Source organism: Paenirhizobium naphthalenivorans, assembly GCF_007992095.1.
GTDB lineage: Bacteria > Pseudomonadota > Alphaproteobacteria > Rhizobiales > Rhizobiaceae > Allorhizobium > Allorhizobium naphthalenivorans.
On the sequence record NZ_BJZP01000020.1, the window covers coordinates 1 to 88,650 of the forward strand.

The window sequence follows — 88,650 nt, forward strand, 5'->3', positions numbered from 1 at the left end:
CTTAGAGTGCCAACCACCAATCATACCATGTGAGGAACCATAATATTCATATAGAGTTCCTATAGCAAATCATTTACCATGATTTCAATGGCTTACGATCTAACGAAAATCAGCATGACAGCCCTGATGGACCCGGCTTTTCGCGCCGGTATCGCTCTGACGCGTTTGGACGAGCGCATCGCCCGCTCACCGGTTGGTCAGGGCTGGATTGAGCGCACCCATTTCGCCGACGCCTGCGCCTCGCTGTGGATCGACGGCGAACTTGTGCATCTCGAAGACCTCGTTCTCCACGACGCTACCCGCGATATTCGCACACCCACCCATGAGCTGACAATCTCCCGCGACGTGCTTCGCACCCGCCGGCGCATCGCCGCCCAACTCCCCGGCTGGGCACTTTCGGCCGAAGGCGTCCGCACTCTCAGAAAAACCGCGGAGATCACGTTGGCCGCCGCTGACGAGGCGGAGCCGGCAGCTGCCAACCGGCGCCCGGTCGCGACAGATCCGGAAGGGGAGGCAGAGGATGGCGATGACGTCGAAAATCTGCCTGGCGTCGACTATGCCGCCATCGATGCGGTGCTCGCCCGATCGGAGGCCGCGATCGAGAACGCGACACGGCCCGGTCGCGCCGGCGGCCAAGATAGAGATCCGATGATCTACGATCTCGATTGGGACGAAGATGCCAGGTTAGACGAGTGGCGCGGCGTGTTGCGGCAGGTTCAGGACCTGCCGGCTGTGCTGCAGGCGATCGTTGCCCTTGATGCCTGGAACGAATTGTCGGTGCTGCAGCATGCGCCCTGGCTCGGCCGGCTGCTGGCCGCTTCGATCCTACGGCAGGTCGGCATCACCACCGGTGCGCACCTCCCCGCTGTCAATCTCGGCCTGAAAACCATTCCCGTCGATCGGCGCCGGCATCGTGATCGGGAAACCCGCTTGCTCGCCATTGCTCACGGCCTGATCGCAGCCGCCGAGCTCGGTGTGAAAGAGCATGACCGGCTGTCGTTGGCGCGCACGATGTTCGAGCGGAAGCTGGAGGGTCGCCGGACGTCTTCGAAATTGCCGGAACTGATCGAGCTGGTGATGGCAAAGCCATTGGTGTCGGCCGGGATGGTGGCGAAGACGCTGGAGGTGACGCCGCAGGCGGCGCGGCGGATCGTTTTGGAACTCGGCCTGCGCGAGATGACGGGGAGGGGGAGGTTTCGAGCATGGGGGATAATTTGAGCCCGGCTCACCAATCTACTCTCTCGGAGCTATGATTTGCTGCATCGGGGAGGTATGGGTAACAGCGGTTTGCAGTCAACTTCGAACACTTCGATGCTGTAATGAGAGATGTATTGATCAGAGTTTTGTTTGAGATAATCGTATCCATAAAAGGGCGAGCTCCCAGCAATTTTTCAGGCATAGGCATATTGATGTCGGACGACATAGCTTCGCTGCCACTTTTTCCTCTTCGAACCGCATCCCCACTACTAAATTACGATAACACCGTTGATGCTCTGCTAGAAATCTCGCAACTGTCGTCCGACTACCACGATGGATTTCATGTCATTTCCTCAAGCGGAGCTTTGATGCGTGTTGCGCAGTATTTTTCTCCACCGATTGTGGAAGATGTAACCATCGACCGAACGAAGAAATTTGGTGGTCGGTATCTCGCAGCAGCTTTTGGATCGGCGCTGCCGTCTGTGATTGCCACTGGCATCATCGGTATTGATTTAAGCGAGTCAATTTTTACCAGCGGTATAGATGTGACGGCCAAATACCTATGATTCAAATAGTCCCTCTCCCACGTTTAATAGGTATCATCGCAACCGTGTACGCGGTGTTTGTGGTCGTAATGTTTGCATCTACTAGAGCCTACAGTTCTGGCATCGATCTGCGAGGAGCTACTGAATTTGCATTCGCGTATGCGGCGGCCCTTCAAATAGCTCTTATGTGTTTTTTCTCATTTCTCTGGAAATGGCTCTGGCGGATTATTCCACCGCTCAACCAGATCTTCTTTCCGAATCTCGAGGGAAAGTGGCGGATGAAAATCGATTACATTCATGTTGACGGGAAATCGGGAACAACTTGTGCTGATGCAGTGATACGGCAATCATTTTACAAGATTAGCATGGAGGTATCTGCGAAAGACTCCTCCTCTGTGACGATCAGCGCTGACGCGCAAAAGCACCCGCAATCGGGGCGACCGACCCTGTTCTACATCTTTCGGGTTACTCCGAAGTCGAATACCGTTCTGTCACCCCAATCATATGATGGAGCAGCGTCTCTTCAACTATCAGATGACGATGTGTTGTCGGGAAACTATTTCACGGAGGCAAATACGAGGGGACATTACACACTAACGCGCGCCGAGGCTTGATACTTATCATTTGCTCTGCATGCCCGTGTCCTTACGTTTTATAACGGGAGTTAGAACAAACATTCATGCCAACCCCTCCCGGAAATCCAAAAGAGCCGGCCGATGATCTAGAAACGCCTTGAGCTGTGTTGACGCTGTAAAGCTCCTGTAGGAGCCTTCCGCGAGCCCAAGCAGTGTAGCGCGCCGTTTTTCATTGGCTATATCGAGCCCGAGATCGGATGTTTGTTCGCTTGAAGGCTCCCGGTCGATCCGGAGATAACGATCTTTGAGGTGATGAGTCATCATGAAGTGGACAAGCTGCTGCTGGCTTGTCATCACCGTGGAGAGAAGGCGGTCCTTTCGAAGCCATGCGAAGGCGCCAAGGTCCCTACCAAGCGAGTTCGGCAGTGAGAACTTGGAGGAGGTCGTGCCGACGCTGAGGATGTGGATGTTCTCGATTTCTTGTCCGCAAAAATGGATCGCTTCATGTAGCGCGCAGAGATCTGGCGCGTTCGCCACTATACCACCATCCACGTAGTTCGAATTTTTGATACTTGCCATGGGAAAGAAGTATGGGGCGGCGGAGGTTGCCATAGCCACATCCGCAGCTAGCAAATTCCTGTCCCACGTGAGCCGCTCGTGATGCGGCGTCTTAAACATCTGCACCTGCCCGTCGCTCATATTCACCGCAGGGATCAGCAAACGGGTCTGCGCGTCAGCGATAAGTGCGCGATCCCCGATCACTTCTTCAATCGCTTTGCGCAGTTCGCGGTTGCGGTACTTCGCTCCGAATGGTTTGCGAAGCCGTGACACGATTCTACCGAGCTTCCAGTTGCTGCGGGGGAATATGTCCTCTCCGCGCTTGAGGAATACCTGTTCGATGTCTTCCGCGGTTTTCCCGAGCGCAAGGCCGATCGCGATGATGCCGCCAATCGAGGTGCCTGCGATCATGTCGAAGCATTGGCCGATCGGGCGCCCCGCCTGCTGCTCGATATGCTTCAACACAGCTATCGTATACAGCCCGCGATATCCACCTCCGCTGAGCGCCAAAATTCTGAATTCCATACTTGAAGTCTCTTTTGGTGATAACTACATGATGTCAGATATGGCACAATAATTGTAAGTCGTATACTATATATAGTGATTTTCGACATCGCATCTCTGCCGACTGACCGGGGGACACGGGACACATGGCAAACGTATCCAAACTTCTATACTCGACTGTCGCCGACGTCTCCTTCCTGTTGGAGATCGAGCCCGAAGACGACGCGAAAGCTGATTTACTGGAGGCAAAAGAAAAAATACGCAACCGGCTCAGAGACGCATTCGCCGAAAAAAGCAAGGGTCTGTTCGGTACGTCCATCCGACCTAGATTCTTTACGCAGGGTAGCCACTCCTACAAGACGCTAAACGAACCCGCATGGCCACCCGAGCAGCAGATGGACCTTGACGATGGCTGCTATCTGCCGATGTCCTTTGTCAAAGGAGCCCGTCCGTCCCAAGCGTCCGCCCTTTTCTTCCAATTCGTCGACGGTGTGCTAAAAGGTCTCGCCGAAGAGGAAGGCTGGGAGTTCAAAGAAAAGGACACCTGCTGCCGCGTGGTCATCAGTTCCTTAGCTCACATAGACATTCCCCTTTACGCGATACCCGATGCCGAATTCGTGCTCCTCGAAAAGGCGCTGAGCGCTAACGCCACGTTCGCCGAAGATCGCCGCCGCGATACCTGGGATGCCTTGCCGTCGGATAGCGTCCTGCTCGCCCATCGCAGAGAAGATTGGAAGGTTTCGGACCCGCGCAAGATCAAGACGTGGTTTTTGGCAGCGGTCGAAGTCTTCGGCGAGAAACTGCGACGCATTTGCCGATATCTCAAAGCCTGGCGGGATCACCATAAACCTGAGCTGGATAGTGTGTCTTCCATCCTGTTGATGGTGTGTGCCTGGAAGGCATTCAACGAAATCAGGCGGCCGTTCATACCGGACCGTGAGGACCAAGCCTTGCTCGCTGTTCTCGAGAGACTTCCTGCCTATCTGGAAAGTGCCGTCGCAAATCCCACAGACCCGGACGAAGATATTAACCGCCTTTCGACCGAGGACAGGAAGATTGCCGCGAAGTGTGCACGTGAGTTCGCAGACAGCCTGCGCACGACGATCGCTACCGTTACCGATCCCGGTCATGCAGTTCTCAAAACGCAAGGCTCGCTCGGCCTGCGCGTGCCAGACAGGCCAGATCTCGTCAGCGTCGCGGAGACCGCCAAGGTCACCGTGCTTTCCCAACCCCAAAAAGAGGTCGCTGCCCCCGTCGTCGGAAGATCACAGAGTGGCTGATGTCGATGTCTCGGCAAGACGGCGGATCCATGACGCTCTAACGCAAAGAGGCTTCCAGCGCGATTGGTCCCGCGAGCGCGCAATATACTTTGGAGCGCTCGATCCGAACGCACTAAAGGTACCCGTCCGCATTGACGTCACTGATCTGGACTTCGTCCGGCCCCCGCCAATACGAGTTGACGAAGGCTATGACGTCAAGGGCCGCAGGCTTCCACATTTGCTCGATGAAGCGCGTTCGTTCTGCTACTACGCGGCCGGAACCGTCGTTCTCGATCGATATAATCCGGGCGGGACTGTTCTTCAGTGCCTCGAACAGGCGGACGACGTCATGCGCCAGGCTGTCCGCGGCAAGTCGAACGCCGATTTCGCGAACGAAATGCAAGCCTATTGGTCATCTTCGTTCGTGCTCGTAGACCTGCCTCCTGGGTTCACGGGAAGAATAAAAGTTCGATACCTTAACCTACGGGGCGGTGATGCGTCGACAGGTGCCCTCTGCGCAGACGGGTCGTGGCTACTGGCTGCGCATCGCGCCAACGGCACATCGATCCCCGAGGGTGAGGACTGCATTGTCGTTTCAACAGAGAAGGCGCTTACGCTCAATCCGGATGCCGACTGGCCTCCGACTAACTTGTCGGTTCTCAACGTTTGGCTCAAATGGCTGGATCCGGAGCTCGTCGGTGTTCTCGAAAGAAGTTTCGTCCTGGGAGAAGGGCAGACGAGATGGGTTGCCATAAAGGCTTCGAACGGAACATTTATTCTGAGCGCATCACTTCCAGCCATGCTGCGGAAGGATGAATTCCAGAAGTCACGGCGGACGAGCATCCCGGCCGCGCTCAATCGCTTTGCGAAAAAGACCGATATCGAACGGACGATCGGAATGTCAGCGGACACGGACTACATATTCAGCCGCAATTTAGGCTCTCAACCTAATCTTGCGGGAAAACGTATCCTGCTTATCGGCGCTGGTACGATCGGCGGCTTCCTCGCCCATCAGTTGGCGCAGTCCGGGGCGGGAGCAAATGGCGGTCGCCTGACGATCGTCGACACCGACGAGCTAAGAACCGCCAACCTCGGGCGTCATCTTCTCGGCCTGCCATATATTAACACCAACAAAGCAGAGGGATGCTGTGCCTTCATCAAACAGCAGCTTCCAATGCTCGATATCGATTTTTTGGCTGAGGACGCATTGAAGGTGATCGCGAGACAATTATTGCCGTACGACCTGATGATCGACGTCACGGGAGAAGAGGCGCTGTCGCTTGCAATCAACGAAAGGGCCATCCGGTCAGGCGATAACCGGCCCCCCGTTCTCTTCGGCTATCTTCTCGGGAACGGCGCCCTTGCCCAGGCCCTTTTTACGGACAGCCGCGAATATGCTTGCCTGAAATGTCTTAAGCCCGATCTTGCAAGAGCTGCCCGATTTCCATCCTTGAGGGTAGGAGTGGATGTGGTCCGGGAGCGGAACATGGAATGCGCCGACCCGCTCTATATACCTTACCCAGTGACCAGGTCGGTGATAGCGGCTTCTCTTGTCTGCGAAATGACGCTCGCTTGGGCCGCCGGATCGATAGGCCAGCGCTTTCGGTCCCACCTCTTTGACACCTCCCAAGCCTATCAAATCAGGGACGGGAACCCAGCACCCTCTCGAGAATGTCCAGCATGCACCCGGATTTGATCTTCTCGATAGGATCGAGCGCGTTTGTCTTACTTCCCGGCCCGGTCGTCGAAGTTATGCGGCGTTTCACTGTCGGTGACGAGGGGCGAGCGGAAGCGGGGGGTATTTTGATCGGCAGCCACCGTGGCGACCATATCGAAATCAGCGACTGCACCACACCTCTCCGCGGCGACGTCAGGAAGCCATATCTATTCGACCGAAAGGACCGCGGTCACCAGCTAGCCGCAATCACAGCTTGGACAAAGAGCCTCGGCAAGAGGACGTTCGTTGGAGAGTGGCATACCCACCCGGAAGATTTTCCGGTGCCGTCTGGTACTGACCGCGCAACCTGGCGAGACATCACCATGAAAAACACGGTTGCTTCGGTATTCATTATCTTTGGCCGTGAAGCGCTTTGGGCTGGAATAGGTCAAGCGGGCTCCGTGACCGCCATGAAGGTCGTTAGCTGAGTCGCACTCATCCCAGTCACCGAAATTGCGGTTGGGCTTGGAATTCCCCTGCCTCATGGTGTTGCGCGCTGTGGCGGCCTCGGTTGGAGACGCGCTCTCACTTGGTCATATAGCCGAAGCTCGCCCGGCATTTCGAGTGAAACCGCCAGTCCGAAGGGGACCGTCTCGTCCACCGGATTGCCCGGGTCGGGCTCTCGCTGGACCTTGAGAGTGATCGTCATGCCCTCAGCGACCACCGCCGCCCGATCGCCGCTCCATCGGCGGGTGAAGACGGTACCGCGATTGGTCTGGTTCAGGTCGGGTTGGCTACCGTGGCCCTTCACTGCCAGCTCGTCGAGATCGTCTGGTGCCAATATTTTCATTTTTACGCCGCGATAGGATTTGCGCCCTGGAAGGACGGGCGTGAACCAGGCGAGAGTCGCGCAAAATGAATGGGGACGTGCCTGGCCGCCCAAGACAGCGGGAATGGGAACCACCACGTCTACGCTGCGCTCCCGACCAAGTTCACCGACGCACCAGAATGTCGCACGGTCGGACGCGCAGGCGATTGCGTCGTCCGCGTCATACACACCGTATCCGAAAAATCTGCGGATATTGTCCTTCTGGCGAGAAGCCTGTCCTTGCCCAAATGGTCCAATCAACCTCTTGACCATAGCCGCCGCCTGTTCGGGCCACCGCGCCGGATGAACCAGGAGAGCCTTGATCAGTACCGCACGCGCTGTCCCAGGCAGTTGGAGAAACTCCTGTCCATAGGCGGCTTCCAATGCATCGTGAATCCGGTGCGCCGTACGCGAAGCAAGCGCAGTAGCAGCACTTGTTCCGTTGGTGAAAGCTTCACCGCCCTCTATCCCCGGCCGTGGTGGGGCTGCGACCTTCAACCCAGCCCCGCGGGCTGCGCCCGCCGGGCTGACGATAATGCCCCCTCCGCTCCCGATGACGCGAAGATGCTCGCGGGCCGCGGGCATAAGGATGTCGGGTTTGACGGAATCTGCAAAACCCGGACCCAGCGCACTTGAAGGATTGGCCGTATCCAGTTCGGTGAACGGGTTCACGTTGGTGCGGGCCGACGCCCTGTCCGCCTGCGAAACCCAATCGAGGTTCCGGCCACCAACCGTCAGACCATTCACCGTCTCCGACGGGGAGAGAAGCCGCCGATCGGCAACGATGGCCGCTATCGCACTCACGACACCTTCGGCACGGGTGCCATGAAGAGCGTCCTCGAACGCGGCGCGCGTATCGAATGCCGGAATGGGAAAGCTGGAGGTAACATTTCCTGCGCTGACCAAAAAAAGTATTCCGAACCGATAGGCCAGCCGGTCGAGAAGTCGCGCCCATGGAGATAGCTGACCATGAAACGGCCGCCTGACGTTTCCAAGCGAGATGTTGACGATAATGACCCACGGAGCCGATGGCTGCGCACCGCCACGCATCTGCAGCACCGCCTGGTAAATTAGGTCAACAATCAAGCGGTCGGATGGAAATCGGTCGTTGTTGCCCATGACCGGGATGCAATGGATCTGGCGAGGCAGCGGCGGTTCCGGCCGGTTGCGGTCACCGTGAACGATAAGGGAGGCCATTGCCGACCCATGCACCCGCTGCGCAACCAGAGCGTCGGGCTCGAGACCAAAATGGTCCTCGACCTTGAGGTGTCGCCTCAAAAGGGGATGACCCGCGACGGGCACTCCGTCTAGGAGTGCAAGAATCGATGCAGGGCTCACCTGCACCTCCGCGGCTGGCGCGGACGGCGGCAGGCTGTCATTGGCTTCGATGCCGGTCACGAGGCTCTGCGGTCTGATATGCATGATCGGCTCGACACCGGCCAAGCTGCCAGGTTGCCGAGTGATAACGCTCCGGATCGAAGCAACGGGTATTTCGGCGAGAATGGCGTGGTAGGCAATGTCGTCGATACGGGCACGATGGATGACACGTCCGCCCGCCTGGGCGACAGCATTCGAGACGGCGACTTCGCTCACAACACCGGCGTTCGTCGCCGAGCGGAAGATGAGCTCGATCTCGAGGGGAATCAGCTCGTCGTCGTCCCGCCCGTCGATTTCTTCCTCCAGGATCCCGGCATCCAAGGGCTGAACTCGATCGGCCGGTCCCCAGACGCGCAGGTCGCGAAGGCAGGCAAAAACGTCGCGCCATGGCGTATAGCCGGTTGGAAGCGTTCGTCCCGCAACCCAGTTGCGCCATAACGATTCGATCTGGCGCAGGGCGATGAGATCGGGAACAAGCAGGTAAGCGAAGGGCGACTTGTCTTCGTCGCTCGGAAGCTCTTCCTCATCGATCAATTCCAGACCGGGAATATTGTTGATGGCACGCGCAAAATTCGCGATGTCGCCTTTCACTTCGAAGACGAGAAGCCTTTCCGGAGCAAGCGCCGTGGGATCGGCGCGCAGGGAGAGCCCCGTTGGATCCCGTTGCAGGACCTCGGTCAGACGCCGGAACGTTGGAGTAAACTGCTGATCCTGTCGCTGCCTTGCGAAAGGCTCAGGTCTCTGGATGTTTGCCGGCCTGCCGATTTGTCTTGGAACCGCCGCGCTTGGACGCAGTCTCAGGATTGGTCTGGTCGGATCGCTCACCATTCAGAATTTCCGGTCCCACGCGTGTGGCCCAGAGGTCAAGCTCAGAACGCAAAGCGTCATCGACAGAAAGCTCCCCCAAGCCCAGTATCTGTCTTCTTCGCACGTTTTGGCAGAAATCCAAAGCCTCTGCAAAACTTACGGTACCCAGTTTCCCACTGATAGTCTTCGAAGTTGCTTTAGGAAGATCGGGCCATTGAGAAATGACCCGATTGAGAAATCCTTCAATACGCTGGCGGTCAGGAGCTGGAAAACCGAGCCGCATCTGGAAGCGGCGCCAGACCGCTCGGTCGAGCAATTCGGCATGATTGGTCGCGGCGATCACAACCACATAACTCGGAAGCTGGTCGAGCTGCATGAGCAGAAAGGAAACCACGCGCTTGATTTCGCCGGTCTCGTGCGTGTCACCTCGTTCTTTGCCTATAGCATCGAACTCATCGAAGAAGAGGACGCTAGGCCGTGTGCGCACATAGTCGAAAAGCTTGCGCAGGCGCGCGTTCGTCTCGCCAAGATAGCTACCAATTAGCGCGTCATACCTCACCACGAAAAATGGCAGACCCAGCGATTCGGCCACGGCTTCGGCAAACGAAGTCTTGCCGTTGCCGGGCGGTCCTGACAGAAGCACGCGGTGACGAGGCTCGTAACCATGAGCCCGCAGAACATCGGCGCGCGTATGTTCCTCGATCAGTTGCCTGCCGCCCTGTTCAACAGGCAGCGGCAGCATCAGCTCGCTCAGCTGGATGCGAGGCTCGAGTTCGAGAATGGTGTCCTTGCCAGAGCCGGCTTGCGAAGAATTTGACGTCAATGCCGGCGGTGTTACGCTTACCGCGGCCAGCGCACGCTCAAGTCGGTCCGCAACTCCGTGATGGTTTTTTGCGCGTTCTTCCGCGACCAGCGCCTCGGCTGCTGACTTCAGCGTCGCCCGATCGCCAGCTGCACCGGCCCTTACAAGGGAAATGAGAAGATCGCTACGGGCCATATCGTCGACTGACTTAGTGTTTCCTGTTTGTTCGCTTTTCGAATCTTAGCGCAAATAGTTTATAAAGTCTTCCTATGCCAGCCCCCGAGCGAAATCGCCGCGCGGTTATACATAAATTCGTGAGTGCCAATTGCGGCATGACAGCGACGCTTGACCCGCCAACGCTTCGGTTCCTTTCTCACGGCAGAGTGAAATAGAGACGATCCCTCACGTCGGGTCCAAGTTCGGTCGGTGAAAAATACACATCGGCTGACCATTCATCGACTTTGCGCAGAACCTGTTCGAGCAGTGCGCCGGGATTGTTCAATGTATCGTTTGAGATTGGACCAGCTCTCTCGCGGCTACCCGGACCTCTTTTGAAATCATCGCCGCCGGGAGCGCATATCTGCTGCACAAGCATTGGCAGAAGCCAAAACAGACCGACAATATGAGCCTGCCGCGTGCGGACCGCGGCATTCAAGGCGAGTTGCGGGTCCGATGCCTCGAATGTCGCGAGATCCCGGACCCCGGAATTGCGGCCGTTCCACTCACGCCACCAGGCATTGTTGCGGGGGAAGCCGGCCGTTGCGAAATGTCTAACGGGGTTGCGCAGGATCTTTCGTCGAGACGGCGCTGCCGATGCGGTATCTACTCGAACACGCTGCGCGCCGGTACGCTTGCCACGAAGAAAAAGCCGCGATGTTTCGGCAAAGATTTCGTGACCGTTGCGGTCATAGTCCCGTTGATGACCACCCCAGTCCAAATAGGCGGAGTAGAAGAAACCGGAAACCTTGTCATCGATGACGACATCTGCGCTATCATCGGCTATCCAGTCCTCCAATGCCGCGTCCGTTTCGTTAGCGAGGTTCACAAAGCCCGGATGCCCTTTGAGAAACTGATGCGGTGGATGGGTGGTGCCTTCCAACATCACATTCTTCGATTGGGTCGAGGCTACGGCCTGCATGGCGGCAACATAGCCCGGATCATAAAGGGTGTCCGCGTCAACCTGGATGATCAAAAGATTGTCGGCCTCGACGTTCTGCTCGCGCGCGATGTCCGCGGCAGCCGCTATCCCACGGGATCTTGCCGGCACATAGCCTTTGACTGGTTCTTCGCAGACGATGATTTCACCTGGTGCCGCGCGTTCCTTAATGGCACGCATCATGTCCAATGTGCCATCGGTCGAGCCATTGTCGACCAGGATGAAGATCGCATGCCCGCCGCCGTGCCCTCCGGACCCCAATCGGAGCGAGTCCAGCGAGGTCTCAAGTGTTCCTCGCTCGTTGAGACAGGGCATGACCACTGAAGTTAGCATCGGCGCGTCCTCCCACGAGAGTCAGGTTTCTTCCGCAAGACCTCCTTGGCCGTCGGATTTCCGGCGCCAAACCATCACTTTCTGACGTTCTTGCGGTGCTGTCGCATCGACAAAACCGGCTTGCTCGGCGGCTCGGGCCGAGGCGATGTTCGCCTTCTGCATATGAGCATAGATTGTGTCGTAGCGGCTGGCGCGTGCCGCCTTGGCATAGGCAATCTGTCCTATGTGCCGGCCCTGACTGGCCAAATTGAGATAGATCTGTAGTGAAGCATGCAGCCCCAGTTGCGGCGTGTCGATCAGATTGATGAACACGGTCCCGCAACGTTTGCCATCGACCTCGATGCGCCAGGCTTCGCCGTCACGTCCACCGCCTCGTCCTTTGGTTCCAGGTGTTCGCACGAGGGCGACTTGATTGGCAGCGACCGGCTCCCGGCTCGCGACCCGTGGTGACGGTCGCGGCGTCGCGCGCCGATTGGCCAGTTTTGCTCGCTGGTCGATTGTCCTAGCCATCGCTCAATCCCAGCCCGTCGACAAGGCGTCGATCAGCCTCCTGCCAGAACTCGGCCGGGAAGAAGCCGGGTGAAAAGGCGATCACGACGTCATCGATGCGGGCTGCAATATCGGGTGGGCTCAACACGCGTGTCAGCTCATCGATCCGTGCCATGATGACGTCTCGTGGGGGATCAAGCGGCGACGCGTGCAGCGACCAATCGCTGTCCCCATCATAACGATTGTTGAAATAGTCCAAGTCGATATGCAGAAGATAACGCCGATCCTGCGTGTCAGCGAGCCAGTCTTCGATGTTTGGGGTCAACAGATATGTCGACGGCCCGGTGCGCGGCTCCAAATCTCGGAGCGTCACGGACGGACGGCAGGCGAGCGGGTCAAGCAGGTTGTCGGAAACCAAGCCCGGCTCAATTCGGAAGATCTTGGTGGACTGAGCCTTCGGCGGCTGGCAGAGATGCCGAACCTCGCATCCGGGAAAGCGATGCAGGAAAGGGGTCATAAAACTTCCCATGCCGATCGCGCCGCTGGTGACGGCGTTCGTCACGGAAATGGGATCCGACAGAGTAACCGCGTTGCCGCCGATCATATCGGACCAGCCATCCATTTCGACCCGCAGGCGCGGTGATCCGAGGTCGCGATGATCGTCGATATGTAGGATGACAGGCTGCCGTTCGGGGTCGGACTGACGCGTCATCCATTCGCTCCAACTCGCCAGTGTCCAACTGTCATAGAGGCAACGCAAGAGCTTGCCGCTTCTGCGTTGTGCCGCGAACGTAGTCTCATACCGCACATCCCCGCCCCACCAGGCAAGACCGGCGGCGAGGGCGGGATCCACATGACGTTCCGGATCGGCCGGCCAGGCCAGGCTCAGCTCCCATCCGTCGCCGCAATCGATAGCGTGTGCATCAATATCACAGAAATAATCGCGAAGGGCGGCATGGCGCTTGCCGGGCTCGGAGGGAAGGGAGCCCAGCGCGATTCGCATGATCAGGCAGCGACCGGCGCCTGGTGGCTGACCGCCTCCAGGACATCAGTCAGGGCGCGCCCCAGTTCCGTCAGCTCGCATTGACGCAACGTCGCAACTCCGAGGTTGAGGTTGCGCTCGGTATCGCGCAGTTGTTTTGTTGCGCGCTCCTTCATATGGGCAGGCCCGTGGGCGAGGATGTGCTGCCATAGGCGATGCAGCTCAACGAAGACGAAGACAGCGTGAAGCAATCCTGACGGAGGCCGAAGGTCGGCCCGCCATGGAGAGACTACCCGAGGCGCAAAGCGGCTAACGGTGGGGCCTAAGCGTTCGAGCAGATAGAGCTTCTGATGGCGATGCTCGTGGACTAGCGAGTCGGCGAGATCGAAGGGATCGATCAGCTTTCCGTCCTGCATGACCGAGACGAACAGGGTTCCAGGCACGGAATCGTCGCTGAAGGAGACGATCTTTTCCGGATCCGCGGTCGGATCGCGGACAAACTGGACCGCCTGGCACGCTAGCAGCATTTCCTCGGCAAGAGCCGGACGCCAGCTGCGGACGATTTCGAAGGCTTCTTCAACCACTTTGCGAGCAACCGCTGCAACATTCTCACGTTCGAAAATGATCTGGTCTCCGAATGGCAGCTTGAGCCAGGCATCGTTCTGTGCGACGTCCCATTTGATAGCCGCGCTTGGGGCATAGGAATTCAGGACATCGACGAGATAGGCGATGTCGGCAAATATCGGCTTACCGTCGACGTCGTGTATCTGGCGGCCCCGCGCCTGCGCAAGAAACGCTTGGCTCCAGGCGACCATTCCGGGCCGTCTCGCAAGGCGTGCGAATGCATCTACGCCAAGCCCGGCGAGTTCGCGGGCGATCTCTGTTGCCTCAGGTCCGGTCTTTTCCAGCTCAGCCAACACCTGACGAAGTCGTTCGGTATAGGTCAGGTCGGCATCCGCTCGAAGGACTGCCATGGCCGGGCCGGCGGTCTCCGCCCGCTCGAATTCGCTGAGATTGAAGGTTTCCGAAAGGCGGTTCGACAGATCCTCTTCCTCGGCGGTCAGATCCTGCACGAGGCGCGCTTTGACATGTGAAATCAGCGCAAAGAGTTCCCCGCAGTAAGTCGAGGGGTTGTTGAATCCATCGGCGCTGAAGCGGTGAGGTACCGATCCACCTCCGCAGATGTCTACGACCTGGCAGCTGAGACAGCTTTCGCTGAGGCCCTCCTTGTTGAGAAGAGCTCGGTGCCGCTCGATTACCGGAGAGGCAGCTGCTGCGCTAATTGCCATATCCCGCACAGAGCCATGCAGATCGGAAATGCCATCGCCGACGATCTTCAATACATCCAGATCGTGATAGCCGCCGTCTGTCTCGATCGATAACAGATTGACGTCACCGAAGCCAAAGGCATCTGTCGCCGAGGGCAAGCCCGCCGCGGCGTCAAGGAGAGCTTCGAAGGTTCGGAGCGGTATGTGAGGATAGCGATCGAACCAGCAGTCGAACGCGCGGATGAGCCAATCTTTATAAATCTCAGGCTCGGCCTCCCGACCAGGCGGTGGACGCACATGATGAGCGTCTGGCAGCAGCAAATCGAGCTTCGGCGGGTTGATGTCGTTGAAAAAAGCGAGAAGGTTCTCCGGATCAGACTTTGCGTCGATCACCGCGATGACACCAGCGAAAATCTTGGGATGGGCCTCTAGTCGGTGATAGGCTTCCATTACCCTATCAAAGCTTGACCGCCCCTTGCGCGTGGAGCGATGCCGATCATTGTCGACCTTTGAGCCGTCAAGACTCAATGAGACCGAAATGTCGGCTGCGTCGAGCGCTGTCAGAACCGCGTCGGTGATGAGCAGACCGTTTGTCTGCATCGCGAAATCCAGTTTTACATCCGGGCCAACGGCATGACGCAACTGTTCAGCAAAGTCGGTAATGCTTCCGACTCCGGCCAACAGAGGTTCGCCACCATGAAAAATGATGACGGCTCGTCGCAGCCCCTCATCTTCCACGTATTCCGCCAGACGGTCGGCAAACGCCTGCTTTATATCAGGAGACATAGTTTTGGGCATGGATCTCCAGCTCTGATCGGCGTGGTGATACACGTAACAATAGTCACAATCGAGATTGCAGCGTGAGGCTATCTTGACCAGGAACGACGTAATGCGCGCGGTCACGGCACAGCCGCTCTACTAAGAACGATTATGCCGATGATGCATGCGGTCGTAGCTAGTGATGACTTCACTCGTCTCTGCATTGGCAAGGACGCGGCTACGTAAACGCTGAATAGCCGGGTTAAGCGATTCACTGCGCAAAACAGAGGCCTTCACAGCGTCGTCAGCGACTTTTTCTTCCTGCAGAACGTCAGACATCTTGGATCTCCGATTTGCAATAGATTCAAGGTATACGGTTCGCGCAAAGTTGCAATCCCTTCAAAGCACAATCCCGATCTGAAAATTATTGGATCGTCGCATTGGAAATAGTTGCAAGGAGGCGGCGCTAGCATTGGAGACATGGAAGCTAACGTTCATATACTTTGAACTTGTCGTGAAATCAGAAGTCAGTTCATTTCCGCAGCCTGCTATTATCACCCTTTTGATATTACTGAGTTTTGAGCGGCGCGGTAAGATGTTCTCGGTTCGATTCCGTTCAAGAGCCGACAGTTCCCGACGGATCGGTGCTTGTCGCTTACTCTGCGGGAACTCCGGCCACATCAATCAAACCGTTGCCTTGTTGCGGCGGCTCCGCGCGCTTGCGGCCATGCGTGGAATAGAGCGTCAGGCCAACAAAGGTAAGGCCCCCGACGAGATTGCCCACAACCGTGGGAATCTCATTCCAGATAAAATAGTCCATCATCGAGAATTTGCCGCCAAGCATCAGGCCGGATGGGAACAGGAACATGTTAACGATCGAATGCTCGAAGCCCATGTAGAAAAAGAGCATGATCGGCATCCACATGCCGATGACCTTCCCTGATACGGAAGTTGACATCATCGCAGCGACAACGCCTGTCGAAACCATCCAGTTGCAAAGCACGGCGCGGATGAAGAGCGTCAGCATGCCGGCCGCGCCGTGCGCCGCGTAGCCCAACGTGCGACCTTCACCGATATGGCCGATCTTCTGTCCAACCTCGTTGGGAGGCTCGCTGAAGCCGAAAGTAAAAATGATAGCCATCATAGCTGCCACCATGAATGCACCGGCAAAGTTACCGATGAAAACCAGCCACCAATTGCGCAGCACGCCGGCCGCTGTAACACCTTTTCGCTTATCGATGAGGGCAAGCGGCGCAAGCGTGAAGACGCCGGTCAAAAGGTCGAAACCCATCAGATAGAGGAGGCAGAAGCCAACCGGAAACAGTATGGCACCGGCCAACGGTTCCCCCGTCTGCACGGTGATCGTAACCGCAAAGGCCGCAGACAATGCGAGAATGGCGCCCGCCATGAAGGCCCGGATCAGTATGTCATGCGTGGACATGAATATCTTTGCCGTTCCGGCATCGATCATTTTCACCACGAACTCGGTTGGATTGACGTAGGACATTTCAGCTCGTCTCCCTGAACAAAGTCGTTGGATCGAGCGGAGCACGCTCTTCCGATTAGATCGAGTTAGAGATCATGGCGGTGATGCCCTCTCAAACCAGTAGGCATGTTGGCGTCGAACTCCCCTCGCGACGCGCCCGTTGTCAGGCCGCGTTCTCGGGGATACTCGTTGCCTCACTATCAATTACGGTCTGCCGTATGACGACTTTGGCAATCTTTCCGGTTGCTGTGTGAGGAAGCTCCGAGACGATATAGACGTCGTCTGGAATGGTCCACTTAGGAACTTTGCCGTCATAAAGAGGGGCCAGATCACCTCGCGTGAATTCCGATCCCGGCATGAGAACGGCAACCAAAACAGGTCGTTCGCCCCATACCTTATCCGGCCTGGCAACGACCGCCGCCTCCTTGATCGCTGGATGCCCTTGGGCAATATTCTCCAACTCAATTGAGCTGATCCACTCGCCGCCTGATTTTACGAGGTCTTTGGTGCGATCCACGATTTGCACGAACCCATCTGGATCCATCGTGACGACATCCCCAGTATCAAACCAGGCGTCCGCCGCGTGGCCGGCGCTTTCCGGAGCGTTGAAGTAGGACTTTGCTACCCAGGGGCCACGGACCTTCATCGAGCCGATATCTTTGCCGTCCTTGAGGATCTCACTTCCGTCCGAACCCTCAATACGGAATTCCATTCCGAACACCGGTCGGCCTTGCTTTATCTGCAGGTTTCGTTTGTCCGCGTCCGAAAGATAAGAATGCTTGCCTTTCAGCGTGGCCGATAGGCCAACTGGGCTCGTTTCTGTCATCCCCCATGCGTGGTGGACTTTAATTCCCTTGTCCTGCCACCGAGCAACCATGACAGGCGGTACCGCCGACCCACCGATTGCAACGCGTTCAAGCTTTGCGAACTTTTGATGTTGCGCGTCGGTCCAATCCAGTAGACTGAGCCAAACCGTCGGCACACCTGCCGCAAACGTCACCCCCTCTGCCTCAAAAAGAGAATACAGGCTGGCGGGGTCGAGCCGTGGTCCTGGAAGGACAAGCTTTGCGCCTACCATCGGCGCAGCATAGGGAAAGCCCCATGCGTTCACATGAAACATGGGAACAACGGGCGCTACAACATCACTGGCTGAGAAACCCAATACATCGGGGGCACAGATAGCCATTGCGTGAAGCACGGAAGATCGGTGGCTATACAGCACGCCCTTGGGGTCGCCGGTCGTGCCAGACGTATAGCAGAGACCGGAGGCTGTATTCTCGTCAAACACGGGCCAATCGAACGCCTCGGCACCCCCAGCCAAGAACGTTTCGTAACACATCACGGCAGGGAGCGCCGAAGACTTCGCCATGTGCTCTTCATCGGTCATCAGGACCACTGCCACCATCTTTTCGAGTTTGTGCGCAAGTTGCTCAAGAATTGGCAGGAAGGACGGATCGGCAAAGATCACCCGATCATCGCCGTGATCTACAATGTAGTCGATCTGGCGGATGAACAGGCGAGGATTAATTGTATGGCAGACAAAGCCGGAACCGGAGACGCCATAGTAGAGTTCCATATGCCGAAAGTCGTTCCATGCGAGCGTCCCCACCCTGTCGCCCTGCCTCAATCCCAAATTCACCAACGCGTTCGCAAGCGCTTGACTGCGACGGTGGAGGTCAGCGTAGGAATAGCGGTGGATACCTCCCTCGGGAGTGCGAGAAACGATTTCCGTGTCGCCATGATAGCTTGCGGCATGCCGCAGCACTGACGATAGCAGCAAGGGATAATCCATCATCAATCCGTGCACGTCGATCTCCTCCCCTAGCTCACTTATCGGCTCTGAGGACTGCAGATCGCTGCATCCGCCACATCATCGATTATCGAGAGAAGCTGTTTCGTTCCCGCAATCAATTCAGATTCCAGGATCGTCAGCGGCGGCATCAGTTTGATGACCTCGTCAAAGGGGCCGCACAATTCGACAATGAGCCGCTGCTGATAAGCTTCCACCTTGACTCGAGCAGCGAGCACGGGATCCTTGACGTCAATCCCCTGCATGAGGCCAGTTCCCTTCGGTTGGAATGGCCGGTTGTCGCAGTAGTCCGTCAGCAGGTCCAGCAAGAGGCGGCTCTTGCGCCGGACCTCGCTCTCGAACGCATCCTCACCCCAATAATGCTCGATCGCAGCAGCGGCAGTGACGAAAGCGTGGTTGTTGCCGCGGAATGTTCCGTTGTGTTCTCCCGGTTGCCAAACATCCAGGTGTGGTTTCAGAAGTACCAACGACATCGGCAATCCGAAACCCGACGCAGATTTCGCCATCGTGACAATGTCGGGGACGACGTCGTAGTCTTCGAAGCTGAAAAAACGTCCTAATCGTCCGCAGCCGGCCTGAATCTCGTCGACAATCAGTAAGGCACCATGTTCAGTCGCAATGGCTGCGATCTTCTGCAGCCACCCGCGACTTGCTACGTTCAGGCCGCCTTCTCCTTGGACAATCTCAAGGATGATCGCAGCCGGTTTGTCTACCCCACCTGAGGGGTCATCGAGCTGGCGTCTGAGAATGTCGGCGGTGTCGATATCTGGCCCAAGGTAGCCGTCGTAAAGCGCTCGATGAACTCCCGTCAGCAACGGAGCTGACGATCCTCGATTGTAGGAATTCGCTGTAAGCGCCAACGCTCCCAGGGAACAACCGTGAAATCCGTTTGTGAAGGCGATGACGTTGGTTCGTCCCGTCACCTTACGCGCAAGCTTTATCGCTGCTTCGACCGCATTTGCACCAGTCGGGCCGGGAAACTGCATGCGATAGGAAAGCGACCGAGGCACAAGGACCCGCTTGGCAAAGGCTTCCATAAACGCATTTTTCGCCGTTGTTTTGAGATCCAGCCCCAGCGTAATTCCGTCGGCAGCGAGATACTTCAAGAGGGCCGACTTCAGGATCGGATTGTTGTGTCCGTAATTAAGTGAGCCACATCCGGAGAGGAAGTCGAGATACTGCCCGCCTTCTTCCGTCACCAGGTGTGAGCCTCTCGCGGCTGAGAAGGTCGCCGGATAGGACCGGCAATAGCTACGAACTTCCGATTCTGCGCAATTCAACACCTGGTCCATCCCAGCCTCCCTTGATTGAAATTCCCAATTAGTGACTGCTCACTTCCCTTTCGCTAGCGCGATGCCTGATCCGACGACAATGGCGAGGCCAGCGAACACCCAGACGTCCGGCATGTCTGAGAAGACAAGGTATCCCAGCACGGCGCCCATAATAATTTCGGTATAGGTAAAGGGTGCGATCGTGCTCGCGCTTGCCCGCTCGAAAGACTTTATAATGAGGAGGTGCGCAACTGCCGCCACAATGCCGGTGGCAATCAGCAGAACCCATTGCCCAGGCAGCGGATTGGTCCAATAGGGGATAACTGCGAAGGAAGCGATCACCCCACCAACGAGCCCAGTATGATAGACGGAAACGACTGCCGGCACTTTTGTATCAATGAAGCGCGTCAAGAAGAGGAAAAGCGCATAAAAGAAACCGGCGAGCAATCCGACCAGGTACGCCCAATGCCATGCGACGAGCGTCGGCCGTGTGGCGACGAGGATCCCGATGAATCCAACCAGAACGGCCAGCCATTGATAGGACGATACCTTTTCCTTCAGGATCACAGCCGCCATCAAAGTCAGGATAAACGGTTCGACGAACCAAAGTGTCAGCGACGTCGTCAGCGGGAGATAGTGGATTGTCACATAAAACAATGCCACTGCGGCGAACAGTGCAGCGCTTCGCAACACCAACATCGCCGATAGAGTCGGCCTGAGGTATCGCGGACCGTAGACGACGGACGAATAAGCACCGGTAGCGATACAGTGGAAGAAAAATCGGCCCCAAATGACCTGAATGATTGGCAAGCCTAGCGAAAGATATTTGGCCATGATGTCGGAGAAGGGCAGAATTTGAAGTGCGGCGACAATCGTTAGAATGCCGACGATCTCCCCCGGTCGCTGGATGACTGCGGTGTTTCTTGTCTCAAGCATGGGCGTGCTCTTTCTCTATCGGTAGGCCGGTCAGACCAATTGCGTTCATGGTGTCCGATTGGATGACCGACCATTCGCCGATATCCAGGAGATATCGATTGAAGTTGTTTTGATTGGTGTAGATGTTCCGAAGCCAGGTCTTCGTGTCGATCGTGAGAATGACGCAGACCAAACCGTTCATGCTGTCGACGTAAGTGTCGCCAGTTTCGATGAAGCCCATCTGTTTCATGGACTTCAAAGGACTGATAGTCATATCGCGATGGCAATCGGCGAGGACCACATCGATACCATTGGCGATTGCATGATGGAGGCATGCCTTCACCATACAACCGTAGACGCCGAACGGTGCTCCCGGAAAACGTTTGTCCCTGAAGTCCGGCATAACCATCAGGCGCTGCACTTCGACGACCTTTGGCTGCCGGCTCGAAAGGGTGCGCACATCGACTGCGTCAGTAATGTGGAAGCCCATCTCATGCGCTTTGACAATGCGCATGGTGCCGATAGGGAGCGCGTCATTGAGCCACGCGACATAATAGGTCGAACGATCGTGGAAGCCGTCGTTGTACGGATCTGCTTGGGCGCTCAACCATCCAAACTCGTTTCCGTACACCGTGCGCCATAGAGAGGTGACCCCCAGCATATCTGCTTCAGTGTTCGCCAGCCGGGTTACAACAGAATCCTGGGACATGCCTTCTCCTATCTCGATTGTCATGGGGATCACCGTCTCGAAACGTAGAGAGAATTTAGGCCCGGAGACGTTCCGGTTCGAAGTTTTTGAAGTGCGTCTCGAATTCGTCTTCGTTGACGAATGCGCCATTGAACTCGTAGACCCCGCACTCCATCGTCGAAGCGTCCATCCAGAGATAGGAAGGCATCGGCGGTAATTCGGTGCAGTAGGGCGCTTTGTCGAGCCCCATAAGGATCAGGGCAGCGCGGGCCACGATCATGTATTGGCCAAGAGGAGGAGCGAGAGACAGGATGGGAACATTGCCCGTATCCCGCATGTAGTCGTAGATCGCATCCTTGCTGGGGAAGCGCGGCAAGAACGACGCCTGAAGCTTCACCAGCTTGTCGACCACCTCTTCGGTTTGTTCCGCGTCGGCCGGGATCCCGTAGAAATCCTCGAGCGTCAAACCATCTTGAGTGAAGTGGTAGACGTTTGCCCCCCACCCGACCACCGTGCCTGCAACACAGCTCTTGCAGGTTGGGCTTTCACGAAACGCCTTGTGCATGTCGTAACGCTGATCGACGAGGTAAAAGTCGACGCAGTCGACAAGGAGATCGCAGCCTTCGACGAACTCCTTCGCGACATGCTTCTGCATTCCCTCCGGAAAAATCTCGACAGTCACATCCGGCATTGTCTGATGAATGAGTTCGCCGACGACGATCGATTTATTGTGTCCAATCGTTTCGGGAGTCGCCCCGAGCTGACGGTTGATGTTCGTAACCTCGAAGCTATCGGGGTCACAGATTTTGATATGCCCCACGCCGAGACGTGCGAGCATCATGGCGAGGCCACCACCCAGTCCACCAGCACCTGCCACGCCGACCACAGCATTGGCAAGTTTCTGCTGCGAAAGCGTCATTTGTTCGCGACCAACGCCAAGGAACAGTTCGTTCCGCTTGGTCCGCTCCCGGTAGAATGCCGGGTCCTTCTTCCCTTCAAGCGTAATGATGCGCGGCTTCTTTTGCATGACTTCCTCCATTGTTGTCGTGTTCGTCGAGAAACAGTTTCGTGTAGCGGTGCACTGCGTGGCGGCATCGCTCGAACATCATCGAATGCGTTCCCTCAGGGAGCTGGAGATATAGTTTCTTCGGGCTTGAAACTCTCTCAAACATCCGCTGGCAGCTCGCGGCCGGCGTCAGATATTCATCCCACTCTCCGCGGATGATGAACGTCGGCATCGTCAGTCGGCTTTCGTCGAAATAGACGTCGTCCCAGGCACTGCTGATATCTACCGCAAAGCCCATAGGTGCCTTGATAGGCTCGCCAATCTTGCTCCGGTCGCCGTGCACACGCTCGCTGTAAACAGCAGCCCAATTGCGAACGAAGTCTTCTTCGAGCGGCGATGGCGTTCCGGCCGGCCGATCATCTCGCAGCAGGACGAACCTGTCCTCAGCACTTACCGCGAAGTGGGAGATCGGTGGCAGCGACGGTGTCCCGAAGTATTTCTGAACAACTGCCGCGCCCATACCGGATTGCCGTGTAATCGGGCCGTGAAAGGTGATGCTCTGCACCTTTTCGGGATACGCGGTCGCATAGTAGCCGGCGGGAATTGCCCCGCGTGAGATCGCTATAATGTGAACTTTTTCTGCGCCGTTTTCCGCCCGGATCAGGTCGACGACTGCGTCTATTTCAGGAACAAGCCTCTCGCCAGTTCCGAACTCGCGAGGATCAACGCCGGCGTCCTCGATAACTGGTGGGTATGGGTCAGACTCTCCGTAACCGAGGAGATCGATCCCGTAGATAGATCTTTCGGAGGCGGCCAACGCATCGAACCAGGATCGCCCATCGATGCGAAAGGCGGATGTCATCAATGTTGGAACGGTCGCACCATGAAAAAACAACACCGGTGTGCGCTCAAACCCAGGTTTATTAGAAGAATGCCGGACCAGCGCGAGGTTTGCTGCATGGAATACACTTGGGACTGGGGATACTATGCAGCCTGAAAGTTCATCGAAACGTTCTCGCACGCCGGCTCTCCTCAAGCGGATCTCGTTCTTTATGCTTTCACGTTAACTGGACAAATTTACTCATGGAAATTTAAACGACTGATAGTTGCATCAGCGCTTCTGATAGTCCCCCGCGATGTTACGCGGTTTTACAACTTGTAGAATGAGCGTAAGATGGCACTATGCCTGCGCCACCGGATGCAGCGGTGCTTAAGGGAGAGGTAAATGTTGCAAAATATCGAGACCAGCCTTCTTAGGACATTTGTCACGATAGCGAATACAGGAAGCTTCACACGTAGCGCCCAAATCCTCTTCCGTACCCAGTCCGCGATAACCATGCAAATGCAAAAGCTGGAGGAAATTCTGGGCTGCAAATTAACATACCGTTCCGGAAGATCGCTCAGCTTGACGGATGAAGGTGATGCCCTCCTACCGTACGCGGTTGAAATTCTACGGTTGAATGATGAGTTGCAGTCCGATCTCAAATCGATGAAGCAGCGAGAGGAGATCCGCGTGGGAACATCCGATGACTATGCTGTTATATTGCTTCCCGAAATCCTCAACGAGTTCTCGGCTGCACATCCGAATGTTACAATGACCGTGAACTGCTCGAACCGTGACCAAAACCTCGAAAAACTTAAAAAGGGCGAGATCGACATTCTTCTCACGCCAGTCATGGCGGACGAGCAAATGGGAGAAACTCTCCGAACGGAGAGATTGCTATGGGTAGGTTCCTCAGAAACCGAAATCAGCGATTCTGAACCGGTTCCCTTGACGGGTTTTCCGCTCGGGTGTGTTTGCCGCGACGTAATGATTCGGTCGCTGAATCAAAACAATCGGGAGTGGAAGTTCGTTTATTCAAGCAATAGCATCGTTTCCATCCACTCAGCGATCCTCTCTGGCCGAGTCGTATCCGCCGTCGAGGAAAGTACAATTCCACATGGAGGAAGCATCATAGATGGGAGGTTTGGATTGCCATCGCTGCCTCATGTGAAAATCTCGGCGCTACGCAATAAAGATCGCCAAAATAGGATTCATGATCGCTTTTACGAGCACATGAGGGAGAGTTTAAAACATCAGGCTCATGCCCCGACAGGGCGGAAAGGCGGCGGATATAGCTCAGCGCCTTTGCCTCAAATTGCAGGCCTCGCTGCAGCCCACGTTCCTCCGATAGCGTAGTCGTAAAGCCCCATGACACTGCCCTCGGTTCGTCGTGCTGAGGCCCGCGATTGTCGAAGGATTTCTCAGGTCTGTCCTACTCGATAGGTTGCCCAAAACTGCGCAGTGTCTTCAACGGATTCCTTAAAAAGCGGCGAGGCAAGGGCACCAGAGATTGAGCTTTTTGATCTTGCCGCGTTGATCTGCCGTTCTTCGGCTGAGGCGGACCCGCACTACTGCGCACACTGCTAGCAGCCCGACCGTAGCGCCGGACAGCATAAAGTCGATTATCAACCGGGTCGTCAGTTCCAATCCCATCAAGGCGTTGGGCTCTTTGCTGTCCGTACTGCACCGCAGGCAGTCCAGGCGAATTCTTCGATCCTAGGTTTAAAAGGCTTCAGGAAAAATCGTTTGCGCTGTATCATTCCGCAGAGTGCCGATAAACTGATAGGCAACTTGACTTTTTTCTAGGCAGGCGGTCGGTCAGCAGTCCAGTCCGCAGACCAAAGGCCACAACGGTTGAATAAACAATTCAACCCGCTGATAGGCGTAGAACCGCCCCACAATCGAAGAAGGCAGATCAATGGGCCAGTTGACGTCGGGCGAACGTAGTTTGGGCGCGGCCATTCTTATCATTATGGTCATTCTAGGCATTGCCATGGCTGCAGCAGGTCGCGCCGACACGATGGGTGTGCATGGTGCGATCGTCCTTTTCTACAGTTTGGGACTTCTGGTCCTGCTGATGTCGGGGAGCTTTGGGGCGGAGCCGGACCCGGCCAGATTTACGCGCTACTACGACGATCCTATCAAGGTCGGGGTCGGCTTAACTCTCGCCTGGGCGATTTTCGGAATGTTCATCGGCGTTTGGGCTGCCTCCCAGCTTGCCTGGCCAGCCTTGAATTTCGACACATCCTGGGCAAGTTTTGGACGTATACGCCCGGCCCACACCAATGGTGTCATATTTGGCTTTGGCGGCAATGCGCTGATCACCACGTCGTACCATGTGGTTCAGCGCACATCTCGCGCCCGTCTTGCCGGGCAGTTCTCGCCCTGGTTCGTGCTGTTCGGTTTCAACCTCTTCTGTCTCATTGCCGTGTCGGGTTATTTTCTCGGCGTGACGCAGTCCAAGGAATATGCCGAGGCCGAGTGGTATGCCGATATCTGGCTGGTGATCGTATGGGTGACTTACCTAGTGCTCTACGTGCGCACGCTGGCGCAACGCAAGGAGCCGCATATCTACGTGGCCAACTGGTATTATCTGGCGTTCATCCTCGTGGTTGCCATTCTCCACATCGTCAACAATCTGGCCGTGCCGATCTCCTTTGCCCATTCCAAGAGTTATACGATCTGGGCGGGTGTCCAGGATTCCATGGTTCAATGGTGGTATGGGCACAATGCCGTTGCGTTCTTCCTGACGGCCGGCTTTCTGGGAATGCTCTATTACTACCTGCCGAAGCGGGCGGATCGGCCTATTTTCTCGTATCGCCTGTCGATCCTAAGCTTCTGGGGCATCACCTTCTTCTACATGTGGGCTGGATCCCATCATCTGCACTACACGGCCTTGCCGCACTGGGTGCAGAATCTCGGGATGACCTTCTCTGTTATGCTCCTGGTCCCATCCTGGGCCTCGGCCGGCAACGCCCTGCTGACGCTTAACGGCGCCTGGCATAAGGTGCGCGACGACGCAACGCTGCGCTTCATCATGATGGCGGCGTTCTTCTATGGGCTATCGACCTTCGAAGGCTCGTTCCTGGCGATCCGCCCGGTCAATTCGCTGTCCCATTATACCGACTGGACCGTTGGCCATGTGCATTCGGGCGCTTTGGGATGGGTGGCGATGATCACGTTCGGTTCGCTCTATACGCTCGTTCCGGCAATCTGGAAGCGGGAACGGATGTACTCGGACACCCTTGTCGAGGTCCACTTCTGGCTCGCGCTGATCGGCACGCTGATCTACGTCTTTGCCATGTGGAATTCCGGAATTATCCAGGGACTGATGTGGCGGACTTATTCCCCGGACAACACGCTGGTCTACTCGTTCGTCGACAGCCTGGTCGAAATGTATCCCTACTATATCGCCCGTGCCTTCGGCGGCCTGCTCTTCCTGCTCGGCGCGATTGTTGCGTCCTACAATGTCTGGATGACGGTCAGGTTGCCTCGGGTGGTGTCGGATGACTCCCGGGAGGACCTGCCGCTTGGCGCTGGTCAATCAGACCATGTCGCCCACCCGGTTGCGGAGTAAATCATGTCAGACATGCACGGAAAGCTCGAACGATCGGCAATCGGTTTCATGCTGGCAATTATCGCAGCCGCCAGTGTTGGCGGCATCGTCGAAATCGCACCCCTCTTCACCATCGACGAAACCGTCGAAGATGTTGCCGACATGCGTCTCTACACGCCCCTGGAACTGTCGGGTCGCGACATCTATGTCCGCGAAGGCTGTTATGCCTGCCATAGCCAGATGATCCGCACCCTTCGCGACGAAGTGGAGCGGTATGGGCCCTATTCGCTTGCGGTCGAGTCCCAATATGATCACCCGATGCTGTGGGGGTCGAAGCGGACCGGACCCGATCTTGCCCGTATCGGCGGCAAATATTCTGATCTTTGGCATGTCGCGCATCTCAACAATCCGCGCGATGTCGTGCCGGAATCCAACATGCCTTCCTACCGTTGGTTGGGCACAACGCCGCTTAAGCTCGAGGATCTGCCGCTGAAGCTGCAGGCCCAACGAACTGTCGGCGTTCCCTATACCGAAGAGATGATCACCAACGCCGCAGCAGACGCCTATGGGCAGGCGATGCCAGACACCGATCAGGCGTCCGGGGTTTCGGAGCGCTACGGCGAGGCCACCCAGGTCTCTGCCTTCGATGGCGTTACGACGACCGTTACCGAGATGGACGCACTGGTCGCCTATCTGCAGGTGCTCGGCCAATTGACCAAGGCAGCCTACGAGAACACCGCCGCTCCGGAACAGATGCCCGATCCGACGAATTGAGGACGCAATGGATATCAATCATGATACTCTGGTCGAAACCGCCAAGACGTGGGGTCTGTTTTACCTGATCGGCTTTTCGATCTGCGTGATGATCTACACGTTTCTGCCGTCCAACAGGCAACGCTTCAAGAATGCCGAGGAGCAAGTTTTCGACAAGGAGGATCGGCCGTGGATCTGAAAGACGTCGATCCGGTCACCGGGCGAAAGACGACGGGCCATGTCTGGAACGGCATCCGCGAGTTGGACACGCCGATCCCCAAAGGCGTGCTGCTGTTCCTGATCGTCACCCATCTTTTCGCGGTTCTATGGTGGTTTCTGATGCCGTCCTGGCCCTTGGGTGCGACATACACCAAGGGCATTCTTGGAAAAGACCAGAGAACGACTGTCGAGGAAAGCTTGGTGGAGAGTGAAGCCGCCAGAGTGCCGTGGGTCACCAGGATCGATGCCATGTCCTTTGACGAAATTCGGGCCGATCAGCCGTTGATGGCCAAGGTTCGCTCCAATGGCCACCAGCTTTTCGGAGACAATTGTGCCGCCTGCCACGGACGAGACGGTAAGGGCGGCGCGAATTATCCCAATTTGACCGATGCCGACTGGATATGGGGCGGGACTGCCGAGCAGATTGCCCAGACCTTGATCGTTGGCATCAACTCGCGGCATCCCGACACGCGCATCGGGCAGATGCCGGCTTTCGGCCGCGATGAGATCCTTGATCGCCAGCAGGTGAGGGATGTTTCGCTCTATGTCAGGACGCTCAGTGATCCTGCTGCCTCGACAGCCGAGAATATAGGACAGGTAGACACCGGGCGCGCGGTGTTCCAGACGAATTGCGTTGCCTGCCATGGAGACGATGGCAGGGGCAATCTGGAACTCGGCGCGCCGAACCTTGCCGACCAGACATGGATCTATGGAGGCACCCCACAGACCATCATCGACACCATTCACGGCGGTCGGCAGGGCCATATGCCAACCTGGGACGAACGGCTGTCGCCGGTCGAGATCAAGGTTCTGGCGCTCTATGTGAACGCTCTCGGACCGATGGAGCCCTGAATGCTTCATCATGCGACTAAAGCGGTGACCCGGTTTCAGGCGATATGGTTGCTGGTCACGGTGGTCGTTGTGGTGCTGGTCGCTGCCAATGCCCATCTGGCCTATGTGGCCATTTCGAGCCAGCCGGATTGCGTCGCCCATCTGAAGGACAAGGGCGGTCAGCCGGGCCAGTTTCGTGCGGCCAAACCGGCATGTTGAAAAGGATACGATGATGACCGGCAAAGACCATGCGCCTGTCTTGATGTCCGAGGTTTCGGATATCGAGGAAACCCGCAACATTCAGTGGAAGCGCAATCTGTCCGCCGACGCTCCGTTGCGATGGCTATCGCGCGGCTGGAAGGATTTGTGGATCAGTCCCGTCCCCAGTCTTCTCTATGGTCTGCTCGTCTTCGTCGCATCAATCGTTTTTATCGCCTACATGTTCGATACCGGCCGCGATTATTTCCTGTTCCCGGCACTGGCAGGCTTCCTGATCGTCGGACCGATCATCGCATCCGGCCTGTACCTCAAGAGCCGCAGCATCGAACTGGGCGAGCCCTTCTCCCTGCGCACGATGGTGGCGGTTCGCCCAAAGGCGGGCGCCCAGGTATTTTTTACCGGCATGCTGCTCGTCATGCTCATCCTGCTGTGGATGCGCGCCGCCGTCCTGGTCTACGCACTGTTCTTTGGCATTCAGCCATTTCCAGGTCTTGACCAAGTCGCCAACATGCTGGTGACGACGCCCACGGGCTGGGCCATGCTCGCTGTGGGTGGCTTCATAGGCTCGCTCTTTGCCGGCTTTGCCTTCGCCATCAGCGTGTTTTCGATCCCCATGCTGCTTGATCGGCGCATTGACGCCTTCACCGCCATGGGCATCAGCACGACCATGGTGTGGAACAATCTTCGCGTCACTTTGACATGGGGCGCGATCGTCCTTGCGCTGTTCCTGGCCAGCCTCGCCACTGGTCTTCTCGGGCTGATCGTCATCTTCCCCTGGCTCGGCCATGCCACCTGGCACGCTTACCGGGAGATGCGATAATGGTTGTGTTTCGTGCGGAATGTTTGTGGGCGGGCACACTGCAGGACGGAGGTCTATCATGGCGCTGGTGATGCTGGTTCTGGTGTCCGTGACAATGGGTGCCGTGGGATTGCTTGCCTTCCTATGGTCGGTGCGTGCCAAGCAATATGACGATCTGGACGGTGCGGCGGTTCGAATTCTTCTCGACGACAATGATGAAATCGGCTGAGGCGCTCAACATGCTGCCGCAGATCTTGGAGGTAGAAATGCAAGCTGGAAAAATCACAGACACCGAAAGGCATGAAGGCCCACGGGCGCCGGCAGACGATCATCGAGTGATCGTCATCGATCCGTCCGATGCGGTGACCGGAATGGGATTCGTGTTCGGGGTTGTCGGCGCGCTCGTCGGCATTGCCGCCGCCGTTTACCTGGCGCCAAGCTTCAGCCTGGCGCTCGCTGGCTACTGCATTGTGGCTGCCTTTGCCGGTGGATCGGCCGGTATTGTCACGGGAGGGCTCGTCGGAGCCATCTTCGCTGTGGTGCGCGGCGTGACGGTGCGCGCCGATTGACGCGGACGACGATCCAGCAAACGGCAGAAAATCCGATCTGCGTGTCGAGAGCTAAGCAGGGTCGGCCAAAGTCCCAGACGACATCCAAGCTCATGGCGCCGTCGACCGCACGCTTTGATGATCTGCAAGGATGAAATCAAAAACGGGCTCGGGTTTGCCCAACGCACTCACCGACAGAACGGGCAGAGTGCGAGCAGTCGCTTCAGCAGCGTCGGCTATTGCTGACGGTTCCATGGCGAGTGCACGGACAAATCGCTCGTCCCGAGACGTTGTCAGCTCCCGAAGCAGACCCGCAGCACGTCCGGCATGGCGCATTGCCGGGGTATGTTTGCCTTCGCGTATTTTCACTCCGGCGGCAGAAAGAAGGATCAGCGCTTTCAATAAGGACCGCAGCCGACTGCCCTTGTCCGCAACCTGCCAAATCCCTTCCCATGCCTCGTGTGCTTCCCAGTAATAACCATGGTTGAACAGCTCGCATCCCCATGTGAACTCTTCAGAATCGATGTCCGCAGCAGGGTGAATAACCTCAACCTGATAACTATGGCCTGCAGGATGTCGAATGGGATGTGGCAACCTGCCTGGCAGATAGGCATAATTCGGAAAACGTCTCTGGGGTAATAAACGACGACGTTTCATATATTTACCTCCGCAATGGGTGGTCATACCATATGAGGTGTGGAGCGTCGTCAGAAACAATCTGCAGTGCAAAACAGAGGCTGTTGCTGCTCTGAAGCTGACACGGCTTCAACCGACCCTTTGAGAAATTCTTATTGGTCACGCTGTGCGCAAGTATGTCCTATGTGGGATCCGACACCGAACGATCTGGCCACAGGCTATTTGAACTCTTGTTATAGGATCTGGCCAAAGCGTGTGGCAGCTTAGCTTTGAAATAACCCCTCCGACAACCGGTGACGCTGCTCGATACGGCGTAGGATGTCGAAGCTCGCAACCGACGGCGATACATGCTCGCCCTGGATCCAGGACAGCAGCGTCTTGCTGTCAACAGTTCTCGATTAAACGACCACCGCGCGGTAAAGCTGCCAGTAATTAGCAGGGTTCGCGTCATGCCCTTCGCAAAGTCGCTGAACGCGCAACAGACCATCCCATCCCCGGCCGCACCCTGGGATGCATCGATGCGGAGAACAGGCTGGTCTTTGCCGGATCTGTCCCGCCAAGGCCTCAGGGCCATATGGATCGAGCTGCCGTCTAGCCGATCCTCTTGCGCAGCAACATCGGTCCGTACAGAACGGCAAAGCCCAGGAATGCGGTGATCCACAGCACGCCGGCAAGCGGCAGCAGCACCAACGTATAATCGGGAACGATTGCCGCAGCGAGCCGCGCCAGCGCCGCAGCCACGATCGGAATGAAGATCACCAGCACGTTGGAGGCCGGCGCGTGCAGCGACTGGCCGGCATGTCCCCGCGTCGCCCGGGCCATCACGGCAAGCGTCATGGTGCCGATCGCGCCGGAGGTCCAGGCATGGACGCCGGCCGTCCGCAGGCCGCCATCGTCCAGCAGCAGGGCAAGGCCGGTCAGCACAAAGCCGAGCGGCACGAAGACGAAGGCGACATGCAGGATCGTCAGCAAGGGTTCGGCCAGCGTGCGCTCTGGCGCCCAACGGCATTGGCGGATGAACTGGGCGATCCCCGCAACGACCATCAGCAGGCCGGCAAGCGGCGCCAGGCTTTCGACCCGCACCGTCACGGGCCATGCGACCAGCGCTGCGATCGACAGCGCCATCACGGCCTGATCGAAACCCGCAAACGGCCGCGGCATGCGTCCCGGATTGTTCTGCTGCAGCCAGTTCCCGGTGAAGGCCGGGATGATGCGGCCGCCGATGAGCGAGATCAGCAGGACAATGGTGGCAATGGCGATGCGGTCGGCGAGCTCGATTCGGCCGAAGCGGTTGAACTCGTAGTGAAAGACCATTTGCGCGGCAAAGAGCAGGCCAAGCACGGCGACGACCTTGTAGTTGCGCTGATTGCGGGCCGCGACCAGTTCCCGCAGGATCAGCACTGCCAGCACCGGAAGGAAGGCGCCGGCAATCACGACGGCGGTCGTAAGGCCGATATGCTCCGAGCACGAAATCGCCAGCCGTCCGGCAAGCCAGAGGGAGAACAACAGGCCGAGCGGCAGGCCGCGCAGCGGCTTGCGGCCGGTCCAGTTGGGCACTGCCGTCAGCAGGAAACCGGCGATGATCGCCGGCACATAGCCGAACAGCAGTTCGTGCTGATGCCAGGCAATCGGCGATAGCGCCGTCGGCACATGCAGGAGACCGAGAAACCACGGCACCCACAGGGCGATCATCAGCGCCGCCTGCAGCGCGCCGAACAGGAAGAAGGGACGAAACCCGCCGGAAAAGACATGGGCGAGCCAGGGTCTGGAGCCGTTTTGAAGAGCATGTGCCATTGTCAGCAGCTTTCGGTGTCGAGGGTCAGGGGCGACCATAGGAGCGGCAGGTAGGCCCTGAGCCAAAGGATGAGGGAAAAAGCCCAGCACAAGGCCGCGACGGCGTGCGGGCCGCCGGGCAGCGTCAAGTCGGGCAGGAATTCCGGTGCGATGCGCAGTATGACGGCAACCGCCATCAGCAGAAGGCCAAGCTTTGCGACCGCCGGGATACGCAAAGGCTGGCCGGTATGCAGCAACCCGGCAATGGAGAGCACGGCGAGCAGGCCGAGCCCCAGGCCGCCCATCGACATCATGTGCAGGGCGGCGATGAACGAGAGCGGCAGCCCGACCAGCGACAGTCCGCCGACGATGAGGCCGGCACCGGCAAACCCGCTCGACAGCGATAGGGTGGCAAGTTCTGCCCGCAGCGATTCTCGCCCGACAAAACCCTCGGCGACGCGATCGAGGAAGGCGGCGCCGGCCGCCACCATCAGATAGCCCCGCACCGGCCCGGACAGCCCGGCAATCTCCGCCACGAGCAGCAGACCGACGAGGCCCGGCGCAAGGTTGAGCCGGCCGGGATGCGGGCGATAGGGCGAGGTGACCTCGGTCGGATCCAGCACGAGATTGGTGACCGGGACGGTGATCCGCGACAGGGCGAGGCCGAGCAGGCCGAGAAAGGCGAAGGTGGCGAGCCGTATAGCAGTCTCGCCGATGTCGACATCGCCTTGCAGCATGGCGAGACGCAGCAACCCGGCGGCGACCGCCAGGGCGGACAGGAAGAGGATGAAACCGATCAGCCCGGCTGTCCGGCGGCGCCAGGAGAGATACAGCGCATAGGCGATGAGGAAGATCAGCCACGCCTGGTCGGCCAGTGCGGAGACGAGGATCAGCATCTCGGCTCCGGCAAGGCCGGCCAGGCGGGCTACGCCCCACAGTCCGGCAAGAACGACGAGCGGCCGGCCGTGAAGGCGCGGCGTATCTGTCCATTCGGGCAGGGCGGAGGTCAGGAAACCGATCAGCGCGGCGCCGAACGAGCCGATGATCATCTCCTGTGCGTGCCATTGAGCGGGCATCGTGGTGTTGGCAAAGGGCAGGTCGAAGCCCCAGACGACAGCCCAGAGCAAGGGCCAGAGTGCCGCATGCAGGGCGGCCAGCGGAAAGAACAGCCGCAAACCTTCGCCGGTCATGGCGTCGAGGCGACCGCGCCGGTCGATGGATGTTTCGAGAAGGGTGACCGTCACGCCAGGCTCCTTTCGTCGCAATCGTTGACATGGGCAAACAGCCGGTCCCCGGTCAGAAACGCCTGCACGGTTTCGAACACCATACGATCGTCGCGCATCCCTGGAGAGAGCGGCACCGTCCGGCTGCCGGCAATGCCACGGCCATGGCGCTCCAGCACGACAATGCGATGGGCGATGCGCACCGCCTCGGAGAGATCGTGCGTTATGAAGAGGCCCGATTGCCCGGTTGCCGCCACCGTGTCGATGACGATATCCTGCATCCGGCGCTTGAGCGCGACGTCAAGAGCCGTGAAGGGTTCGTCGAAAAAGACGAAATCCGGTTCCGCCACCAATGCGCGGGCGATGGCGGTGCGCTGGCGCATGCCGCCGGAAAGCTGCGAGGGGAATTTCTCCAGATCGCGGGCATCCAGAGCGACGCGGTCGGCGACGGCCAGAACCTTCTGCCGACAGACGGAACGTTTGAAATGGTGGCGCCTGAGCCCGAAGGCGATATTGTCGCCGGCCGTCGCCCACGGCATCAGCCGCGGCTCCTGGAAAATCACGGCATGGCCACGATAGCCGCGTGTGACATGCCCCTGGCGAGGTTCGAGAAGACCGGCAGCGATATGGGCAAGGGTGCTCTTGCCGGAACCGGACGGCCCGACCAGGGCGACGAGTTCACCGGCCTCGACCTCAAGAGCGATGGCGTCGAGCACCGTGCGCCCGAGAAAGGCATGACCGACATGATCGAGCCTCAACATGTTCACCGCTTCACTCCCCATGGCCGTGCGGCCTCGCGCCAGGTTTCAAATTCGGCCCGCAGCGGTTGCAGGATGCCATATTCGACGCTGATCAGGGCGGTGACGGATAACAGGATCCAGGCAAGGGCTGCCGCGACGTCGAGATTGGCGCGCGCCACCGCCAGTTCCTCGCCGACACCGCCGGCATTGGCGAGCAATTCGGCCATGATCGCCGCCTTGAACGCCGTGCCGAGAGCCATCACCAAGGCCGGAAACAGGGCGTGCAGCATCTGGCGCAAGGCGATCCGGATCAGGCGCGTCACCGGGTCGATGCCGGCGGCGCGGGCCATGTCGTCAAGGCCGCGGTCGCGACCGGCAATGCCTTCGGCAGCGCCGACGAAGACGATCGGCAGACAGGCGATCGCCGCTGTCGCGGTGACCGTGCCGGCGCCGTTGCCAAACCAGATCATCAATAGCACGATCCACGCGATCGGCGGCACGCCAAGCATCAGGGTGATCTGCGGGCGGGCGAGCCGCATCACGGCCGGATGATAGCCGGCCAGAACGCCGGCAAGCGTTCCGATCGTGGCGGCGGCACCAAATCCCATCAGCGCGCGGCCGGCCGTAGCGCCAACCAGCCACCAGGTCTGCGTGTCGGCCAGCAGGAGGGCCATGGTGGAAAGCGTCTCTGCCGGCGACGGCAGGATGAAGCTTCCATAGGCTTCATGGCCCAATTGCCAGGCTGCGGCGAAGACCGAAAGTCCGGCAAGGCCTGCCCAGGCCGACCAGAGGAAGCGTCCGGTCCGTCCCGCACGAACGGCAATCAGCGACATTGGCTTGTCCTCAGAGATAAAGCGTTTCGTCCGGCATCCTGCCGCCGATCATTTTCGGATTGTCCCGGGCTATGGCGAGAAACAAGGCGTCCAGGTCGGGTCGCGCGGCTTTTGCCCGTATGGCGACAAGATTGGAAAACGGAATTGCCTTTTCGATCACCGGCCAGGGCAGTTCCAGGGCGGAAGCGGCATGGCCTGCTGCCTCCGACGGATTAGCGATCACAGCGGCGGTGGCCTTTTCCAGGGCAATTAGCAGAGGTTCGACCTTGTCGGCGTGATCGGCGAGAAACCGTGCGTCGAGCGCAAGGCCTGCCTGCGGCATGACAGGGCCAAGACCGGTGACCTTGCCCCATTCGGGCTGCATGTCGATGGCCCGGAAAACGGTCTTGCCCGCGACCGCGGCTTTGACCATGGCCGCCGTGGCCGCCGGTTCCGGCACCAGCGCGATGTCGATGCGCCCGGTGAGCAGCATCTGGATAGCCTCGATCGGCGTGCCGGCCCGGTCGACCTCGACATCGGTGCCGGCCACCATGCCATAGTGGCCGAGCACGGCGTCGAACACCAGTTCCGGCGTATCGTTGGGGAAGGGCACGGTGATCTTGCGGCCCTTCAGATCGGCAATAGTCCGGATCGCCGGGTCGCTGGAAATGACGTAAAGAAGGCCGTTGGTCATTACACTGGCAAGCCTGACACCAAGCCCGCGGGTGTGCAGGTTGGCCGCCGCCGTCACCGGCATGACGACGACCTGCATCGACCCCGAGGTAAGGCCGGCCCGCATCTCGTCGGGCGTTCGCCACGCCTTGAAAGTGACCTTGTCGGCCACATCGCGTAGCAGACCGGCGCCGGCAGCGTAGGCAAGGGTGATCGAAGGTCCGGCCGGCGGGCCATAGAGGGTCAGTTCGGCAAGCGGTGCCGCCTCGGCGCGGCCGATCCAGGGAAGTGTCAGAGCGCCGGCCAGCCCCGCGCACACGGTGCGGCGCGACATCGTGGTGCCGGCGCCAAGGAGTGTCGACGGTCGGCGTGTGTCTCTGGTCATGATCCCATCCCCGCAATAAACATGATTTAATTGGTCATGTAATATGGTGGCAGCTGCCGTGCTTCTTTGCGCCAGAGCAAACAATCATGCGGACCGGTGGGGAAGACACGCCGGCATCGGCAGGGCTCAGGCAAGGATCTCCCGTCCTTCCGATTGGGCAGCCAGCAGTGCCTCGATCATCAGTTTTTCCGAGGAGACATGGCGGCGGACGCCTTCCAGGAAGCCGTGGAACATGTAGCGAAGGGTGTCGGCAGAAAGCTCGCACCGGTCCTCGGCGACAGCCATAAGCGTCTGGACCATTTCCTCGCAGGCCAGCGCATCGCAACGATGCTCCGCCTTCAGCCGCTCGATGACCATGGCGGCAAAGCGGGAACCGGCATTTCTGTCGAAGTCGGGAAACAGGACCTGCTCCTCAAGCAGATGGGCCTGCTTCAGCAGCGGGATCATGTCCCGTGCGACGTCGAGGCAATCGTCCTTGTCGACGTCGACGGGCAGGCTATCGGCAATCTCCTCGAGAGTGAGGCAAAGGCGCAGGAGCCCGTCGTGACTGCGCTCCAGCGTGGCAAGATTTCCGGCGTTCAGTTTTGCGTTCAAGGCAAGTCCTCCTTCAAGGCGGCAAAATCCCGGAATTGCCCGCTCCGCGGCAAAACCATGCCGCAGGTCGCAGCGCGTCTCTTTGCTCCGGCACAAACAATCCCGCGGCGCATCGATATCGGTGTGCCGCGGAACAAGGCGATGATCCGGCCGGGCCGCTTCAGAAGCGGCTTGTCACTCCGACATAGAAACCGCGGCCGTCTCCGGGAAGGAAGGCCGCCTGGTCTGGCGTTGCCTGATCGACGATCAGTGTCGACGAGGCATATCTCTCGTTGAACACATTGGTGATCTCGCCGAACAGCGACACATGATCGTTGATCCGGTATTCCGTCTTCAGATCGACCACCGCATAGGGATCGGCCCACAGCGTGTTCATGTTGTCGACCGGGGTCTTGTCCGGAACCCATTTCAGGCTGGTGCCAAGCGACCAGTCCTCGGTCGCCTGGTAGGAAAGGGAGGCATTGATGACGTGGCGAGGAGCGCCAGCCAGCTGGTTGTCGCCGCGCAATGGATCATCGCGGAACCGGAAATCCTGGTAGGTATAGGCAAGGCGTCCGGTCACGCCGTCGTAAAGGTCGGCCGTCAAGCCAAGCTCGATACCGAAATGCGTCGTCTGGTCGGCATTGATCGCACCCAGCGAGGCGCCCGTTGCGTCGCGCAGGCTGAGCAGTTCGTTGTCGATCCAGGCATAGTAGGTCGTGGCGTCCCAGCGCAGGACGCCATGGCTGCCCCGCCAGCCGACCTCTACCGTGGTGGCTGTCTGCGCCTCCAGATCCGGCGTCGAGAAGACCGCTGCCGGCAGGGTCGGATTGCCGGGCGCCGGGCGTCCGGGGCTGCTGTTCGGCGTGCCGTTGACGGTGGCGAGCAGATCGTCATGGGTCGGCGGCTCGAAACTCCGGCTGACGGCGGCAAACAGGATCTGGTCGGCGGCGGGCTCGAAGGTGAGCCCGAGGCTGGGGCTCCAGGCGTCGTAGCTGTAGTCGTAGTCGGTGCTGACCGTCGGAACGGCGCCGTCCGGCAGGCGGACCGTCGGATTGGCCGGATTGTAGGCGATCGTCGGCCGGGTCGCGGCCGAATAGGTGTCGTCGCTGCTGCGCGTCGCATGGGCATAGGATATCGCCGGCGACAGGGTCCAATTGGCCGAAAGCGGGATGTTGAAGCCGGAATGCAGTGAGAGCGTCGAGGCGTCGAGATCGTTCGAACCGAACAGGTCGCCGCGCGCGCCCGATTCGTTCAGGTAGTAGCGCCGCTCCGCCGAACCGATAGTGTACTGGGCTGTGGTTTCGAACAGCGGCAGCAGACGATCGGCATCCGGCGTATAGGCATACCGCAGCATCCCGGTGAGGTCGCCGCCAACCGTTTCGCGGATACCGGACGAGACGGGAAAGCGGAACGTGTCGTCGGTATAGGTATAGCCAAAGCCGATGTCGATCTGGTGGTCGCCGAGATCGACGGTGGTGCGCGAGCCGATGAGGTATTGGCTGGCATCGCGCCGCGGCCTGTCCCGCTCGACGTTCGGGCCGGGATTGATCACGCCGGCCGGCGTGACCAAGGGGCCCGAGGAGACCTGGGAAGGATCTTCTTCGAGTGCCTCTTTGTTGATCGGCCCGGAGACATCGAAGCCCAGATCCGTGTAGCTGAAGAACAGCCGCGTCGTCACCGCGTCGGACAGTTCCGCTTCAATATTGCCGCCGATCTCGACGCGGTCGGATGCGTTGTAATCGCGGAAACCGTCGCGGCGCGTCACATCGAAGTGAAGCGCGGCATCCAGGCCGTCGCCGTCATATCCCGTCCGACCCGACGTGCCGACCTGACCGAAACTGCCGGCGCCAACGGTGAGCTCGGTGCCCGGCATTGTCGCGGCCGTGGGAGACATGATGTTGATCGCCCCGCCCAGTACCATGGCGCCCAGCCGGTTTGCCATGTAGCCGCGATAGACCTCGATTGCCTCGGCAGCGCCCGGATTGGCAAAGCCGACGATATACGATCCGTCGGCCCTGTTGATCGGCAGGCCGTCGCGCAGCATCAGGATACCGCGCTCGACCGGATTCTGCTGCAGGCCTGAACCTCTGATCTGGACGCGCGGCTGGTCGTTCGCGCCGAAGAAATCCTGGACCACGACGCCGGGCACGCCTGCCAGGGCGTCCGACAGGGTCGGTGCGACCAGAGACCCGTAGTCCTGTTTCGACACCAGCGAGACACCGCCCGGCAGCAGCCAGAGCCGTTCTGCGATGACGCCGAGCGTTCCGTTCTCATCCGTCTGCACGACAATGGGGTCGAGCATCGTCGTGGCGCCGGGCGCTGCCGACTGAGCGAATGCCACACTGAGCGCCGTCGAAGACATCAAGACGGCGGTCGCCAGGAGTTTTTCAAGATGTGCGCGATGATCCGATCGCGGCCGGAACCTGGTCCGCCGCATGCCGTTACCCCATCTCCGAAACATTACGGGTTCCTTTCCCCCAAAGCAGTTATGGCGATGTCGCACTGACCGCGGGGTGGAAAGGAAGGGGTCAAGACCGCGTCCTCAGGCCTCGGGCACCGGCGACCGCCGACAGAGGGGATAGAGCGACCGGAAAGGTCTCGCGGAGACGCACTTGGAGGTAAATCTGCATTTCATGCGTATCGCATAGCCTGCTTTTCGACCGCCTTCTTTGTGCCAAGACAAATAGGATCCACCTAGAGTATCCGTATTTTTCAGAATCGGATCAGATTGAACTAAGCTGTTGATTATCGGGTGAGATTGACCCATTTTTTCATTTCGCGGTGATCCAACATAAATCGAAATATTTGTTTATATTCAGCTTGTTACGTCGGTTTAGATGGTGTGACGCCAGGTGAAAAAAACGGGTCAAATCGTGCTGAAATTCAACAGCAGATCTCTGCGACAGACACGCCGTCATCGCCTGCTTCAAAATGAACGCCTTCTGGGCGTCCAAGAACTTCGATGCCTTCATGCTTCCGCTCCTTTTTCCAGCCGGGAAATTGCCGCGGAAAACTCTAATTATGAACGGTCCAGTTTTTGGGGATCAGAGCACTCATCAACTCCGATCGGCGAATAATCTCGGATCAGCTCCGCACGATATCGTGCTACGCCAAACCGAAGAGAATTGAAGAAGGGAGCGGCCCATGCCAACCTCTCGGCACGATACCCATCCGGGGCTGCCGAGTCGATCCGCCGCTTCTGACAGCGTAAAGTGACCGCAGCCATGCATCAGATCAATTTGAAATCGCACCTGTTCGACGCGCTCTTTGCTGTCTGGACCGCATTGTTCGCCTTGGGGGTGCCGGTCTTCTGGCTAGTTGGGTCGCCGGGGAAGGCAATTAGGGCTGCAACCCGTGTGTGGGTGCGGGGGGTACTGTTCGCGCTGAAGCATGTTGCAAGACTGGACTATGTCGAAACTGGTCGTGACCTGATTCCGGCAGAACCCTGTCTTATCGTCTGCAATCATCAATCCACTTGGGAAACGATCGCGTTTCTGGTTCTCTTCCCTGACGTTGCAATTGTTGCGAAGCAGGAACTGCTGCGGATTCCGATCGTCAGCTGGTACTTGCGAAAATCACCGATGATCATCATCGATCGGGAGACCGGGTCCAAGGCACTGAAGATAATGCTGAACCAAAGTTGTGAAGCGCTCGTCGGCGGTCGCTCGGTTCTCCTATTTCCAGAGGGCACACGCATGAAGGAGCTGGAACCAATTCAGTTCAAACGGGGGGTGGAGCTGCTCTATGCAAAGCTGGGGGTGCCCGTGCTGCCCGTCGTGGTGAACTCTGGCAAGTACTGGGGACCTGGCCGATCGGGCAAGCGTAGCGGGACAATCACCGTATCATATCTGCCTCCGATCCCACCTGGGATGCCAGCCGAGTTGTTCGTTCGCAAGGCCGAGGCGCAGATGGAGGCAGAGCGATCGAGATTGATCTAATCAGGCGCTTGTCTGGATCTGCTCCATAAAGCCGGACAGGATCAGACTTCTGTCTGAAGGTGTAAGAACTTTTGCGGGGACTCAACAGAGCATGGAGCCTGGGATATTGGCGTCTGATGTTGGCATGGAACGCCCGAAGATCCAATTCGCTGGATGTTTGTGCGAGACCCGGTCTTTTGCAGTGAGGGGCCACGTCGGGACTGCACCGGGGGTCTCACGCTAGCGACTTGGGCCACGAAGGCCGAACCAATCGGAGTTGAAATGGACCTCCCGGATTTCTTTGCGGATGTTCCGACCATAACGATGCGCGATCCCGTAGCGGTTTTCCTTGATGCCTGGGAAAGGGGGGTGATAGCCTACACGTATGCCGATGTCGTGAAGCTTGCCGGCCACTCCATCGCGATCCGCGACCGCATTATATTGATTTGTCGTCAGATAGAGGTGTCATGTTGAATGATCGCATGCGGAAACTTCTGATCGATCAGGCTCAGACCGGGAGCCCCATAATCTATAAGGAACTTGCAAGTCGTCTGGGGCTGGCTCCGCCACAGATGATTCACCGTGTGACGCAGGAACTTGAAATCCTCATGGCGGCTGATGTCGCAGCGACCCGGCCTTTGCTAGCAACACTGTGCGTAAGCAGGTTAAACCGGGGTCTGCCCGCGAGGGGCTTTTTCGCAGTAGCCGAGATGCTGGGCGTCTTTTCAGGCGATCCTGAAGGCCCGGAGGCCCGTGCGTTCTATAATCAAGAGTTTCAACGGGTGCTCATCTTCTATCGCCGATCAGACGCCGGTGCCTGCGCTGGTCGGTTTCAACAACCCGACCCTACCGATAAACATTGATGGCAACCGCACCGGCGACGGTCCCTTCCAGGGAAACGAACGTTGCTGGGCCTTTCGGCATTCAAGCGTGGGGCGGTTTTTGCCACCATCGACTCTGGAGTCGAAAAGAAGTATTCTAAATATTACTTTTAAAGCGAGATTCCGCCACTTGAAGGTGCAACAGCGTCGCAGGTCTCAAAGCCGTGGCGATGTTGATCGTGTCTGTGTGTCCAGCAGGTTGAGCGACTTGCTCACATGCCGACCCTGCAGGCGGCATGGAGGTTTGGCAGGGACGTATCCATTCACGGGCGGTTCGATGGCCTGCAGGATGGGTTATTTTCGAAACTGGACTGCACAGTGAGCGCAGGAGGTTTGAACATGCTGGTGCGGATCAAGCGCATCTATGACGAACCCGAAGCGGAGGATGGCGAGCGTATTCTTGTCGATCGCCTTTGGCCACGCGGCTGCCGCAAGGAGAAAGCCAAACTGGATGCGTGGATGAAGGATGTCGCTCCTTCGGCGGAACTGCGACGGTGGTTCGACCACAAACCGGAACGGTGGGCGAAGTTTAAGGAGCGCTACCAGGCGGAATTGAAGGATAACCCGGCCCTTGATGGCCTGAGAGAACGTGCGGCGACCAAGACCGTCACGCTACTCTACGGCTCGAGCAACCGGAACCTCAACCAGGCCGTGGTGCTTGCCGAGTTTTTGGCTGATCGTTGCTAGTCCGCTCCTGCCGCAGCAACACGCAAGCCCTCCCTCAGCCGCCGCAGAAGGGACGGATCAGCTTTCTCGGAAGAGACTAGATAGGCCGGATAGGCAAAGGCCGGACTGTCGGGAACGATCTGCAAACGTCCATCCTCGAGGTGCCGCCGTATGAAGCCCTCGCGAAAGTATCCGGCGCCGCCGACTGCAAGGACGTAGTCAAGTGCGAGCGGGCCGTATCCGATGGAGACGGCCGGGCTTACGCTTTCAGGAAAAGTGGCACGAAGACTTGCAGCAAAGTCGGCACCCCAGTCAATTCCGATGAATTCCTTGCTGCCTGTCTGAGCCGGCGTTTGTGCAAACACCAGACGCTCCTCAAACAGCAGTTCGGCGACCAGTCCGGGCCGGCGGGGAGCACCGTAGATGACGGCGGCGTCGAGCCCGCCCTCCTGCATCACCGCCAGCAGATGCTCGCCCGTGTCGATCGCGGTGCGCACGGCAATATCCGGGCATTCGCGGCGCATCCAGAGGAGCCACTGGGAGAGCAAGGGGCTCCACAGGCTGAGTTCTGCGCCGAGGCTCACCAGAACCGATCGGCCCGGTGGAAGCGCCACGACATCCCGGGCTGTTTCCCAGACGCGAACCAGGCTTGAGGCGAAGGGGAGGAATTTCTCGCCAGCCGAAGTGAGCCTGGCACCAGCCTTGTTACGCACAAATACAGGACGCTCCAGTTGTTCCTCCAGGACGCGGATACGAGCACTCACCGCCGTCTGCGAAATGTTGAGTGCCTCCGCGGCTCCGACAAAGGTGCCGGCTTTCACGACTTCCAGGAATGTACGAGCGATTGCATGGTCCATGAGCTCTTGTCCGACGGAAATAAAAGCAAGAAAATTGCGGTTAAACTGCAATAGATTTCATTTGTCACAACTAATCAATCCGACCATCATTGCGGCTAGAATATGAGGAGCAGCAATAATGTCCGAGCGAAGGCCGGCTGAATTCCACCCGGAAACGATCGCCGCGGCATATGGTGTTGCCAGCGATACCGCTTTTGGCGCGGTGGCGCCGCCTCTTTACCTTTCCAGCACCTACGAGTTTGCCGGTTTCGAGGAGCCCCGTACCTACGATTATGGCCGTGTCGGCAATCCCACCCGGGATCTCCTGGCCGAGGCGATCGCCAAACTGGAGGGTGGCGCGGGTGCGGTAGTGACACCGAGCGGCATGGCGGCGCTTGATCTTCTCATCGGTCGCCTCGCGGTTGGAAGCTTGGTCCTGGCGCCACACGATTGCTATGGCGGCACGATGCGGCTGTTGAACGCGCGCGCGCAACTCGGCCAGATCCGGCGCGCGCTGGTGGATCAGTCCGATATGGAGGCCTTTGAGGCGCAGCTTCGGGATCATCCGGCACTTGTCTTGATCGAGACCCCGAGCAACCCGCTTCTGCGGGTCGTTGATATCGCCATGCTTTCTGCCCGCGCAAGGAATGCAGGGGCGCGGGTGGTGGTCGACAATACCTTTCTGTCTCCTGCGCGGCAGCAACCACTGTCGCTTGGCGCGGATTATGTCCTGCACTCGACGACGAAATTTCTCAACGGCCATTCCGACGTGATTGCCGGTGCCGTGATTGCCGCAGAGGCGCAGGAGGTGAAGGCTTTGAAGCAGTGGGCCAATGTTACTGGTGCGATCGCCGCGCCGTTCGATTGTTGGTTGACGCTGCGGGGCCTTCGAACGCTATTCGCGCGCATGGCGGCTCAGGAACGCAATGCCATGCTGATCGCAGAACGGCTGCGGATCCATCCTGCGGTCGCTCGCGTGCATTATCCGGGTCTTGTCGATCATCCCGATCATGTCCTCGCCTGTCGGCAGCAGAGCGGTTTCGGCGCGATGATGAGCTTCGAGCTCGTGGGCGACGTTCCCGCCGTGAAGCGCTTCGTGCGCGCGGTGCGCGGTTTTACGCTGGCCGAGTCTCTTGGCGGTGTTGAGAGCCTGGTGGCCCATCCCGCGACGATGACCCATGCTGACATGGGGCCGGAAGCACGGGCCAATGCCGGCATTTGCGATGGACTTCTTCGGCTTTCGGTCGGCCTTGAACATATTGATGACCTTGTTGCGGGGCTTGAGGCCGGCCTGCAGGCAGCAGAAGGCTGATAGGAGGATGCTTGATGGTTGACGACGACGCTCCACGCTCCTTTGCCTCACCGGCTTGCTTCCTGCACGAGGTTGATCCTGTTTACGCGGGTTTGGCCAATCCACCGGACTTGACCGCCTGGGCAGACGTCAAGCTCTGGCGCACGAACGAGCGTCGCCGGTTGATTGCGGAGCGTCTGGCGGTCCCTGCCGAGGTTCGCATTGCGGCTGCAGAATCCATCGCGGCCTTGGTCCTAGCCGAGATCGGCAATGTCGAGGGCCGTATCGTCAGCGCCTATTGGCCATTCCGAGGGGAGCCTGACCTTCGTCCGCTGATGCAGGAGATCGTCAGGCAGGGAGGCCGTACGGCTTTGCCCGTGGTGATCGAAAAGGGACTACCGCTGGAATTCCATTTCTGGAAGGCGGGCCAGGCATTGTCGCGAGGGGTCTGGGGGATACCGGTTCCGGCCGAAAAGCGACCCTGCATTCCTGATGTGGTGATCGCGCCAGTCGTCGGCTACGATCATGGATGTTATCGGCTCGGCTATGGTGGAGGCTTCTTCGACAGGACCTTGGCTGCGACGCAAGCCAGGCCTCAAGTGGTCGGCGCCGGCTACAGCGCAGGCCGGCTTTCGACGATCTACCCGCAAAAGCATGACCTTCCCATGGACATGGTCGTGACGGAGTCTGGAATAGCGCGACGCTAGCTGGTCGTCTTTCCGATCGTGCCTATGCCAGCGGTCGCGTCAGAAGAAACGTGCCATTAGGGGGCGGATCGACGTGGCGGTCAACTGGCCAAGAAGTCGCTCCGACCGAACAACAACATACGAACCGTTGGTTCAATACGACGAACTTTAGGCAAGAGAGATGGCGAGATTGGGCCCCACCAGCGCGCTATTCATTGAGCGCCATCTCGTCCCGGAGCTTAAGGCCTGGCGGGGAGAGATGTCCTTGGCTGGTGTTTTCTGGGTCTATGGTATCTTTGTGAGCGCCGAGCTCGCGATGCTGCATGTGATCGCCCTCTATCTCGACCAACTCTGGGTTCAGCAAGCTGCTATCCTTGCTTTTGCGCTATATACGCCCTGGATCCTTGTCGCCATCTGGCGCTGCGCCGGAAATGCCGCACCCTTCTGGGCCACCATGGTCAGGTGGCTGAACGTGGCTTGGGCTCTGAACACCGCATTCATCTTGCTGTTTCTGCAGTTCGATCTGCTGTTGCGCTATGCGCAAGGATAGGCAGGTCACAGGGAAGGCCGCTGCCCCATGTTGGTCGAACCTGAAAATGTGGCCGTTTCAACTCGGGTGGCCTCTACAGCCAAGGGCGCGACTGCGTGAACGAGCTATCCCTTGCGCCATCTGTTCGGAGCGATCATTGTGCGGCATCGGAAACTCTGTCGATCTGATACACGATCGACATTGCGTATTGGCCCAAAGATCTGAGCGCAAGACAGGCATCGTAGCGTATAGTCCCCGTGACTAATGGCGCAGGAGTGGCGGAAATGGCAATGCAACACGTCCGGCCTGGTGAAGTTTTCGATCTGGCACCATCGAGTTCGAGCCCAGGGAATGAGTTCTCAGTCGCGATCGTCAAGACGAAGATGTTCGAAGCTGTGCGTCTCGTCGTTCTTTCCGGAACCTCTATAAAGGAACACAAGTTCGACGGTCCCATTATGCTGCAATGTCTGGAGGGACGTGTTTTGCTTGGCCTATCCGAGTGCACGCGCGAACTCTCGGATGGCCACTGGCTCTATCTTGACGGCGGCACCCCTCACTCGATCAGAGGAATTCAGGACGCGACTTTGCTGCTGACGATACTGTTCTCCCATCAGGACCGGACCATCGCCGGGCAAATCACCTGCTCACAAGACCGCAACCCGACGGTTACGGCGTCGTGACTGCGAGAATAGAACGCCAGGTGTCCCTTGGGCGAAGCACCAGGGAACTGGAAAAGGGAGGATGTATTGAGAGTTGACAGCATACTGCAAGTGGCGCAAGAGCGGCTCGCCACCATCGGTGACGATGCTCTGTTGATAGACGCCGCCAGATTGTTGAACGGTCCACAGTTCAATCTCGTTGTCGTCTGCGATGGCAGCGGGAAGGCGGTCGGTGTAATCACCAAGACCGACGTGGTCAGCAGGATCAGCTATTGCACTGGATGCAGTTGCTCAATGCCGGCGACCCAGGTGATGACGACGGACATTGTGTCTTGCCGACCAAGCGATCTACTGAGCGATGTATGGTCTGCACTTAAGGTGCGTGGCTTGAAAAACGTTCCGGTTTTGGATCACCAGTCGGCACCGATTGGTGTTGCAAATGCGAGGGACGTGCTTCAATCGCTACTGCAAGATGTCGAATATGAAGAGAAGATGCTTCATGATTACGTGATGGGTGTTGGGTATAGATAGAGGATATATGCCGCGTAGTCGGTGGTTCAAATGTTGGTCTGGATGTATCTCCGGGGCTCCCCGCTTTTTCGCTGAAGTCACTCCTGAGCCAGAGTCGGCCATATTGGCGCGCATCGCCGCGTCCTCTGCCGTAACCGCCTCCATCTGAGAACAATTGGCTGAACAACACGATGGGGTCAGCCGGCGCGCAACATGGTGATCGCAGCGGCTGCGCGGAGGATCAAAGAGGCGGATGTTGCGGCAATACTTTGTCTGGCTGTTCTGGCCGCCTTCAAACTCCAATGCTCGGTATTGCCCTCACTGCCGCTCAAGGATCAATGATGCTGGCGATATCGTGATCGCCGCAATTCGGCAGAATACGTCTGCGAGTTCTTCAGGAGATCGCTTCCCTCGGCGCATTCAGGCGGGATCCCCAGTCCTCCACCTCACCGCTTTGCAGACGGCGCTCGGCCAGATTGCGCCAGCTTTCCGGGAGCCCGGAAAGGGCGGCAAAAGCGGTCAGAGCCGGGCGATTGAGCTTGTCGTTGTAGAATAGATCGGTGACCCGCGTCAGTGGCCAGTCAGGTGCGGGACGTTCCTCAAGTGAAGCATGGTCGCCCGCCTTGATCTGGTCCGGTTCTACGACGCGGAAATACCAGCCGGTGCGACCAGTCGTCTGCACCCGACGCGCCATGTCGGGCACCTCAAAGCGTATATTCAGTTTCCAGCAGGGCTGCCTGCCTTGGGAGACTTCCAGCAGTGTTGACCCAATCCGCCAGCGGTCTCCCAGACAAAGGTCAGCCTCGGTCGCGCCTTCGACCACCAGGTTTTCTCCGAAGCCGCCGGTTCGGAATTGATCTGCGGCTTCCGGAAGGTCCTGCGCCCATTTGGGATAGTGTGTTGCGCTATAGGCATGGATTGCCTTATCTGCACCGCCGTGATGGCGAAGATCCGCCTGTTCGTCACCTACCAGACCTAGCGCACTTGCCAGCAGCGGAGTTGTGACGGAGTGTTTGTCGATCGCCGACCGTGCTGTTCCTGGTCCAAAGGGCTTCGCTCGACCTATTCTGACTTCAGCAATCGCAAACTGCCTTATCCGAGTGGGCAATTCCGTCTCTCCGGTCATGTGTAATCTCACAGTCGGTTTTGCAGAAACCTGCATTTGAGTTCTTTGCGTGAAGACAAAGACCCTGCTCTCAACTGCTGCATTGTAGCCGCTGACCTGTGGTAGGGAAACTAAAACAAATGACATCGGCAAATGGAAAGAAATCCGTCGTGGACGCATCTTCGGGTGAGCGCTGCTCTGACTGGGATCCCCGCAGCGCCGAGGTGCAGATCGACCAGATCCATGCCTATGATCATATGCGCAAAACCTGTCCGGTCGCCTACAGCGACTATCTCGGTTGGTCCCTTTTCCGCCATGCCGATATTTTGCAGGTTCTCACCGATCACGAAACGTTCAGCAATGTTGTTTCACAGCACCCCTCGGTGCCCAACGGCATGGATCCTCCGCAACACACCGTCTATCGGCGGATGATCGATCCCTATTTCACCCAGGAACGGGTCGAAGCCTTCGAGCCCGAGTGTCGGCGGATAGCCGGCGATCTTCTCAAGGCGCTCAGGGACGCCCCATCCTTCGAGGCAATTGGCCTCCTTGCCGAGCCCTATGCCGTCCGCATCCAATGTAGCTTTCTCGGCTGGCCGCCGTTGCTGTATGAACCATTGCTTCAATGGGTGCACAAGAATCGCGAAGCGATGCGCGCCCGCGATACTGATGTCATGGCAGCCATAGCCCTGGAGTTCGACGGGCATATCCGTTCCCAGCTAGAATGGCGGGAAGAGGCCGGTGACGCCGCGCCGGACGACATCACCACCAGCCTCGTCCGTCAGACGATAGACGGCAAGCGGCTCGAGCATGGCGAAATCGTGAGTATCCTGCGCAATTGGACGGTGGGTGAACTGGGTACCATTGCGGCTTGTGTGGGAATCGTCGTGCATTTTCTTGCCGAAAACCCTGAGATTCAGACCCGGCTGCGCTTCGACCGGTCTGACCTTTCGCTGGCCATCGAGGAAATCCTGCGTCTGCACGGACCGTTGATTTCGAATCGGCGAACGGCACTACGGCCCGTGATGATCCGCGGGCGTCGGATCGAAGCTGGGGAACGGATGACGGTGATCTGGGCTTCGGCCAATCGCGACGCCCGGGTCTTCGAGGCTGCCGATCAGTATTGCCCCGAACGCGACCAGACACCAAACCTGCTTTACGGCGCGGGCATCCACATTTGTCCGGGTGCTGCTCTGGCGAGAATGCAGCTGAGGGTCATGATCGATGAACTGCTGCGCGCGATTGGGCCATTTTCGCAGGTGGCCGGCGACGGGCCTTTGCGGGCCGTCTATCCCGCAAGTGGCTTCGTGTCGGTTCTCCTGCAGTTTGACAGCTAGGAGCGCGCGAAGGGTCGTGTTGCTTTGCCTGCTCTGGATCAAAAGCGGCGGGGATCTCGCTATGTTCAACCTGAAATATCTGCATAAGTGGAGAGAAAGATGGGTATCGTCAAAAGGGTCGCCGCGAGGCTGGAGCGGCAGTCGCATCTGATGAGCGTGATGATGGAACGGCTGGGGGTCCATCCAGAGTTGGCCGGACAGGAGCAGTTCGGACTGAGCTTGGCGCGAGCGGTGAGAACTTGCCTTTTCTGTCGCCGCAGCGACGCCTGTGAAGCATGGCTTTCGCATTGCGATGGCCTACCGAAAGCGGGACCGGAATTCTGTGGCAACCGGCGCTTCTTCGGCGCCCACAACTTAGGGATGCCCCAGAACAAGCGTGATCAAAGGTCAGCTCCCCTGGATTCTAGGCCGGGCACCGCCGCACCGCTGGCCCGAAACGGGACGCGAGACGGCGGCTAGTCAATGTCTCTCGCGTCCCGCAAGGGTTCTGCTACCGCTCGATGCCGCTATGCACACCGGCCTCGGCGAATGTTGCCATGCCGAGGTGGCATCTTAACGCTGCCCTTGCCATAAGGGCGGCCAGCACCGCGCCGGTTCCTTCGCCCAATCGCAAATCAAGATCGAGAAGCGGCCGCAATCCGAGATGGGCGAGAAGCCGCCGATGCCCGGGCTCCATCGAGCTGTGACCGACCATGCAGTGCGCCAGGCCTCCTGGTCCGCTGCAGTGGAGCGCGAGGGCGGCTGCCGAGCAGATGAAACCATCGAGCATGACAGGTACGCGAAGCAGGCGCGCCGCGACAATCGACCCGGCCATGGCGGCGATTTCGCGCCCGCCCAGAATCCGCAAGGCATCGAGCCCATCAACTATGGCGTTTTCATGCAGTCTGACAGCCTCGGAGACGACCTCGATCTTGCGCTCTAACATCCCGATCGGGATCCCGGACCCTCGACCACACCAGTCCGCCGGCTCGCCGCCCAAAAGTGCAAAGCATATGGCCGAGGCCGCAGTCGTGTTCCCGATTCCCATCTCACCTGGGCAAAGGATGCTTGCACCCGGTCGAACCGCAAGCATCCCGGATTGGAATGCACCAAGGAATTCTCTTTCGGACATGGCCGGGGCATGAAGGAAGTTGTTGACGGGGTGAGCCAACTCGAGCGGCACGACCGTCACCTTGGCACCGAGCTCGGCACTCAGCTGATTGATGGCCGCTCCGCCGCGCTCGAAGTTCTGCACCATCTGCTCTGTGACAACCGGAGGATAGGCCGACACACCGGCTTCGGCCACGCCGTGATTGCCCGCAAAGACACATACTTGCGGATCATCCATTACAGGGGGGTAGCGTCCTTGCCAGCGGGCCAGCCAGGCGACGATTTCCTCGAGCCTGCCGAGGCTGCCTGGCGGTTTGGTCAGGATCTCCTCCCGCGCTGCCGCTGTGCTTGCCGCATTTTCGTCTCCGGCCGGCAGTGCCTGCAGCGTTCGGCGCAGGGCTGAGAGGTCTTTTATGGGTGCAAAGAACTGTTGCCTTGAGAAAAGGCTGTTTAGATCAGACATACGGGTCCTCCACGTGACGCCGAAGCTCGAATGAGCAATCGCCCCGCCCTTTGCCATCGGGCGGTTTCAAGATCAGGCAACGCGTCTTCTGACTTCCAGCTTAACCGGGTGCAGGCACCTTCCCATCCGGGGAGCCGGACAGTGGCGGACAATGCCTCCTGACACTCGTATCTGGTTACAGCGGCGGGACCGTCCCGGAATTTCACCGGGTTCCGTTAGTTGCAGCAGGTTTCGTAGGGCATGCACTCCCGACCGACAATCTGAAAGGTGACTTTAATCAGGCGGCAGATGCCCTTTTCCGGCGAAAACTCACGAGTGCTTGCGCTGGCTCAAAGAAGTGAGAGTCGTGTCCACCTCCTATGAATGAAGATTAGGGCCAGTGGCCCCGACTGGTATTTCCGGCTTCCTGGTAACGATGCGGTTTTTCTGTCACTGAAGGTTTTCGACGATGAACTTGATGGTATCCCCAGAACACCGTTTGGTATCCCGGCCAATCGAGGGCGATCGGCGGAAAAGCGCGGCAGCAATGGAGATTTTCCCAATCGGCACGATACTCACGGCTACAGATAGCGCCGACGGACCAGTCTATCACATCCACGAGGGATGCATTGTGCTTAGCCGGCTGGTCGCCAACAGCGTTGCGCAGATCGTTGACGTCTATGGTCCGGGCCGTATCTTTGTCCATCCCAGCGCGCCGACCTTGGCCGAAGTGCGCATAGAATGCCGGTACGAGGTGCTCAGCCTTCGCAAGCACGCCCGCATGATTCACGAATCTCTCGTCGAAAACCTTGATCGTTCCCAGCGGCATGTCGCGCTCTTGTGCGGCAAGACGGCCGTTCAAAGGATCGCCACGGTCCTTATGGATCTCGCCCTGCAATTCGGTGTTGACCCGGTTTCATGCGGGACGCTGAGTCTGCCACTCACGCGGACCGAGATCGGCGATTGGCTCGGCTTGAGAGGTGAGACAGTCTCTCGCGTCTTCAGTCAGTTAGTCCAGCAGAGGGCTATTTCCCTTGATACGAATCGCCGCCTTTGCGTCAAAAACTGGCAAGCGCTTTCCCTCATTGCCGATGGTGTCGACCGGTGCACTGGGAGGGCGATGGCGATCTAGGTCATGTGACGGACACAATTGGTCGGCGCAATTCGACAGATCAGCTGGACGCGGAGGCTTGCCCGTGGTTACCCTTGGTGCGGCCATCGTGTCGCGCGTCACCTATGGTCGAAAAGCGATCCATAATATAGCCGACAATGTCATTGTCGCAGCACGCTGCCATGCATTCGTAAGCGTCACACCTCCAGTTACAGTCCGGGTCGTTCGCTCGGCAATCGGGGATACGTCCAGTAGATGGACGCAGACTGTCCATCCCAGTTCGGAACAGCCCCCCGACGGAGGGCTTGTATTCGCCGTTGCTCGTCACGGTTTTCTCCTTTGAACGACGTGGTCGGCGTCAGCCGGCGAAGCGAGGGAAAAGCACGTTGTTCTCCAAATGCATGTGCTCGACGAGATCTTCCGAGAACTTCTTCGCGCTGGTATAAAGGGCACGCCACGAATTGCAGGCACCATCCGGCAAGGTGAAGCCACGCGTGACATGTTCGAGTTCGGCCAGATACCCCGCCTCCACATCGTGCTCATGGCGTATCTGCGTGATCGCTTGCGTCGGCACAGCCTTTTCGTTCCGCTCCATCAACGGGAAGAGTACAGCCTCTTCGCGGCTCATATGGCCCTCGAGATCGGCCTGGATGCGCTCCAGGAGATCGACGAGGCCGACAGGGGCCTGAGGATGGGCACCATGCACACGCTCGACTTTCTGTGCGAGTGGGATCAGCCATGCCAGTTCACTGCGGTGTGTTTCGTGGTAGCGGCTGCGCAGGTGGTCGATCAATTCCGCCGTTCCCTCCGGAGCCTCCCGATGGCTGGCAAGCATCAGCGTCTGCAACTCCGTCAGCAGCGTGTCGGGCGAAAGGCCGGCTTTTTCTGCGGCCGTGTCGATCCGTTCAGCGCCGCCGCAACAGAAGCTTATCCCGTGGCGACGAAACAGATCGGCTGCTCCTGGTACGGTTGTTGCGATCTTTCCGACTGTCTGGCTGAAATCGATATCCGTCATGGCCGTTCCTTCATTCATGGACCTATCGAGCCTTCGGGCTCGATCATGTCGGTGAGCTTGCAAGCGTTTCCTCGTCTGGTCGTTGCGCTGTCGCAAACACGGCGCAACGACCAGACGGCACCAGCACGGTGCGGATCGACGACGGTCAGAGCGCGAAAGCGACATTCGTTGCCCGGGACATCCCTCTGACGCCTATCTCCCTTTGGTGGAAGCCGTGAAAGGCGGGGCAGCCGGTTGAGCTAGTTCGCCCATTACGGGGGACTGCGAATGATCATTCTACGGCCGGCCGCGCCCGCGCCTGGATGATGCGCACTAAAGTCAAATTCATTTATTGGAATGATTATAAGGAGATAAAAGTTGATAAAATGAATCATGTTTGATCTGGAGCAAATAACTCAACTTATTGCGCCGATAAACCCAAGAGGCACTTATCCTCATTGGCAGCCAAGCTGGGCCTATCGGTTCATGACAATAGACTTCGCACCGTATTTTGCTCACATCACCGATGACCCCTTGTCGAGGGCCTTCACAGCGAGAAGGGCGGTAATGCCGTTTCGTGGTAGGAAGCGAGTGGAAGCCGATATGGTGCCGCTGCGCTGGCAAGAGATGCTCTCAAATCCTGTTGCGGGGCCATCTCGGAGCGGCAGGCTCGCCTATGTCCACATACCCTTCTGCGCCAATCACTGCCTCTTCTGCGGCTTCTATCGCAATGCTTATACGTTGCTTGCGGCCGGCGAATATGTGGATCTCGTGATCCGCGACATCGAGCGCGAGGCGGAATACGCCGCCGCCACGAGCGAGGAGATCACGGCGATCTATCTCGGTGGAGGCACCCCGAGTGCGTTGACTGCGGCCGAATTGTCCCGACTGTTGCTGACCCTGCGTCGCCATCTGCCTGTTGCTGCCGACTGCGAGATAACAGTCGAGGGCCGGATCATTCATTTCGACGACGAGAAGGTTGTCGCATGCCTGGAGGCGGGGGCGAACCGTTTTTCCATCGGCGTCCAGAGCTTCGACACCGAGGTTCGTCGCCGCCAGGGACGGCGCGCGAGCAGGGAGGACGCGATTGCTTTTCTCGAGGGGCTGAAGCGGCATGACGGCGCGGCAATTGTGATCGACCTGATGTACGGTCTCCCCGGCCAAACGCTGGAGGTCTGGCAACGAGATCTCGCCACGGCGGCGGCAATCGCTCCTGATGGAATTGATCTCTACGGCCTCAACCTCATTCCTGGCACGCCGCTCTTCAGCGCGATCCAGGCTGGCAAATTCGCAACCGCGCCCGGCCTCGCCGATCTCGGACGATATTACCGCATCGGCAGCGATTTCCTGAACGAACGATCGTGGCGGCAGGTCAGCAACAATCATTGGGCCCGAACGTCGCTGGAACGCAATCGCTACAACCGGATGATCAAGGAAGCGGCGGATTGCCTGGCCTACGGCTCGGGCGCCGGAGGATCGCTGGGCAATCTGAGCTTTGGGCTCGCGGGAGATCTGCCGATGTTTTCCAAAGCTGTCCTGGCCGGCCAAAAGCCCATCGGCATACTTGCCTCATCTGATAGCCTGCGCCATCTCAGGGATCTGATTATCGGCAGCCTAGAGATGGGCAGGCTCGACCTGTTGGCGCTCGATCGGGCGGCAGGACAGGCGCTGAGCCTGGACCTGAGACCATTGCTGGAACAATGGTCTTCCGCCGGACTGCTGACCGTATCGGAAACGGCGATCGATCTCACCGTCGCCGGACGCTTCTGGTACGCCAACCTTATCACCGCTTTCCACGACATCATCGAGGCAAGGTTGCTGCCAGACAGCGCAGCCGCCTGACCCTCGTCCGCACACAGAAAGGATCGGACATGAACATGAAACAGCAAGCAACGGATGCGACGGAGGTCATAAGGAACGCGATCCTGGCGAAGCCCGACGGAATCCTGGAACATCTGGCCGAGGAACATCGCGTTTCGCTCAGGGCAGTCATCGATTGCCTGCCTGACGATAGCGCCACAGCAGTAGCCGGCGATCGTTTCATCGACGTCCTGAGCGATGTCGCCGCCTGGGGCGACATCACTTTCATCTGCCATTCGAAGGATGCCGTCGTCGAATTCTGCGGCCCGTTTCCGAAGGGGCGCATGGGCCATGGCATGTACAATCTTCAGGGTGCCAAGACGGGGCTGAGCGGTCATCTGCGGCCGGAGCGTTGCGCCGCGATCTACTTCGTTCGTCGACCGTTCATGGGCCTAGAAACAATGTCGATCCAGTTCTTCAACGCTGATGGCCAGGCCATGTTCAAGATCTATGTCGGCCGTGACGAGCAGCGTCAGTTGCGGGCCGATCAAGTGGAACATTTCGTGCGGCTGTGTGCAGAGATGGCGGCCGCTGATGCGTCATGAAACGTCGCCATTGATCATTGCCGGGGCAAGCCGGGGGGTCGGTTTCATACTTGCCCAACAGGAAAGCGCAATCGGGCGCCCGGTCATGGCCTTGGTGCGCCCTTCGTCCAATGACACCCAATTGCGGGATGCCGGCATTGCGATCGTGCCAGGAGACGCGTTGTCACCGGACGATGCGACCCGTCTCTTTGAGGAGTGCCGGAGCGATTGCGACGTCGTGTCGACGATCGGCGGCGTCTCCGCCGACGGACGCAGGGCAGACGACGAGGGAAACATCAACTTCATCAATGCAGCAGTCAAGGCGGGAATACGCGGACGGTTCCTGCTCGTCACATCGATCGGTTGCGGGGATATGGCGCCCTTCCGCTCAGAGCGGGCGATCGCAGCATTCGGGGCTGCAGTCGATGCGAAAACCCGGGCAGAAGACTATCTGCGCGTGAGCGGCCTTTCGTGGACGATCCTGCGTCCCGGCGGTCTGAGATCGGAGCCGGGCACCGGCCGAGGTGTTCTCTCGACGGATCCCGCACTACACGGATTCATCAGCCGGTTCGACGTCGCGCAGTTGGCGCAACGCATCCTACGGGATCCCGCCACTATCGGCAGGGCTTTCGCCGCAGTCGATCAGGACGCCGCGCACAGCGTCAATCCCCTTGACCCATTTCCACTCCAACTTTCGTAAGGCGTGCCATGCCAGCCAATATCCTGATGGTTATCCTGATCGCACTGCCTCAAGGCGGTGTGTCGGCCAGTTTCGTCAATGTCGACGCTCTTGAGGAATGCGAGTCGCGTTTGGGGCGGATTAGACCTGTCCTCGAACAGGAGAGCGACACGCTTTTGCATGCTGGCTGCCATTTGAGCACGGCCCAATTCTCGTTGTTCGATCACGATCCGCCGGTCGATGCGCCGCGGTTCCCTTACGAGATCACGATCAAGGGTGCATCCGCAGAGGTCCGGCGACTCGCGGGGGGCGATGATTGCGATAGCTCGGGCGCGAACCGAGGTGAGATGGCTTTCGCGCTTTGCGTCACCTCGACCCAAGAACTCATCTCAACCGAGCAATAATTCGGAAGTCGGCGATCTTTCAGCTTCGTTTTTCATCAAGGAGACATTTCATGAATTCTTCATGGACGCATCTAGACTTTGGGGCCCGAGGTAGAGGCGGATTGCGGGCCTGCTTCTTTTTAACCTGCTCCCTTCTGGCGTTGGAGCCGGCTTTGGCCGATGAGGACGACACGACTTGGCTCGACACCATCACCGTGGTGGGGACCAAGACTGCGCGATCCGTCAAGGACAATCCGCGATCCGTAACAGTTGTCACCGCCAAAGATATCGAACGTGAAACCACCAGCGGGATTGCCGAACTGCTCAGGGATGTCCCAGGCGTTGAGGTTGCGGACGATTCCGTTGCCGGGATGAAGCGGCTGAGAATTCGTGGCGAGAGCTCGCGTCGGGTGACGATCCTGGTGGACGGCCAGGAAATCACCGATCATAGTACCTATGGTACGCCCCTTCTGATCGACCCGGCGACCGTCGAGCGCATCGAGGTGGTTCGTGGTCCCTCGTCGGTTCTCTACGGCGCCAAGGCGATCGGTGGTGTGGTCAACATCACCACCAAGGGCGGCGCTGAAAAGCCATTCCAAGTCGAGGCTGGAGGCTCCTACTCCTCGGGTTCCGATGGTTGGCAGAGTTGGGCCGCGGTGTCGGGAAGCAAGAACGCCTTTGACTACCGATTGTCTGGTTCCCTCGATGAAAACGGCGACCGCGCGGTTCCCAAGGGGCAGTATTCCTCCACCGGGGAACTGGAGGGCTCCTCCTACAGCAGCGACAATCTTTACGGCCATATCGGCTATCGGTTCGGCGAGCAGGAAAACCACTATCTGGCACTGAAGTTCGAGCAGCATCGACTGGAGAGTGAGGGGTGGCCGGGCGAATTGTCGTCCTCTGTCGAGGCCTTCAAGATCGACCTGCCCAAGAGAGACAGGCGCAAGGTCGGGCTTTACTATGATGGCGACGATATTAGTGACACGATCGCCAAGATCCATGTAGATGTTTTCTATCAGACCATAGACCGCCTGTTTATCAATGACGTCACGACATCGGCCGGGGCGGGGCGAACGGTGGCGGTAAAATCGACATCCGACGATACGATCACGGATTATGGTCTCAACACGCAGATCGATCTCGACCTCATCGACGGTCATCACACAATCGTCGGATTGCAGTATCTCTCCGACAGTCTGGAAACGGACAAGACCTCCGATATTACGATGACCGGATATGCTCCCTTCCCGGTCACGGTAAGCAGCAGTTCCTTCGACAAGGCCCATATCGATACCTATTCCGTCTATGCGCAAGACGAATGGCAATTGACAGATACGGTAATGCTGACCGCGGGCACGCGACTTTATCACAGCCAAATTGGCCTGGATGAGACGACCGTGGCGGCCCGTAGTGATTTCGATGACCGAAGTGACACGCGCCTGTTGTCATCGCTCGGGGCGACCTGGAAGCCGGTCGAGACCACGACACTTCGCGCCAGCTATTCGCAGGGCTACATCACGCCGACGCTTCTGCAGATGTTTAGTTCGACGACCGCTGGCGGGCAAGGAACGACCTACGGCAATCCCGAACTGGATCCGGAACAGTCACAGAATTTCGAAATTGGCGCGCGCTATGAGGATGCTGGCCTCGCGCTAGACGCGGCTGCATTCTATTCCATGGCCAAGGACTACATCACAACGACGCGGTGCGTCACAGTTACGACCTATTGCCTGACCACGGGAACCACGTCGTCCCCGTCGTCCATCTACATCAACGCGGACAAGGCCAATACGTTCGGCATCGAATTGCTTGCCGAGTACGAGCTTCAAGACAGCGGCTTTACGCCTTATGTCAGCGGTACCTGGATCCGTCGAGAGCTAGAACATGCCGATTTTTCAACCTACAATAGCGACACGCCGATGCTTTCCGGTCGAGTCGGTATCCGGTATGAAGGCGAGTGGCAGGATCATCCGATCTGGGCTGATCTTTTTGTCCGAGCCGCGACCGAAGACAAGCAGACCTACCAGAGTGGAACAAGCCTGGTTACTGAAACGCTTCCCGGCTGGGGAACGCTGAACTTCGCCTTCGGCGGCAACATCGGCGAGGACAATAATGTGACCTATGCCGTTCGCTTCAACAACATTCTTGACAAGGAGTATCGGCCTTCGTTTGGGGAATTGCCCGGCTACGGTCGGAGCATCGAGGTGTCGGCGCGCGTGGCCTTCTGACACACGTACCAAACTGCGGCATCCCGAGTATTAGGTGGCTCGGGATGATCCTGCCGCGCGCCACGGACCCGGTGCTCCGCGGCATGTTTGATTGCGAGCAGGGGCGCTGGTGGAGTGCCATCAGAAATACCTTCAAATAATTGTCCAGATTTGCGCTGGCGCAAAGATCTCGACCACTGCAGTTGATAAGCATTCGCAACTGGCGTTTCGCGCCTGACGCGTCACGGCTGCCCCATTCAACGCAAGAGCATTTTCACAAAAGGAAACCGCCATGGTCATGCGCAAATCGGTCCTCGTACTTGTACTCTCATCGGCCCTGTCGGCGCCGTGCGCCGCCCTCGCGGCGGATAATGCGGAGAGCCGCGGTCTTGCGAATGTGAAGCAGTTCACGCTGGATCATAATCGCCGGCTGGTGGCTCAGGCGGAGTTGCTGGACGCCGCGCTGGCAGACTATGCCGGCGTGATCGCCGGTCATAGCGATGATTACGCGGCCGCCTGGGCGGCCGAGGGTGCGCGTCTCGCCAAGCAGGTCGCTGCCATTCGAACCCTGTGGCTTGAGGCATCGAACCAGTATGAGACGGTCGAGGGCATTGTCGCGGGCATCCCCTCGACGGCAAAGTATGACCTGATCCTCGACGCCGGTAATCCGGGTTCGGAAGCCGAGGACGTCGCCGAGTACGATCTCAAGCTGCCCGACGGGACCGTGCTTCAGCGCCCCGGCAACCTGTTCCACGGGATCACCGAGCCACTGTTCTGGGGTATGAACGAAGCGGACATCAAGCTTCCGGCGGATCTCGACGGTGATGGTAAGATCACCCGCGGCGAAATGCTGTTTGATGCCAATCTCGGCCAGGGTGCGGGTCAAGCACTCGTCCATTGGGCCAAGGCGCTCGAGACAGACATGGCCGCCTGGACTCCCAATCGCGAGGATGCCTTCACCTCCGTCGTCGTCATGACCCCGACGGTGGGTGACTATTTCGGCGAGTGGAAGGAATCGCAATTCATCACCGGTGAGATCGGCGCTTTCGTAGCCCAAAGCCGCCTGACGGATGTGCAGGGCATCATGAATGGTTGCCGCAAAATGTATTCCGAGGCGATTTCGCCGGTGGTTGCCGCCGGCGACGGTGATCTCGACGCGCGGATCAAGGCAGGTTTCGAGGAACTGCTGACGCTGGTCGACGACACGCATGCGCGGGAGGCGTCCGGCACCAAGTTTGGGGTCGAGGAGGCCGACGCGCTGGGCAACGAGGCGCAGGACATCGCCGACCGGATTGTCGCCATGATCCTGCAGGCTGCCGCGAAATCCGGCGTCAATATCAACGGATGACCACGGAATGGGCAATGCGCGGCCGGCCGGATGTGCCGGCCGCCGGGACTGGATGTCGATGACAAGACTCGGAACCTCGATGAAAGCAGACTGGCCGCGATCCGCAATGGTTCGCGGCGACAAACTGCCTGTCGTTCGCCATGCGTCGCTGTTGAGCCTGATGTTCGCGGTTCTGTTGGGCACGGGCGTGTACATCGAATTCCTCGCCGGCTGGAACTGGAACGCCGGGGAGGCGGTCCTCCTGCTTCACATCGTTCTGGGGCTCGTCTTCGCCGCTATGTTCCTGTTCTGGATCGGCGCGCATGTGCGGCGGGGACTGCCGAAAAGCCAGCGTCCTCTGTTCACATGGCTCAGTTGGATGCTCCTGGCTACCTACGCCCTCGTCGTTGTCACCGGGGTGGTTATGATCATTCCGTCGGCAATGTTTTTCGCCGGCTGGAGCTGGTTCTGGCGGTTCGAGACGACGCATCTCCTCACCCTGGTCCATCTCTGGAGCGCACTGGCCGCTACCGCCGGTCTCATCGCGCATCTCTATCTGCGGCACTGGCATAAGCCGGCTTCTGTGACGGGAGGGGCTTCGTCATGAAGTACCAGTTCAAGACCCATATGCCACTTCTGGCCCTTGGCCTGCTGAGCGGACTGCTGGTGATCGTCGGCGCTGAACTGCTGCGGCCGAAAAACGCGGAGCCGGGAGTGCCGCTCGCGGACATTCCCTTTTACCAACTGCCGTTCGGTCCGGACGATGCCGGCCAGCCGAGACCGTTCTGGCCCTCCCGGCTGCAAACAGAGAACGGCAGGATGATCGATCCCGCCGTCATTCCCTCGGCTGCGGAATGCGCCACCTGTCACCAGCGCGAATTCGAGGAATGGGCGCCATCCTTGCACGCCATCGCCGGGCGCGACACAGTGTACGAGCGGGCGGTCGAGGCTAACGAAGACCTGCACAAGGACGGCATCGAGAAAGCACGCTTCTGCGAGGGCTGTCATGCGCCCGGCGAGGTGCTGGCCGGGCGGACCAATCGCTTCAAGTCGGTCATGCCGTCGGCGGCTGAAACCGAAGGCATCACCTGCGTCATGTGCCATACGGCGACGCATGCCGATCCTGAAGAGGGCAATGGCGCGCTGACGCTGGCGGTCAATACCGGAGTTGACCAGCTTTCCAATGCCATGATCCTCGCCGCGCCGCGTGACCATGCCCGAGCCTATGGCGAGGCGGCGACGAATGCGTTGATCGCAAGCGGTGATTTCTGCGGCGCCTGCCACACCGAGGGCTATGACGCGTCAATGTCGAAGGCGGAAAGTCGGCAGCATGTCCAGACGACCTTCAGCGAATGGAAGGAGAGCTGGTATGGCCGCAACGACGTCACCTGCCAGGATTGCCATATGGCCCCGGATCCGGCCGCCTATGTCCGCCAGATCAGGAGCGGCGATCTGCGCAAGCCGGAGCGCTATGCGCACAACTTCGTCGGCGCCAACTACCTGATGTTTGATACCAGCCTCGGCACGAATCTCACCTTCTTGCGCGGCGGGATCGTGCCAGGTTTGTCGGATGCGAAAAATACCGAACTGATCGCCCGACAAGGGGAGGCGACGTGGGCGCTGTTGCGTTCGGCCGCCGGCCTTTCATTGCGCGGGACCACGATCGAAAAGGATCGTCTGCGCTTTGCCGTGGCCGTCCAGAATCTGGGGGCTGGCCACAATCTCCCGACCGGGGTGGTCGACCAGAAACACATGTGGCTGGAGGTCATCGTCAGGGATGGAGAAGGAACGGAAATCTATCATTCCGGTGCCTTCGACGGGGTGCGCGGCGAAACCGACCCCGACGCGGTGATCTGGCGCGAGGATTTCATCGATGCCGTGGGCAAGCGTATCCCCGACCACCTGACCTTCATTACCGCTGCCATATCGCATGTGCGTCCAGGCGTTCCGGCCAAGGGCGAGGACGTTGTCACCTACGAGACAAGGATCCCACCCCAGGTCGAGGGGCCATTCAGCCTTGAGGCCAAGCTCTGGTACCGCGTGGCCACGCAGGAATTCGCCTACAACACGCTGAAAACCGACCTTGTCATCCCTCCATTCGAACTGGCGTCAGGGACCTTTGTCCTGCCCGCAACAGAAGAGGCTCGCCCGTGAATATCCGCCGCTACTCCGCGATCGTGATTGCGATCACGCTATTGGCGCTCGTCGCCGGTTTTGCGCCACCGGCCGCGGCGGAGGTGCCATGGCATGATGCGGAAGCGCTTCGCAGCGAGAGCGCGTCGATTCAACGCCTATTGTTCCGCGCATCAGATGAGAATTTGCGGCGGGACATGTCGGCGAGGATCGATCGAGTGCGGCACTTGTGGAAGGACCGGCTGGAAGATGCCTACAGGCTTGGCGCACCGGATGCCGTTGCGCCGGTCGGCGATTCGATTGACGATTTCGCGACCGCCCTCGCCGAATGGAATGCCGGAGAGGCCGCGGCCGCGCGTGCGCGGATCTGGACGGCTTTGCTCGACGGCGCATTCAAAGCCACGCTGACGGCGCTGGACGAAGGACGATCCAACGACGCGGCGCAATGGCTGAATATCCGGGAATACGCGCGCACCTCCCGCGATACAGCCGGTTCGATCGCCATGCGGGAAGTTCTGGATCAGCGCCTGGCGCCGGTGAGGGCGCGGGAGGTCATAAGGGCCGAACTTCTCGGCGTTTATGCTGGCGAGCTGCGGCGGTCGATCACCGAAGCCCGGTCGCATCTCGCGTCGGGTTACCAAGTCCAGTTTTCCTATGCATTGGCGCGGGCGAGAGGACTGCACTACCTTCTGTCCGAAAACATCGTCGCACGGATCGGGCGTCCGCAAGCCGATGCAATCAAGACCGCTCTCGCCGAGGCGGAATCTCTCGCACCCACGGCGGTGGATCCAGTTCTGGCAAAACTGGAAACGAGCCTTGCGACCTATTCTCCGACCAGTCTGTCGCCCGAGGATCGCGAGCGGCGGGTCAGACTTTTGTCGCGGTTTGTTGGCCTGGTTCCGGTGGAATACGAGAAGGGCGTGCGCGATGGGCAAGTCACCATTCCGTTTGAATATTTCGAGGCTGGCTTGTTTCGTGACCGCGCTGAGATGTTGTTTGGCGATCTCGGTTCGGATCTCGCGGCTCGCTCGCCTCAATCCTTCGAACGGCTGGCCTCCATCCTGGCAGAGATGAAAATGATCATAGCTAGTAAGGGCGACGAAGAGCGGGTCTGGTCGCTGGCCGAAGAGGCAAAGCAGGCGATCTCGGACGTCTATGACGTATCCACGGAAGGGGGCTACAAACTCTCCCTTAGCATGCTGCCGGATCTTTTCGACGAGATCCTTCTGGTGGCCCAGGCAGGCGATTGGGAGGAGGCGGAGTTGAAGCGACTTGAGGCCTACGCGCTTTTTGATCCCGATATCGAGCAACGCCTCATGCCGCGGGCACCGGCACTTGCATTGAAGATGGAAGCTGGCTTCTGGGAAGGAAGTGCTTTCGAACCCGGTTTCGGACGTCTTATTGCGGACAAAGGCCCAGAAGAGGGGCTGACACAGGTCGCAGCACAGATGAAGGCATCAACCGCGCAGGCGGGACAGGTTCTTGACAGTCGACTCTCCTCTATCGGCGCCTTCCTGCAATCCCTTGCCATTCTCATGCGTGAAGGACTTGAGGCAGTTCTGGTGCTCGCCTGTATGATCGGTGCCCTAAAGGCGAGCGGAACGCCCGCCGGCGGGATGCAGGGGTGGCGTCTGCCGGTATCGAGCGGCGTTGTGACTGCTGTGGTCGCTTCATTTGCGCTTTGGCTAGCGGTTGGCCAACTGTTCGCCATGAGCACGCTTCAACGTGAATTTCTGGAGGGCGCGACGGCCCTGATCGCGGCAGGCGTGCTGGTCTATGTGACCCACTGGATGTTCCGCAAGGCCCATGTGGGGGACTGGGTTGCCGAAATCGGTCGGAGGACTAGCGCCGTCACAAGATCAGGCCAAATCACAAATATGTTTGGTGGTTTGACGGTCTTCGGACTAGCTTTCCTCGTGGTCTTCCGTGAGGGATTCGAGACAGTTCTTTTTTATGAAGCTCTCTTGGCGGATGCCCCGGCAATGCCGGTGCTTGGGGGACTTGTGCTCGGTGCCGTTCTGGCCATGACGTCCGCCTACCTCATACTTGGTCTGGAGAAGAGGTTGCCGGTGACGGCATTTTTCAGAGTTACCGGCGGATTGTTGGCGCTGATGAGTATCACGCTGGTTGGCAGTGGTATCCGTGGATTGCAGACGGCGGCCTTGATGCCGGCGACCCCTGTTCCGTGGTTTCCCGACCACGCCTGGCTTCAACTCTATCTGGGCCTCTATCCAGTCTCGGAGGCATTGTTGTCGCAGGCAATAGTAGCGGGGGGGCTACTACTATCAGCCGGATGGCTCTTGCGACGTCGTGCAAAGCCAGTGTCTCAGCCGGAGTTACCTTTGGGTTAGGCGGCTCTCATGCGGCGTGTGAGAACGATGATCCTGTAACGCATATATTGACGCGCTTGCTCAAAATGCCTCCGATGGCGTTGCTTGCCTATAATCGCATTGCCGAGGACATCAATTGCTCCGCAACACGTCGGATGCTAACCGGCGCAGTGATCCTGGAGGTCAGCGATCCAGTAAATGCCGTGCAAAAGGAGTGTCACGAAATCGCAGGCTGGCAGGTAGACCGCCTGGTTGACGGTCAGGATTGTCTGACGATGTTGATCGTCACGAGTTGATAGTTGAGCATTCGGACAGGAAACAGCATCGCCCAGACGAGCCGAAAGCATATTGTATGGTCGCTCAAACAGCGGCAACTGGTTCCCAGCCCCCGGCTCAACGGCTTAGAGATGCCTACCTGAAGCTCATTTCAGACAGGTTGCCTATCCCAAGCTTTGGCCACCTTAGCGCATACGATCGATCGAAAAACAAAGAGGATTTAAATGTCCGGGTAACCGCAGGCTTGACATTAGCGCCTGCGCCTCTTAGTTAGTTATTGATCACTAACTAAGAGGCGCATTCTGATGCGAAAGTCAGCGCAAGAGCGCAAGGCAGAGATACTGGCGACTGCGCTGCGGCTGGCGGACGAACTGGGCCCCGACCGGCTGACGACTGCCGCTATTGCTGAGGCAGTCGGCCTGACGCAGCCCGGGATCTTTCGCCATTTTCCGACCAAGCAGGCCCTGTGGCACGCGCTGGCGGCGGTCATCAGCGCTAGGCTGAAGGCCGCGTGGGACGAGGCGCTTGCCGCCAGCGCCTCGCCGGAAGGCAGGATCGCTGCGCTGGTTCAGACGCAACTGAATCTCATCGAAGCCCATCCTGCCATTCCGGCCATCCTGTTTTCCCGCGAACTGCGGGTCGAGAATGGTGCGCTTCGCCAGACCTTCGTCGGCTTGATGACGACGTTCCATGGCATCCTTGCCGGCGAGCTGGCGCGTGCGCGCGAAGCGGGCACCGTTCGCCCGGATCTCGATCCCGCGGACGGCGCCGTGCTGTTGATTTCGCTCGTTCAGGGGCTGGCGATGCGCTGGTCGCTGGGTGCGCGCGGATTTGCCCTGCAGCCGGAGGGCGTGCGGCTGCTGGCCGTGCAGATGGCTTTGTTTACGGGATCGGCGACAGAAGGGAAGCAGTCATGACGGGCGGAAAGATCCGGGTCCTTTTGGTGGCCGTGGGGGTCATCGCGGCAATTGCTCTTGCTTATGTGTTTCTCACCAAGCGGCCGGTCGCCGTTCCGGTTGCCGCAGTCGAACGGAATGTCGCGGTAAGGGTCTACGGCCTCGGCACGGTCGAGGCGCGGATCGTGTCGAAGATCGGGTTCGAGGTCGGCGGCGCGCTCTCCGACCTCTCGGTTGACAGCGGTGATGTCGTGACGCGCGGCCAGGTTCTGGCCCGCCTGCATCGCGATGCGCAACAGGCCCGGGTGGCCCGTGCACAGGCGGCGATCGTCGCGGCGGCCGCCAATACCCACAAGGCCGAGGCCAATGTCGAGAAGGCGGCGGCGGTGCTTGCGCAACGCCAGGCGGCCGATGCGCGCCAGCAGGAACTGGCCGGTCGAAATGCGATCTCTCGCCAGACTGCGGAGGAAGCGAAACGCGATGTCGAGGTTGCGGCCGCCGAACTCACCGTCGCGCAGACGGAGGTGGATGTTTTCAGATCGCAGGAGGTCGATGCCGGTGCGGCGCTGGATTACGAAACCGCCGTGCTGAAACAGCATGTTCTGGAAGCGCCGTTCGATGCGGTGGTCGTCGCGCGTCATGCGGAGGCGGGTGCCGTGGTGCGGGCCGGCGATGCGATCTACACCCTCATGGATCCCAAGACCGTGTGGACGCTGGCCTATATCGACGAGGAACGCGCCGGCGCACTGGCCGTCGGCCAGGCGACCGAGGTTCGGCTGCGGTCGATGCCGCATGACGTCTACGCGGGCAGGGTGGCGCGGATCGGCATCGAGAGCGACCGCGCCAACGAGGAGCGCCGCGTCTGGATCACCTGCGACAAGTGTCCGCCGCAGGTCTTTCTCGGGGAACAGGCCGAGGTGCGGATCACGGTCGACGAACTGCCGGAGGCGCTGCTGGTGCCGGAGGCGGCGATCAGCGGCTTCGACGGCCATGAGGGGCGGGTGTCCGTCGTCATGGACGGCAAGCTCGCGCAGGTGCCGGTGACGTTCGGCCATCGCACGGAAGATGCCCGCGTCGAGATCGTCGCAGGCTTGCCGGAGGGCGCCCGCGTCGTCACGGCCGCCGCCAAGGGCCTTGTCGAGGGACGTGCGGCGCGCATCGTTGAGGAGGCGAGGCCATGAACCTTGCCTATCGCGATGTCCGCCATAACCTGTTTCGCTTCGTGCTCACCTGTCTTGGCCTCAGCCTGCTGATGGCGGTGGTGCTGGCAATGATGGGCATCTACAACGGTCTGGTGGCCGATGCGCTGAACATCGTCAGGGCACCGCAGGCCGATCTCTGGGTGGTGGAAGCGGGCCGCCAGGGCCCCTTCGCCGAGTCCTCCAAGATCCCCGGCGAGACGCGCGATGCCGTGGCACGCCTGCACGGGGTGAGCGATGCCGGCAGCATCACCTACCAGACCGTCGAAGCCGCCTTTGCCGGCAAGACGCTTCGGCTCTACATCATCGGCTACGAGCGCGGCCATCCGGGTGGCCCGAATGCCGTCGTGGAGGGGCGCGGAATCGGGCGGAGCCACTTCGAGGCGGTCGCGGATCGCAAGTCCGGCCTCCAGGTCGGCGACCGGGTCGCGCTCGGCCGCAACCGGTTCGAAGTCGTCGGACTTGTCGAGGATGCGATGAACTCCGGCGGCGATCCCGTCCTCTACGTCACGCTTTCCGATGCGCAGACGCTGCAGTCGCAGCTCGCACCGCCTGCCGCCCGCGTGCAGTCGGCACGGGGCGCAACGGGTGAGAGCGCGGATACGGTGGCCGCGGTCATCGCCCGCGTCGACGCCAATGCCGATGTCGATTCCGTGGCGCGCACCGTGCGCCAGTGGAAACACCTCTCGGCCATGACGCAGGCCGAACAGGAAGACCTGCTGGTCCGCTCCGTCGTCGACCGGGCGCGCAGGCAGATCGGCCTGTTTCTCGGCATCCTGCTGACGGTCTCGGCCGTCGTCATCGCGCTCATCATCTACACCATGACCATGGAGAAGCTGAAACAGATCGCGACGTTGAAGCTGATCGGCGCGCCCGACCGCACCATTATCGGGCTGATCGTCCAGCAATCGATCGCGCTCGGCGCCGTCGGCTGGAGCTTCGGCCTGATGCTGATCCTGCTGATCAAGGACTATTTCCCCCGCCGTGTCCTGCTGGAGCCGATCAACGCGGTGGCTCTTGCCGGCATTATCCTGGTCGTTTGCATCCTGGCGAGCGGGCTCGGCATTCGCGCCGCGCTCAGGGTCGATCCAGCAACGGCGATCGGAGGCTGACGCCATGACCGATCCGCAAAGCCGCCTCATCATCGACCTCAAGGCAATCTCCAAGCACTATGGCGAGGGGGCGACGCGCGTCGATGCCCTGCGCGGCGTCGACCTCGAGGTGCGCGCCGGCGAGGTGGTGGCGCTGCTCGGGCCATCCGGATCGGGCAAGACCACGCTGCTCAACATCATCGGCTGCATCATCGATCCGACCGAGGGGCGGGTATGGCTGGACGGGGAGCCGGTCTACGAAAACCGCTGGCTGCGGGACGACCTCAGGCGCCTGCGGCTCGACAAGATCGGGTTCATCTTCCAGTTCCACAACCTGCTGCCCTTCCTCGACGCCAAGGACAATGTCGCCCTCGTGCTGCAACTGGCGGGCAAGTCGGCCGGGGAGGCAAGGCGCCGGGCGATCGAACTCTTGGACTATCTGGAAGTCGGAAACCGAAAGGACGCCATGCCGGCGCTGCTGTCGGGCGGCGAGGCGCAGCGCGTGGCGATTGCCCGGGCGCTCGCCAACAGCCCGCGCATCATTCTTGCCGACGAACCGACCGCGGCGCTCGATTCCAAGCGGGCCGGGATCGTCATGGACCTGCTGCGCAAGCTCGCCGCCGAGCAGGACGCCTGCATCGTGGCGGTGACCCATGACGAAAAGATCTACGACCGTTTCGATCGGCTTTTCCATCTGCGCGATGGTCGGCTGGAAGACCAGGAAGGGAGCAAGGCATGAACACGATTTTGCGAGGCGGCTGGGGGCTGAAGGCGGCAGGCGCGATCGGTCTGGTCTTTGGTCTGTTGACGATCTTCTCGGGAGGCATGGCGCTGTTCGGCGGCGAGGCCGCACGGGCGGCCGTCGGCAATGCCGTGCCTTTCGTATTGTGGTTTAATTTCATCGCCGGCTTTTTCTACGTTCTGGCCGGCATGGGGCTCCTGCTGAAACGGCGCTCGGCGGTCTGGCTGTCCGTGGCGATTGCTGTGGCGACGGCTCTGGTGCTTGCAGCCTTCGGTCTGCATGTCGCAGGCGGGGGCCTTTACGAGATGCGCACCGTCGGGGCGATGCTGTTGCGCTTGGCGGTATGGACGACCATCGCCACTGTGTCGTGGCGATCGATGCGTCCGTAGCCAAACTCGAGCAGCCGTCACTTAAGTTTGGGGCAATTGCGGTTCGCCGTCGTCGATCAGCGGCGAGGGCCGGGCATAGTCGGTTAGCTTGCCGATATCGACGATGTCGATCTGCAGTCCCTTGATGTTCACGCCATGGGCCGCCAAGGCCGAAAATCCGCGCGACAGGTTTTCCGCCGTCATGCCGAGATAGGCGGCCAGGATGCGCTTTTCGTACGGGATGGTCAGACGCCCTTCGCCACCCTGGCTGCGCTCCTCCCGGAGCAGCCAGTTGGCCAGCCGTTCCGTGCCGCTGCGCAGCTTCTGGTTCTTAAGTTCCTTGACCGTGCGCCGGTAGGCGCTGGCCAGTTCGAACACCACCGCCTTCATGAAATCGTGATCCTCTACCAGCAGTTCGCGAATGAGGTTGGCGGGGATCATCAGGATACGGGCAAGCGTCAGCGTTCTGGCGGACTGCAGACAGATGTCGTTGTTGAGTACGGCTGCAAGGATGAACAGATTTACAGGTCCGAGAATTTCAATTACCGTTTCGTCACCAGTTGCAGACGACGACATTTCTACTAGGTCCTGTTGACAAAGTATGGCAGCCATATCCTGGCTGCGGCCAGGGCGAGGAATGCGGAGAAGGATTTTCGTGTCTTGTCGTATCGGGTGGCGACACGTCGGAACTGTTTGAGGCGGTTGAACATCCGCTCGATGCGGTTCCTGTCCTTGTAAGCACGGAAGTCGCAGGCAGGCGGGTTCTTTCGGTTTGCTTTCGGCGGAATGACTGGTCTGATCCCGTGGATCAGGAGTTCCTCGCGCAGGAAGTCGCCGTCATAGCCTTTATCGGCAAGGAACAGCCTCGGCTTACTGACCGGTATCGCCAGCAGGTCCGGAACTGCGTTGTAGTCCGAAGCCTCCCCGCCCGTCAGGACGAAGCCAAGAGGGCGGCCCTGACCATCTGCTCGGGCGTGGATTTTCGTCGTAAAGCCGCCGCGTGATCGACCAAAAGCCTCCTGATAAGTCCCCCTTTAGCGCCCGCAGCCTGAGAGTGGCCGCGAACCGTGGTGCTATCGATCATGTGCTGCCAGTCATCCGTCAGCCCCAGTTCAACGAGGGTCTCAAGCAGAGCGTCCCAAACGCCCTGTTCGGCCCAACGGCGGAAGCGCACATAGACGGAATTCCACTTTCCGTAGCGCTCATGCATGTCGCGCCAGGGGCATCCGACCCGAAGAACATGAAACATGCCGTTCAGGTATCGTCGATTATCGTGCGAGGGCCGGGACTTCCTGCCACGTTCGCTGGGCAACAACCCCTCGATGATCTGCCATTCCATATCCGTCAGGTCGCCGCGAGCCAAAACCGCCTCCCAAAAGGCAGTCTTGAATCATGCTTCCGCTGATTTGGGAATCCACTTTGTCAACAGGACCTAGTCCATCGAGGACGATGTAAAGGAAATCTGCTGGCCTATTCTCCTCGAGGAGTATCGTTCCGGCAGGGAATGATTGCAGGAAGCTGGGGGCTATCGCCCGTTGGAAGGTGTTTTCCTTCACCCCCCTGAAGACGTTCAGACATTTCAGCTTTTCGATATCTTCGGCGCGCATTGCGTGGATCCTGCCTCGTTGCCGCGGATATCATTCCATGAGACGAAAAATGTCAAATGGACAGTCAACATAAGTAAAAACGAGGCGCGAAATAAGTAAGGATGAAATACTTCCAAAGACAAATGAGGAAAACATCGTAAAACAGCAATGCTGTTGACCCAGATCAATAAAAACAATCCGCGACTGGTCTCTTATTGTTTGCAAATACGTGTAATCCGAATCAGGAGCATGGCTATGCCAAACGCATTGGATGGCAACCCGCAGGGGCAGAAGACAGCTTTGGCGATGAGTACCGTCGCCTTCACCGTCTGTTTCGCCGTATGGACGATCTTCGCAATCATAGGCATCCAGATCCGCCAGGATCTGAGCCTCTCGGAAACCCAGTTCGGCCTGCTGGTCGGCACACCGATCCTCACCGGCTCGCTCATTCGCGTCGTGCTCGGCATCTGGACAGACAGGTACGGGGGTCGGGTGGTTTTCGTTGCCACCATGCTGGCGGCAGCCGTGGCAACCTTCCTCCTGACCTACGCCACCACCTATCCGCAGATGCTGATCGCAGCACTCGGCGTCGGCATCGCCGGCGGCTCGTTCGCGGTCGGCGTGGCCTATGTGTCGCGCTGGTATCCGCCCGAAAAACAGGGCACCGCGCTTGGCATCTTCGGCGCCGGCAATGTCGGTTCGGCCGTCACCAAGTTCCTCGCACCACTGGTGCTCGTCGCCTTCGGCTGGCACACCGTTGCCCAGGTCTGGGCCGGTGCCCTCGTGGTCATGGCGATCATCTTCTGGTTCACCACCAAGGATGATCCGGTTCTCGTTGAGCGGCGCCGCACCGGCGAAAAGCCGAAGAGCACCTGGATGGAGCTTGAGCCGCTGAAGAATGTCCAGGTCTGGCGCTTCTCGCTCTACTATTTCTTCGTCTTCGGCGCCTTCGTGGCCCTGGCGCTCTGGCTGCCGCAATACCTGATCAAGGTCTATGGCGTGGACATCCGCGCCGCCGGCATGATCGCCGCCTTCTTCTCTGTCCCCGCCAGCCTGTTCCGCGCCTATGGTGGCCATCTCTCCGACGTCTACGGCGCGCGCCGCGTCATGTACTGGACCTTCCTGGTGTCGGTCGTCGCGACCTTCATTCTTTCCTATCCGCCGACCGACTACGTCGTCCAGGGCGTGAACGGCCCGATCGCCTTCCATGCGGAGATGGGTGTGGTCGGGTTCACCGTCACGATCTTCATCCTCGGCTTCTTCATGGCGCTCGGCAAGGCCGCGGTGTTCAAACACATTCCGGTCTACTACCCCGGCAATGTCGGCTCCGTCGGCGGTCTGGTCGGCATGATCGGCGGTCTTGGCGGCTTCATCCTGCCGATCGTCTTCGGACTGTTGCTCGACCTGACCGGCCTGTGGACCAGCTGTTTCATGCTGCTGTTCCTGATCGCGCTCGGCTCGCTCACCTGGATGCATTTCGCCGTCCGTCAGATGGAGCAGGAGGCCGCCGGCGAGAAACTGGGCGAACTTCCGGCTTTCCCGGAACTGCAGGGCATGGAAAAGCGCAGCCGCAAGGCTGTGAAGCAAGGCGCCGCTATCCTCACCGACTGGCGCCCACAAGACCCGGTTTTCTGGGCGGAAAAGGGCCGCAAGATCGCTCGCCGCAATCTCTGGCTCTCGATCCCGGCGCTACTTCTATCCTTCGCCATCTGGCAGGTCTGGTCGGTCGTCGTCGCCAAGCTGCCGCTGGTCGGCTTCACCTTCACCACCGACCAGTTGTTCTGGCTGGCGGCACTGCCGGGCCTGTCGGGCGCGACGCTCAGGATCTTCTACTCCTTTATGGTGCCGGTCTTCGGCGGGCGCCTGTGGACGACGCTCACCACCTGGTCGCTGATCATCCCGGCGCTCGGCATCGGCTATGCGGTGCAGAATCCCGACACGCCCTATGCGATCCTGCTGCTGCTCGCGCTGCTGTGCGGTTTCGGCGGAGGCAACTTTGCCTCCTCGATGTCGAACATCTCCTTCTTCTTCCCGAAGGCGGAGAAGGGCAATGCGCTGGCACTCAATGCCGGTCTCGGCAACCTCGGCGTCAGCGTCGTGCAGTTCGTCGTGCCGCTTGCCATCACCGCCGGCATCTTCGGCAGTCTTGGCGGTGACCCTGCCATGGTTAAGTCCGCGACGGGCGAGGCTCCCCTCTGGCTGCAGAATGCCGGCTTCTTCTTCGTGCCCTTCATCATCCTTTCGGCGCTTGGCAACTGGTTCGGCATGAACGACATCGCCTCGGCCAAGGCGTCCTTTTCGGAGCAGGCCGTTATCTTCCAGCGCAAGCACAACTGGATCATGTGCTGGCTCTACACGGGCACCTTCGGTTCCTTCATCGGCTATTCCGCAGGCTTCCCGCTTTTGACCAAGACGCTGTTCCCGGACGTCAATGTGCTGCAGTTCGCCTTCCTCGGTCCGCTGGTCGGTGCGCTATCACGCTCCGGTACCGGCTGGCTGGCCGACAAGTACGGCGGGGCACGGGTCACTTTCTGGGCGTTTGTCCTGATGATGATCGGCGTCTCCGGTGTGCTTTGGTTCATCGGCATCAAGGAACAGCCGAATGCCTTCTGGGGTTTCTTCGCCTCCTTCCTGCTGCTGTTCTTCGCCACCGGCGTCGGCAATGCCTCCACCTTCCAGATGATCCCGGCGATCATGGGCAAGGAAATGGGGCGGCTGATGCCGCAGGCAACCCCGGAACAACGCCGCCTGCAGGCCGAGAAGGAATCGGCTGCCATCACCGGCTTCACATCGGCGATCGCTGCCTTCGGTGCCTTCTTCATCCCCAAGGGTTACGGCACTTCGATCGCCATGACCGGCGGACCGGACGCGGCACTCTGGGCCTTCCTGATCTTCTACGTCACCTGCCTGGCGATCACCTGGGCCGTCTACACCCGCAAGGGCGGACTGCTCCATGACGTCGAGCGAGGTCGGGCCAGCCCGGCCGCAGCCACAGCCTGAATTCGGAGGACAACATCATGAGCCATCTCCTCGATCGCCTGAACTTCCTGGCGCGCAAGAATGCCGATACCTTCTCGGACGGCCACGGCGTCACCACGACTGAGAACCGGGACTGGGAAGACGCCTATCGCAAGCGCTGGCAGCACGACAAGATCGTGCGCTCGACGCACGGCGTGAACTGCACGGGTTCCTGCTCGTGGAAAATTTATGTCAAGGGTGGGATCGTCACCTGGGAAACCCAACAGACCGACTATCCCCGCACCCGGCCGGACCTTCCCAACCATGAACCGCGCGGCTGCGCACGCGGGGCGAGCTATAGCTGGTACATGTATTCGGCCAACCGGGTGAAATATCCGCTGATCCGCTCGCGCCTGCTCAAGCTGTGGCGCAAGGAACGCACGATCAAGACCCCGGTCGGCGCCTGGGCGGCGATCCAGGAGAACCCGGAAAAACGTGCCGACTACATGAAGATGCGCGGCCTCGGCGGCTTCGTGCGCGCCACCTGGGACGAGGTCAACGAGATCATCGCGGCGGCGAACGCCTACACTGTCAAGACCTATGGCCCGGACCGTGTGGTCGGTTTCTCGCCGATTCCGGCCATGTCGATGGTCTCCTATGCGGCCGGTTCGCGTTACCTCTCGCTGCTCGGTGGGGTCTGTCTGTCGTTCTACGACTGGTACTGCGATCTGCCGCCGGCCTCGCCGATGACCTGGGGCGAGCAGACCGACGTTCCGGAATCGGCCGACTGGTACAATTCCGGCTTCCTGATCCTGTGGGGCTCCAACGTTCCGCAGACCCGCACGCCCGATGCTCATTTCTACACCGAGGCGCGTTACAAGGGTGCCAAGTCGGTCGTCATTTCGCCCGATTATTCGGAAGCCGCGAAATTCTCCGATCTCTGGCTGCATCCGAAGCAGGGCACCGACGCGGCACTCGCCATGGCCATGGGCCACGTCATCCTGCGCGAGTTCCATCTCGACCGCCAGGCCGACTATTTCGAGGACTACTGTCGTCGCTATACCGACATGCCGATGTTGGTCAAACTGGTCGGCAAGGATGGCCATTACATCGCTGATCGCTTCGTCCGCGCCTCGGACTTCACCGGCGGGCTCGACGAGACGAACAATCCGGAATGGAAGACGGTCGCCGTCGATGCCAAGACGAAGCAGTTCGTCTCGCCCGGTGGTTCGATCGGCTATCGCTGGGGCGAGCAGGGCAAGTGGAATCTCGAGGCGAAGGACGGCAAGGGCGCCGACGTCGATCTCGCCATGAGCTTTATCCTCGACGGCGAGCACGACACGATCGCCAATGTCGGCTTCCCATATTTCGGCAATCGCGAGCACGACTACTTTGAAGGCACGGATCATGCCAGCGTTCTGGTGCGCAAGGTGCCGGCCCGCAAGGTGAAGCTGGCCGACGGCGAGGCTCTTGTCGCCACCGTGTTCGACCTGTTCGTCGCCAATTACGGCCTCGATCGCGGGCTCGACGATCCGAACTCGGCCAAGTCCTACCAGGAAAACCTACCCTACACGCCGGCCTGGGCCGAGAAGATCACCGGCGTTCCGCGCGACCAGATCATCGCAGTCGCCCGCGAATTCGCCAGCAATGCCGAAAAGACCAATGGTCGTTCCATGGTCATCCTTGGTGCCGGTCTGAACCACTGGTACCACATGGACATGAACTATCGCGGCATCATCAACATGCTGGTGATGTGCGGTTGCGTCGGCAAGTCCGGAGGTGGCTGGAGCCACTATGTGGGGCAGGAGAAGCTCCGCCCGCAGACGGGTTGGACAGCGCTCGCCTTCGCGCTCGACTGGCACCGGCCGCCGCGCCATATGAACGGCACCTCATTCTTCTATGCCCATACCGACCAGTGGCGCTATGAGACGCTGAAGGTGGACGAGATCCTGTCGCCGACCGCGCCGGAAGGGCCTTGGGACGCGACACTGATTGACTACAACATCCGTGCCGAGCGCATGGGCTGGTTGCCGTCGGCGCCGCAGCTCAAGACCAATCCGCTGAAGGTGTCGAGGGATGCAGCCGCAGCAGGCAAGGAGGCCAAGGACTATGTCGCCGAGCAGTTGAAGGCCGGCACGCTGTCCATGTCCTGCGAGGACCCCGACGACAAGGCCAACTGGCCGCGCAACCTGTTCGTCTGGCGTTCCAACCTGCTCGGCTCGTCCGGCAAGGGGCATGAGTACTTCCTCAAGCACCTGCTCGGCACCAAGCACGGTTTGCTCGGCAAGGATCTCGGCGAGGAAGGTCGCCAGATCACCAAGGAAGCCGTCTGGCACGAAGAAGCGCCGGAAGGAAAGCTCGACCTGCTGGTCACGCTCGACTTCCGCATGTCGACCACCTGCGTCTATTCCGATATCGTGCTTCCGACGGCCACCTGGTACGAGAAGAACGACCTCAACACGTCCGACATGCATCCCTTCATCCATCCGCTGTCGAGTGCGGCGGATCCGGCCTGGGATGCGCGCAGCGACTGGGATATCTTCAAGGGCATTGCCAAGACGTTCTCCGAAGTGGCGCCGGAAGTCCTCGGCGTGGAGAAGGACATCGTCCTCGTGCCGACGCTGCACGACACGGCCGGAGAACTCGCCCAAGCGTTCGACGTCAAGGACTGGAAGAAGGGCGAGATCGAGCCCATTCCCGGCCGGACGATGCCGTCGGTCGCGGTGGTCGAGCGCGACTATCCCAACCTCTACAAGAAGTTCACCTCGGTCGGCACGCTGCTCGACACGCTCGGCAATGGCGGCAAGGGCATCGCCTGGAACACCGAGCACGAAGTCGACCTGCTCGCCCGCCTGAACGGCGTGGTGCAGGAGGAGGGCGTCACCAAGGGCCGGCCGCGGATCGAGACCGACATCGACGCGACCGAGGTCATCCTGTCGCTTGCCCCGGAAACCAACGGCGAGGTGGCGGTCAAGGCCTGGGCAGCGCTCTCCAAGTTCACCGGTCGCGACCACACCCATCTCGCCATCCCCAAGGAGGACGAGAAGATCCGCTTCCGCGACGTGGTCGCCCAGCCGCGCAAGATCATCTCCTCCCCAACCTGGTCGGGCATTGAATCGGACACGGTTTGCTACAATGCCGGCTATACCAACGTCCACGAGTTGATCCCGTGGCGCACCCTGACCGGCCGCCAGCAGCTCTATCAGGATCACCTGTGGATGCGGGCCTTCGGTGAAGGTTTCTGCGTCTATCGACCGCCGATCGACACCAAGACCGTCAATCCGGCGATCGAGGCCAAGTCGGACGGCAAACCGCATCTGATACTGAATTTTATCACACCGCACCAGAAGTGGGGCATCCACTCCACCTATAGCGACAACTTGATGATGCTGACGCTCAATCGCGGCGGCCCGGTGGTGTGGATTTCCGAGCCGGACGCTAAGAAGGCCGGCATTGCCGACAATGACTGGCTTGAGGTCTACAACGCCAACGGCGCCATCGTCGCCCGCGCAGTTGTTTCCCAGCGCATGAAGGACGGAACGATCTTCATGTATCACGCTCAGGAAAAGATCGTGAACACGCCCGGTTCGCCGATCACCGGCCAGCGTGGCGGCATCCACAACTCGGTCACGCGGGTGATCACCAAGCCGACCCACATGATCGGCGGCTACGCCCATCAGGCTTACGGTTTCAACTACTACGGCACGGTCGGCTCCAACCGGGACGAGTTCGTCGTGGTCCGCAAACTCGACAAGGTGGACTGGCTGGAAGGGCCGCACACCGAAAGCACCCCATACAACAAGGAGCCGGCAGAATGAAGATCCGCGCGCAAATCGGCATGGTCCTCAACCTCGACAAGTGCATCGGGTGTCATACCTGCTCGGTCACCTGCAAGAATGTCTGGACCAACCGCGAAGGCGTTGAATACGCCTGGTTCAACAATGTCGAGACCAAGCCCGGCATCGGTTTCCCCAAGGAATGGGAAAACCAGAAGAAGTGGAACGGCGGCTGGGTGAGGAAGTCGAACGGCAAGATCGAGCCGAAGATGGGCGCCAAGTGGCGCATCCTCGCCAAGATTTTCGCCAATCCGGACCTGCCGGAGATCGACGACTATTACGAGCCCTTCGACTTTGACTATGGCCACCTGCAGACAGCCGGCGAAAGCCGCGCCATGCCGACGGCACGGCCTCGCTCGATGATCACCGGCGAGCGGATGGAAAAGATCGAATGGGGTCCGAACTGGGAGGAGATCCTCGGCGGCGAGTTCGAAAAGCGCTCGAAGGACTACAATTTCGAGGGCATCCAGAAGGAGATCTACGGCCAATTCGAGAACACCTTCATGATGTACCTGCCGAGGCTGTGCGAGCACTGCCTCAACCCGACCTGTGCGGCGGCCTGCCCGTCGGGGGCGATCTACAAGCGCGAGGATGACGGCATCGTCCTGATCGACCAGGAAAAATGCCGGGGCTGGCGCATGTGCGTCTCCGGCTGTCCCTACAAGAAGATCTACTACAACTGGAGCTCGGGAAAATCCGAGAAGTGCATCTTCTGCTATCCTCGCATCGAGGCCGGCCATCCGACCGTTTGCTCGGAAACCTGCGTCGGGCGCATCCGCTATCTCGGCGTCATCCTTTACGATGCCGACCGGATCTCGGAGGCCGCATCCACGGCGAATGAGCAGGACCTATACGAGGAACAGCTCAAAATCTTCCTCGATCCCAACGATCCTGCCGTCATCGAGCAGGCGCGCAAGGATGGCATTCCGGATGCCTGGCTGGAAGCGGCGAAACGGTCGCCGGTCTACAAGATGGCGATGGACTGGAAGATCGCTTTCCCGCTCCACCCGGAATACCGCACGCTGCCGATGGTCTGGTACATCCCGCCGCTTTCGCCGCTGCAGTCGGCGGCCCAGTCGGGCAAACTCGGCATGGACGGCCCGCTGCCGGATGTGCGGTCGCTGCGCATCCCGGTTCGCTATCTCGCCAACCTGCTGACGGCCGGCAAGGAAGCCCCCGTGATCTCGGCACTGGAGCGCATGCTCGCCATGCGCGCCTACATGCGCTCGAAGACCATCGACGGCGTCATCGACACGTCGATCGCCGCCAAGGTTGGCATGAGTGCCGAGATGATCGAGGAAATGTATCACATCATGGCGATCGCCAACTACGAGGACCGCTTCGTCATTCCGACCACGCATCGCGAGGTGACCGAGGACGCCTATGACGTTCGTGGCTCCTGTGGCTTCTCCTTCGGCAATGGCTGCTCGGGCGGCACGTCGGACAGCGACCTCTTCGGTGCCAAGCGCCGCAAGGTGGTCCAGACCCCGACCGATCTCTTCAAGGAGCATGTCTGATGCACAAGGCACTGAAGGCAATATCGCTGTTGCTCAGCTATCCGACCGAGGAACTCATCGCGGGGGCGCCGGAGCTCAAGACGGCGCTTGACGCCGATGACGCGATCTCCCGGGAGGTCAGGCTGCTGCTTGGCCGCCTGATCGACGATCTCGCCGGACAGGACCTCTACGACGCTCAGGAGCGCTACGTGTACCTGTTCGACCGTAGCCGGTCGCTCTCGCTGAACTTGTTCGAGCACGTGCATGGCGAAAGCCGCGACCGTGGGCAGGCCATGGTCGACCTGAAGACCATGTACGAGGACCAGGGCTTCGAAATCGACGCAAAGGAATTGCCGGACTATCTGCCGCTGTTCCTCGAATTCCTTGCTACCCTGACAACGGAAGAGGTCGATGACCTCCTCGCCCAGACCGGCCATATCACGGCGGCGATCGGCGAGCGGCTGCGGAAACGGGAATCGGTCTATTCCAACGCCTTTGCTGCTCTCGGCCTCATATCGAAAGCCAAGCCGGACCAGAAGCTCCTGAAGGAGCTCCTGGACGGCGCCGAGGACGATCCGAACGACCTCGAAGCGATGGACCGCATCTGGGAGGACGAGGTCGTCACTTTCGGCGGCAATGCGGGTGACAACAGCTGCGGCCCTGACCGGCTGCGCACACAGATGAGGGCCGCGGCGCGCAAGCCGAACGATCCCTTGAACACGATACCGGTTTAGGAGGGCAGGACATGTCTGACTTTTTCAATTCACTCTTATTCGGCATCTACCCATACATCGCGCTCGTGGTGCTGATCCTCGGCTCGATCATCCGCTATGACCGCGAGCCCTATACATGGCGCTCGGGGTCGAGCCAGCTCTTGCGTCGCAGACAGCTAATCTGGGGCTCGGTGCTCTTCCATCTCGGCGTGCTGTTCATCTTCGCAGGCCACTTAGTCGGCCTGCTGACGCCGATCGTGATCTTCGACACCCTCGGCATCAGCCACAGCGCCAAGCAGACGCTGGCGGTGGTTGCCGGTGGCATTGCCGGTACCATGGCGATCGTCGGCGCGACGCTTCTCGTCCATCGCCGGCTATTCGATCCGCGCGTGAGGGCATCGTCGAGCACGACCGACACGCTGATCATCATCCTGCTTTGGGTCCAGCTCTTCCTTGGGCTCTCGACCATCCCGACCTCGCTTGCCCATCTCGACGGCCATGAAATGGTGAAGTTTATGAACTGGGCCCAGGGTATCTTCACCTTCAACCCGGAAGCAGCCTCCTACGTCGCCGACGCGGCGCTGGTGTTCAAGCTGCACCTCTTCCTCGGCCTGACGATCTTCCTGCTCTTCCCGTTCACCCGGCTGGTTCACATGCTGAGCGCGCCGGTGCGCTATCTCTGGCGCCCGGGCTATCAGGTCGTGCGGCAGCGGAACGGCAGTTCCGTCAATCGCGCTCCGGCGGAGTAAGCCCATGGTCACGCTCTTCAACAATACGGACAAGGGTTCGACCGCTTCCGAAGTATCCGGGAAGAAGGACAGCTATTCGACCTACCAGGAACCGGATACCCGCATTCCGCCCAAGGCCCGCCCGGTACTCGACGCTGTGTCAGTCAACGGCGTGGAAATCGCCGAAAGCGAGATCCTCGCCGAGGCGCAGAACCATCCGGCCGAAAACCCGGGGGAGGCACTTCTGGCGGCGGCAAGGGCGCTAGTCGTGCGTGAACTCCTTCTGCAACGGGCGGTCGAACTGAACCTTGCGCCTGTGCGAGAGGAAACGGCGGATGGGCGTCATGAAACCGACGAGGACGCAGCCATCCGAATTTTGATCGAGAGAGAGGTTACGATTCCATCGGCCACGGCGGAGGAGTGCCTGCGTTTCTACGAGAACAACCGGGCGAAGTTCCGCAGCGAGCCGATCTTCGAGGCGAGCCATATCCTGATCGCCGCCGATCCTGCGGACCAGCGCGCGCGGGATGCGGCCCGTAACGACGCGGAACGGCTGGCGGCTGTCCTCGTCGGGCACCCGAGCGAGTTTGCAACGATGGCGCGAACCCATTCGGCCTGTCCCTCGGCCACGCAGGGCGGCAATCTCGGCCAGTTGACCCATGGCAGCACGGTTGCGGAGTTCGAGCGTTGCCTTGCCCGGATGGAGGAGGGCCAGATTACCTCCGCACCGGTCGAAAGCCGGTTCGGCTTCCACATCATCCGGCTGGAACGGCGGATCGATGGTGAACAACTGCCGTTCGACTTCGTGCAGGACCGGATCGCCGGCTGGCTCGAAGCCTCTACCTGGTCGAAAGCCGTATCGCAGTTCATCGCCATCCTGGCCGCCGATGCCACCATCACCGGGATCGATGTGCTCGGTGCCGACGGACCGTTGATGCAGTGACGCAACGGCGATGACGGAAAGGAACGGCAAGGCGAAACGGGCATGTCCCGATTGTTTCTCCTTGCCGTACCGCCCGCAAGGGACGTCGGGCCTGGAGTACACCCATGCTTTCTGATCTCTTCGAACACAATGTCCGCTGGGCATCGGCGAAATGCGCCGAGGACCCACACTATTTCGACAGGCTGTCGGCATTGCAGCGGCCAGACTATCTGTGGATCGGATGTTCCGACAGCAGAGTTCCCGCCAATGTCATCACCGGGCTCGAGCCGGGTGAGGTCTTCGTCCATCGCAACGTCGCCAACCTCGTTCACCGGGCGGACCTCAACCTGCTGTCGGTGGTGGAATTTGCCGTGGAGACCCTCGAGGTCAAGCACATCATCGTCTGCGGGCACTATGGCTGCGGCGGGATCCGCGCCGCCATGGATGGGCAGCGGCACGGCATCATCGATCACTGGCTGCAGCCGATCCGCGACGTGGCGGAAGCGAACTGCGCGGAGCTATCGAGGATTGACGAGACGGAAGAGAAGCTGAATCGGCTCTGCGAACTGACGGTCGCCTCGCAGGTGGCCAGTCTGTCGCAGACACCGATCCTGCAATCAGCCTGGAGGCGGGGGCGTCCGCTCACGATCCACGGCTGGATCTATGGTCTGAAGGATGGTCTGCTCCGCGACCTTAAATGCGATTGCGACAGAAGCGTCGCTGCGTTTCGATGCGACGAGGCGAACGCGCCGGGCTTTGCGCGAGATGGAAAGGTGCCCAATGCCTGTCAATCCTAGAGCCGCCTGCAACTGTGACGTTCAGCCGTCCGGCCCAGACCTGATGTCGGTGGAGAGGGCTATCGAAGTCGCGGTCGGCATGGCAAGGCCGATCACCGGGGCGCAAGAAGTCGTCCTCCGGTTCGCCCGAGGCCGGATACTCGCGGCAGATCTGCACGCGCCACAGGCCATGCCGGCTTTCGACAATTCCGCCATGGACGGCTTCGCACTGCGACTTCAGGATATTCCGGGAACGGGGCCTTGGCGATTGCCGGTCGCTGGCACGATGACGGCCGGCTCTGCCCTGGGGCTGGCCGGAGCTGTTGTCGGCGCGGCCTTGCGTATCTTCACCGGCGCGCCGGTTCCCGCTATCTGTGATGCCGTGGTGATGCAGGAAAACTGCGACGATCAGGGCGAACACGTCCTGATTTTTAGCCGCCCGGCGATGGGCGAGAACATACGTCGCGCGGGCGAGGACATCGGCGCCGGCGCCCTTCTTGCAAGCCGCGGCACGATAATCGAGGCACGCCATATCGGGCTTCTCGCGGGCAATGGCCATGCTTCGGTCCAGGTAAGACGTCGACCGCGGATCGCAGTGCTGTCCACCGGCGATGAACTCGTCGATAGGGGCAAGGGCAGCGCAAGCATCCATGACACAAATCGGCCCATGCTGCTTGCATTGTGCGAAGGGCTCGGTGCGGAGGTCACGGATCTCGGTATCTGTGCCGACGATCTCGGCGCCATGACCGGACTGCTGCGCGCGAACGCGACGCAATATGACATGATCCTCACCTCGGGCGCAGCTTCGGTTGGAGGCCGGGACTTCGTTCGACCGGCCCTTTACGCGGCCGGCGGGTCCGTGGAAGCCTGCCGGGTGGCCCTGAAGCCCGGAAAGCCTGTCTTTTTCGGTCGACTCGGCGATGCCTTGCTGACCGGGCTGCCCGGCAATCCGCTGTCGGCCTATACGGGATTCCAGCTCTTTGTCGCCCGGCAGATCGCCGCGATGCTGGGCTTTTCGGGAGCGGAAATGTCAGTCGAGAAAGCGGTGGCCGGTTTCGGCTGGAAGCGGAAGGCAGGTCGCGCGGAATATCTGCCGGTGCGCATCGTCGCGCATGATGCTTCCGGCCGCCCGATCGTCGAGCGCCTCGGGCACGGCAGCTCCGCCTCGCTGATGCCGCTTTCCCAGGCCGACGGCGTCGCCGTTCTCGATGCGTCGTCAACCGAAGGCGCCTGCGGTACGCCCGTTTCCTGGTTCCCCTTTTGCAGGCGCAAATTCGCATGGAGGAGCATATGACCGATTTAGCGATACCGCTCCAGGCCGCCATTCGGGTCGAAAAGGACCGGCCGGTCGACGATATCTTCGAGGCGGTGGCCGAGCTGTTGCGGGCCGAAGGGCTGGTTGTCGCCGGCTTCCTTCAGTGGGAACGCACTGACGACGGCGCGTGCTGCGGCCGGATTGAGCTGGAGGATCTGGCCAGCGGTGAGCGGCACCAGATATCGCAGGCGCTCGGTCCGGGTGCGCGCGGTTGCCGGCTCGATCCGCAGGCCCTGGCCCACGTGGCTGGGCGCCTCCTGTCCGGTCTGGAGAACGATCCGGATCTTTTGATCCTCAACCGCTTCGGCAAAGGGGAGGCCGAGGGGCAGGGCTTTCGTGCTGTGATGGAGGAGGCTTGCGCGCGGGACATTCCGGTGCTGATCGCGGTGCGGGAAAGCTATGTCGAGGCCTGGGAGCGGTTTGCGGGAGATCTCGGGCTCCTCCTTCCACCCGACCGGGGCCCGGTCGTCGACTGGGTCCGTCGGGCGGTTGCGGCGGCCGGGAGACTTCGCGATGCGGCATGAACGACATATCGCGACCGGCACGGAAACAACGCTGCCTCCCCTGGTTGATCAGTTCGGCCGGCAGGTCACCTATCTTCGGCTTTCCGTGACGGATCGCTGCGATCTTCGCTGCACCTACTGCATGGCCGAACACATGACATTCCTGCCGCGCCAGGATGTCCTGTCCCTGGAGGAGCTGTACCGGCTGGCTCGAGTCTTCATCCGTGGGGGCGTGCGCAAGATCCGGTTGACCGGCGGAGAGCCGCTGGTGCGCAAGAATATCCTTCAGCTGTTCAGTCTGCTCGCGCCGCATCTCGACGGCGGCGAGCTCGATGAGGTGACGCTGACCACCAACGGGACGCTGCTCTCGCGTTATTCCGAAGCCCTGTTCGCAACAGGTGTGCGCCGTGTGAACGTCTCGCTCGACAGTCTCGACGCCGGCAGATATGCGCGGATAACACGGTGGGGCCGGCTGGATTCGGTTCTGAAGGGCATCGACGCGGCGCTTTCCGCCGGTCTCAAGGTCAAACTCAACGCGGTTGCCATGCGGGGCGACTTCGAAAGCGAAGTGGACGATCTCATTGGCTTCGCGCATGGGCGAGGCATGGACCTCACGTTGATCGAGGAGATGCCGCTTGGGCAGACGGGGCATGATCGCAGCCAGAGCTTCCTTCCCCTTGATCATCTGCGCCGGTCGCTTGCCGGGCGGTGGACGCTTGTTCCGATCGATGACCGGACCGGAGGTCCGGCCCGCTATGTTCGCGTTGCCGAGACCGGCGGGCGGCTCGGCTTCATCACGCCGCTATCTTGTGATTTCTGTGCAAACTGCAATCGGGTGCGGGTAAGCTGTACCGGCGGTCTCTTCACCTGCATGGGGAGCGAGGGCACGGTTGGGCTTCGCCAGGCGTTGCGCGGCGAGGATCCGGAGGCAAACGTTGGTAGCCTGATCCGGGATGCGCTTGGTCGCAAGCCGAAAGGACATTCGTTCGAAATTTCGCGTCAGGCCGTCAGCGGTATCGCGCGCCATATGTCTGTTCTAGGAGGCTAGAAATGCAGATTGCCATCGTTACCGTATCGGATCGCGCCAGCCGCGGAGAATATGACGATCTATCGGGTCCATTGATCGAGACATGGCTGGCGCGCGCGATCACGTCGCCCTACAAGCTGACGAAGCGGATCATCCCGGATGGATTCGTCTCCGTTCGCGATGAACTGATCGATCTCTGCGACCAGCATCGCTTCGACCTGATCCTGACGACCGGAGGCACGGGCCCGGCAGCACGGGACGAAACGCCGGAAGCCATGCGGGCAGTACTGATCAAGGAGCTACCGGGCTTCGGCGAGCTGCTGCGCCGCGTCAGCCTGGACCAGACGCCGACGGCCATCCTGTCGCGCCAGACGGCCGGGACAAGAGGACATTCGCTGATCATCAACCTACCGGGCAATCCGGCCTCGATCCGGGTCTGCCTCGACACCATATTCTCGGCGGTGCCCTACTGCCTCGATTTGATCGGAGCCGGTCGGATCGAGACGGATCCGAATATCATCAAGGCTCACCGACCGGCACGATAGGGCTTTGCGGTCTTGTCGAGCGGTTCGGTGTTGACTCAATCGTTACCAAGCGGTGCTCTCCAATCAGTGCGACAAATATTGATTTTTCGATCCCCCGCACCGGAAGTTCCATAAATTAGGTTACGCGATTTTCTCTAAGCGTATGAAAATAAGTGATAATATTAACTTGTCTTTGGATTGAATGCTGAGTTTTCCGCCATGCGAGTTAAGCGAGAATACTCATGTTCCGGTTTCTTTGATGATGGCTCGGACACCGCCGGGCGATACGGCGCAGGTGGCAGGCGGATGCCAAGCTATTGGTTGGTCGAGATCCGGTCAGAGCTTACTATGAGGCGCAACGACGCGCTTTCCGCAGTCGCTCCGAAGGCGACTTCCATGAGTATTGGCACTGGGCCAAGGTCGCCAGTGAAATCGCCCGTATAGAACCGCATGCCGAGATGGACTTCGATATCCTTAAGGTAGTGTCCGATCAGGAAAAGCCCCGTCGCCGCTGATCGATGGCTGATGAAACAAATGCTCGGCAACAAATGCTGAGCTGTCTTCCGTGAACGATCTGTGCCGAATATCCGATCGCCGACCGAAGCAAACCAATCCCGCTCTTTATGGATGGCGTCCTGGACCAGGCCCGGATCTCCGTCGATCAACCCACTATCGGGGTCGGCTAGCAAGCTGCCGCCGCTTGTCTTCGCCTGCGCGGTGATCGCGATCTGTCCTGATCCTTTCGAGGAGCCATCGAGCGGGAGCGGCCCGCTCCGGACGGAGGTTTCTCACATGGCACAGGATCTTGCACTCGCCCAAAGCCACGCATTTTCGCTTTCCCGCATCCTCATGGTTCCCGTCACCCTGTTCAAATCCGGCGACGAATTCGGCGTCCTTCCGTCCGACGAACTCGATGACGAAGACGATCTTGAGATCGTGCATGAATATTTCCCGCGCGGGTCTCATTGAGACCCGCATGTCCCTGCCGCTGGCGACCTGTTGGCCGCAAGGGAAGCTCCGCCGCGGCCGGTGCAAATCTGCACCTTGATTGCCGCGCCCTTGCCCCCTCCATTCTTCGCGGCGGAAACGAGGATGGCCGCAGGTATGCGGATTGGAAAAGAAGGACGATCGACAAGTGATCGGAAAACAATGAAGAGAGAAGAGTTGGAAGCGCTGCGCGCCAAGGTGAGTTGCGAAGCCGTGCTGGAACGAGCCGGTTATGAAATCGATCTCAAAGAAAGTTCGCGCCGCGCCGTCAAGTACCGGTGTGGCGGCAACATCGTCATTGTAACGCATGACGGACGCGGCTGGTTCGATCCGCTCAGCGACGAGAAAGGCGATGTATTCGGCCTTGCCATGTTCCTGGAAGGAATTCCATTCCCGTCCGCAACGGAAGCGGTCGCGTCAATTGTCGGGTATCAACTCTCCCGGCCGGAATGGAGGTCCTCGCGGTCTTCAGTGCCAGTGAAAGACATTGGCGACCGCTGGCGCAGCCGGCCCACGCCTTCGCCCGGATCCGGTGCCTGGCGCTATCTCTGCTGGGCGCGCCGGATCCCGACGGCCATCGCCCGGCAGGCTATTTGCGAGGGTGTCCTGCGGGAAGGACCCTTCGGCAGTATGTGGGCGGCCCATGTTGATGGCGAGGGTCGCGTTGTGGGTTGGGAGGAGCGCGGTCCGGACTGGCGTGGCTTTGCCACCGGGGGGTCGAAGGTTCTCTTCCGTTTTGGACCAAGCGATGCCTTTCGTCTCTGCGTTACCGAGGCCGCGATCGACGCAATGAGCCTTGCCGCACTCGAAGGTCCGCGCGAGCGAACTCTCTATCTCAGCACTGGCGGTGGGTGGTCTCCGGCGACAGATGCGGCGCTTGCCGAACTTGCTGTGCGGCCGGGACTGACACTGGTCGCGGCCACGGATGCCAATCCTCAAGGCGATGTCTATGCAGAACGATTGCGGGCGCTCGCTGAGGCGTCCGGCTGTGACTGGCAGAGGCTACGGCCGCCGGCGGAGGATTGGAACGAGGTTCTCCAAAACAGGGAGAGGGAAAAACGGGAAAGGAAGACCGAAGGGAATAACGAGGCCTGCCGCATGCGCGCCGGCCGCATCAAGGGAGGCTTCGCCCGGCATGCGCCGGCCCTTGACCCGGACGGACACGAGGCCGGCAGCGCGGAAGGGGTCATGAAGGACTGAAGAGAATGGCGAGGTCGAGACGACTTGTGCTGCCTTCGGTCCTAAACCCCGAAAGGACCAAGCTGATGACCTCGACAATCTTCCCTCGCAAAATCTTCCAGGGCGTGGCCAAGCGCGCCGACATGTTTCGGCTGTTCGATCGGCATCGTGATCGCCCCAACCGTTTCGACGGTGACCAGTCCGGAGTTTATGCCGGCGAATGGTTTGAGATCGACGAGATCTCCTACTCCTACATGCTCGACATTCTGCCGCCGCTCTGGATGCGTGGGCCGATCTTTGCGATGCGCGAGTTCATGACCGGTTCGGTGACCTCGGTGTTTTACGCGATCCGGATCGACGAAGCAGTCCGCTATTTCCACACCTACTGCGACCTCTCGGATCCGGCCTCTGTGGAAGCAATGCGGACCGCGATCATTGACCGCGAAACCCGACCAGTCCGGGCCATGAGCCGCGAAGAACGGCTTGAGCATATCTGGAGCACGACCACCGACGACTATCGAGGCTATGCCGGCGCGCGTTGGCCGACGGCGATGCAGGGCCATCGCACGGTGATGCTTTACGCTGGCAGTGAAGGCACGTTCCTGAAACTGCTCGACACCCTGTCTGACGACGAGATCGCGGCAAAGCTGCCGGTGCATCTACGCCACCTCCCCACATCGCTGGCCGCCTGAGCCAGATCACCTTTCGCAAATCTCGCGCCGAAAGCGGCCTTCTCGGTGGCCGAGTGACGGCGCACGCCCTCATTTAAAGGAGCTTTCCCATGAGCAACGATCCATTTACATCAGACATGTTCGGCTCGGGCGTGCTTGTCGCCGGCCTCGGGCTTGGCGTGACAGCGTTCGGCGGGTTCTCGCCTGATGCCGCTAATGACGACGATCCGGATCCCCTGCCGCCGGCACCAGCACTGCCCGTCGCTGCCACGCCTGTCCGGCGCGCGAGGCTTCGGGCAAACTTCTATCTCGACGGCGACCGCAAGCTGGCCGCCTCCTGGAAGGATCGCGCCCGCGCCAATGTCGCGGCGATCCTCGTCGCCGACGGCATTGCCAAGCAGGACCGGCCGGCGACGGCAAATGAACAGGCGCAGTTGATCCGCTTCACCGGCTTCGGCGCCAGCGAACTGGCCAACGGTATGTT

87 protein-coding genes, 1 pseudogene and 1 riboswitch are annotated in these 88,650 nt (G+C 59.6%); of the genes and pseudogenes, 57 read left to right on the top strand and 31 right to left on the bottom strand.

Features of this window, described 5'->3' with window-relative positions:
- Positions 1–78: 78 nt before the first annotated feature.
- The 3 genes from RNA01_RS16935 to RNA01_RS24455 all read left to right on the top strand — a co-directional run bounded on the left by RNA01_RS16935 (position 79) and on the right by RNA01_RS24455 (position 2,356).
- The gene (locus RNA01_RS16935) at positions 79–1,218 is read left to right on the top strand and encodes an RHE_PE00001 family protein (RefSeq protein ID WP_147181400.1); all 1,140 of its coding nucleotides are present in this window, start codon (positions 79–81) and stop codon (positions 1,216–1,218) included.
- A 101-nt stretch (positions 1,219–1,319) separates the two neighbouring features.
- A complete protein-coding gene (locus RNA01_RS16940; RefSeq protein ID WP_147181401.1) occupies positions 1,320–1,763 on the top strand; it encodes a hypothetical protein in 444 nt (147 codons plus the stop codon).
- Positions 1,764–1,927: 164 nt separating this feature from the next.
- A complete protein-coding gene (locus RNA01_RS24455) occupies positions 1,928–2,356 on the top strand; it encodes a Cap15 family cyclic dinucleotide receptor domain-containing protein (RefSeq protein ID WP_431308593.1) in 429 nt (142 codons plus the stop codon).
- Positions 2,357–2,419: 63 nt separating this feature from the next.
- On the opposite strand, the gene RNA01_RS16945 is transcribed toward RNA01_RS24455, so the two are convergent.
- Positions 2,420–3,400, bottom strand: coding sequence for a CBASS cGAMP-activated phospholipase (locus tag RNA01_RS16945; RefSeq protein WP_147181402.1), 981 nt, complete (start codon positions 3,398–3,400; stop codon positions 2,420–2,422).
- A 125-nt stretch (positions 3,401–3,525) separates the two neighbouring features.
- Here RNA01_RS16945 and RNA01_RS23735 point away from each other — a divergent pair, with 125 nt between their 5' ends.
- The 3 genes from RNA01_RS23735 to RNA01_RS16955 are packed head-to-tail and all read left to right on the top strand — an operon-like array spanning position 3,526 to position 6,783.
- Complete coding sequence (locus tag RNA01_RS23735) at positions 3,526–4,659, top strand: CBASS cGAMP synthase (protein ID WP_170253500.1); 1,134 nt, start codon at positions 3,526–3,528, stop codon at positions 4,657–4,659.
- Complete coding sequence (locus tag RNA01_RS16950; RefSeq protein ID WP_170253501.1) at positions 4,652–6,334, top strand: ThiF family adenylyltransferase; 1,683 nt, start codon at positions 4,652–4,654, stop codon at positions 6,332–6,334. The genes RNA01_RS23735 and RNA01_RS16950 overlap by 8 nt, the downstream gene beginning before the upstream one ends.
- A complete protein-coding gene (locus RNA01_RS16955) occupies positions 6,319–6,783 on the top strand; it encodes a Mov34/MPN/PAD-1 family protein (protein ID WP_170253502.1) in 465 nt (154 codons plus the stop codon). Before RNA01_RS16950 ends, RNA01_RS16955 begins: the two co-directional genes overlap by 16 nt.
- A 53-nt stretch (positions 6,784–6,836) precedes the next feature.
- Here RNA01_RS16955 and RNA01_RS16960 read toward each other — a convergent pair whose 3' ends face one another.
- From RNA01_RS16960 to RNA01_RS17025, 14 genes are all read right to left on the bottom strand, one after another.
- The gene (locus RNA01_RS16960; protein ID WP_235916713.1) at positions 6,837–9,131 is read right to left on the bottom strand and encodes a S8 family peptidase; all 2,295 of its coding nucleotides are present in this window, start codon (positions 9,129–9,131) and stop codon (positions 6,837–6,839) included.
- Positions 9,132–9,273: 142 nt separating this feature from the next.
- On the bottom strand, positions 9,274–10,344 hold the full coding sequence (locus tag RNA01_RS16965) for an AAA family ATPase (protein WP_170253503.1): 1,071 nt from the start codon (positions 10,342–10,344) through the stop codon (positions 9,274–9,276).
- Positions 10,345–10,522: 178 nt separating this feature from the next.
- On the bottom strand, positions 10,523–11,638 hold the full coding sequence (locus tag RNA01_RS16970) for a glycosyltransferase family 2 protein (RefSeq protein ID WP_147181406.1): 1,116 nt from the start codon (positions 11,636–11,638) through the stop codon (positions 10,523–10,525).
- Between the two features lie 21 nt (positions 11,639–11,659).
- Positions 11,660–11,950, bottom strand: coding sequence for a GNAT family N-acetyltransferase (locus RNA01_RS16975; RefSeq protein WP_147181407.1), 291 nt, complete (start codon positions 11,948–11,950; stop codon positions 11,660–11,662).
- A 190-nt stretch (positions 11,951–12,140) separates the two neighbouring features.
- Positions 12,141–13,130, bottom strand: a complete 990-nt coding sequence (locus RNA01_RS16980) for a hypothetical protein (protein ID WP_147181408.1) — start codon at positions 13,128–13,130, stop codon at positions 12,141–12,143.
- Between the two features lie 2 nt (positions 13,131–13,132).
- Positions 13,133–15,280, bottom strand: coding sequence for a cyclophane-forming radical SAM/SPASM peptide maturase YhhB (yhhB, locus tag RNA01_RS16985; protein ID WP_147181409.1), 2,148 nt, complete (start codon positions 15,278–15,280; stop codon positions 13,133–13,135).
- Between the two features lie 15 nt (positions 15,281–15,295).
- The gene (gene yhhA / locus RNA01_RS16990) at positions 15,296–15,475 is read right to left on the bottom strand and encodes a YhhA family cyclophane-containing RiPP (RefSeq protein ID WP_147181410.1); all 180 of its coding nucleotides are present in this window, start codon (positions 15,473–15,475) and stop codon (positions 15,296–15,298) included.
- Positions 15,476–15,791: 316 nt separating this feature from the next.
- Positions 15,792–16,643: a formate/nitrite transporter family protein gene (locus RNA01_RS16995; RefSeq protein ID WP_235916728.1), complete on the bottom strand. Its 852-nt coding sequence runs from the start codon at positions 16,641–16,643 to the stop codon at positions 15,792–15,794.
- Between the two features lie 142 nt (positions 16,644–16,785).
- Positions 16,786–18,429, bottom strand: a complete 1,644-nt coding sequence (locus RNA01_RS17000) for a long-chain fatty acid--CoA ligase (RefSeq protein WP_147181411.1) — start codon at positions 18,427–18,429, stop codon at positions 16,786–16,788.
- A 23-nt stretch (positions 18,430–18,452) separates the two neighbouring features.
- Positions 18,453–19,724, bottom strand: a complete 1,272-nt coding sequence (gene ectB, locus RNA01_RS17005) for a diaminobutyrate--2-oxoglutarate transaminase (RefSeq protein ID WP_147181412.1) — start codon at positions 19,722–19,724, stop codon at positions 18,453–18,455.
- A 39-nt stretch (positions 19,725–19,763) separates the two neighbouring features.
- The gene (locus RNA01_RS17010; protein ID WP_147181413.1) at positions 19,764–20,639 is read right to left on the bottom strand and encodes a DMT family transporter; all 876 of its coding nucleotides are present in this window, start codon (positions 20,637–20,639) and stop codon (positions 19,764–19,766) included.
- Positions 20,632–21,327: a GNAT family N-acyltransferase gene (locus RNA01_RS17015; RefSeq protein ID WP_170253504.1), complete on the bottom strand. Its 696-nt coding sequence runs from the start codon at positions 21,325–21,327 to the stop codon at positions 20,632–20,634. The genes RNA01_RS17010 and RNA01_RS17015 overlap by 8 nt, the downstream gene beginning before the upstream one ends.
- Before the next feature lie 55 nt (positions 21,328–21,382).
- The gene (locus RNA01_RS17020; protein WP_147181415.1) at positions 21,383–22,333 is read right to left on the bottom strand and encodes a ThiF family adenylyltransferase; all 951 of its coding nucleotides are present in this window, start codon (positions 22,331–22,333) and stop codon (positions 21,383–21,385) included.
- Positions 22,302–23,333, bottom strand: a complete 1,032-nt coding sequence (locus RNA01_RS17025; protein ID WP_147181416.1) for an alpha/beta fold hydrolase — start codon at positions 23,331–23,333, stop codon at positions 22,302–22,304. Before RNA01_RS17025 ends, RNA01_RS17020 begins: the two co-directional genes overlap by 32 nt.
- Positions 23,334–23,537: 204 nt before the next feature.
- Between RNA01_RS17025 and RNA01_RS17030 the strand changes: the two genes are divergently transcribed.
- The 9 genes from RNA01_RS17030 (at position 23,538) to RNA01_RS17070 (ending at position 30,081) form a co-directional block, all read left to right on the top strand.
- Positions 23,538–24,491, top strand: coding sequence for a LysR substrate-binding domain-containing protein (locus RNA01_RS17030; RefSeq protein WP_147181417.1), 954 nt, complete (start codon positions 23,538–23,540; stop codon positions 24,489–24,491).
- A 562-nt stretch (positions 24,492–25,053) separates the two neighbouring features.
- Positions 25,054–26,712: a cytochrome-c oxidase, cbb3-type subunit I gene (gene ccoN, locus RNA01_RS17035; RefSeq protein WP_147181418.1), complete on the top strand. Its 1,659-nt coding sequence runs from the start codon at positions 25,054–25,056 to the stop codon at positions 26,710–26,712.
- A gap of 3 nt (positions 26,713–26,715) precedes the next feature.
- Positions 26,716–27,465, top strand: a complete 750-nt coding sequence (gene ccoO, locus RNA01_RS17040; protein ID WP_170253505.1) for a cytochrome-c oxidase, cbb3-type subunit II — start codon at positions 26,716–26,718, stop codon at positions 27,463–27,465.
- Between the two features lie 7 nt (positions 27,466–27,472).
- Positions 27,473–27,643 carry a cbb3-type cytochrome c oxidase subunit 3 gene (locus RNA01_RS17045; RefSeq protein WP_147181420.1) on the top strand — a complete coding sequence of 57 codons (171 nt, stop codon included), beginning with the start codon at positions 27,473–27,475 and terminating at the stop codon, positions 27,641–27,643.
- Positions 27,634–28,515: a cytochrome-c oxidase, cbb3-type subunit III gene (gene ccoP / locus RNA01_RS17050; protein ID WP_147181421.1), complete on the top strand. Its 882-nt coding sequence runs from the start codon at positions 27,634–27,636 to the stop codon at positions 28,513–28,515. Before RNA01_RS17045 ends, ccoP begins: the two co-directional genes overlap by 10 nt.
- Positions 28,516–28,713 carry a hypothetical protein gene (locus RNA01_RS17055; protein WP_147181422.1) on the top strand — a complete coding sequence of 66 codons (198 nt, stop codon included), beginning with the start codon at positions 28,516–28,518 and terminating at the stop codon, positions 28,711–28,713.
- Between the two features lie 13 nt (positions 28,714–28,726).
- Complete coding sequence (locus tag RNA01_RS17060; protein ID WP_147181423.1) at positions 28,727–29,533, top strand: DUF2189 domain-containing protein; 807 nt, start codon at positions 28,727–28,729, stop codon at positions 29,531–29,533.
- Between the two features lie 58 nt (positions 29,534–29,591).
- Complete coding sequence (ccoS, locus tag RNA01_RS17065; RefSeq protein WP_234617868.1) at positions 29,592–29,741, top strand: cbb3-type cytochrome oxidase assembly protein CcoS; 150 nt, start codon at positions 29,592–29,594, stop codon at positions 29,739–29,741.
- A gap of 10 nt (positions 29,742–29,751) precedes the next feature.
- Positions 29,752–30,081: a hypothetical protein gene (locus tag RNA01_RS17070; RefSeq protein WP_235916715.1), complete on the top strand. Its 330-nt coding sequence runs from the start codon at positions 29,752–29,754 to the stop codon at positions 30,079–30,081.
- 90 nt (positions 30,082–30,171) lie between these two features.
- Here the strand turns inward: RNA01_RS17070 and RNA01_RS17075 are convergent, their stop codons facing one another.
- The 8 genes from RNA01_RS17075 to RNA01_RS17110 form a co-directional block, all read right to left on the bottom strand.
- Entirely contained in the window at positions 30,172–30,717 is a 546-nt protein-coding gene (locus RNA01_RS17075; protein ID WP_147181424.1) for a DUF309 domain-containing protein, read from the bottom strand.
- A gap of 570 nt (positions 30,718–31,287) precedes the next feature.
- Positions 31,288–32,490 carry an NnrS family protein gene (locus RNA01_RS17080; RefSeq protein WP_147181425.1) on the bottom strand — a complete coding sequence of 401 codons (1,203 nt, stop codon included), beginning with the start codon at positions 32,488–32,490 and terminating at the stop codon, positions 31,288–31,290.
- Between the two features lie 2 nt (positions 32,491–32,492).
- The gene (locus tag RNA01_RS17085; protein ID WP_235916716.1) at positions 32,493–33,713 is read right to left on the bottom strand and encodes an NnrS family protein; all 1,221 of its coding nucleotides are present in this window, start codon (positions 33,711–33,713) and stop codon (positions 32,493–32,495) included.
- Positions 33,710–34,453, bottom strand: coding sequence for an ABC transporter ATP-binding protein (locus RNA01_RS17090; protein WP_235916730.1), 744 nt, complete (start codon positions 34,451–34,453; stop codon positions 33,710–33,712). Before RNA01_RS17090 ends, RNA01_RS17085 begins: the two co-directional genes overlap by 4 nt.
- A 2-nt stretch (positions 34,454–34,455) precedes the next feature.
- Positions 34,456–35,265, bottom strand: a complete 810-nt coding sequence (locus RNA01_RS17095; RefSeq protein WP_147181427.1) for an ABC transporter permease — start codon at positions 35,263–35,265, stop codon at positions 34,456–34,458.
- 10 nt (positions 35,266–35,275) lie between these two features.
- Complete coding sequence (locus RNA01_RS17100; protein ID WP_147181428.1) at positions 35,276–36,301, bottom strand: ABC transporter substrate-binding protein; 1,026 nt, start codon at positions 36,299–36,301, stop codon at positions 35,276–35,278.
- A gap of 126 nt (positions 36,302–36,427) precedes the next feature.
- Positions 36,428–36,895: a hemerythrin domain-containing protein gene (locus RNA01_RS17105; RefSeq protein ID WP_235916718.1), complete on the bottom strand. Its 468-nt coding sequence runs from the start codon at positions 36,893–36,895 to the stop codon at positions 36,428–36,430.
- Between the two features lie 160 nt (positions 36,896–37,055).
- On the bottom strand, positions 37,056–39,239 hold the full coding sequence (locus RNA01_RS17110; RefSeq protein WP_235916733.1) for a TonB-dependent receptor family protein: 2,184 nt from the start codon (positions 39,237–39,239) through the stop codon (positions 37,056–37,058).
- Positions 39,240–40,101: 862 nt separating this feature from the next.
- On the opposite strand from RNA01_RS17110, the gene RNA01_RS17115 reads away from it, so the two are divergent.
- The 4 genes from RNA01_RS17115 (at position 40,102) to RNA01_RS17130 (ending at position 42,362) form a co-directional block, all read left to right on the top strand.
- The gene (locus RNA01_RS17115) at positions 40,102–40,815 is read left to right on the top strand and encodes a lysophospholipid acyltransferase family protein (RefSeq protein WP_147181429.1); all 714 of its coding nucleotides are present in this window, start codon (positions 40,102–40,104) and stop codon (positions 40,813–40,815) included.
- Positions 40,816–41,076: 261 nt separating this feature from the next.
- Positions 41,077–41,268: a hypothetical protein gene (locus RNA01_RS17120; protein WP_147181430.1), complete on the top strand. Its 192-nt coding sequence runs from the start codon at positions 41,077–41,079 to the stop codon at positions 41,266–41,268.
- Positions 41,262–41,657 carry a hypothetical protein gene (locus RNA01_RS17125; RefSeq protein WP_147181431.1) on the top strand — a complete coding sequence of 132 codons (396 nt, stop codon included), beginning with the start codon at positions 41,262–41,264 and terminating at the stop codon, positions 41,655–41,657. The genes RNA01_RS17120 and RNA01_RS17125 overlap by 7 nt, the downstream gene beginning before the upstream one ends.
- Positions 41,658–42,014: 357 nt before the next feature.
- Positions 42,015–42,362, top strand: coding sequence for a DUF488 domain-containing protein (locus RNA01_RS17130; protein WP_147181473.1), 348 nt, complete (start codon positions 42,015–42,017; stop codon positions 42,360–42,362).
- On the opposite strand, the gene RNA01_RS17135 is transcribed toward RNA01_RS17130, so the two are convergent.
- Complete coding sequence (locus RNA01_RS17135) at positions 42,359–43,198, bottom strand: LysR family transcriptional regulator (protein ID WP_147181432.1); 840 nt, start codon at positions 43,196–43,198, stop codon at positions 42,359–42,361. The genes RNA01_RS17130 and RNA01_RS17135 overlap by 4 nt on opposite strands.
- A 118-nt stretch (positions 43,199–43,316) precedes the next feature.
- On the opposite strand from RNA01_RS17135, the gene metB reads away from it, so the two are divergent.
- The 5 genes from metB (at position 43,317) to RNA01_RS17160 (ending at position 46,873) form a co-directional block, all read left to right on the top strand.
- Positions 43,317–44,489, top strand: coding sequence for a cystathionine gamma-synthase (metB, locus tag RNA01_RS17140; RefSeq protein ID WP_147181433.1), 1,173 nt, complete (start codon positions 43,317–43,319; stop codon positions 44,487–44,489).
- A gap of 14 nt (positions 44,490–44,503) precedes the next feature.
- Complete coding sequence (locus RNA01_RS17145) at positions 44,504–45,175, top strand: 5-formyltetrahydrofolate cyclo-ligase (protein WP_147181434.1); 672 nt, start codon at positions 44,504–44,506, stop codon at positions 45,173–45,175.
- Between the two features lie 244 nt (positions 45,176–45,419).
- Entirely contained in the window at positions 45,420–45,704 is a 285-nt protein-coding gene (locus RNA01_RS17150) for a hypothetical protein (protein ID WP_147181435.1), read from the top strand.
- A 263-nt stretch (positions 45,705–45,967) separates the two neighbouring features.
- Positions 45,968–46,363 (top strand): cupin domain-containing protein, encoded by a 396-nt coding sequence (locus RNA01_RS17155; RefSeq protein ID WP_210245770.1) that lies wholly within the window; start codon positions 45,968–45,970, stop codon positions 46,361–46,363.
- 66 nt (positions 46,364–46,429) lie between these two features.
- The gene (locus RNA01_RS17160; RefSeq protein WP_147181436.1) at positions 46,430–46,873 is read left to right on the top strand and encodes a CBS domain-containing protein; all 444 of its coding nucleotides are present in this window, start codon (positions 46,430–46,432) and stop codon (positions 46,871–46,873) included.
- Positions 46,874–47,246: 373 nt separating this feature from the next.
- Here the strand turns inward: RNA01_RS17160 and RNA01_RS17165 are convergent, their stop codons facing one another.
- Positions 47,247–47,948 (bottom strand): MOSC domain-containing protein, encoded by a 702-nt coding sequence (locus RNA01_RS17165; protein ID WP_112626687.1) that lies wholly within the window; start codon positions 47,946–47,948, stop codon positions 47,247–47,249.
- A 149-nt stretch (positions 47,949–48,097) separates the two neighbouring features.
- On the opposite strand from RNA01_RS17165, the gene RNA01_RS17170 reads away from it, so the two are divergent.
- Both RNA01_RS17170 and RNA01_RS24460 read left to right on the top strand, forming a co-directional pair.
- A complete protein-coding gene (locus tag RNA01_RS17170; protein WP_147181437.1) occupies positions 48,098–49,294 on the top strand; it encodes a cytochrome P450 in 1,197 nt (398 codons plus the stop codon).
- Positions 49,295–49,393: 99 nt separating this feature from the next.
- Entirely contained in the window at positions 49,394–49,753 is a 360-nt protein-coding gene (locus RNA01_RS24460; RefSeq protein WP_349816303.1) for a DUF6455 family protein, read from the top strand.
- Positions 49,754–49,784: 31 nt separating this feature from the next.
- Here the strand turns inward: RNA01_RS24460 and cobT are convergent, their stop codons facing one another.
- Positions 49,785–50,846 (bottom strand): nicotinate-nucleotide--dimethylbenzimidazole phosphoribosyltransferase, encoded by a 1,062-nt coding sequence (gene cobT, locus RNA01_RS17175; protein ID WP_147181474.1) that lies wholly within the window; start codon positions 50,844–50,846, stop codon positions 49,785–49,787.
- A gap of 83 nt (positions 50,847–50,929) precedes the next feature.
- Positions 50,930–51,060: riboswitch (cobalamin riboswitch) on the bottom strand.
- 156 nt (positions 51,061–51,216) lie between these two features.
- On the bottom strand, positions 51,217–51,723 hold the full coding sequence (locus RNA01_RS24115) for a hypothetical protein (RefSeq protein WP_235916723.1): 507 nt from the start codon (positions 51,721–51,723) through the stop codon (positions 51,217–51,219).
- On the opposite strand from RNA01_RS24115, the gene RNA01_RS24465 reads away from it, so the two are divergent.
- Positions 51,706–51,957, top strand: a complete 252-nt coding sequence (locus tag RNA01_RS24465) for a helix-turn-helix domain-containing protein (RefSeq protein ID WP_349816304.1) — start codon at positions 51,706–51,708, stop codon at positions 51,955–51,957. The two genes, RNA01_RS24115 and RNA01_RS24465, sit on opposite strands and share 18 nt — an antisense overlap.
- 337 nt (positions 51,958–52,294) lie before the next feature.
- Here RNA01_RS24465 and ric read toward each other — a convergent pair whose 3' ends face one another.
- Positions 52,295–52,951, bottom strand: coding sequence for an iron-sulfur cluster repair di-iron protein (ric, locus tag RNA01_RS17185; protein WP_147181439.1), 657 nt, complete (start codon positions 52,949–52,951; stop codon positions 52,295–52,297).
- A gap of 465 nt (positions 52,952–53,416) precedes the next feature.
- Between ric and hutW the strand changes: the two genes are divergently transcribed.
- The 15 genes from hutW to RNA01_RS17260 all read left to right on the top strand — a co-directional run bounded on the left by hutW (position 53,417) and on the right by RNA01_RS17260 (position 68,966).
- Positions 53,417–54,772, top strand: coding sequence for a heme anaerobic degradation radical SAM methyltransferase ChuW/HutW (gene hutW, locus RNA01_RS17190; protein WP_170253509.1), 1,356 nt, complete (start codon positions 53,417–53,419; stop codon positions 54,770–54,772).
- A 35-nt stretch (positions 54,773–54,807) separates the two neighbouring features.
- Positions 54,808–55,335, top strand: a complete 528-nt coding sequence (gene hutX, locus RNA01_RS17195) for a heme utilization cystosolic carrier protein HutX (protein ID WP_147181441.1) — start codon at positions 54,808–54,810, stop codon at positions 55,333–55,335.
- Entirely contained in the window at positions 55,325–56,014 is a 690-nt protein-coding gene (locus RNA01_RS17200) for an SDR family oxidoreductase (RefSeq protein WP_147181442.1), read from the top strand. Before hutX ends, RNA01_RS17200 begins: the two co-directional genes overlap by 11 nt.
- An 8-nt stretch (positions 56,015–56,022) precedes the next feature.
- The gene (locus tag RNA01_RS17205; protein ID WP_147181443.1) at positions 56,023–56,397 is read left to right on the top strand and encodes a hypothetical protein; all 375 of its coding nucleotides are present in this window, start codon (positions 56,023–56,025) and stop codon (positions 56,395–56,397) included.
- A 152-nt stretch (positions 56,398–56,549) separates the two neighbouring features.
- The gene (locus RNA01_RS17210) at positions 56,550–58,604 is read left to right on the top strand and encodes a TonB-dependent receptor plug domain-containing protein (protein WP_170253511.1); all 2,055 of its coding nucleotides are present in this window, start codon (positions 56,550–56,552) and stop codon (positions 58,602–58,604) included.
- Positions 58,605–58,875: 271 nt separating this feature from the next.
- Positions 58,876–59,931, top strand: a complete 1,056-nt coding sequence (locus RNA01_RS17215; protein WP_147181445.1) for an imelysin family protein — start codon at positions 58,876–58,878, stop codon at positions 59,929–59,931.
- Positions 59,932–59,938: 7 nt separating this feature from the next.
- Positions 59,939–60,517 carry a DUF4405 domain-containing protein gene (locus RNA01_RS17220; protein ID WP_147181446.1) on the top strand — a complete coding sequence of 193 codons (579 nt, stop codon included), beginning with the start codon at positions 59,939–59,941 and terminating at the stop codon, positions 60,515–60,517.
- A complete protein-coding gene (locus RNA01_RS17225; protein WP_147181447.1) occupies positions 60,514–62,064 on the top strand; it encodes a multiheme c-type cytochrome in 1,551 nt (516 codons plus the stop codon). Before RNA01_RS17220 ends, RNA01_RS17225 begins: the two co-directional genes overlap by 4 nt.
- On the top strand, positions 62,061–64,394 hold the full coding sequence (locus RNA01_RS17230) for an FTR1 family iron permease (protein WP_147181448.1): 2,334 nt from the start codon (positions 62,061–62,063) through the stop codon (positions 64,392–64,394). Before RNA01_RS17225 ends, RNA01_RS17230 begins: the two co-directional genes overlap by 4 nt.
- A 74-nt stretch (positions 64,395–64,468) precedes the next feature.
- Complete coding sequence (locus RNA01_RS17235) at positions 64,469–64,669, top strand: hypothetical protein (RefSeq protein WP_147181449.1); 201 nt, start codon at positions 64,469–64,471, stop codon at positions 64,667–64,669.
- Positions 64,670–64,954: 285 nt separating this feature from the next.
- Complete coding sequence (locus RNA01_RS17240) at positions 64,955–65,566, top strand: TetR/AcrR family transcriptional regulator (protein WP_147181450.1); 612 nt, start codon at positions 64,955–64,957, stop codon at positions 65,564–65,566.
- A complete protein-coding gene (locus tag RNA01_RS17245; protein ID WP_147181451.1) occupies positions 65,563–66,726 on the top strand; it encodes an efflux RND transporter periplasmic adaptor subunit in 1,164 nt (387 codons plus the stop codon). Before RNA01_RS17240 ends, RNA01_RS17245 begins: the two co-directional genes overlap by 4 nt.
- The gene (locus RNA01_RS17250; RefSeq protein WP_147181452.1) at positions 66,723–67,856 is read left to right on the top strand and encodes an ABC transporter permease; all 1,134 of its coding nucleotides are present in this window, start codon (positions 66,723–66,725) and stop codon (positions 67,854–67,856) included. Before RNA01_RS17245 ends, RNA01_RS17250 begins: the two co-directional genes overlap by 4 nt.
- A 4-nt stretch (positions 67,857–67,860) precedes the next feature.
- The gene (locus tag RNA01_RS17255) at positions 67,861–68,574 is read left to right on the top strand and encodes an ABC transporter ATP-binding protein (RefSeq protein ID WP_147181453.1); all 714 of its coding nucleotides are present in this window, start codon (positions 67,861–67,863) and stop codon (positions 68,572–68,574) included.
- A complete protein-coding gene (locus tag RNA01_RS17260) occupies positions 68,571–68,966 on the top strand; it encodes a hypothetical protein (protein ID WP_147181454.1) in 396 nt (131 codons plus the stop codon). The genes RNA01_RS17255 and RNA01_RS17260 overlap by 4 nt, the downstream gene beginning before the upstream one ends.
- 21 nt (positions 68,967–68,987) lie before the next feature.
- Here RNA01_RS17260 and RNA01_RS17265 read toward each other — a convergent pair.
- Together RNA01_RS17265 and RNA01_RS17270 are read right to left on the bottom strand one after the other, a co-directional pair.
- Positions 68,988–69,530, bottom strand: a pseudogene (locus tag RNA01_RS17265) (helix-turn-helix domain-containing protein); the annotation flags it as partial.
- Positions 69,527–70,308 (bottom strand): IS5 family transposase gene (locus tag RNA01_RS17270; protein WP_226623038.1). Its coding sequence is split into 2 segments (ribosomal slippage): positions 69,527–69,978 and positions 69,978–70,308, totalling 783 coding nucleotides; the frame shifts between segments, so codons are not numbered across the junction. The pseudogene RNA01_RS17265 and the gene RNA01_RS17270, both read right to left, overlap by 4 nt.
- A gap of 478 nt (positions 70,309–70,786) precedes the next feature.
- Between RNA01_RS17270 and RNA01_RS17275 the strand changes: the two genes are divergently transcribed.
- The 11 genes from RNA01_RS17275 (at position 70,787) to mog (ending at position 85,350) form a co-directional block, all read left to right on the top strand.
- Entirely contained in the window at positions 70,787–73,531 is a 2,745-nt protein-coding gene (locus RNA01_RS17275; protein ID WP_147181456.1) for a nitrate/nitrite transporter, read from the top strand.
- Between the two features lie 17 nt (positions 73,532–73,548).
- Positions 73,549–77,307: a nitrate reductase subunit alpha gene (locus RNA01_RS17280; protein WP_147181457.1), complete on the top strand. Its 3,759-nt coding sequence runs from the start codon at positions 73,549–73,551 to the stop codon at positions 77,305–77,307.
- On the top strand, positions 77,304–78,842 hold the full coding sequence (gene narH, locus RNA01_RS17285) for a nitrate reductase subunit beta (RefSeq protein ID WP_028738636.1): 1,539 nt from the start codon (positions 77,304–77,306) through the stop codon (positions 78,840–78,842). Before RNA01_RS17280 ends, narH begins: the two co-directional genes overlap by 4 nt.
- Entirely contained in the window at positions 78,842–79,555 is a 714-nt protein-coding gene (gene narJ / locus RNA01_RS17290) for a nitrate reductase molybdenum cofactor assembly chaperone (RefSeq protein ID WP_147181458.1), read from the top strand. The genes narH and narJ overlap by 1 nt, the downstream gene beginning before the upstream one ends.
- An 11-nt stretch (positions 79,556–79,566) precedes the next feature.
- Positions 79,567–80,283 (top strand): respiratory nitrate reductase subunit gamma, encoded by a 717-nt coding sequence (narI, locus tag RNA01_RS17295; RefSeq protein ID WP_147181459.1) that lies wholly within the window; start codon positions 79,567–79,569, stop codon positions 80,281–80,283.
- Positions 80,284–80,287: 4 nt separating this feature from the next.
- Positions 80,288–81,205 carry a peptidylprolyl isomerase gene (locus RNA01_RS17300; protein WP_147181460.1) on the top strand — a complete coding sequence of 306 codons (918 nt, stop codon included), beginning with the start codon at positions 80,288–80,290 and terminating at the stop codon, positions 81,203–81,205.
- 104 nt (positions 81,206–81,309) lie between these two features.
- Positions 81,310–81,981, top strand: coding sequence for a carbonate dehydratase (gene can / locus RNA01_RS17305; protein ID WP_147181461.1), 672 nt, complete (start codon positions 81,310–81,312; stop codon positions 81,979–81,981).
- A complete protein-coding gene (locus RNA01_RS17310) occupies positions 81,965–83,254 on the top strand; it encodes a molybdopterin molybdotransferase MoeA (RefSeq protein WP_147181462.1) in 1,290 nt (429 codons plus the stop codon). The genes can and RNA01_RS17310 overlap by 17 nt, the downstream gene beginning before the upstream one ends.
- The gene (locus RNA01_RS17315) at positions 83,251–83,799 is read left to right on the top strand and encodes a DUF2478 domain-containing protein (RefSeq protein ID WP_147181463.1); all 549 of its coding nucleotides are present in this window, start codon (positions 83,251–83,253) and stop codon (positions 83,797–83,799) included. The genes RNA01_RS17310 and RNA01_RS17315 overlap by 4 nt, the downstream gene beginning before the upstream one ends.
- Entirely contained in the window at positions 83,789–84,826 is a 1,038-nt protein-coding gene (gene moaA, locus RNA01_RS17320) for a GTP 3',8-cyclase MoaA (protein ID WP_147181464.1), read from the top strand. The genes RNA01_RS17315 and moaA overlap by 11 nt, the downstream gene beginning before the upstream one ends.
- Positions 84,827–84,828: 2 nt before the next feature.
- Entirely contained in the window at positions 84,829–85,350 is a 522-nt protein-coding gene (gene mog, locus RNA01_RS17325) for a molybdopterin adenylyltransferase (protein WP_147181465.1), read from the top strand.
- A gap of 293 nt (positions 85,351–85,643) precedes the next feature.
- Here mog and RNA01_RS23740 read toward each other — a convergent pair whose 3' ends face one another.
- On the bottom strand, positions 85,644–85,994 hold the full coding sequence (locus tag RNA01_RS23740) for a hypothetical protein (protein ID WP_170253516.1): 351 nt from the start codon (positions 85,992–85,994) through the stop codon (positions 85,644–85,646).
- A 127-nt stretch (positions 85,995–86,121) separates the two neighbouring features.
- Here RNA01_RS23740 and RNA01_RS23745 point away from each other — a divergent pair, with 127 nt between their 5' ends.
- From RNA01_RS23745 to RNA01_RS17345, 4 genes are all read left to right on the top strand, one after another.
- Positions 86,122–86,298 (top strand): hypothetical protein, encoded by a 177-nt coding sequence (locus RNA01_RS23745; RefSeq protein WP_018326273.1) that lies wholly within the window; start codon positions 86,122–86,124, stop codon positions 86,296–86,298.
- A 180-nt stretch (positions 86,299–86,478) separates the two neighbouring features.
- Positions 86,479–87,516, top strand: a complete 1,038-nt coding sequence (locus RNA01_RS17335) for a DUF3991 and toprim domain-containing protein (RefSeq protein ID WP_170253518.1) — start codon at positions 86,479–86,481, stop codon at positions 87,514–87,516.
- Between the two features lie 65 nt (positions 87,517–87,581).
- Positions 87,582–88,187: a DUF1419 domain-containing protein gene (locus RNA01_RS17340; protein WP_147181466.1), complete on the top strand. Its 606-nt coding sequence runs from the start codon at positions 87,582–87,584 to the stop codon at positions 88,185–88,187.
- 89 nt (positions 88,188–88,276) lie between these two features.
- Positions 88,277–88,650 (top strand): hypothetical protein (locus RNA01_RS17345; protein WP_443092648.1); only part of this gene is annotated, 374 nt, incomplete at its 3' end.

Coding starts and splice junctions, on each gene's coding strand:
- RNA01_RS24455 (WP_431308593.1), top strand. CDS start 1,928: ATGTGTTTTTTCTCATTTCTCTGGAAATGGCTCTGGCGGATTATTCCA.
- RNA01_RS17250 (WP_147181452.1), top strand. CDS start 66,723: ATGAACCTTGCCTATCGCGATGTCCGCCATAACCTGTTTCGCTTCGTG.
- RNA01_RS17255 (WP_147181453.1), top strand. CDS start 67,861: ATGACCGATCCGCAAAGCCGCCTCATCATCGACCTCAAGGCAATCTCC.
- RNA01_RS17015 (WP_170253504.1), bottom strand. CDS start 21,327: ATGTCCCAGGATTCTGTTGTAACCCGGCTGGCGAACACTGAAGCAGAT.
- RNA01_RS16940 (WP_147181401.1), top strand. CDS start 1,320: ATGAGAGATGTATTGATCAGAGTTTTGTTTGAGATAATCGTATCCATA.
- RNA01_RS17280 (WP_147181457.1), top strand. CDS start 73,549: ATGAGCCATCTCCTCGATCGCCTGAACTTCCTGGCGCGCAAGAATGCC.
- RNA01_RS17090 (WP_235916730.1), bottom strand. CDS start 34,453: ATGTTGAGGCTCGATCATGTCGGTCATGCCTTTCTCGGGCGCACGGTG.
- RNA01_RS16955 (WP_170253502.1), top strand. CDS start 6,319: ATGCACCCGGATTTGATCTTCTCGATAGGATCGAGCGCGTTTGTCTTA.
- RNA01_RS17170 (WP_147181437.1), top strand. CDS start 48,098: ATGACATCGGCAAATGGAAAGAAATCCGTCGTGGACGCATCTTCGGGT.
- RNA01_RS17310 (WP_147181462.1), top strand. CDS start 81,965: ATGCCTGTCAATCCTAGAGCCGCCTGCAACTGTGACGTTCAGCCGTCC.
- RNA01_RS16935 (WP_147181400.1), top strand. CDS start 79: ATGATTTCAATGGCTTACGATCTAACGAAAATCAGCATGACAGCCCTG.
- RNA01_RS17225 (WP_147181447.1), top strand. CDS start 60,514: ATGAAGTACCAGTTCAAGACCCATATGCCACTTCTGGCCCTTGGCCTG.
- RNA01_RS17120 (WP_147181430.1), top strand. CDS start 41,077: ATGGACCTCCCGGATTTCTTTGCGGATGTTCCGACCATAACGATGCGC.
- RNA01_RS23735 (WP_170253500.1), top strand. CDS start 3,526: ATGGCAAACGTATCCAAACTTCTATACTCGACTGTCGCCGACGTCTCC.
- ectB (WP_147181412.1), bottom strand. CDS start 19,724: ATGGACCAGGTGTTGAATTGCGCAGAATCGGAAGTTCGTAGCTATTGC.
- RNA01_RS17080 (WP_147181425.1), bottom strand. CDS start 32,490: ATGGCACATGCTCTTCAAAACGGCTCCAGACCCTGGCTCGCCCATGTC.
- RNA01_RS24460 (WP_349816303.1), top strand. CDS start 49,394: ATGGGTATCGTCAAAAGGGTCGCCGCGAGGCTGGAGCGGCAGTCGCAT.
- ccoS (WP_234617868.1), top strand. CDS start 29,592: ATGGCGCTGGTGATGCTGGTTCTGGTGTCCGTGACAATGGGTGCCGTG.
- RNA01_RS16970 (WP_147181406.1), bottom strand. CDS start 11,638: ATGCTAACTTCAGTGGTCATGCCCTGTCTCAACGAGCGAGGAACACTT.
- ccoN (WP_147181418.1), top strand. CDS start 25,054: ATGGGCCAGTTGACGTCGGGCGAACGTAGTTTGGGCGCGGCCATTCTT.
- RNA01_RS17315 (WP_147181463.1), top strand. CDS start 83,251: ATGACCGATTTAGCGATACCGCTCCAGGCCGCCATTCGGGTCGAAAAG.
- RNA01_RS17145 (WP_147181434.1), top strand. CDS start 44,504: ATGGTTGACGACGACGCTCCACGCTCCTTTGCCTCACCGGCTTGCTTC.
- RNA01_RS16965 (WP_170253503.1), bottom strand. CDS start 10,344: ATGGCCCGTAGCGATCTTCTCATTTCCCTTGTAAGGGCCGGTGCAGCT.
- RNA01_RS17095 (WP_147181427.1), bottom strand. CDS start 35,265: ATGTCGCTGATTGCCGTTCGTGCGGGACGGACCGGACGCTTCCTCTGG.
- hutX (WP_147181441.1), top strand. CDS start 54,808: ATGAAACAGCAAGCAACGGATGCGACGGAGGTCATAAGGAACGCGATC.
- RNA01_RS17110 (WP_235916733.1), bottom strand. CDS start 39,239: ATGTCTTCGACGGCGCTCAGTGTGGCATTCGCTCAGTCGGCAGCGCCC.
- mog (WP_147181465.1), top strand. CDS start 84,829: ATGCAGATTGCCATCGTTACCGTATCGGATCGCGCCAGCCGCGGAGAA.
- RNA01_RS17235 (WP_147181449.1), top strand. CDS start 64,469: ATGGCGTTGCTTGCCTATAATCGCATTGCCGAGGACATCAATTGCTCC.
- RNA01_RS17260 (WP_147181454.1), top strand. CDS start 68,571: ATGAACACGATTTTGCGAGGCGGCTGGGGGCTGAAGGCGGCAGGCGCG.
- can (WP_147181461.1), top strand. CDS start 81,310: ATGCTTTCTGATCTCTTCGAACACAATGTCCGCTGGGCATCGGCGAAA.
- RNA01_RS17220 (WP_147181446.1), top strand. CDS start 59,939: ATGGGCAATGCGCGGCCGGCCGGATGTGCCGGCCGCCGGGACTGGATG.
- RNA01_RS17240 (WP_147181450.1), top strand. CDS start 64,955: ATGCGAAAGTCAGCGCAAGAGCGCAAGGCAGAGATACTGGCGACTGCG.
- RNA01_RS17130 (WP_147181473.1), top strand. CDS start 42,015: ATGCTGGTGCGGATCAAGCGCATCTATGACGAACCCGAAGCGGAGGAT.
- RNA01_RS17135 (WP_147181432.1), bottom strand. CDS start 43,198: ATGGACCATGCAATCGCTCGTACATTCCTGGAAGTCGTGAAAGCCGGC.
- RNA01_RS17335 (WP_170253518.1), top strand. CDS start 86,479: ATGAAGAGAGAAGAGTTGGAAGCGCTGCGCGCCAAGGTGAGTTGCGAA.
- RNA01_RS17300 (WP_147181460.1), top strand. CDS start 80,288: ATGGTCACGCTCTTCAACAATACGGACAAGGGTTCGACCGCTTCCGAA.
- cobT (WP_147181474.1), bottom strand. CDS start 50,846: ATGTCTGATCTAAACAGCCTTTTCTCAAGGCAACAGTTCTTTGCACCC.
- ccoO (WP_170253505.1), top strand. CDS start 26,716: ATGTCAGACATGCACGGAAAGCTCGAACGATCGGCAATCGGTTTCATG.
- RNA01_RS23745 (WP_018326273.1), top strand. CDS start 86,122: ATGGCACAGGATCTTGCACTCGCCCAAAGCCACGCATTTTCGCTTTCC.
- RNA01_RS17275 (WP_147181456.1), top strand. CDS start 70,787: ATGCCAAACGCATTGGATGGCAACCCGCAGGGGCAGAAGACAGCTTTG.
- narI (WP_147181459.1), top strand. CDS start 79,567: ATGTCTGACTTTTTCAATTCACTCTTATTCGGCATCTACCCATACATC.
- RNA01_RS17045 (WP_147181420.1), top strand. CDS start 27,473: ATGGATATCAATCATGATACTCTGGTCGAAACCGCCAAGACGTGGGGT.
- RNA01_RS17205 (WP_147181443.1), top strand. CDS start 56,023: ATGCCAGCCAATATCCTGATGGTTATCCTGATCGCACTGCCTCAAGGC.
- RNA01_RS17245 (WP_147181451.1), top strand. CDS start 65,563: ATGACGGGCGGAAAGATCCGGGTCCTTTTGGTGGCCGTGGGGGTCATC.
- RNA01_RS17075 (WP_147181424.1), bottom strand. CDS start 30,717: ATGAAACGTCGTCGTTTATTACCCCAGAGACGTTTTCCGAATTATGCC.
- RNA01_RS24465 (WP_349816304.1), top strand. CDS start 51,706: ATGGATCTCGCCCTGCAATTCGGTGTTGACCCGGTTTCATGCGGGACG.
- RNA01_RS17125 (WP_147181431.1), top strand. CDS start 41,262: ATGTTGAATGATCGCATGCGGAAACTTCTGATCGATCAGGCTCAGACC.
- RNA01_RS16995 (WP_235916728.1), bottom strand. CDS start 16,643: ATGTCCTACGTCAATCCAACCGAGTTCGTGGTGAAAATGATCGATGCC.
- RNA01_RS17115 (WP_147181429.1), top strand. CDS start 40,102: ATGCATCAGATCAATTTGAAATCGCACCTGTTCGACGCGCTCTTTGCT.
- narJ (WP_147181458.1), top strand. CDS start 78,842: ATGCACAAGGCACTGAAGGCAATATCGCTGTTGCTCAGCTATCCGACC.
- metB (WP_147181433.1), top strand. CDS start 43,317: ATGTCCGAGCGAAGGCCGGCTGAATTCCACCCGGAAACGATCGCCGCG.
- RNA01_RS17010 (WP_147181413.1), bottom strand. CDS start 20,639: ATGCTTGAGACAAGAAACACCGCAGTCATCCAGCGACCGGGGGAGATC.
- RNA01_RS17060 (WP_147181423.1), top strand. CDS start 28,727: ATGACCGGCAAAGACCATGCGCCTGTCTTGATGTCCGAGGTTTCGGAT.
- narH (WP_028738636.1), top strand. CDS start 77,304: ATGAAGATCCGCGCGCAAATCGGCATGGTCCTCAACCTCGACAAGTGC.
- RNA01_RS17055 (WP_147181422.1), top strand. CDS start 28,516: ATGCTTCATCATGCGACTAAAGCGGTGACCCGGTTTCAGGCGATATGG.
- moaA (WP_147181464.1), top strand. CDS start 83,789: ATGCGGCATGAACGACATATCGCGACCGGCACGGAAACAACGCTGCCT.
- RNA01_RS17070 (WP_235916715.1), top strand. CDS start 29,752: ATGCTGCCGCAGATCTTGGAGGTAGAAATGCAAGCTGGAAAAATCACA.
- RNA01_RS17030 (WP_147181417.1), top strand. CDS start 23,538: ATGTTGCAAAATATCGAGACCAGCCTTCTTAGGACATTTGTCACGATA.
- RNA01_RS17340 (WP_147181466.1), top strand. CDS start 87,582: ATGACCTCGACAATCTTCCCTCGCAAAATCTTCCAGGGCGTGGCCAAG.
- ric (WP_147181439.1), bottom strand. CDS start 52,951: ATGACGGATATCGATTTCAGCCAGACAGTCGGAAAGATCGCAACAACC.
- RNA01_RS17155 (WP_210245770.1), top strand. CDS start 45,968: ATGGCAATGCAACACGTCCGGCCTGGTGAAGTTTTCGATCTGGCACCA.
- RNA01_RS17020 (WP_147181415.1), bottom strand. CDS start 22,333: ATGCAAAAGAAGCCGCGCATCATTACGCTTGAAGGGAAGAAGGACCCG.
- yhhA (WP_147181410.1), bottom strand. CDS start 15,475: ATGTCTGACGTTCTGCAGGAAGAAAAAGTCGCTGACGACGCTGTGAAG.
- hutW (WP_170253509.1), top strand. CDS start 53,417: ATGACAATAGACTTCGCACCGTATTTTGCTCACATCACCGATGACCCC.
- RNA01_RS17200 (WP_147181442.1), top strand. CDS start 55,325: ATGCGTCATGAAACGTCGCCATTGATCATTGCCGGGGCAAGCCGGGGG.
- RNA01_RS17100 (WP_147181428.1), bottom strand. CDS start 36,301: ATGACCAGAGACACACGCCGACCGTCGACACTCCTTGGCGCCGGCACC.
- RNA01_RS16980 (WP_147181408.1), bottom strand. CDS start 13,130: ATGCGAATCGCGCTGGGCTCCCTTCCCTCCGAGCCCGGCAAGCGCCAT.
- RNA01_RS16945 (WP_147181402.1), bottom strand. CDS start 3,400: ATGGAATTCAGAATTTTGGCGCTCAGCGGAGGTGGATATCGCGGGCTG.
- RNA01_RS17215 (WP_147181445.1), top strand. CDS start 58,876: ATGGTCATGCGCAAATCGGTCCTCGTACTTGTACTCTCATCGGCCCTG.